The organism is Citrobacter sp. Cpo071, from assembly GCF_030332765.1.
In the GTDB taxonomy this organism is placed as follows: domain Bacteria; phylum Pseudomonadota; class Gammaproteobacteria; order Enterobacterales; family Enterobacteriaceae; genus Citrobacter; species Citrobacter portucalensis.
Genome location: NZ_JAOWHE010000076.1, coordinates 1 through 114,667 on the forward strand (window position 1 = coordinate 1; position 114,667 = coordinate 114,667).

At 52.6% G+C, this 114,667-nt stretch carries 116 protein-coding genes, 2 pseudogenes and 1 other annotated feature (1 of these 119 cut by a window edge); of the genes and pseudogenes, 46 read left to right on the forward strand and 72 right to left on the reverse strand.

Annotated features, from left to right (window positions below; all coding sequences use genetic code 11):
• Positions 1-93: 93 nt before the first annotated feature.
• Genes OGY09_RS08220 through sid form a run of 3 tightly spaced genes read right to left on the reverse strand, consistent with a single transcriptional unit; the run spans position 94 to position 1,728 of the window.
• Positions 94-669 carry a phage polarity suppression protein gene (locus tag OGY09_RS08220; protein WP_286590092.1) on the reverse strand — a complete coding sequence of 192 codons (576 nt, stop codon included), beginning with the start codon at positions 667-669 and terminating at the stop codon, positions 94-96.
• 16 nt (positions 670-685) lie between these two features.
• Positions 686-928 carry an ogr/Delta-like zinc finger family protein gene (locus OGY09_RS08225; protein WP_048591398.1) on the reverse strand — a complete coding sequence of 81 codons (243 nt, stop codon included), beginning with the start codon at positions 926-928 and terminating at the stop codon, positions 686-688.
• Positions 925-1,728: a capsid size-determining scaffold Sid gene (gene sid / locus OGY09_RS08230; protein WP_286590096.1), complete on the reverse strand. Its 804-nt coding sequence runs from the start codon at positions 1,726-1,728 to the stop codon at positions 925-927. The genes OGY09_RS08225 and sid overlap by 4 nt, the downstream gene beginning before the upstream one ends.
• A gap of 551 nt (positions 1,729-2,279) precedes the next feature.
• Between sid and OGY09_RS08235 the strand changes: the two genes are divergently transcribed.
• From OGY09_RS08235 to OGY09_RS08270, 8 genes are all read left to right on the forward strand, one after another.
• A complete protein-coding gene (locus OGY09_RS08235) occupies positions 2,280-2,546 on the forward strand; it encodes a helix-turn-helix transcriptional regulator (RefSeq protein ID WP_286590310.1) in 267 nt (88 codons plus the stop codon).
• Positions 2,543-3,097, forward strand: coding sequence for a host cell division inhibitor Icd-like protein (locus OGY09_RS08240; protein ID WP_286590313.1), 555 nt, complete (start codon positions 2,543-2,545; stop codon positions 3,095-3,097). Before OGY09_RS08235 ends, OGY09_RS08240 begins: the two co-directional genes overlap by 4 nt.
• Entirely contained in the window at positions 3,090-3,389 is a 300-nt protein-coding gene (locus tag OGY09_RS08245; RefSeq protein ID WP_286590315.1) for a derepression protein, read from the forward strand. The genes OGY09_RS08240 and OGY09_RS08245 overlap by 8 nt, the downstream gene beginning before the upstream one ends.
• A complete protein-coding gene (locus OGY09_RS08250) occupies positions 3,382-3,831 on the forward strand; it encodes a hypothetical protein (RefSeq protein WP_121572213.1) in 450 nt (149 codons plus the stop codon). The genes OGY09_RS08245 and OGY09_RS08250 overlap by 8 nt, the downstream gene beginning before the upstream one ends.
• Before the next feature lie 72 nt (positions 3,832-3,903).
• The gene (locus OGY09_RS08255) at positions 3,904-4,164 is read left to right on the forward strand and encodes a hypothetical protein (protein ID WP_395101068.1); all 261 of its coding nucleotides are present in this window, start codon (positions 3,904-3,906) and stop codon (positions 4,162-4,164) included.
• Positions 4,161-4,481 (forward strand): DUF5375 domain-containing protein, encoded by a 321-nt coding sequence (locus OGY09_RS08260; protein WP_146718175.1) that lies wholly within the window; start codon positions 4,161-4,163, stop codon positions 4,479-4,481. Before OGY09_RS08255 ends, OGY09_RS08260 begins: the two co-directional genes overlap by 4 nt.
• A gap of 14 nt (positions 4,482-4,495) precedes the next feature.
• Entirely contained in the window at positions 4,496-6,829 is a 2,334-nt protein-coding gene (locus tag OGY09_RS08265; protein ID WP_286590318.1) for a primase-helicase zinc-binding domain-containing protein, read from the forward strand.
• A gap of 412 nt (positions 6,830-7,241) precedes the next feature.
• Entirely contained in the window at positions 7,242-7,808 is a 567-nt protein-coding gene (locus OGY09_RS08270) for a DUF6680 family protein (protein WP_032945404.1), read from the forward strand.
• Positions 7,809-7,816: 8 nt separating this feature from the next.
• On the opposite strand, the gene OGY09_RS08275 is transcribed toward OGY09_RS08270, so the two are convergent.
• The gene (locus OGY09_RS08275; RefSeq protein ID WP_008786495.1) at positions 7,817-8,011 is read right to left on the reverse strand and encodes a toxin-antitoxin system HicB family antitoxin; all 195 of its coding nucleotides are present in this window, start codon (positions 8,009-8,011) and stop codon (positions 7,817-7,819) included.
• 135 nt (positions 8,012-8,146) lie between these two features.
• Here OGY09_RS08275 and OGY09_RS08280 point away from each other — a divergent pair, with 135 nt between their 5' ends.
• The 3 genes from OGY09_RS08280 (at position 8,147) to OGY09_RS08290 (ending at position 9,342) form a co-directional block, all read left to right on the forward strand.
• Entirely contained in the window at positions 8,147-8,437 is a 291-nt protein-coding gene (locus OGY09_RS08280; RefSeq protein ID WP_032945405.1) for a SymE family type I addiction module toxin, read from the forward strand.
• Positions 8,438-8,775: 338 nt separating this feature from the next.
• Positions 8,776-9,036 carry a type II toxin-antitoxin system Phd/YefM family antitoxin gene (locus tag OGY09_RS08285; RefSeq protein WP_032945406.1) on the forward strand — a complete coding sequence of 87 codons (261 nt, stop codon included), beginning with the start codon at positions 8,776-8,778 and terminating at the stop codon, positions 9,034-9,036.
• A 3-nt stretch (positions 9,037-9,039) separates the two neighbouring features.
• On the forward strand, positions 9,040-9,342 hold the full coding sequence (locus OGY09_RS08290) for a type II toxin-antitoxin system RelE/ParE family toxin (protein ID WP_032945407.1): 303 nt from the start codon (positions 9,040-9,042) through the stop codon (positions 9,340-9,342).
• Positions 9,343-9,450: 108 nt separating this feature from the next.
• On the opposite strand, the pseudogene misL reads toward OGY09_RS08290, so the two are convergent.
• A pseudogene (misL, locus tag OGY09_RS08295) lies at positions 9,451-12,287 on the reverse strand (intestinal colonization autotransporter adhesin MisL).
• 74 nt (positions 12,288-12,361) lie between these two features.
• Positions 12,362-12,979 (reverse strand): helix-turn-helix transcriptional regulator, encoded by a 618-nt coding sequence (locus OGY09_RS08300; protein WP_032945410.1) that lies wholly within the window; start codon positions 12,977-12,979, stop codon positions 12,362-12,364.
• Positions 12,980-13,556: 577 nt separating this feature from the next.
• Between OGY09_RS08300 and OGY09_RS08305 the strand changes: the two genes are divergently transcribed.
• The 3 genes from OGY09_RS08305 (at position 13,557) to OGY09_RS08315 (ending at position 16,630) form a co-directional block, all read left to right on the forward strand.
• Positions 13,557-14,330, forward strand: coding sequence for a winged helix-turn-helix domain-containing protein (locus OGY09_RS08305; protein WP_032945527.1), 774 nt, complete (start codon positions 13,557-13,559; stop codon positions 14,328-14,330).
• Positions 14,327-14,791, forward strand: coding sequence for a YqeJ family protein (locus OGY09_RS08310; RefSeq protein WP_032945411.1), 465 nt, complete (start codon positions 14,327-14,329; stop codon positions 14,789-14,791). Before OGY09_RS08305 ends, OGY09_RS08310 begins: the two co-directional genes overlap by 4 nt.
• Before the next feature lie 342 nt (positions 14,792-15,133).
• Positions 15,134-16,630 carry a C69 family dipeptidase gene (locus tag OGY09_RS08315; protein WP_032945412.1) on the forward strand — a complete coding sequence of 499 codons (1,497 nt, stop codon included), beginning with the start codon at positions 15,134-15,136 and terminating at the stop codon, positions 16,628-16,630.
• A gap of 36 nt (positions 16,631-16,666) precedes the next feature.
• Here OGY09_RS08315 and OGY09_RS08320 read toward each other — a convergent pair whose 3' ends face one another.
• The gene (locus OGY09_RS08320) at positions 16,667-17,569 is read right to left on the reverse strand and encodes a LysR family transcriptional regulator (protein ID WP_020996048.1); all 903 of its coding nucleotides are present in this window, start codon (positions 17,567-17,569) and stop codon (positions 16,667-16,669) included.
• A 238-nt stretch (positions 17,570-17,807) separates the two neighbouring features.
• On the opposite strand from OGY09_RS08320, the gene OGY09_RS08325 reads away from it, so the two are divergent.
• Both OGY09_RS08325 and OGY09_RS08330 read left to right on the forward strand, forming a co-directional pair.
• Positions 17,808-18,815 (forward strand): zinc-binding alcohol dehydrogenase family protein, encoded by a 1,008-nt coding sequence (locus OGY09_RS08325; protein WP_032945413.1) that lies wholly within the window; start codon positions 17,808-17,810, stop codon positions 18,813-18,815.
• Between the two features lie 16 nt (positions 18,816-18,831).
• Positions 18,832-19,122, forward strand: a complete 291-nt coding sequence (locus tag OGY09_RS08330) for a putative quinol monooxygenase (protein ID WP_223849078.1) — start codon at positions 18,832-18,834, stop codon at positions 19,120-19,122.
• 39 nt (positions 19,123-19,161) lie between these two features.
• On the opposite strand, the gene OGY09_RS08335 is transcribed toward OGY09_RS08330, so the two are convergent.
• Positions 19,162-19,938 (reverse strand): SDR family NAD(P)-dependent oxidoreductase, encoded by a 777-nt coding sequence (locus tag OGY09_RS08335; RefSeq protein ID WP_032945417.1) that lies wholly within the window; start codon positions 19,936-19,938, stop codon positions 19,162-19,164.
• Positions 19,939-20,084: 146 nt separating this feature from the next.
• Here OGY09_RS08335 and OGY09_RS08340 point away from each other — a divergent pair, with 146 nt between their 5' ends.
• Both OGY09_RS08340 and OGY09_RS08345 read left to right on the forward strand, forming a co-directional pair.
• Positions 20,085-21,029: a LysR substrate-binding domain-containing protein gene (locus tag OGY09_RS08340; protein WP_008786506.1), complete on the forward strand. Its 945-nt coding sequence runs from the start codon at positions 20,085-20,087 to the stop codon at positions 21,027-21,029.
• A gap of 25 nt (positions 21,030-21,054) precedes the next feature.
• Complete coding sequence (locus tag OGY09_RS08345; RefSeq protein WP_003827166.1) at positions 21,055-21,957, forward strand: carboxylate/amino acid/amine transporter; 903 nt, start codon at positions 21,055-21,057, stop codon at positions 21,955-21,957.
• Between the two features lie 28 nt (positions 21,958-21,985).
• On the opposite strand, the gene nlpA is transcribed toward OGY09_RS08345, so the two are convergent.
• From nlpA to OGY09_RS08395, 10 genes and pseudogenes are all read right to left on the reverse strand, one after another.
• Complete coding sequence (nlpA, locus tag OGY09_RS08350; protein WP_032945419.1) at positions 21,986-22,804, reverse strand: lipoprotein NlpA; 819 nt, start codon at positions 22,802-22,804, stop codon at positions 21,986-21,988.
• Positions 22,805-22,927: 123 nt separating this feature from the next.
• A pseudogene (locus OGY09_RS08355) lies at positions 22,928-23,254 on the reverse strand (Rpn/YhgA-type helix-turn-helix domain-containing protein); the annotation flags it as partial.
• Between the two features lie 100 nt (positions 23,255-23,354).
• Positions 23,355-24,098 (reverse strand): 2-dehydro-3-deoxy-phosphogluconate aldolase, encoded by a 744-nt coding sequence (gene dagF / locus OGY09_RS08360; RefSeq protein WP_032945420.1) that lies wholly within the window; start codon positions 24,096-24,098, stop codon positions 23,355-23,357.
• Complete coding sequence (dgaE, locus tag OGY09_RS08365; protein WP_032945421.1) at positions 24,085-25,194, reverse strand: D-glucosaminate-6-phosphate ammonia lyase; 1,110 nt, start codon at positions 25,192-25,194, stop codon at positions 24,085-24,087. The genes dagF and dgaE overlap by 14 nt, the downstream gene beginning before the upstream one ends.
• A gap of 3 nt (positions 25,195-25,197) precedes the next feature.
• Positions 25,198-26,058 carry a PTS system mannose/fructose/sorbose family transporter subunit IID gene (locus OGY09_RS08370; RefSeq protein ID WP_005121522.1) on the reverse strand — a complete coding sequence of 287 codons (861 nt, stop codon included), beginning with the start codon at positions 26,056-26,058 and terminating at the stop codon, positions 25,198-25,200.
• Entirely contained in the window at positions 26,055-26,804 is a 750-nt protein-coding gene (locus OGY09_RS08375) for a PTS mannose/fructose/sorbose/N-acetylgalactosamine transporter subunit IIC (RefSeq protein ID WP_003023960.1), read from the reverse strand. The genes OGY09_RS08370 and OGY09_RS08375 overlap by 4 nt, the downstream gene beginning before the upstream one ends.
• 25 nt (positions 26,805-26,829) lie before the next feature.
• On the reverse strand, positions 26,830-27,315 hold the full coding sequence (locus tag OGY09_RS08380; protein ID WP_003023959.1) for a PTS sugar transporter subunit IIB: 486 nt from the start codon (positions 27,313-27,315) through the stop codon (positions 26,830-26,832).
• A gap of 12 nt (positions 27,316-27,327) precedes the next feature.
• Positions 27,328-27,753, reverse strand: a complete 426-nt coding sequence (locus tag OGY09_RS08385; protein WP_032945423.1) for a PTS sugar transporter subunit IIA — start codon at positions 27,751-27,753, stop codon at positions 27,328-27,330.
• A 120-nt stretch (positions 27,754-27,873) separates the two neighbouring features.
• On the reverse strand, positions 27,874-30,672 hold the full coding sequence (gene dagR, locus OGY09_RS08390) for a transcriptional regulator DagR (RefSeq protein ID WP_032945425.1): 2,799 nt from the start codon (positions 30,670-30,672) through the stop codon (positions 27,874-27,876).
• Positions 30,673-30,762: 90 nt separating this feature from the next.
• Positions 30,763-31,179 (reverse strand): GNAT family N-acetyltransferase, encoded by a 417-nt coding sequence (locus tag OGY09_RS08395; protein ID WP_032945427.1) that lies wholly within the window; start codon positions 31,177-31,179, stop codon positions 30,763-30,765.
• A 130-nt stretch (positions 31,180-31,309) separates the two neighbouring features.
• Between OGY09_RS08395 and OGY09_RS08400 the strand changes: the two genes are divergently transcribed.
• Positions 31,310-31,603, forward strand: coding sequence for a YicS family protein (locus OGY09_RS08400; RefSeq protein ID WP_032945428.1), 294 nt, complete (start codon positions 31,310-31,312; stop codon positions 31,601-31,603).
• A gap of 37 nt (positions 31,604-31,640) precedes the next feature.
• Here OGY09_RS08400 and OGY09_RS08405 read toward each other — a convergent pair whose 3' ends face one another.
• Positions 31,641-32,588 carry a LacI family DNA-binding transcriptional regulator gene (locus OGY09_RS08405; protein WP_032941556.1) on the reverse strand — a complete coding sequence of 316 codons (948 nt, stop codon included), beginning with the start codon at positions 32,586-32,588 and terminating at the stop codon, positions 31,641-31,643.
• 292 nt (positions 32,589-32,880) lie between these two features.
• On the opposite strand from OGY09_RS08405, the gene OGY09_RS08410 reads away from it, so the two are divergent.
• From OGY09_RS08410 to OGY09_RS08430, 5 genes are all read left to right on the forward strand, one after another.
• On the forward strand, positions 32,881-33,195 hold the full coding sequence (locus OGY09_RS08410; protein ID WP_008786511.1) for a PTS sugar transporter subunit IIB: 315 nt from the start codon (positions 32,881-32,883) through the stop codon (positions 33,193-33,195).
• Between the two features lie 12 nt (positions 33,196-33,207).
• A complete protein-coding gene (locus OGY09_RS08415; RefSeq protein WP_008786512.1) occupies positions 33,208-34,539 on the forward strand; it encodes a PTS cellobiose transporter subunit IIC in 1,332 nt (443 codons plus the stop codon).
• A 20-nt stretch (positions 34,540-34,559) separates the two neighbouring features.
• Positions 34,560-35,942, forward strand: coding sequence for a 6-phospho-beta-glucosidase GmuD (gene gmuD / locus OGY09_RS08420; RefSeq protein ID WP_008786513.1), 1,383 nt, complete (start codon positions 34,560-34,562; stop codon positions 35,940-35,942).
• Between the two features lie 12 nt (positions 35,943-35,954).
• Entirely contained in the window at positions 35,955-36,257 is a 303-nt protein-coding gene (locus OGY09_RS08425; RefSeq protein WP_008786514.1) for a PTS lactose/cellobiose transporter subunit IIA, read from the forward strand.
• A gap of 205 nt (positions 36,258-36,462) precedes the next feature.
• Complete coding sequence (locus tag OGY09_RS08430; RefSeq protein WP_286590329.1) at positions 36,463-37,842, forward strand: carbohydrate porin; 1,380 nt, start codon at positions 36,463-36,465, stop codon at positions 37,840-37,842.
• Between the two features lie 61 nt (positions 37,843-37,903).
• Here the strand turns inward: OGY09_RS08430 and nepI are convergent, their stop codons facing one another.
• From nepI to OGY09_RS08445, 3 genes are all read right to left on the reverse strand, one after another.
• A complete protein-coding gene (nepI, locus tag OGY09_RS08435; RefSeq protein WP_032945431.1) occupies positions 37,904-39,097 on the reverse strand; it encodes a purine ribonucleoside efflux pump NepI in 1,194 nt (397 codons plus the stop codon).
• 141 nt (positions 39,098-39,238) lie between these two features.
• A complete protein-coding gene (locus OGY09_RS08440; protein ID WP_032945432.1) occupies positions 39,239-39,763 on the reverse strand; it encodes an SRPBCC family protein in 525 nt (174 codons plus the stop codon).
• A gap of 99 nt (positions 39,764-39,862) precedes the next feature.
• A complete protein-coding gene (locus tag OGY09_RS08445) occupies positions 39,863-40,315 on the reverse strand; it encodes a DUF1198 family protein (protein WP_003827141.1) in 453 nt (150 codons plus the stop codon).
• 105 nt (positions 40,316-40,420) lie between these two features.
• On the opposite strand from OGY09_RS08445, the gene OGY09_RS08450 reads away from it, so the two are divergent.
• On the forward strand, positions 40,421-41,326 hold the full coding sequence (locus OGY09_RS08450; protein ID WP_032945433.1) for a LysR family transcriptional regulator: 906 nt from the start codon (positions 40,421-40,423) through the stop codon (positions 41,324-41,326).
• 47 nt (positions 41,327-41,373) lie between these two features.
• Here the strand turns inward: OGY09_RS08450 and uhpT are convergent, their stop codons facing one another.
• The 7 genes from uhpT to rbsK form a co-directional block, all read right to left on the reverse strand.
• On the reverse strand, positions 41,374-42,765 hold the full coding sequence (gene uhpT / locus OGY09_RS08455; protein ID WP_008786520.1) for a hexose-6-phosphate:phosphate antiporter UhpT: 1,392 nt from the start codon (positions 42,763-42,765) through the stop codon (positions 41,374-41,376).
• A gap of 142 nt (positions 42,766-42,907) precedes the next feature.
• Complete coding sequence (locus tag OGY09_RS08460; RefSeq protein WP_032945434.1) at positions 42,908-44,236, reverse strand: MFS transporter; 1,329 nt, start codon at positions 44,234-44,236, stop codon at positions 42,908-42,910.
• 9 nt (positions 44,237-44,245) lie between these two features.
• Positions 44,246-45,748 carry a signal transduction histidine-protein kinase/phosphatase UhpB gene (gene uhpB / locus OGY09_RS08465; RefSeq protein ID WP_032945436.1) on the reverse strand — a complete coding sequence of 501 codons (1,503 nt, stop codon included), beginning with the start codon at positions 45,746-45,748 and terminating at the stop codon, positions 44,246-44,248.
• Positions 45,745-46,338, reverse strand: a complete 594-nt coding sequence (gene uhpA, locus OGY09_RS08470; RefSeq protein ID WP_003023923.1) for a response regulator transcription factor UhpA — start codon at positions 46,336-46,338, stop codon at positions 45,745-45,747. Before uhpA ends, uhpB begins: the two co-directional genes overlap by 4 nt.
• Before the next feature lie 153 nt (positions 46,339-46,491).
• Entirely contained in the window at positions 46,492-47,505 is a 1,014-nt protein-coding gene (locus tag OGY09_RS08475) for an aldose 1-epimerase family protein (protein WP_032945437.1), read from the reverse strand.
• 11 nt (positions 47,506-47,516) lie between these two features.
• Positions 47,517-48,833, reverse strand: a complete 1,317-nt coding sequence (gene fucP / locus OGY09_RS08480) for an L-fucose:H+ symporter permease (protein ID WP_003827126.1) — start codon at positions 48,831-48,833, stop codon at positions 47,517-47,519.
• 27 nt (positions 48,834-48,860) lie between these two features.
• Positions 48,861-49,781 (reverse strand): ribokinase, encoded by a 921-nt coding sequence (gene rbsK, locus OGY09_RS08485; protein ID WP_003827124.1) that lies wholly within the window; start codon positions 49,779-49,781, stop codon positions 48,861-48,863.
• Between the two features lie 324 nt (positions 49,782-50,105).
• Here rbsK and OGY09_RS08490 point away from each other — a divergent pair, with 324 nt between their 5' ends.
• Complete coding sequence (locus OGY09_RS08490) at positions 50,106-50,891, forward strand: DeoR family transcriptional regulator (RefSeq protein ID WP_003827122.1); 786 nt, start codon at positions 50,106-50,108, stop codon at positions 50,889-50,891.
• Between the two features lies 1 nt (position 50,892).
• On the opposite strand, the gene ilvN is transcribed toward OGY09_RS08490, so the two are convergent.
• The 3 genes from ilvN to ivbL all read right to left on the reverse strand — a co-directional run bounded on the left by ilvN (position 50,893) and on the right by ivbL (position 53,081).
• On the reverse strand, positions 50,893-51,183 hold the full coding sequence (gene ilvN, locus OGY09_RS08495; RefSeq protein ID WP_003023914.1) for an acetolactate synthase small subunit: 291 nt from the start codon (positions 51,181-51,183) through the stop codon (positions 50,893-50,895).
• 3 nt (positions 51,184-51,186) lie between these two features.
• Positions 51,187-52,875, reverse strand: a complete 1,689-nt coding sequence (gene ilvB, locus OGY09_RS08500; protein WP_032945438.1) for an acetolactate synthase large subunit — start codon at positions 52,873-52,875, stop codon at positions 51,187-51,189.
• 107 nt (positions 52,876-52,982) lie between these two features.
• A complete protein-coding gene (gene ivbL / locus OGY09_RS08505) occupies positions 52,983-53,081 on the reverse strand; it encodes an ilvB operon leader peptide IvbL (RefSeq protein WP_003827118.1) in 99 nt (32 codons plus the stop codon).
• A gap of 522 nt (positions 53,082-53,603) precedes the next feature.
• On the opposite strand from ivbL, the gene tisB reads away from it, so the two are divergent.
• From tisB to emrD, 3 genes are all read left to right on the forward strand, one after another.
• Positions 53,604-53,693, forward strand: coding sequence for a type I toxin-antitoxin system toxin TisB (tisB, locus tag OGY09_RS08510; RefSeq protein WP_003023909.1), 90 nt, complete (start codon positions 53,604-53,606; stop codon positions 53,691-53,693).
• Positions 53,694-53,816: 123 nt separating this feature from the next.
• Positions 53,817-54,650 (forward strand): EamA family transporter, encoded by an 834-nt coding sequence (locus OGY09_RS08515; protein ID WP_020996046.1) that lies wholly within the window; start codon positions 53,817-53,819, stop codon positions 54,648-54,650.
• A gap of 191 nt (positions 54,651-54,841) precedes the next feature.
• Entirely contained in the window at positions 54,842-56,026 is a 1,185-nt protein-coding gene (emrD, locus tag OGY09_RS08520; RefSeq protein WP_032934162.1) for a multidrug efflux MFS transporter EmrD, read from the forward strand.
• Here emrD and OGY09_RS08525 read toward each other — a convergent pair.
• Both OGY09_RS08525 and dsdC read right to left on the reverse strand, forming a co-directional pair.
• Positions 55,953-57,035, reverse strand: a complete 1,083-nt coding sequence (locus tag OGY09_RS08525; protein WP_032945440.1) for a cellulase family glycosylhydrolase — start codon at positions 57,033-57,035, stop codon at positions 55,953-55,955. The genes emrD and OGY09_RS08525 overlap by 74 nt on opposite strands.
• 78 nt (positions 57,036-57,113) lie before the next feature.
• Positions 57,114-58,040, reverse strand: coding sequence for a DNA-binding transcriptional regulator DsdC (gene dsdC, locus OGY09_RS08530; RefSeq protein ID WP_003827110.1), 927 nt, complete (start codon positions 58,038-58,040; stop codon positions 57,114-57,116).
• A gap of 229 nt (positions 58,041-58,269) precedes the next feature.
• Between dsdC and dsdX the strand changes: the two genes are divergently transcribed.
• On the forward strand, positions 58,270-59,607 hold the full coding sequence (gene dsdX, locus OGY09_RS08535; RefSeq protein ID WP_032945441.1) for a D-serine transporter DsdX: 1,338 nt from the start codon (positions 58,270-58,272) through the stop codon (positions 59,605-59,607).
• Positions 59,608-59,624: 17 nt separating this feature from the next.
• The gene (gene dsdA / locus OGY09_RS08540; RefSeq protein ID WP_003827105.1) at positions 59,625-60,947 is read left to right on the forward strand and encodes a D-serine ammonia-lyase; all 1,323 of its coding nucleotides are present in this window, start codon (positions 59,625-59,627) and stop codon (positions 60,945-60,947) included.
• A 12-nt stretch (positions 60,948-60,959) separates the two neighbouring features.
• Here the strand turns inward: dsdA and OGY09_RS08545 are convergent, their stop codons facing one another.
• From OGY09_RS08545 to ibpA, 6 genes are all read right to left on the reverse strand, one after another.
• Positions 60,960-61,472, reverse strand: a complete 513-nt coding sequence (locus tag OGY09_RS08545) for a radical SAM protein (RefSeq protein WP_050592555.1) — start codon at positions 61,470-61,472, stop codon at positions 60,960-60,962.
• A 14-nt stretch (positions 61,473-61,486) separates the two neighbouring features.
• A complete protein-coding gene (locus OGY09_RS08550; protein WP_032945444.1) occupies positions 61,487-61,849 on the reverse strand; it encodes a DUF202 domain-containing protein in 363 nt (120 codons plus the stop codon).
• On the reverse strand, positions 61,839-62,186 hold the full coding sequence (locus OGY09_RS08555) for a YidH family protein (RefSeq protein WP_003023888.1): 348 nt from the start codon (positions 62,184-62,186) through the stop codon (positions 61,839-61,841). Before OGY09_RS08555 ends, OGY09_RS08550 begins: the two co-directional genes overlap by 11 nt.
• A gap of 185 nt (positions 62,187-62,371) precedes the next feature.
• Positions 62,372-64,033, reverse strand: a complete 1,662-nt coding sequence (locus OGY09_RS08560; RefSeq protein WP_032945446.1) for a putative transporter — start codon at positions 64,031-64,033, stop codon at positions 62,372-62,374.
• Positions 64,034-64,156: 123 nt separating this feature from the next.
• Positions 64,157-64,585 (reverse strand): small heat shock chaperone IbpB, encoded by a 429-nt coding sequence (gene ibpB / locus OGY09_RS08565; protein ID WP_003827096.1) that lies wholly within the window; start codon positions 64,583-64,585, stop codon positions 64,157-64,159.
• A 92-nt stretch (positions 64,586-64,677) separates the two neighbouring features.
• Positions 64,678-65,091 carry a small heat shock chaperone IbpA gene (ibpA, locus tag OGY09_RS08570; protein ID WP_003023882.1) on the reverse strand — a complete coding sequence of 138 codons (414 nt, stop codon included), beginning with the start codon at positions 65,089-65,091 and terminating at the stop codon, positions 64,678-64,680.
• Positions 65,085-65,157, reverse strand: a sequence feature (ROSE (Repression Of Heat Shock gene Expression) occurs in the 5'-region of heat shock genes and acts as an RNA thermometer to modulate expression.). Its footprint overlaps the gene before it by 7 nt.
• 238 nt (positions 65,158-65,395) lie before the next feature.
• On the opposite strand from ibpA, the gene OGY09_RS08575 reads away from it, so the two are divergent.
• A complete protein-coding gene (locus tag OGY09_RS08575) occupies positions 65,396-65,728 on the forward strand; it encodes a YceK/YidQ family lipoprotein (protein WP_003023879.1) in 333 nt (110 codons plus the stop codon).
• A gap of 1 nt (position 65,729) precedes the next feature.
• Here OGY09_RS08575 and OGY09_RS08580 read toward each other — a convergent pair whose 3' ends face one another.
• On the reverse strand, positions 65,730-66,956 hold the full coding sequence (locus OGY09_RS08580; RefSeq protein ID WP_032945447.1) for a YidR family protein: 1,227 nt from the start codon (positions 66,954-66,956) through the stop codon (positions 65,730-65,732).
• A gap of 99 nt (positions 66,957-67,055) precedes the next feature.
• On the opposite strand from OGY09_RS08580, the gene cbrA reads away from it, so the two are divergent.
• Positions 67,056-68,201 (forward strand): colicin M resistance lipid reductase CbrA, encoded by a 1,146-nt coding sequence (cbrA, locus tag OGY09_RS08585; protein WP_032945448.1) that lies wholly within the window; start codon positions 67,056-67,058, stop codon positions 68,199-68,201.
• Here the strand turns inward: cbrA and OGY09_RS08590 are convergent.
• The 8 genes from OGY09_RS08590 to dnaA all read right to left on the reverse strand — a co-directional run bounded on the left by OGY09_RS08590 (position 68,190) and on the right by dnaA (position 78,809).
• On the reverse strand, positions 68,190-69,317 hold the full coding sequence (locus OGY09_RS08590; protein ID WP_032945455.1) for a DUF4056 domain-containing protein: 1,128 nt from the start codon (positions 69,315-69,317) through the stop codon (positions 68,190-68,192). The genes cbrA and OGY09_RS08590 overlap by 12 nt on opposite strands.
• A complete protein-coding gene (locus OGY09_RS08595; RefSeq protein ID WP_008786539.1) occupies positions 69,314-70,444 on the reverse strand; it encodes a BamA/TamA family outer membrane protein in 1,131 nt (376 codons plus the stop codon). The genes OGY09_RS08590 and OGY09_RS08595 overlap by 4 nt, the downstream gene beginning before the upstream one ends.
• Complete coding sequence (locus OGY09_RS08600; RefSeq protein WP_020996043.1) at positions 70,441-71,451, reverse strand: hypothetical protein; 1,011 nt, start codon at positions 71,449-71,451, stop codon at positions 70,441-70,443. Before OGY09_RS08600 ends, OGY09_RS08595 begins: the two co-directional genes overlap by 4 nt.
• Positions 71,452-71,622: 171 nt before the next feature.
• Positions 71,623-72,435 (reverse strand): sugar-phosphatase, encoded by an 813-nt coding sequence (gene yidA / locus OGY09_RS08605; RefSeq protein WP_008786541.1) that lies wholly within the window; start codon positions 72,433-72,435, stop codon positions 71,623-71,625.
• A 210-nt stretch (positions 72,436-72,645) separates the two neighbouring features.
• Positions 72,646-75,060: a DNA topoisomerase (ATP-hydrolyzing) subunit B gene (gene gyrB / locus OGY09_RS08610; RefSeq protein WP_008786542.1), complete on the reverse strand. Its 2,415-nt coding sequence runs from the start codon at positions 75,058-75,060 to the stop codon at positions 72,646-72,648.
• A gap of 28 nt (positions 75,061-75,088) precedes the next feature.
• Positions 75,089-76,162: a DNA replication/repair protein RecF gene (gene recF / locus OGY09_RS08615; RefSeq protein ID WP_008786543.1), complete on the reverse strand. Its 1,074-nt coding sequence runs from the start codon at positions 76,160-76,162 to the stop codon at positions 75,089-75,091.
• Between the two features lie 138 nt (positions 76,163-76,300).
• Positions 76,301-77,401: a DNA polymerase III subunit beta gene (gene dnaN, locus OGY09_RS08620; RefSeq protein ID WP_003023863.1), complete on the reverse strand. Its 1,101-nt coding sequence runs from the start codon at positions 77,399-77,401 to the stop codon at positions 76,301-76,303.
• Positions 77,402-77,405: 4 nt separating this feature from the next.
• Entirely contained in the window at positions 77,406-78,809 is a 1,404-nt protein-coding gene (gene dnaA, locus OGY09_RS08625; protein WP_003827078.1) for a chromosomal replication initiator protein DnaA, read from the reverse strand.
• 297 nt (positions 78,810-79,106) lie between these two features.
• On the opposite strand from dnaA, the gene OGY09_RS25430 reads away from it, so the two are divergent.
• The 10 genes from OGY09_RS25430 (at position 79,107) to OGY09_RS08670 (ending at position 87,075) form a co-directional block, all read left to right on the forward strand.
• On the forward strand, positions 79,107-79,187 hold the full coding sequence (locus tag OGY09_RS25430; RefSeq protein WP_418221920.1) for a hypothetical protein: 81 nt from the start codon (positions 79,107-79,109) through the stop codon (positions 79,185-79,187).
• 228 nt (positions 79,188-79,415) lie between these two features.
• Complete coding sequence (rpmH, locus tag OGY09_RS08630; RefSeq protein WP_003023858.1) at positions 79,416-79,556, forward strand: 50S ribosomal protein L34; 141 nt, start codon at positions 79,416-79,418, stop codon at positions 79,554-79,556.
• A gap of 17 nt (positions 79,557-79,573) precedes the next feature.
• Positions 79,574-79,933 carry a ribonuclease P protein component gene (gene rnpA, locus OGY09_RS08635; RefSeq protein ID WP_003844432.1) on the forward strand — a complete coding sequence of 120 codons (360 nt, stop codon included), beginning with the start codon at positions 79,574-79,576 and terminating at the stop codon, positions 79,931-79,933.
• Positions 79,897-80,154, forward strand: coding sequence for a membrane protein insertion efficiency factor YidD (gene yidD, locus OGY09_RS08640; RefSeq protein ID WP_003023846.1), 258 nt, complete (start codon positions 79,897-79,899; stop codon positions 80,152-80,154). Before rnpA ends, yidD begins: the two co-directional genes overlap by 37 nt.
• A 2-nt stretch (positions 80,155-80,156) precedes the next feature.
• On the forward strand, positions 80,157-81,803 hold the full coding sequence (yidC, locus tag OGY09_RS08645; RefSeq protein ID WP_003827058.1) for a membrane protein insertase YidC: 1,647 nt from the start codon (positions 80,157-80,159) through the stop codon (positions 81,801-81,803).
• Positions 81,804-81,908: 105 nt separating this feature from the next.
• Complete coding sequence (gene mnmE, locus OGY09_RS08650; RefSeq protein ID WP_032945460.1) at positions 81,909-83,273, forward strand: tRNA uridine-5-carboxymethylaminomethyl(34) synthesis GTPase MnmE; 1,365 nt, start codon at positions 81,909-81,911, stop codon at positions 83,271-83,273.
• Positions 83,274-83,455: 182 nt separating this feature from the next.
• Positions 83,456-84,637 carry an MFS transporter gene (locus OGY09_RS08655; RefSeq protein ID WP_032945462.1) on the forward strand — a complete coding sequence of 394 codons (1,182 nt, stop codon included), beginning with the start codon at positions 83,456-83,458 and terminating at the stop codon, positions 84,635-84,637.
• A complete protein-coding gene (gene yidZ / locus OGY09_RS08660) occupies positions 84,606-85,565 on the forward strand; it encodes an HTH-type transcriptional regulator YidZ (RefSeq protein WP_032945464.1) in 960 nt (319 codons plus the stop codon). Before OGY09_RS08655 ends, yidZ begins: the two co-directional genes overlap by 32 nt.
• 166 nt (positions 85,566-85,731) lie before the next feature.
• Complete coding sequence (locus tag OGY09_RS08665) at positions 85,732-86,478, forward strand: 4'-phosphopantetheinyl transferase family protein (RefSeq protein ID WP_032945467.1); 747 nt, start codon at positions 85,732-85,734, stop codon at positions 86,476-86,478.
• Between the two features lie 30 nt (positions 86,479-86,508).
• Positions 86,509-87,075, forward strand: coding sequence for an NADPH-dependent FMN reductase (locus tag OGY09_RS08670; protein ID WP_003827046.1), 567 nt, complete (start codon positions 86,509-86,511; stop codon positions 87,073-87,075).
• Between the two features lie 56 nt (positions 87,076-87,131).
• Here OGY09_RS08670 and adeP read toward each other — a convergent pair whose 3' ends face one another.
• The gene (gene adeP, locus OGY09_RS08675) at positions 87,132-88,469 is read right to left on the reverse strand and encodes an adenine permease AdeP (protein WP_032945469.1); all 1,338 of its coding nucleotides are present in this window, start codon (positions 88,467-88,469) and stop codon (positions 87,132-87,134) included.
• A 167-nt stretch (positions 88,470-88,636) separates the two neighbouring features.
• Between adeP and yieH the strand changes: the two genes are divergently transcribed.
• Positions 88,637-89,302: a 6-phosphogluconate phosphatase gene (gene yieH / locus OGY09_RS08680; protein WP_003827040.1), complete on the forward strand. Its 666-nt coding sequence runs from the start codon at positions 88,637-88,639 to the stop codon at positions 89,300-89,302.
• Between the two features lie 121 nt (positions 89,303-89,423).
• On the opposite strand, the gene phoU is transcribed toward yieH, so the two are convergent.
• The 20 genes from phoU to asnC form a co-directional block, all read right to left on the reverse strand.
• The gene (gene phoU, locus OGY09_RS08685) at positions 89,424-90,149 is read right to left on the reverse strand and encodes a phosphate signaling complex protein PhoU (protein WP_003023824.1); all 726 of its coding nucleotides are present in this window, start codon (positions 90,147-90,149) and stop codon (positions 89,424-89,426) included.
• A gap of 14 nt (positions 90,150-90,163) precedes the next feature.
• Complete coding sequence (gene pstB, locus OGY09_RS08690) at positions 90,164-90,937, reverse strand: phosphate ABC transporter ATP-binding protein PstB (protein WP_003023821.1); 774 nt, start codon at positions 90,935-90,937, stop codon at positions 90,164-90,166.
• Between the two features lie 46 nt (positions 90,938-90,983).
• Positions 90,984-91,874 (reverse strand): phosphate ABC transporter permease PstA, encoded by an 891-nt coding sequence (pstA, locus tag OGY09_RS08695; protein ID WP_003827037.1) that lies wholly within the window; start codon positions 91,872-91,874, stop codon positions 90,984-90,986.
• Positions 91,874-92,833: a phosphate ABC transporter permease PstC gene (pstC, locus tag OGY09_RS08700; protein ID WP_008786549.1), complete on the reverse strand. Its 960-nt coding sequence runs from the start codon at positions 92,831-92,833 to the stop codon at positions 91,874-91,876. The genes pstA and pstC overlap by 1 nt, the downstream gene beginning before the upstream one ends.
• A gap of 143 nt (positions 92,834-92,976) precedes the next feature.
• On the reverse strand, positions 92,977-94,017 hold the full coding sequence (gene pstS, locus OGY09_RS08705) for a phosphate ABC transporter substrate-binding protein PstS (RefSeq protein ID WP_003827033.1): 1,041 nt from the start codon (positions 94,015-94,017) through the stop codon (positions 92,977-92,979).
• A 334-nt stretch (positions 94,018-94,351) separates the two neighbouring features.
• Positions 94,352-96,181, reverse strand: coding sequence for a glutamine--fructose-6-phosphate transaminase (isomerizing) (gene glmS / locus OGY09_RS08710; RefSeq protein WP_003827031.1), 1,830 nt, complete (start codon positions 96,179-96,181; stop codon positions 94,352-94,354).
• Between the two features lie 225 nt (positions 96,182-96,406).
• On the reverse strand, positions 96,407-97,777 hold the full coding sequence (gene glmU / locus OGY09_RS08715) for a bifunctional UDP-N-acetylglucosamine diphosphorylase/glucosamine-1-phosphate N-acetyltransferase GlmU (protein WP_008786550.1): 1,371 nt from the start codon (positions 97,775-97,777) through the stop codon (positions 96,407-96,409).
• Positions 97,778-98,448: 671 nt separating this feature from the next.
• Positions 98,449-98,868 (reverse strand): F0F1 ATP synthase subunit epsilon, encoded by a 420-nt coding sequence (locus OGY09_RS08720; RefSeq protein ID WP_003023809.1) that lies wholly within the window; start codon positions 98,866-98,868, stop codon positions 98,449-98,451.
• A gap of 20 nt (positions 98,869-98,888) precedes the next feature.
• Positions 98,889-100,271 carry a F0F1 ATP synthase subunit beta gene (gene atpD / locus OGY09_RS08725; RefSeq protein ID WP_003023806.1) on the reverse strand — a complete coding sequence of 461 codons (1,383 nt, stop codon included), beginning with the start codon at positions 100,269-100,271 and terminating at the stop codon, positions 98,889-98,891.
• Positions 100,272-100,297: 26 nt separating this feature from the next.
• Positions 100,298-101,161, reverse strand: a complete 864-nt coding sequence (gene atpG, locus OGY09_RS08730; RefSeq protein WP_006687765.1) for a F0F1 ATP synthase subunit gamma — start codon at positions 101,159-101,161, stop codon at positions 100,298-100,300.
• Positions 101,162-101,211: 50 nt separating this feature from the next.
• Positions 101,212-102,753, reverse strand: a complete 1,542-nt coding sequence (gene atpA / locus OGY09_RS08735; RefSeq protein ID WP_003827026.1) for a F0F1 ATP synthase subunit alpha — start codon at positions 102,751-102,753, stop codon at positions 101,212-101,214.
• Positions 102,754-102,765: 12 nt separating this feature from the next.
• Positions 102,766-103,299, reverse strand: coding sequence for a F0F1 ATP synthase subunit delta (gene atpH / locus OGY09_RS08740; RefSeq protein ID WP_003827024.1), 534 nt, complete (start codon positions 103,297-103,299; stop codon positions 102,766-102,768).
• 14 nt (positions 103,300-103,313) lie between these two features.
• Positions 103,314-103,784: a F0F1 ATP synthase subunit B gene (gene atpF, locus OGY09_RS08745; protein ID WP_003827022.1), complete on the reverse strand. Its 471-nt coding sequence runs from the start codon at positions 103,782-103,784 to the stop codon at positions 103,314-103,316.
• 59 nt (positions 103,785-103,843) lie between these two features.
• Positions 103,844-104,083, reverse strand: coding sequence for a F0F1 ATP synthase subunit C (gene atpE, locus OGY09_RS08750; protein WP_003023794.1), 240 nt, complete (start codon positions 104,081-104,083; stop codon positions 103,844-103,846).
• Positions 104,084-104,129: 46 nt separating this feature from the next.
• Complete coding sequence (gene atpB / locus OGY09_RS08755; protein ID WP_003023792.1) at positions 104,130-104,945, reverse strand: F0F1 ATP synthase subunit A; 816 nt, start codon at positions 104,943-104,945, stop codon at positions 104,130-104,132.
• A gap of 7 nt (positions 104,946-104,952) precedes the next feature.
• Positions 104,953-105,333 (reverse strand): F0F1 ATP synthase subunit I, encoded by a 381-nt coding sequence (gene atpI, locus OGY09_RS08760; protein ID WP_003827019.1) that lies wholly within the window; start codon positions 105,331-105,333, stop codon positions 104,953-104,955.
• Between the two features lie 614 nt (positions 105,334-105,947).
• Entirely contained in the window at positions 105,948-106,571 is a 624-nt protein-coding gene (rsmG, locus tag OGY09_RS08765) for a 16S rRNA (guanine(527)-N(7))-methyltransferase RsmG (RefSeq protein ID WP_032945471.1), read from the reverse strand.
• Between the two features lie 102 nt (positions 106,572-106,673).
• A complete protein-coding gene (gene mnmG / locus OGY09_RS08770; protein WP_003827014.1) occupies positions 106,674-108,563 on the reverse strand; it encodes a tRNA uridine-5-carboxymethylaminomethyl(34) synthesis enzyme MnmG in 1,890 nt (629 codons plus the stop codon).
• 372 nt (positions 108,564-108,935) lie between these two features.
• On the reverse strand, positions 108,936-109,385 hold the full coding sequence (mioC, locus tag OGY09_RS08775; RefSeq protein WP_032945473.1) for an FMN-binding protein MioC: 450 nt from the start codon (positions 109,383-109,385) through the stop codon (positions 108,936-108,938).
• A gap of 88 nt (positions 109,386-109,473) precedes the next feature.
• Positions 109,474-109,932, reverse strand: a complete 459-nt coding sequence (asnC, locus tag OGY09_RS08780; RefSeq protein ID WP_003023780.1) for a transcriptional regulator AsnC — start codon at positions 109,930-109,932, stop codon at positions 109,474-109,476.
• A gap of 151 nt (positions 109,933-110,083) precedes the next feature.
• On the opposite strand from asnC, the gene asnA reads away from it, so the two are divergent.
• Entirely contained in the window at positions 110,084-111,076 is a 993-nt protein-coding gene (gene asnA / locus OGY09_RS08785; RefSeq protein ID WP_003827009.1) for an aspartate--ammonia ligase, read from the forward strand.
• A 3-nt stretch (positions 111,077-111,079) separates the two neighbouring features.
• On the opposite strand, the gene viaA is transcribed toward asnA, so the two are convergent.
• A complete protein-coding gene (viaA, locus tag OGY09_RS08790) occupies positions 111,080-112,531 on the reverse strand; it encodes an ATPase RavA stimulator ViaA (protein WP_003827006.1) in 1,452 nt (483 codons plus the stop codon).
• Entirely contained in the window at positions 112,525-114,021 is a 1,497-nt protein-coding gene (ravA, locus tag OGY09_RS08795) for an ATPase RavA (protein ID WP_020996042.1), read from the reverse strand. The genes viaA and ravA overlap by 7 nt, the downstream gene beginning before the upstream one ends.
• A 329-nt stretch (positions 114,022-114,350) precedes the next feature.
• Here ravA and kup point away from each other — a divergent pair, with 329 nt between their 5' ends.
• A protein-coding gene (kup, locus tag OGY09_RS08800; protein WP_003827003.1) for a low affinity potassium transporter Kup crosses the window boundary here: on the forward strand, positions 114,351-114,667 show its 5' portion. 1,552 nt of this gene lie beyond the right edge of the window; the window shows 317 of its 1,869 coding nt (coding positions 1-317); its start codon is at positions 114,351-114,353; its stop codon lies beyond the right edge, outside the window.

A 114,667-nucleotide genomic window follows, 5' to 3' on the forward strand; every position in this document is an offset into this window, starting at 1 on the left:
GGGTGTGGAAAATTCAGGTTTTTGCATGCAAAGCCATGCAGCGTAGGCATGCATGGCTATTTTTATTAAAAAGACGGGTATTTTCGGGGCGTTTTATGCGGATTTTTTGCGGGTCTGCGCGGCCTGTCGGCGCATGAAAATCTGACTCTGTTCAGGCGTATATTTTGCCCGGTTGTCGTCTCTCGATGCTCTGTCAGGCCGGAAACCGATGGTTGTCAGAATGTCGCGATCTTCCTCTGCGTAATCAATATTTCCTCCGCGGGTTACATGAACGGACAGCGCTTCGCGAACACTGGCGGCCGCCCGGTCGAGAGCCCGTTCTCTGACGATGTCAGGTTGTTCGCTGAGGTGCATTAATTCCGGTGCCAGTGCGGCGGCCAGCGCGTCGCCGCTTACCTGCATAAAGGCGTGGAGCTGACGCCGGATACTGATACGCTGCACGGCCTCATGTGACCGGATGTACTGCCCGGCCGACTGATTTACCGCCCATTTTTTCAGGTCAATATCATCCCGCAGCGCCTGTGCGGCCTCCGGTTCATAACAGGTACAGGTCAGCTCCAGCTCCTTCAGCGCCATTTCAGCCCGCGCCAGTGCTGACTTGCTGCTCATCCAGTCCGATTTATTCTTCTGACAGGTTTCAAAGGCCTGTTCCAGTAGTGCTCGTGCCATTGTCTTTTCTCCTGAATCAGTGGCGCAGCGATGAGCGGGCACAGTCCAGAATTCGGGGCGGTGTTTCTGGAACTGTTTGTGGTGGTTCGGGCTTGTCTTCTGCCGGTGGCCGTATCACCTCGTCGATAGACTCGGTGGTGCGAAAGGTTGCGGAGCAAAAGACATTCACGCACTGGAGGTAACTCTGTTTGACGTTATCCGACAGGTAACGGCTGGTACGGACATGGGCAGCCTGTTTGCAGTACGGGCAGCGCATCATGGCTTAGCCCCCTGCGTTTTTTTCTTCTGTGCCAGCTCTTTAGCCCGCGCCATTCTGAGAACAGGGCTTTTAAAGAGCTTCATATCCACGCCGGTGAGTGCCGGACGGTGAAGCCCAATTTTTGAAATTACCGGCTCCTGCGCCATGTTGAATGTGTAGTATCTGCTTTGCGCCAGTACATTCTCCCCCAGCTCCTGAATGAGAACGTTGTGAGGGTGTTCTTCTCCTTTCATTTCGAGTTCACGCAGACGTAACGCAAATGCGCGCACCAGTGAGGGAGGGATGTCTTTCATCACGGTCGCCCACTCATTCCGGGAGTAGACAGAGAACACCGTAAAATGCGTGCCGACGTACTTATCTCCTGATGTACAGGCGGACAGCATGGTACTGGCTTTATCATCGTTGAGTTCATCAATCAGGGCGGTGAATTCCTCCGCCAGCTCCCGACCGGCCACTTGCTGACTGTGCTCGGCTTTCAGTTCCGGGGTCATCATGCCGCGCAGTTCGCGAAAACGGGTACGCCAGTTCTGTTCGGCTTCGGCACTTTCATTCAGGGCGTTCTGACGCTCTTTCTCACTGCGGGCAATGGCCGCATCAATATCATTCAGTTTCAGCATATTTTCCGTGTGCGCGGATTTGGCCCTGCTGAACGCATCAAGCGCATTATTTATCGTGGCTTCTGCGTTCTGGTTTGCTTTCTCGTTAAGGCTGTCCAGTGCGCTGTCAATGGCCGTACGGATGTTCTCATCCTGCGTGCTGCCGATGGTTTTCATTACTGCGGTAAACAAATCTGGTTTCATCGTCGGGTTCTCTCTGTGTTTTCAACCTGACGCCATTCTGCCGTCCCTCAGACAACAACTCGATTCATTGCCGTTGTAGCAGACATGGCACAAACAGGACTTAAAAACCCGGCTGGCCAGAGAAAGGTCGCAGGAAACCCCCTCTCTCTGTTTGTTTTTTTACATATAACTATTCACTACTGTTCACTCAGTATAAAAATACAAGTAAAACAATAAATTAAAGAGTGAACAGTTGAAAGAGAAGTGTTCACCAACTGTTCACTACTGTTCACTGGTCTGAACATCCCGAATGTAAATTTTATGCGGTATATCCTATTAATTCATGCTGTTAGGGTGATTAAATCAATTTGCATTTCACTTTTGAAATCTCCAGTGCCTTATAACTCCTTCCAGTGCCTTTAAATGGTCTTGAGTAAAAAAACAGCACCCGTTGTCCCGTGCTTTGTACAATTTCCCCCTGTTGCATTGAGAAAAAATATTCACAAAATAGAGCGCTACCTGATACCGGATGGACACGTCCGGATCTCTGCGGATATTAACGAGGTAGCGTTATGCACACAGTTTCATCAGTACCATCCTCCCCCACCACCGTGCACCCGATGCCGGTTTCAGCCCCGACTCAGGAACGTTTTTTACGTCTCCCGGAAGTCATTCATCAGTGCGGTCTGTCCCGCTCCACGCTCTACGATTTAATCGCCCGCAATGCTTTCCCGGCACAGGTTTCCCTCGGGGGTAAAAATGTCGCCTGGCTACAGTCTGAAATCACGGCGTGGATGGCAGAGCGTGTCGCGCACCGCAACCGGAAATACGACGCATGAATCAGATCCATTCTCACAAAGTCCCTTTTTCTGGCTTGCATCCGTTGTGTGTTTCCTGGTACAGTTTTGTCGCTGTCGCAAAATCGACAGCCGGGCGTAGGAACCCGTGTTACTTATTGGCGACTCAACACGCGCCATGCGTGTTTTTTTACGTCGTTGCTCAGGTACACCCATTTTTCGGGCTGTGGTGGTTTCACACTGGCCTGTATCAGATAATGGTGGTCCGGGCGGGGCAGCCTTCGGGCTGGCCGGTTTCCAATAAGGCCGGTATTCCTACCCCCGTCCGGGCTACCACCCATGAGTGTAGGAACTCCGGTGGTGGCAATAACCGCTACTTATTGGAGGTTGCCATCATGGCTACGACCCTCACCCCGTCACACCCGCAGTTTGTCTTTGTGTTTGCCGCCGTCCGTCGCGCAGACCGTAAACCCCGTATCTGTATGCTCCGCACCGTGGCCGGTGGCGAGCTGGCCGCCCGCCGCACCCTTGTCCGGGAATATGTGCTTTCCCTTGCCGCCCGTCTGCCGGTTGTGGAGGTGTCACATGCCTAATAAAAACACCCCTCAGACCGTCTCAGCGCGTCGTGATGACTTTAACCCCATGCAGGAGCACCTCAGCATTGAGGCGTACCATAAACTCAATCGCGCCAGCGCCGTCTCGCAGTTCGTGGGCGGTGATTTGCTGCGTCGTGAACTGAACGGTTTACACCAGCTATACCTGCCGCAGATTTTTAGTTATATCCATGAGGACGTCAGCTACGTCCTGGAAGAGCTGAAAGCCAAAGGCCTGTGCCGTGACTTTCTCACCACGACGTCGGGAAACGGAGGGGAGCACCATGTTTGATTTCCCTCAGCCGGGCGAAACATATCGCTGTACAGGATTTCCTGATGTGGTGGTGTCGGGCGTGCTGGCCGACGGTATTCCGTGGGATATGCCGTACCGCTGTCCGGGGCTGGTCTGGAACCCGTACCGGCGCACCTACACCATCCTCATTCGTATTATTGCCGGTGGCCGTATGGCAGAAATTCCGCTCAGTCGTTTTTTGCGGGACTTTACCTGTGAGCATCCCGATGTATTTAAACGCAACCCTGACAACCGCCATGCCGTATTACGCGAAATAGCGGCTGACCCGGCATTACAGCAATACCGGGCGCGGAATATCGATAACTATCCTGATGATATTCCCCCGGTTAAACGCCCGGCGCCGGTGGCGCATAAATGGCGGAATAATTTCAGGCCGGAAACGGAAATAAAACCGGATAACAGCTACCGCCATTATCTGTAATTAAAAACGACACCCAAAAAATAAAATGTGCGTATCTGCGCAGGGATACGCACGTCCTCAGGAGACGAAATAATGCCTGTTAACAGTACGGAACGGCCGCAGAATATAAACCAGCCCACCATCAGCCGGGCAGACCTTGAATGTCTCGAACATCTTCGCAATGTCGGCCAGCTTGTCGGCGACCTGATGCAGGTGCAGGACTGCACCTCTTTGCGCCACAATCCGGCGCAGCAGCTACAGCTCACCTCGGTGATTTACCTCATGACTGCCCGGCTTGACGGCGTGGTCGACCGCTGCAATCAGCGCTGGCTGACCGGGGAGGGCAACGTATGAAAAAGCCATTAACGCCCGTCTTACGCGCCGCGCTCTATCGCCGGGCGGTCGCCTGTGCCTGGCTGACCCTGTGCGAACGTCAGCACCGCTACCCGCAGCTCACGCTCAGTACGCTGGAAAGCGCCATTGCGACCGAGCTGGAGGGCTTCTATCTGCGCCAGCACGGCGAGGAAAAAGGCCGCCAGATTGCCTGTGCCCTGCTCGAAGATTTAATGGAAGCCGGACCACTCAAGGCCGCCCCGTCGCTGTCCTTTCTCGGGCTGGCCGTGATGGATGAACTCTGCGCCCGCCATATCACCGCACCGGTACTGCACTGAGGGAGAAAATAACGATGAAAATGAACGTAACGGACACCGTAAAACAGGCGTGCGGCCACTGGCCGCGCATTCTCCCTGCGCTGGGTGTAACGGTCATCAAAAACCGCCATCAGGCCTGTCCGGTGTGTGGCGGCTCCGACCGCTTTCGCTTTGATGATAAAGAGGGACGCGGGACGTGGTTCTGCAATCAGTGCGGCGCGGGTGACGGGCTTAAGCTGGTAGAAAAAGTGTTCGGCGTGACCCCGTCAGAGGCCGCCGGGAAGGTGAACGCCGTGACCGGCAACCTGCCGCCGGTTTCCCCGGCGGTGACTGCGGCCGCAGACGCTGAAACAGAGGCAGACCGCAAAGCGGCGGCCGCGCTGGCCGTAAAACTGACGGAGAAAGCCCGACCGGTCACCGGCAACGCCTACCTCACCCGCAAGGGCTTCCCCGGCCGGGAATGCCTGACGCTCACCGCCCTGCACAAAACCGGCGGTGTGACGTACCGCGCCGGGGATGTGGTTGTCCCGCTTTATGATGATAGCGGCGCACTGGTTAACGTCCAGCTCATTAACGCTGACGGCCTCAAACGCACCCTGAAAGGCGGTCAGGTCAAAGGGGCGTGTCATATTCTCGACGGGAAAAAAGAGGCGGGAAAGCGGCTGTGGATAGCGGAGGGCTACGCGACCGCGCTCACCGTGCATCACCTGACCGGCGAAACCGTCATGGTGGCGCTGTCGTCGGTGAACCTCCTTTCTCTGGCGAGCCTTGCCCGTCACACATACCCGGCCTGCCGGATTGTGCTGGCCGCTGACCGTGACCTTAACGGCGACGGCCAGACCAAAGCGTCTGCGGCCGCAGAGTCCTGTGAGGGCGTGGTCGCCCTGCCGCCGGTGTTCGGTGACTGGAATGATGCGTATACACAGCATGGCGGGGAGGCCACGCGTAAAGCCATGTATGACGCCATCCGGCCACCGGCTGACAGCCCGTTCAGCACCATGAGCGAGGCGGAATTTACCGCCATGAGCACCAGTGAGAAAGCGATGCGGGTGCATGAGCATTACGGCGAAGCGCTGGCCGTGGATGCGAACGGGCAGCTCCTGTCCCGCTATGAAGCCGGTATATGGAAAATCATTCCGCCGTCAGACTTTGCGCGCGACGTGGCCGGGCTGTTCCAGCGTCTGCGCGCCCCGTTCTCATCGGGGAAAATTGCCTCGGTGGTCGACACCCTGAAACTGATTATTCCGCAGCAGGACGCCCCGGCGCGGCGGCTGATTGGCTTTCGCAACGGCGTGCTCGATACCAAAAGCGGAGTATTCAGCCCGCACAGCAAAACGCACTGGCTGCGCACGCTGTGCGACGTGGATTTCACCCCGCCGGTGGAGGGGGAAACGCTGGAGACACACGCGCCGAATTTCTGGCGCTGGCTCGACCGCGCCGCCGGTTCGCGCGCCGATAAACGTGACGTGATACTCGCCGCGCTGTTTATGGTGCTGGCGAACCGTTACGACTGGCAGCTTTTCCTCGAAGTGACCGGTCCGGGCGGCAGCGGGAAAAGTATTCTGGCCGAAATTGCGACGATGCTCGCCGGGGAAGATAACGCCACGTCGGCGACTATCGAAACGCTGGAGTCCCCCCGCGAGCGCGCGGCGCTGATTGGCTTCTCGCTGATACGTCTGCCTGACCAGGAAAAATGGAGCGGTGACGGGGCAGGACTCAAGGCCATCACCGGCGGCGATGCGGTCTCCGTCGACCCGAAATACCGCGATGCATACTCCACCCATATTCCGGCGGTGATTCTGGCCGTGAACAACAACCCGATGCGCTTCACCGACCGCAGCGGCGGGGTGTCACGTCGCCGGGTGATAATGCACTTCCCGGAACAGATTGCCCCGGAGGAGCGTGACCCGAAGCTGAAAGATAAAATCGCCCGGGAGCTGGCCGTCATCGTGCGTCAGCTTATGCAGACGTTCAGCGACCCGATGACCGCGCGCACACTGCTCCAGTCGCAGCAGAACTCCGACGAGGCACTCAGCATCAAGCGCGACGCCGACCCGACATTCGATTTTTGTGGCTATCTGGAGGCACTGCCCGAGCCTGACGGTATGTACATGGGGAATGCGAATATCATCCCGCGACAGCCGCGCCTGTACCTGTATCACGCCTATCTGGTCTACATGGAGGCGCACGGCTACAAGAACACACTCAGCCTGACCATGTTCGGCAAAGGGCTGTCATCGATGCTGAAAGAGTACGGGCTGAATTACGCCAGGCGGCGAACGAATCAGGGGATGCAGACGAACCTTGCGCTCAGGGAAGAAAGCAACGCCGACTGGCTGCCCCGGTGCGACGAAACCACCGCGACATAACCTACCCGGACCGGCATGAGCCGGTCTTTTTTTACCTGAAATCCCGGAAAGTGAACAGTAAAGTGTTCACTGTTCACGGACTGTTCACCGTATATCACATTGAAATTAAAGACAAATAATGGCGAGTGAACAGTGTGAACAGTTTTCCGTAAAAAAAGTTTTTTTCGTAGTTTGAGCTTGTGCGAAAAATGAGCACATCCGCTCATGTGTATAGCGATGTGTATATTATTGATGTGTTATATATTTTAAAAGCAATAAAAACATGATGTTAAGCGTGTTTTTTGACTCCTGTGATCTTCCGCCAAAATTCTCATATCATCCCAGCCATTTGCCATATATTCTCAGCATATGCATGCTTTTATAATTCTCGTCCACAATATCTATTTTCATTTATGATTAACGAGAATCCCATATGAGCACTGCCCTTACGATCATGGCCATTGCTGCTACTGTAATTAGCCCATTATTAGCCATTCAGACACAGAAATTTATAGAAAGATATTCTCAGAAAAAATCATTAAAAATTGATATATTCAAGCAACTTATGGCTACTCGATCTCAGAACTCTCGACTGTCTAATGAACATGTTCGCGCATTAAATATGATCGACTTAGCATTTTACGGAAAAATAAAAAGAGGAAGAACCAAGAGAAGCGATTCTGAAAGTAAAGTATTATCTTCGTGGAAACTTTACTTTGCACATTTAAATACATCTTACCCTGATAATGATAATGCATCTGGCACCATATGGAACCAAACAAGCAACAATCTTTTTCTAGACTTGCTATCAGAGATAGCGAAAGATATTGGCTATGATTTTGAGCGAGTTCAATTACAAACAGCCATATATTCACCTATTGCCCACGGGGCAATAGAAAACGATAAATTAAAAATTAGACAGGGGTTGGCTGCAATATTCTCAGGAGAAAATGCCCTAAAAATGGAAATTATTAATATTCCCGCAAGACAGGGCAATTAATCTATTCACTATTTATCCTGTGGCTCAATACCTAACCGTTCCAACTCCTTTCTCCCTAAAGTTTTGAGCCAATTCCCCAAACTCATCCCTTCGGCCTTTGCCGCAGCCTCGAACTGCGCCTTTAACTCGGGAGTGATGCGAATCTGGAAAGTTGGTGCTTTTCCGGATTTAGACTGATTTGGATCGCGTTTAGCCGTTGACATGTACGTACCTATAAGAGCAGTATACCACCAACCAGGTACGTACCTTTATATCTGGCGACCTGATTTATAACGCCCTCGCCTGGTATTCGCAGTACCCGGCGAAAGCTAACCTCACCAACTATCAAGGAGTTGATTATGGCTGTTTCGCATTCTACCCCAGACAGCGACCAATCCGGAACCGAGCGTTCGGTAATTGTGGGATACCGCCCGAATGTTTTCGACAAATCCACACCCAAAATTATTCTTTCCGGCAAGTGGCTACGCGAAGCGGGGTTTGATACCGGGCAACAGATTACCGTAAAAGTGATGAATGGCTGTATCGTCCTGATGGTCTATGGCGAGCAGGAGCAACGGTTGCAGGATGAGTTGAATGAGGCACATCAGAAGCTGAACAAAATCGAGAGCACATTGGCGACTCTCCAGTGAAGCACGGCTGAACCTGCAAGCGGTACTTACAGGTTTACTTGGTACCGGATGGCGCTTGCGCTTATCCGGCCTACTCAACTGAACTGGATTTGATAGAAAATGAACTATCCGGAAATTCCGGATAGTTCATTGGGAAGGGAAAGATTAGATTTCCGGATCAATAGCTCTCTAGAATCATGTAAGTGACACTTACATGCTCACCTGGTGCCGGATGGCACTTGCGCTTATCCGGCCTACTTTCACAATACCCTATGTCTGACCACCCACCTCATAGTGACCCCCAGAAAGATATCGACTATAATGAACGAATCGAACGATTCATGCGAAATGGTGGCAATATGCATACTCTTACGGCAAATGAAGCCAAAACCCAGTTTGGCGATATGCTACTTAAAGCGCAGCGAGAACCTGTGCAAATTAACCGTAACGGTAAACCTGTTGCAGTCGTCGTTTCCATTGAGGACTATGAACAAATGGAAGCCATGAAGCTCCAGTTACTGAAGGCCAAAATTCAGCGTGCTCAAAACGATATTCATTTGGGCAATATTGTTGATGGTGATGATTTTTTTGATGAGTTGATGGATCAACACAAAGGATAAAAAGTGAGTTACAAACTTACTGGAGAAGCACAGCGCGATATTATTGAAATCCGTGATTACACATCAAGAAATTGGGGCGCTAAACAGTCCAGTGATTATCTTAGAAAATTACGGGGCGTTCTCTCTCAGTTAGCTGAAATGCCAGGCATGGGGCAGCATCGAATTGATGATTTTGGTGAAGATATATACAGCTTTCCTTATGTTAGCCATATGATTTACTACAGTGCACAAGACACAAATATTGTTGTACTGGCAGTCTTACACCAAAGCCGAGTACCAACAAAACTTCTGGGACAACGTTTGTAGCCCGCTACCTTAATGCCGGATGGCGCTTACGCTTATCCGGCCTACGATTCCCAGAAAAAATAAAGCCGCTGATCGGTTAATCAGCGGCATTTACATTACTGCAATGCATCAGAAGTTATATTTCACCCCGAGCATACCGCGGGTATCACTGTAGCCTTTGTCGCCAACCTGTTGGGCCACGTTGCTCCACACGTTGAGTCGCGGAGTGATTTGACCTTCAACGCCGACTTTCAGCTCGCCGATGTTTTTGGTGCCGCGCATGCCGTTGCTAACATCGTCCATCTTCACGCTGGTCGTCTGCGTGTTGTGGATCCAGTTGGCTTCAACAAACGGCTGGAACTCGCGAGATTTACCGTCGTCGATGGCGTTGTGCCCGTTGATAAAGGCTTTCACACCCAGACGGGTCATCAGGTTGCCATCGGTGTTGTCCTTCACGCGGGTACCGTTCGCTTCGCGGTGACTGTCGGCTTGCACGTCCATCCATACCACCTGCGCTTTCGGTTGCAGCCAGTAGCTGTTGCGTTCGCTTTCACCCAGTTTGAAGCTATAACCGGCTTCAACCGAAGCGGTTATCCCGCTGGATTTGTATTTCTCTGCTGCCTGCTCCTGGCCCATCACTTTGTTATCAAACCAGTTGTACAGCGCCCAGGTATCCACGTAGGTGCCGGTCTTGTCGGCGTCATTGGCATACCATGTGCCATACAGCCCCACGCTGTAACCGGTGACCTGACCACGTGAATGGTAGCCGGTCAGGCTGGACTGCGTGCGGTTCTGGCTGTTGGCATAACCTGCCATCGCGCCAAGGTGCCAGCGGTCAAGACCGTCGCTACTCCACTGCGCCAGGTCGCCGCCTAGCTGCATTACATAGCTGTTGCTTTGGGTTTTCAACTGCCCGCTACCGTCTTTGAAGCGGGTATGCGCCCCAACGTTACGCATCCACAGGCTGGTAACTTTCTTCTCGCCTGTCAGCATATCGACGTACTGCGTTTCACCCAGACGATCGTGCAGTCGGGTCATAAACAGCGTGTTAGCCGCATAGTTGTTCGCCAGATAACTGCCTGCTTCCGGACGGTATTGCTGCTCAGTGACAGGAGGCGCAACAGGTTCTTCCGGCTCAGGGATAATCGGGTCTACAGGATCGACCGGGTCTGGATCAATAGGGTCAACCGGGTCCGGATCAACAGGGTCCGGGTCATGCGGATCGACGGGGTCCGGGTCTTCCGGATCCGGCGGAGCAGGAATAAAGCTGGTCAGATACCAGTTACTGCCTTTCTGCACCACGTTATAGTCGTACGCACCGGCAACAATACGGCCCGCTTTCTCAAAAGTACCGTCAGAATTACCGGCCACTTCGATGATCTCAATACCTTCAATGGTCTGCGCCCCGGTTCCGCCAATGTTATTCACCGCCACAAACGCATTACCCGCGGTGTTGCCGAGCACTTTCAGCTTGTCGGTTTCGGAGGTATCGTCATTCAGGACAGTATTGAAAACCAGTTTGCCGCCGTTCCCGGTAAAATCTTCATTGATGGTAAGCGTCTGCCACGGTTCGCCGTCAGCATGCCCAAAGTTCACCACTGACCCGCCGTTCAGCGTCAGGTCGGTGAGCGTTGAACTGTTAGTCATGTTCCAGGTCGCGTCGCTCATTTGCAGCGAGATAACGCCCGTCCCGGCAGTGGCGCTGGCGATGTATGATGCCCCGCTCCACAACGAGTTGTCGGTCATGTTGAGCTTAATGGTACTGTTTTGCTGCGGCAGGCTGCTGGTTGCAGCAGTCGCGCCAGCGGCAGGCTGCTGGTTGCAGCAGTCGCGCCAGCGGCATGAAGATCGCCGTCGATAAGAAAACGCCCGCCAGTAGAACCGTCTACGATGCCGCCCGTTTCGGTGCTGATGGCATAACTTTCGTTGCTGTGATCGCCCGCCATGGTAATGGCGGCACCGCCTGCCAGATTTATCGCCCCGCGTGAAGTCGCATACAGGCCGCGTGGCGCTTTGCTGTATGACGCCGCTTTCGCCGAACTGTTCACGTTGATCGTTGCGTTTTCACCGAGATTCACGGTCGCGTTGGTGGAATAAACCGCATGAGCGCTGACGCCGTTGACCGTAATCGTCGCGTTGTTGCCCAGTTCCGTTTTGGACGATGAGGCGGCATAAATCCCCGTTGAAGAAGCACCCGAAGTCTCAATGGTGGCGTCATTGCCAAGCAGTATCGAGGAACCGCTCTGCCCGGTGCGAAGACCCTCTGAACTGTCACCGATCGTCACAATGTGTGCCCGGTCACCGACCACAATTGTATTTTTGGCCTGCGTGGCGTCTTTCATCGCGTTTGCTGTGATACCACGTCCCTGGGAACCGGTGGTTTGAATATACAGATCGTCGCCGACGTAAATGCTGGCCGAGCCCTTCCAACCCTGGCTATAGGAGTTGTAACCGGCGTTAATACCGTCACCATCCTGACCGTCCACATAAATACTGGTGCGATCCCCGGTGATGATAAAGACCGGGTTATCCGGCGTATTGGCCCCGTGCGTGCGGATACCGTCAACATCTTTACCATTATTGGCGGCATTCTTCGACTGCGTGCGAATCGTCAGGTCATCCCCAAAAATAACGCCCGGACTACCCGTTGTACTGTTCTGAATAACGGTAACAGAGTGCTCAAAAGCTTCAGCGCCGGGTCCATTAATCGTTAATCCATTGCCATAAACGGGAATCGTGCCCGCACTCCATTGATAAACATAATTCGGCATGGCGCTGGTTTTAGCGAAACTGGCATTTGCCTGCGCTGGAATTATTGCCTGCAATTCCGGGGGCAGACTGCTAACCAGTCCGGTGGAGGGTAGACTATCAACGTCAACCCATGCCGCTTGAGCTGAAAATACCATAGAGGTTAATGCGGCTGAAACCGCTATGGCAATACGAGAATAAGATTTGGGATTTGGCATATTAGCCTCCTGCTTTCAGGCGTAGAGCGTCCACCACATCGCAAGGATGTGAAATAATAAAATTCAAAAATACGTTATAAAATATTCGACAATATTTGATGAATACTATGGCCTAACTTATCTTCAAGCCTGAGCTTGTAGACATATATTTTCTTAATATCGATATTATCTATTTTGGTAATTTGCTGAATACTTTTCCCTGACACAAAACGCTTCAGTAATATCATTTCAGTATAGTTAAGTGAGCGTCCACGTTTGCTGTTAGCGAGATGACCCGTAAAGAGTCGCCTAATTTTCTGATGTTGAACTTCGTCATCATCATCAGAATATATAATCCCTTGTATTTTATTGCTTTTGGACAGCCAGTAGTTGGCTAACGGCGCCAGGTTCCTGTCTGCTATCAACACAATATGCATACCGCTGTAGGCAAGCCGGTCAACCCATTGCGGGTCGGCAAACAGGCGCAGATTCGGGAAAGAAAAGTCCACAAAAATAAACCCACGCGACAAATGGTTTTGATTATTAAGCAGAAGCTTTTCAATAATTCCTTTTTGCAGAAAACCATTCCCCTCAGGCCAGATCGCAAAAGCGGCACGGTGGCAGTAACTGGCGCGAACCGCAGTATCCGGAAATAATTGACAGGATAATTCACAGCTTATGCAACGAACAGTCTGTGACGGTGATCTCTTCATCAAAAATGACTCCTGTTATTTTTCCATAAATATTTCATTGGTAAATAAATGTGTCAATCCAACACGTAGTACGTTCCTTGTCAGCTAATAACAGTGGCGCTAATAAAATGTAATAAACTCCTGATGCACTAATATGTATGGTCTGTGAGTAATACGATTGCGCTAAGCTTATTTACGCTTTATCTCAGAATAACAACCTATGCATTAGGAATTTTATGCATAAATTCAGATTCCAGGATAAACAGTAAAAAAGCACTATTTGCTAAAAAATAACCTGCGTAAAAGTTACTTACTAATTACGTAATTCTGATAACTCAATCACCCTTGTCATGTTGTGGACAAATATAAAGATAATTCAGATAAAACTGTAATGAATTCTCATTATTTAACCTTAGTTAATTCTCACCTAAGAAATAAGATTGCTAACATATTGTATTTAAAGATATTTTAATGAATTGGTGAAATTCTTATCTTCGTTCATGAACAAAGAGTGAGGCGCATTTTCGATTTGGATGTAAAATTTAAAGGATGCGTTAGCACACGCTGTGATTCGTTTTGGTTACTGAGGGCTGGGCAATTGTACCTTATCAATCAGTTGGTCGAATTTAATCCTGATAGCAAAAGTCTGGTCAATCGTCAGACCGGGCGAGCAATTCAGCTCCAGCTCCCTGCCTCGCTCTGTTTTCTCTATTTAATTACTCACGCAAGTGACATTGTTTCCCAGAACACGTTGATGACAATTGGTTGGGGTGAAAGAAATAATGTGACCACCACCAACACATTTTACCAGGCTATTCTGACTCTACGAAACGCGCTGGCGGACGTGGGGTTGCCTCGTGATACGGTGAAAACTATTTCCCGACGCGGGCTCAGATTAAATGAGAATACGCAAGTAGAGACAATAACGCTTCAACAGAGTGAAGTTTCCCCGCCGCCGGTTATTGAAGAAATCCCCCCCGCAAAGATAATTCCTTCGACACCACAACAAACGACGCAGATACCCTGGTTTGAGGTTTTATTTAGCGCCAGTGTCGTGATTGCCACGTTGATCATCTGGCTGGTGTGGTATCAAACGCGCCCTGTTATGCCGTTTAGTAAATTTGTCCAGGCTTCCATGCAGACCCCATCGCGGCAAAATTGCAAAATCTATTACTCACCAAATGAACACGACCAGCAAGGCTATTTCAATCTGATGCAGTTACATCCCTATCTCTGTGAAAACAACAAGCACGTGTTTCTTACCGGTTACAGTAAAGCGGAAAGGATCGTGGCATTTGTCTGTGATATAGATGCACGGGTGGATGCTAACGCATTTTGTACTACTCATTATTACTGGATGCGCGGGCAATGAAAAAAACACGCCACCTTATAGTGCTCGTGGCCGGGCTGGTTACTGTGCTCGGTTCAGGCGGATGGTTATGGCATTCACGCTATGCCGACAAACCGCTGAATTGCATCGGTAACATTGAATGGAATATTGGCAGCAACCGCTTTACGGGTACGTTATCGTTTCGGATGTACAACAGTGAAGGCCTGGCCACTATTACCGGCAAACTGTACGGGCGTAATACCTCAGACATTAGCAGGAACATCTATTTTAACTACACCCAAAAGCGCGATGCCCGAGTGCTACAGGCGATGCAGGTCGTCAAAACCTTCGCTGACACCGCTGATGAAGCGGATATTAACGACACATTACCTGGATTTTACCGCCAAAGCGGACGAAGCCTGAGCCTGGTCATGGAGGAGTATAAAGGTGCATGGATTTTTGCCAGCTCCAATGTGCCCTCGCTGTATTGCCGCAAAAGGTAGCGTCATATCCGGAAACAAAAAGTACGGCCCCTCAATGAAATTCACATTTGTCATCATTGACTTACGCGACATGGGTCACTGAATCCACACATAACCCATTGCTATTCTTCATCGCGAATCAGGAAACATCCTGAATATCATAATATCCGTTGCGTAATAATTAAGCGAAATGGGCGTTATATTTTGCCCAGAAGACTTCAACCTACGGATGGATATTTGGAGAAGACGTGGGCAGGGGCGTTTATCTCTCTCGCGAGCAATGTCTGAGCGTTCAGGCGTTATCGCATTTCAGGAAACGGTGTGTTTCCGGTGTATTTTTGGCGTACATATGAGGGATACGTAATGTTTACTTTTAAAAAGTGCCTGATTGCACTTTCTATAAATTTGGCCGTTGTTTCATCAGGTTTTGCTTGTACGACCCTGCTGGTCGGCAACGAAGCATCAGCGGACGGCTCCATGCTGGTCGCCCGTAGCGCAGACAGCGATGCCCTGAAAGCACAGCATTTTGTCATTCATCCGGCAAAGCAAAATCAGACCGGGGTATACAGCACCAAAGCACATAATGGTGCGAATGATTTTACCTGGCCACTGCCGAAAAACTCTCTGCGTTATACCACTGTCCCAAACTGGAAAACCCAACTGCACGGCGCGACCGGATTTAACGAGCTGGGTGTCGGCGTGAGCGGTACAGAATCCATTTTTGCCTCACCGAAAGCACTGGCCGCCGACCCGTACGTTGAGGATAAAGGGATCACCGAAGACGATATCCCGGATATTCTGCTGTCACAAAGTAAAACCGCACGTGAAGCTGTGGCGCTGTTGGGCCATATCGTTGAGACCGTCGGCGCAGGCGAAGGTTTTGGCGTTGCCGTCGTCGACGATAACGAGATCTGGTACCTGGAAACCGGTAGCGGCCACCAGTGGATGGCGCAGCGTCTGCCGAATAACCAGTATTTTGCCACCGGTAATCAGGGCCGCTTACAGGATTACGATCCTAAAAGTCCGGACATGATGGCGTCAAAAAACCTGATTCAATTTGCGACTGAAAAAGGGCTGTACGATCCGGCGAAAGACGGTAAATTCAACTTCTCCAAAGCCTATACCCGTGATGACGAGCGTGACCGCACGTATAACGACCCTCGCGTATGGACCATCCAGAAAGAGTTCAATCCTTCCGTAAATCAGGATATGGCCAAAGGGCGCGAATTCCCGGTCTTCATGACGCCAGAGAAGAAAATGACGCTGGACGATGTGAAAGCCGTGTTGCGTAGTCACTATGAAGGGACCAGCCATGACCCGTACACCAACGGTCTGAACGGCAAAGAGCCATGGCGTCCGGTCAGCGTTTTCCGTACCTATGAAGCGCACGTTATGCAGGTCCGTCCGTGGTTGCCAAAAGAGATTGGTGAAACGACCTACATTGGCCTGGGCATGGCTGACCTCACCGCCTTCGTTCCGTACTACAGCGGTCTGAAAGCGTATCCGGCTAACTACACGATGGGTACCGATAAAGCGGACGATCAGTCTATCTACTGGAAATATCGTAAATTACAAACGCTGACGATGACCGATTATCCGAAGCTCGCGCCAATCGTCAAAAAAGCCTACAAAGCGTGGGAAGACAAAGTGGCGAAGGAGCAAAAAGAGGTCGAAGCAGAGTATCTGAAGATGGCGAAAACCGATAAACCCGCCGCGGATAAGATGCTGAATGACTTCAACCTGCGCATCATGGCCGACGCCGAGAAGCTGACGGAAGATCTAACCAATCAGCTATTTACCATCCGTACTAAAGACATTCAGTCTGATATTTTCTTTGCGAATGCAACGAAAAAAGACTGAGTAACGACGCGATAGTATTCTGGCGTAAAGCGCTTATTAGCTTTGCGCCAGCATTTCACACCGCGCCTTCACCGCCTCGTGCAGAAGGCGTACCGCGGTTGAAAGCTGCTTCCGATGCGGGCAAATCATATTCAGCGGGACTTTCTCTCCCTGATAATCCGGCATCAGCAGTTGTAATCGACCGTCACGCACATCCTCGCTGACATCCAGCCACGACTTGTACGCCACACCTTCTCCGGCAATCGCCAGGCGCCGGATCACTTCCGCATCGTCACTCATAATAGTGCCGTTAACCTGCACACTACTGACCTCGCCGTTGCGCGTAAACGTCCAGCGATCGTGCAGGCGGCCGCGTAATACGAAGGTCATGGCGTTGAGCTGTGTTAAATCATCCAGTTTTTGCGGCGCGCCGTTTTGCTCAACCCATTCCGGTGATGCCACCAGCACGCGTCGGTTACCCGCTGCAACGGGCAGCGCAATGTAAGACGCGTCTTCGGTGTTGCCATAGCGAAACGCAACATCGACGGGGTCTTTAAAGACATCCGTTACCTGGTCGGAGAAAAAAATCCGCAGGCGCAGCGCGGGATAGCGGCGTCGAAACGACTGAAAGACCGGCAGCAGCAGGTTACGACCGAGATCGGAAGGCACGGCGATTTGCAGCGTGCCTGACACTTCATCTTCCGGGGTCTGAATTTTTTGCAGCCCGGCATGCATTACGTCCAGCATCTGGCGAGCATAGGGTAACCAGACTTCACCTTCTGGCGTCAGGCGCAGGCTGCGCGTGGAGCGGGCGAACAAGCGGATAGCCAACGTAGACTCCAGGCGCTTGATAGCTGAACTGACCTGAGCAGGCTGAACGCCGACTTCGCGCGCAGCATCACTAAAACTATTCAGCGCCGCGGCGCGGACAAACAACGTGAGATCTTCAAGCCGGAACATTTTCACTCCCCGAGTATAAGTCCTGTCGCCATAGGGCTATTTTTCCCGTTCTGTTACCGGTTTACCATCAAATTATATCAACAGATATACCCTAAATAATTCGAGTTGCATGAAGGCAGCAAGAGAGTGAATCTCCAGGAGCATAGCAAACTATGTGACTGGGGTGAGCGAACGTAGCCAACGCACATGCGGCTTGAAGTATGACGGGTATAAACTGATTCCTGTGACCGGAGATAATATGAAAGCCATCGCCATTACCCGCGCCGCGACCGACGGCAATAACATTGAATTTTTACAAGAGATTGACCTGCCCATGCCAGTTGCTACCGGGCACGATCTGCTGGTTGAAGTGAAAGCCATTTCCGTCAACCCCGTTGATACCAAGGTCCGCGAAGGTTTTAACGCTGATGTGCCGCGCGTACTAGGCTGGGACGCCGTTGGCGTGGTGAAGTCCGTGGGCGAAGCCGTCACCCTGTTCGCACCCGGCGATGAAGTCTGGTACGCCGGAGCGTTGGGCCGCGCTGGCAGTAACAGTGAATTTCAGCTGGTTGATGAACGTATTACCGCGCTGAAGCCAAAAACACTGGATAATGCTTCTGCTGCGGCGCTGCCACTGACAGCTATCACCGCCTGGGAAATGCTGTTCGACCGTCTGGGCGTTGAGGAAAATGGCAATGAAGATGATGTGTTATTGATTGTTGGCGCGGCTGGCGGCGTCGGTTCTATTCTGACACAACTGGCCAGTAAGCTGACCAAAATGACCGTCATCGGTACCGCATCGCGTCCGCAGAGCCAGAAATGGGTACGTGAAGCGGGCGCTCATCATGTGATTGACCACAGCAAGCCGTTGACGGAAGAGCTGGCACGGATAGGCATTAAAGAGGTGACGCACGTTGCCAGCCTGAACAATACCGAGCAGCACTATTCGCAAATTATTGCCGCACTGGCGCCGCAGGGCAAACTGGCGCTGATTGACGATCCTCAATCTCTCGATGCGCGCCCGCTGAAGGCCAAAAGCATTTCGCTGCACTGGGAGTTTATGTTTACCCGTTCGATGTTTACCACCCACGACATCATTGCGCAGCATCAGTTACTGACCCGCGTGGCGCTGCTGATCGACGACAGCACCCTCCGTACCACGCTGGGCGAACATTTTGGCGCGATTACCGCGGCAAATCTGCAAAAAGCCCACACGCAAATTGAAACCGGTCGCTCGGTCGGCAAGATTGTGCTGGAGGGGTTTTAACATGTCTGATTCTGACGTGATTTCAATTATTGCGGTACTGAAACCCAAACCGGGGAAAATCGACGCACTGAAACAGGCGCTACAAGCTCTGCTGCTGCCCACGCGTCGGGAGCCGGGCAATATTGAATATGCCCTGTTCCAGTTACGCGACACGCCGGATGTGTTCTACGTGCGTGAATCCTGGCGCGGTCAGGCCGGTCTGGATGAGCATATCGCTCTGCCACATTTCCAGGCGTTCATTCTACAAATGAACGATCTGCTAGCCGAACCGCTACGGCTGGATTATCTGACGCCGATTGAGCCTTAATGTCTCGACGCGCCCCCGCAGCTATGCGGGGGCTTTACATCAGCCATTGCGTCCGGCCATAACACCGCCATCCACATCCCAGATGGCGCCAGTTACCCATTGCGCTTTGTCTGACAACAGGAACGCGACGGATTCAGCCACATCACGCGGCGTACCAACCCGACCAATCGGATGGAAGCTGTCAAAGCTACTCATCACACCTTGTACGTCTTCTTTCGGGATAAATCCTTCGTAGATAGGTGTATGCACGACTGCTGGCGAAACGGCATTGACGCGGATCCCATTCGCCCCCAGCTCGATGGCCAGATTTTTAGTTAATGCATGCAGGCCCGCTTTTGCCATTGAGTACGCTGAAGAAGGTGTTGCGCCAATTGCTTGTTGCGCCCACATCGAACCAATATTCACGATGGCACCCTGGATGTTAGCCGCCACCATATTACGCACGACATCGCGGGTGATAAAAAACGTCGCGCGGTTGAGGCTCATGTACAGTTCATAATCTTCAACTTCATGATCAGTGAAAGGTTTTGGGAAGAAAACCCCAGCTGCATTTACTAACAGGTTGATGTCTTTGTGCTCAGCATTCACCGTTGCCATCACCTGCTTAACGCCCGCTTCTGACATCAGATCCGCCACAATGACAGAGACGTCACCCAGTTCCGCCAACGCCTGACGGGCCTGTTCCGCTTTCTCGGCACGATTGCCAACCAGCACCACTCGACCACCACCCTGGAGGATCAGTTTTGCGGTTTCAAATCCGATACCACTGGTACCGCCCACCACTAACAGTTTTTTGCCGACAAATAATGTGTTCATCGTTAGCCTCGTTTCAAGTATTCGTTAATGCGCTAACAATGCCACTACCCTGAGGCGCTGACGAATGAGAAGAAATAGCGATCCGAGAAAGAAAATCTATCTCGATGGCATATACTGAAGATATTCACAAAACGGGAAATGACCTGATGCGCTCGCTTAATCGGCTTAAATGGTTACACGCTTTTGAGGCCACAGCCCGCCACGGCAGTTTTACTGGTGCGGCGCAGGAACTGGGGGTCACTCCGGCTGCCGTTGGGCAACTGGTTCGTGCGCTGGAAGACTGGGTTGGCCACCCGCTGCTGCATCGAACCCGTTCAGGTAAAGAGCGTCTCACGCTGGTCAGCGAAGCACAGGACGCGTTGCGCGAGATAACCCAGGGACTGGATAGTCTGGAATCCGGGCTGAACAAGTTACGCGGCCGACGGGCGCGCTCGGTGGTGATCATCACGGCCTCTCAGGTACTGGTGATGAACTGGCTGATGAGCCGCCTCAATCGTTTCTCACAAGCGCATGAAAACATAGAATTACGCTTGAACGTGACGGAAAAGCTGATGGATGTTGCTCATGGCGAAGCGGATCTGGGCGTACGTTGCGGTAAAGGCGACTGGCCTGGGGTAAATAAAACCTGGCTGATGGATGAAGAAGCGGTTCTGGTTTGTAGCCCACGTATTGTGCCAGTAGATAAAATATCCTGTGGAGAATGGTTGGCCGCACAGAAGCTTATCCATGATGACACTCCCCACCCCGGCGCCAATTTCCCGGGCTGGAATGATGTCCTGACCGCCACCCAGGCACCTGCCGTTCGCGACAGTGGATTGCACATCAACTCTACCTCTGCAGTGATTCTGGCGGCGCTCAGCGGTCAAGGTGTCGCCATTGTGCGTAGGGCATTGGTGCAGCAGCTACTGACAGACGGACAACTGGTTCAGCTTCATCCCAACACCCGCTGGCCTCTGGCATGGTCTTACTACATTGTTACGCCACAGCACGCGGTAATGCGCCCGGAGGTAAAAGTCTTTAATGACTGGCTGATTGCGGATGTGCTGGCAGAAATCGCAACCATCTCTGCTATGATGCCTGCACACAAATAAAACAAAACAACATGCCGAGGGAAAGATGAGTTCCACCAGAAGAGGGATGATGAACGTCCTGATTGCCGCCGTATTATGGGGAAGTTCAGGCGTTTGCGCGCAATACATCATGGAGCAAAGCCAGATGTCGTCGCAGTTTCTGACCATGACGCGCCTGATTTTCGCCGGGCTCATTCTGCTGATGCTCTCTTTCGTTCACGGCGACAAAGTGTTCTCCATTATCAAAAACCGCAAAGACGCCATCAGCCTGCTGATTTTTTCCGTGGTTGGGGCGCTCACCGTACAGCTAACCTTTCTGCTGACTATTGAAAAATCCAACGCCGCCACCGCGACGGTGCTGCAATTTTTGTCACCGACCATAATCGTGGCGTGGTTTTCCGTGGTGCGCAAAGCACGACCGGGGATTTTAGTGCTGACTGCGATCTTCACCTCGCTTATCGGCACCTTCTTGCTGGTCACCCACGGTAACCCGACGTCGCTGTCTATCTCACCTGCCGCGCTGTTCTGGGGAATTGCCTCGGCGTTTGCCGCCGCGTTCTACACCACCTACCCCTCAACGCTTATCGCGCGCTATGGCACGCTGCCGGTTGTCGGCTGGAGTATGTTAATCGGCGGGATGATCCTGCTGCCGTTTTATGCCGGACAGGGCACTAATTTCGTGGTGAATGGCAGTTTGATTCTGGCGTTTTTCTATCTGGTGGTCATCGGCACATCGCTGACGTTTAGCCTGTACCTGAAAGGCGCGCAGATGATTGGTGGACCGAAAGCGAGCATTTTAAGCTGCGCGGAACCGTTGAGCAGCGCATTGCTGTCCCTGCTGCTATTAGGTATTACCTTTACCCTGCCAGACTGGCTGGGCACGCTTTTGATCCTCTCTTCGGTAATACTTATCTCAATGGACTCACGTCGCCGCGCCAGAGCGGTTTAACACCAACCGGCGCGGCAAAAGGTCATGATTACCAGCCCGGAACCGCGCCACCGTTAAAGATAGTTTCTGCCGCCTTCGCCACTTCAGGTGACTGATAAGATTGCAGGAATTCTTTCACATTCTCGGCATCTTTATTGTCTTCTCGCGCCACCAGAATGTTCACATACGGTGAGTTTTTGTCTTCAATAAATACGCTGTCATGTACCGGGGAAAGCCCGGTTTGCTGGATGTAGGTGGTACTGATAATCGCCACATCCACTTTCTGATCGTCCAGCACACGCGGCAACTGCGCACCTTCCAGTTCCATAATTTTCAGATGCCGAGGATTATCAGTGATATCCAACGCTGTTGGCAGCAGGCCGGTATCCGCTTTCAGCGTAATTAACTTCTCTTTTTGCAGCAGCAACAGCGCCCGGCCCAGATTGGTTGGATCGTTAGGTATCGCAATCGTTGCACCGTCTTTTAGTTCAGCGACAGTTTTGATTTTCTTCGAATAACCAGCCATCGGGAACACAAAGGTATTGCCCACTGCGACCAGCTTATAGCCGTGTGCTTTATTATCTTGTTCAAGGAACGGGCGATGCTGGAAGACGTTGGCATCCAGCTCACCATGATTGGTGGCATCGTTGGGCAACAGAGAACCGCTAAAACCCACCAGTTCTACCTCCAGACCATATTTTTCTTTAGCGACTTTCTTCGCGACCTCCGCTACATCCTGCTCAGCACCGTTAATTACACCCACTTTGATATGCTTTGCATCACTGCTCTGTTGATCGCATCCTGCCAGCAATAATCCCGCCAGTAATACCGCCGCCCCTGCCCCGAAATAAGGTATCTTCAGCTTCACGTTTTATCCTTTTGCAATAACCGCCTGATGAGTAATGAAATGACTATAGCGGGAAGGCCGCTGCGGTTTAAAAAACGAAAAAGCATCAGCAAGAAGAAAAAAGCATAATGGGGCTAAGATAAATTAGTCGGAAGATACTGTTAGTTCATCAATTGCAAGCCCGGTAATAATTAGCACCAGTTCACGATCGATCCCCTTCTCAAGCATGGCATGGGCTATCCGCAACGCTTCGTCTTTTTTGCCCTCGCGTTTGCCTTCGAGTTTGCCCTCTAGCAACCCTGTCCTTCGCCCCGACTCACGTAAGCATTCTGCAATCGTCATTAATCTCTCCTTATGCTGGGGAACGCGCAGAGCAACCTCTCGAATAAACGCCTCAAAACGCGGTGCGCTGCCAGACTGCACCAGGTAATTAAATAGCGTTTCTACCTGACTGTCATTAGCGTGTCCTTTATATACGTTAAAATGCCCGATAGCGCTTACGCTGACCGGGCTGGTGACATGAGGTTATCTGTAGGCCGGATAAGCGAAGTGCCATCCGGCGATAGCAACATCACACCAGGGCTTTGACTATCTCCATCAGCCTGACGATATCTGCAGGCCGGGTATTACCGGTCTGTGGGTCGATAATCGAGCTATAAACATGCGGCATGACGCGCGGTACTCCCGCCTCCAGACAGGATTGCAGGATAACGCCGAAGTTATCGAGATCGATACCGCCGGTCGGTTCAATCAGCGTCATGCCGTTTCGTGCTGCAGTCGTCGCCAGTGCGTATAGCTCAGGCAGCGACTGTTCACCGCCCATTGGGAAGAACTTCGCCGCATGGGCTCCTGAATCCAACATCATACGGACCGCTGCCTCGCAGGAAACGCGGGCTGGCGTGCCCTGGCTGCTGCTGACGCCGGTCGAGATCAACACGTCCCCCGGCGTGCCAGTGGGACTGACTAACGCGTTGATATGGGTCTGTTCACCGCCCGTTGCCGCCAAGGCGCCTGCCGCAAACCCGCAACCGGTAAAGGTCTGGTTGACGTGTGCTGGATGTACCTGTGAGGCAATCATCGCCGCTTTGTAATACTGCGCCGGGTCACCGGCCCCCAACCCCACAGAAATCGACGGCACGTCGTTCATCCAACGTTTTACTTCCAGAACCCCTTCCTCAACCGAGGAAAACTGCGCCGAAAGAATGCCAATCACCGCGTGGCCTTCGGCAGCATCATAGATTTCCCGCGCATTGGCGATATCCTTCGCCAGCACGTTAATAGCCACTTTATTACGATAAAAATTAATGTGCTGCATGTTCTGCAATCTCCTTTAATCGGGCCACGATCAGCGCCATTTCCCCTTCTGCGACCGTACGCGGGTCAAGACTAAAGACGCCCTGATGAAGGTTGTAACGGCGAGCGTAGATCGCGATATCGCCCTCACGCAGGTGCGCTTCTACAGCGTAAGCATCCATTCCCAGCACCTGCGCATTCACCCCAATACGAATCCGCCAGATAGCGCGTCCGGCCTCATCCTGCTCGATATCCGCATCCAGTCCGCGAATCGCTGAAATCGCCTGCGCCACAGGGCGGAGCTCTTCGGCAGTGACTACGGTTTGTCCCTGATGGTAGTTTTCCAGGGCATACACCAACCCAACCATATTCTCTTTGCCGATTTTCATCGCCCGGGCAATCCCGTGGTGCTGCGCTTTACACGCGGCAATCCACTGTTTCTTCCCGGTGATAAATCCGGAGGTCGGCGCGTTAAAAGCTTTTGCCCCGCTGTAGACCACCATATCCGCCCCGCTCGCCACCCATGCGTGTAAATCCTCCTCGGCGGCAGCATCGACAATCAGCGGCAGGTTGTGAACCTGCGCGATCTGCACAAAATCCGCAATGCTCAACATCCCCTTCTGCACGCAGTGGTGCGATTTCACGTACAGCAGCGCGGCGGTGCTATCGGTAATCGCGCTCTCCAGCTGCCAGCGGGCCGCCAGATTACTTGAGCCAACCTCCACCACCCTCCCGCCGCCCAAACGGATGGCGCTGGTGATAGGCGCACCGTAGTCAACGTTATGCCCGCGCAGCATGACCACTTCATTGGCCATACCTGCGCTGTCCGGCATCAGCGAGACTCGCGCCTGGTCACCACGGGTAATGGCGGCGGCAACAGCGATAGCAATGCCCGCCGATGCACAGGAGGTGACATAGCTGTCTTCAGCCCCGGTGTAGCGGGAAACCAGTTCTCCAGTTCTGTCCACCAGCCGATCAATTTCAACAAAGGCTGAAGCAGCCCGCGCGGTGGCCTGCATTACTTGCGGCGCTACGCTGGAAACCCCCAGAATCGTCATCTTGCCGCAGGCGTTAATGACCTGTTTTAGCCCCAATTGTTGGTAGATATTCTGTGTCATGGCTTACAGCACTCCCAGCAGCGAACAGACCACGCTGAGCGCGACAATCGACAGTAAAATCGTGGTGTAACGCGGCCCTTTCTTCACCAGATAGAAATAGATGGCGAACACCGCCGCCAGCGGCAACAGGCCGGGGGCAATAGAGTCGAGGATTTGCTGGACCACCACTTCAGAGCCTTTCAGGGCGCTAAGTTTTAACGGCGTGGTGATCTTGACGTAGCTTGCAGAAAGCGCCCCCATCATGATCAAACCCAGCACGTTAGCGCCGTAGATAAGTTCCTTTATTCGCCCTCCCTGCAGCAGCCCAATTATCGAGTCACGCCCCAGCGTATAGCCTTTGTGAACCATGCCATAGCTGATTGCCAGCGTAATAGCAGGATAGAGAATTAACGGTACAATTCCGCCCATCGCGCTGCCATTCGCCGCAAACGGGATGAATATAGCAATTAACAGCGGCATCACGGCGGCCCAGATGATGGAGTCCCCCATCCCGGCCAGTGGTCCCATCAACCCGGTTTTAATCCCGGTAATTGAGGCGTCGCTGATCGGCTCGCCGCGGGTTTTCTGTTCCTCCATCGCAATGGAGATCCCCTGAATCACCGCCCCGAACGTCTGCTCCGAGTTGAAGAAGTTCAAATGGCGTTTCAGCGCTTCAACCTGCTCCTCTTTTTGCGGGTAGAGTTTTTTGATGATCGGCGTCATTGAGGCGCAGAAAATAAGGCTTTGCAAACGCTCATAGGAGCTGGAAACTTCCGCGCCTAGCCAGTAGATAAACCATGCTTTGGTGATGTCTGCTTTGGTCAACGTGCCGCTTTCACGCGCGCGCTCCACCAGTTCATGCTGCATTACATCGCTGCTCATCATGCTGCTCCTTCATTTTTCGCCAGACCTTTAATGAGGAAGGCCACACAGGTACCAAAGATTGCCATCGCCATGATGTCTACCTTCAGGTACAGCACCGCAAAGAAACCGCCGATAAACCATGGCAGCAGGCTCTTTTTACCGATCACCATAATGGTGATGGCGAAGCCCAGCGCCGGCAGAATGCCGCCCATAATTTCAAAGGAGTGCGTCAGCCAGTGCGGCATCAGCTTAAGGAAGCTTTCCACAACGTCCTGACCAAAATAGTTGGCGGCGAAGACCACCGGGAAACGCAATACCAGTCCGAGCAACGCCGGGTAGAGGAACGCACAGCGCATAATGCCCGCCATGTTTGCCGTTTCCGCATGCTTGTCGGCCATATGTACCCACGCCGCGTTTAGCGTGCGGCGCAACTGGTCGAGGAACACGCCGATAACGCCAAACGGGATCGCCAGTGCGATAGCCAGGTTCGGGTCCATTCCGGCCTTCACGGCGATAGGAATTGAAATGCAGGCAGCCAGCGCCGGATCCGACGGGACGTTGCCGCCTGGCGTGGAGGTCACGCCGAGATAAACCAGCTGCATACCTGCACCGATGATCATCGCCGTTTCCATGTTACCTAACAGCAGACCAACGAATACGGCAATCACCACTGGCTGTAGCAGCATGGCGGAGAAGGTGTAGCCAAGGCGTAATCGGGCAAACCAGTAATACAACCCCATCAGGCTTGCGAAGACTAAAGTATCCATAATTAAGTACCCTGTTATCAAAGAATTAGAATTTTTTCAGGATATCGTCCAGCGACTGCGGCTTATCTTCCGGGATAGTCTGGAAGAACACCTGAATCCCACGATTTTTCAGGTCGCTCAGAATGCCGACGTCTTTTTCATCCAGCGTAATGTTCTGGAATACCGCTTTGCGGTTTGGCCCACCGCCCAGCCCACCGACCTGAATGGTGGTGACATCAAAACCCAACTGGACCGCTTCCTGAACCGCCGCCAGAGAGGGGAAAAGCACCAGCACTTTGCCGTCACCAAGCTGGTTTTCTTTCCAGGCAGCCGCAAAACTTTGGTTACCGAAACAATCCACTTTGATGTTCGGCGGCGCGGCCATCAGGTAGATGTTTTTCATAAACGGATCGGCATCCAGCTCATCGCTGACCACTGCAATCCGGTTTGCCTGAGATTGCCCAACCCATTTGGTCACCACTTGTCCATGAATCAGACGGCTATCGATACGACATAAAACGATGTTTGCCATGATGTTTATTCCTTATTGTGATTGTTGTAATTGACGTACGTGGGCAACAACGTCCAGGCAGCTACTACGCCCGGCCTCGACCAGATCGGCCACGCAGGTGGTCAGTTGGCCATGCTCGCGTTTGTCGAGCGCCTCCAGTAACAAAGAGGCGTTGAGCCCTGAAATCACTGCCACCGGGTAATCGGCGCTCAGCCGTGCCGCCACGTTAGACGTGGTGCCGCCAATAAAATCGGTCAGGATCAGTGAGCCTTCCGGCATAGTTTTCACTACGGCTTCGACGCGCTGATAAAATTCGCCGAGCGTATCAACGGGCATTAGCGGAATTTCCGTCACGCCTTTGATTTCACCCATCACCATGCGCAGGCTGTTGCAAAGCTGTTGCCCCCAGCCGCCATGGGTCAGCAGCAGGATCTGGGGCAAGGATTCAGTGGTAGTCAAAATGGCCTCCTGGCTCGATTACATAGACATAGGTAAACAGAGCAAAGGCTGTGCCAGAATTTGTGTCACGCGGGGGAGTTATGGATGCCGACGGGGCGCAAAGCCCCGCAAGTCTTGGGATTAGCTATACAGCAGTTCGTAGATATAAAAATATTCCGCGTCCGATAAGCGAATGGCATAGGCCTCTTCGATCGGCAGGAAAGCAGATTTAATGACACTAAACGCACGAACATCCAGATCCGGCTTGTTCTCCAGCGCCATCTGTAACGGTTTGCGGTTAATCACGATACGCTCGACCATACAGCAGCAATGGATCAGGAAGCGCAGTGTCACCTGACGGCTCGGTTTGAGCGACAGCGCAGCGGTCAGATGATTCAGCACGCCTTCCATCTCTTTCAGAATACGCTGCGGGTTGAGCACCGAAATATGGTTAATGATGCTCTCCATAGTCAACGCGCTGATAAAGCGCATCGCGCTACGCTCCATCTCCAGTCGGCGTTCGCTGCTGGAGAGATCTGGCGTCAGCAGGCTGAGCACCAGCTCAGGGCCTTGCTCAGAGAACAACTCCTCGAGCGAGATAAACGGAATATCCGGCAGTCCTGGCTGGAAAGTACCCACTATGCCCGCCAGACGTTCACTGGCGTTAATCGCCTGCTGAACACGCTCCAGGCTGCGAACTTCGTTGTAATCGAGGATCACCATCCGTGTATCCTGCGACATCAACTCACCGAAGCTCTCTTCCAGCACCTTTTTGATTTTTTCTGCTGTTCCCATCCCGGTGATGCACGAAATGACCAGCACTTTACCGCTGTTTTCCTGCTGTGGCGTACAGAGCTGACAGGGAATATTTTTGCTCTGCATCAACGCCGCCAGTTGCGGCAAGTCGCTGGTTTCGTAGCTTAAATCCAGCCCAATCTCCAGCAGGCTGGTGAGCGTAATATTGGGCATCAACAGAACATCTATCTGGAATAATTTGCTGATCGTACTGCCAAAATGGACCAGCGAGCCAATATCCACCATCAGGATCAATCGGCGATACTGCCGGGTTTGGATCATCTGTGTCAGAGCTTCCAGCGTGTCATGCACTGACTGCTCGAAAGGCATATCGATAGCGCTGAACACCTCGCGCTCCAGCACGCGATTCACGTACTGCGCCTGGCTTGTGGCGGTCGTCGCGCCATGGGCAATCAAAATCACCCCGCAGTCAGGACTGGCGTCTATCCGTTGGCGGTAATGGCGACACTCTTTGAGGAACAGGCACAGCCAGACCACCTCCGTCGCCGGACACTGAATATGCAGCAGTTCATTGATTTTTCGGCATAACAGCGTGGCGTTTTCGTATTCATCTTTGCAGCGATCGAGGATCAGGCTGGAAGAATAAAGTTGCGGAATAAGGCCGCGCTGCACGTAGCCAATCAGCGCCAGAAAGTGTTTGCGCAGCGGGTTAACCAGATTTTCCGGCAGCGTAAAACCAAGCACCTGCTCAACGCAGCCGATCAGCAGCGTAACTCGCTCTTCAATCTGATCGCCATAGCGCGGGGGATGCGCCACACTATCGCGGCTGTAGAGACCATATTCAAAAATCGAGCTGAGTTTGTTTTTGAGGATTGCCAGCGTTTCAGCAGGTGGTACGTTGCTGTTACGCAGGTTGATATATTCCCGGGTCAGGAAGCTGTAAAAGAGATCGCTCTCTTCAATTTCAGCTCCGGTGGCCAGCGAATTTTTCAGTGCCGGCAACGTGCGGGCATCGATGCTCAGGTGCTCTTTGCCTTCGAACAGCGCTCCAACCAACAGACGTTGTTCCGGTGTGGCATTAAAGGGGATCTCGGTCAGACGTTTATCCAGCTGTAGCGTATCGCTGTGCTCCGTCATTCCCGAGGCCCAGGCCTGGGCGCAGAGAAACTGAATATCGCTCTTGAGCTGACCAATATTGCCTTCCAGCGGCTTGTTCAGCAGCCAGAGCAGCAGGGTACGGTCGATGCTTATCGTACGCTCGATTTTGCGGCTCTCACGCTGTAAGAAACCAACGATCAGCTCAACCTGCTCTTCCACCGAACGCTGGCGAATGCCGGGGAGATCGATACATACCTGAATACGTCGCTGGAAAGTGCGCAGCAACGCCGAACTTACCGGTTCGGTGGTCGCACATATCAGGCGAACCGAGATTGAACGCGCCACGGCGCTGGAACCCAGCGGCCGGTATTCACCTTTGTCGAGAATAGAGAACAGCTTTTCCTGACCTTCATACGGCAGACGATGCACTTCATCGAGCAGGAGATAGCCGCCATCAGCCTGTTCGACCAGACCGGGTTTATTCTCGTTTGCACCGGTAAACGCTCCCTGTCGATGACCAAACAGGTGCGATGAGAGCAGCTCCGGGTTATGCGCGTATTCCGCGCAGTTGAAATAGACCAGCGGTGGAGGTGTTCCCGGTGCACGTTCGCAGGCGAAACGGTGCATCAGTTCGGCAAAAAAGGTTTTACCCACGCCGGAGGGACCGGTCAGCAGAACATGTAGCCCGTGGGGATACAGCACCGCCGCGCGGCCTTTTTCCACCGCATCGCGCAGGCTGCGATCGTAACCAATCAGGCTGGAAAAGGGATCGTCTGTCGCCTGGTTTTCCTGAACAGGCAACAGGTCGGCAACGGTTTGCACTTCTCGCTCGGACTCATCCAGTTTGCGCCCCAGCAGCGTTTCAATCGCCTGACGATGCAGAAAGAATACCGGGCGCCCACGGCTTTTAATCGCCAGGCCGTCGTTCCAGAGCTGATTGAGATCTTTACTGACCGAGTTGCGCGCCAGCCCGAGGTTGAAGCCGATGGCCTCCGCCGTGAACGCCGTTTCCTGCGCCAGATGGGCAAGATTCAGTCCTCGCGTCAGCCGTTCCAGCTCTCCCAGTATTATCTCAATCCGTCTCATCTCTTTACCGCTTAAGAAATAAATGATTGTTCAGAACATACACTATTCTGCTGCGCAAGAAAGTGAGGCGGCATCCAGACCTTCCGGTCATCAAAACGTTTTCGACAAATAATGGCGCGCGGAACCGGTTTCCGGGAAGTTATCGAGGGTCATTTGCAGCTGATAGCCGTTTTTCTGATAAAACGGCAGCGCCTGGAAACTCATGGTATCCACCAGCGCATGCAGGCATCCTCTCTCACGCGCCGTCTGTTCTGCGGCCTGCATCAATTTTGTGCCGTAACCACCTTTACGCAGCGAGTCATGCATCCACAGAAAATCAATGCACAGCCATTCGCCTTTGATTTTGCCGATCAGCCCACCCAGAATGTCATTGCGCTCATCGCGCCAGTACACCGCCAGGTCGCCAAAATTGGTGGTTCTCAGAAACTGCCGATTGTAAGCGCGCAATCCGGCAAGCAGGGCATCTTGATCGTCTTCGGTAATCGTATCTGTAATCTGTATTTTCATCCTATCCTCCTGAAATAACTACAACTTCTGGCTGATTTATTTTTAGACATTAACACAGGGTGATGAGTGAGTCGTATGCCGTCTACACTTACTCTTGAGATGATGCGCATAGACAACAAGGATTATTATCATGAAACGAGTCATTTTTCCGATTATTGCCGTCCTTTTCACGCTACCCGGTCTGGCACATGCCGACTCGGCTTATGGCAGTCTGCAGGCTGTACACGAAAAGAATACTGTTATGAAGGATTTACGTAAGATTTGCACCCCGCAAGGGTCGCCATCTGATGAGGTGTGGGAAAAAACGATTATGGCTGATACGCGTAATCAGCAGTACATCCGCGAAGCCATTCTGGCAATTCAAAGAAACAATCAAAACAACTACTGGGAAGCGCTTGGCAAAGTTGAATGCCCGGATTTATAGGCGTGAAGCGAAATAGCCCCACGCCAGAGGGAAAGCGTTAACGCTGAGGAATAATTAAGTCGCCGCGCAGCACGTACGACCCCAGCACGCTCTGGGTTTTCTCGTTAAGCCAACTGACGATCCGCGCCGCCATGGCGTCCATGGAATATTCAATCGCCGGGATCGTAGGGATTCCCGGCAGATGCAGCGAACCGGCCAGGCTAAAGACCATAATGTCTTGCGGTACTGATTTATTAAACGCCTGCAACTGCGGGATCACCCGCTGTGCCTGCTGTTCATCCGCCACCAGCAGCGCGTTAAAATTCAGCGTTGACGCGTTGTTCAGCAGCTCCTGCAAGGCCACTGACGATGACGTTGCAGCCATAAATACCAGGTTACGGTTAAACGGCAGGAAGTTTTTTTCCAGCGCGTGTTTATAGCCCAACAGCACCTGATCGGAGAAACCCATCCCGTCCGGATGAATTAAAGCAATCTGGCGTCGGTTCTGACTTATCAGGTAGTTACAGGCGGTTTCGGTAGCGAACTCATGATCGAACTGGATGCTGTTGACGTCATCGCCGGAATCCAGACAATCCACCAGAATGACATTCTCCTGATTGATGTTCAGCGGAAAACGCGCGCCAATAATCAGGACGTCATCGCACAAGCCGCAGCTTAATTCATCAAGAGCGCTCATGACTTCCGCTTTGGTATTGGCAAAACGCAGCAGCAGGTGCTTTTGATGCTGGCTAAGATGCTTTTCCAGCGCGTAGAGATAACCCGTGGTCTGATTAATGTTGTCCTGCGCGCATATCACGCCGATACAGCCCGTAGACTGGCTGAGTAGCGACTGCGCAATCACGTTCGGACGATAATTGAGTTCATCCACCGCTTTCAACACGGCGAGGCGGCTGGCCTCTTTTACGCCACGCGATCCGCTCAACACGCGTGACACAGTGGCTTTTGACACGCCAGCCAAACGCGATACATCGTTGATAGTAGACATCATTCTCCCCTGACAGGACCCGCCTGGCCCTTTCCATCCTGAATTTAACATTGGCTCAAATAATCGCCATCCGCAGTATAGCTGTTTCCGTTTTTCATGGAAACCGATTTTCCATTTGGACTCAAAAAGAGATCTTCACAGCTAATTTCGTGAGCTAAATCCAAATAATTAGCCTTATAAGAATAAGATCTTGATGGCCGTCACAGTTCTGTTTCCCATGAATGGAAACCGGTTTCCGTATGATATCAAATCAGACTCGCAATAAGTTTTTACATTTAAAGGATGGTTCACTATGTTCAGGATTATGTTGTGTTGTTCGGCAGGGATGTCCACCAGCTTGCTGGTTCGCAAAATGGTTGAAGAGGCAGAGTCTCGCGGATTGCCTGTGAAGATTGAGGCCTACGGCGTTTCCGAATTTGACATTCAGTTTCCAAATTACCAGGTGGTGCTACTCGGCCCCCAGGTAAAGTACATGCTTAATACGCTCTCCGAAAAGGCTGCCACCCAGGGTATACCCGTAAAAGCCATAGATATGATGGATTACGGTATGCAACGCGGTGACAAAGTGCTGGATTATGCTCTGTCGCTGATTGAAGCGACACACTAGAAAGGTGTCATTATGAGTTCGTTATATCAGTCAATGGTTGCCGTCATTGAACAATCCATCACCCCGCTCGCTGGCAAGTTAGGGCAGCAGAAGTATGTGATTGCAATTCGTGACGGTTTTACGGCGGCGCTGCCGTTTATGATCATCGGCTCCTTCATGCTGGTGTTTATTTTTCCGCCGTTCTCTGCCGATACCACCAACAGCTTTGCCCGGGGCTGGCTCGATTTCTCGGCAACTTATCGTGAACAGCTGATGCTGCCGTTTAACCTCAGCATGGGTGTTATGACGTTCTTTATCTCCGTGGGCATTGGTGCCAGCCTGGGCCGTCAGTTTAACCTCGATCCGGTGATGTCTGGCCTGCTGGCCTTTATGGCGTTTTTACTGGTTGCTGCACCCTATGCCGACGGTAAAATCTCGACGCAGTATCTTTCCGGTCAGGGTATCTTTACCGCCCTCATCACCGCCATTTACTCCACCCGTATATATGCATGGCTGAAGCAGAATAACGTGACAATCCGCCTGCCGAAGGAAGTCCCGACCGGCGTCGCGCGTTCATTCGAGATCCTCATTCCGGTACTGGTGGTGATTGCGACCCTGCATCCGCTGAACCTGTTTATCGAAGCACAAACTGGGATGATCATCCCGCAGGCGATTATGCACCTGCTGGAGCCGCTGGTTTCCGCTTCTGACTCACTGCCCGCTATTCTGCTTTCTGTGCTGTTGTGCCAGATTTTCTGGTTTGCCGGCATTCACGGCTCATTGATCGTAACCGGCATCATGAACCCATTCTGGATGGCGAACCTGTCCGCTAACCAGGCCGCTCTGGCAGCGGGCGCTGCGCTGCCCCATGTCTATCTGCAAGGTTTCTGGGATCACTACCTGCTGATTGGCGGCGTCGGTTCAACTTTACCGCTGGCATTCCTGCTGCTGCGCAGTCGCGTCGCGCATCTGCGTACTATCGGCAAAATGGGAATTGTGCCTAGTTTCTTTAATATCAATGAGCCTATTCTGTTTGGTGCGCCAATCATCATGAACCCGATGTTGTTCATCCCGTTTGTCTGCGTCCCGCTGGTTAACGCCGTGCTGGCCTATAGCGCCACCAAACTCGGCTGGCTGGCACAGGTTGTTTCACTGACGCCGTGGACTACGCCTGCGCCAATCGGTGCTTCCTGGGCCGCAAACTGGGCATTAAGTCCGGTGGTGATGTGCTTTATCTGTATGGCGATGTCAGCGCTGATGTACCTTCCATTCCTGCGTGCTTACGAACGTTCTTTGCTGAAAACCGAAGAGCAAAAAGCACAGGATGCCGTCTCCGTGGCGAACGCTGCCCGTAGCAACTCATAATGAATCAAGGAGTCAGAACAATGAGATACCGTTTTCCTGAAAACTTCTGGTGGGGCAGTGCCTGCTCAGCGCTGCAAACCGAAGGGGATAGCCTGAACGGCGGCAAAAGCCAGACCACGTGGGACGTGTGGTTCGACCGTCAGCCAGGTCGTTTCCATCAGGGAGTTGGCCCGGCAACTACCTCGACCTTTTATCAGCACTGGAAACAGGATATCGCACTGCTCAAACAGCTGAAGCATAACAGCTTCCGTACGTCTCTGAGCTGGTCGCGCCTGATTCCGGACGGTACCGGCGAGGTTAATCCTGAAGCCGTCGAGTTCTATAACAACGTCATCGACGAGCTGCTGGCACAAGGCATTACGCCATTTATCACCCTGTTTCATTTCGACATGCCGATGGTGATGCAGGAGAAAGGTGGCTGGGAAAACCGTGAAGTGGTCGAGGCGTTTGGCCGCTATGCACAAACGTGTTTTACATTGTTCGGCAACCGGGTTAAGCACTGGTTTACCTTTAACGAGCCAATTGTCCCGGTTGAAGGCGGCTATCTGTATGACTTCCATTACCCTAATGTGGTGGATTTCAAACGTGCAGCCACCGTGGCGTATCACACCGTACTGGCGCATTCGACGGCGGTTCGGGCATATCGTGCCGCAAACCATGACGGTGAAATCGGCGTGGTGCTGAATTTAACGCCTTCCTACCCGCGCTCACAAAATCCGGCGGATGTAAAAGCCGCACACTATGCGGATCTGCTGTTTAACCGCAGCTTCCTCGACCCGGTGCTGAAGGGTGAATATCCGGCGGATCTGGTTGAGCTGCTGAAGGAGTATGATCAATTACCAACATGTCAGCCAGGCGACAGCCAGTTAATCGCCGAGGGCAAAATCGACCTGCTCGGCATCAACTACTATCAGCCGCGTCGCGTGAAATGTCGTGATAGCGCCGTCAACCCGGATGCACCGTTTATGCCGGAGTGGCTGTTTGATTATTACGAAATGCCGGGGCGGAAAATGAACCCCTACCGTGGCTGGGAAATTTATGAGCCGGGTATTTACGATATTATTACCAATCTGCGTGATAATTATGGCAACCCGCGCTGTTTTATTTCTGAAAACGGTATGGGTGTCGAGAATGAGCAGCGTTTTATTCAGCAAGAGCAAATCAACGACAGCTACCGTATTGAATTTGTTTCTGAGCATCTTAAATGGCTACATAAAGGAATTAGCGAAGGCTGTAATTGTCTTGGCTACCATATGTGGACCTTTATTGATAACTGGTCATGGCTTAACGGTTATAAAAACCGCTACGGTTTTGTTCAATTAGATTTAGCAACGCAAAAACGTACGGTGAAAAAAAGCGGCGAATGGTTTGCCCAGACCGCCGAAAATAACGGATTCGATTAGGAAGAGAACAACATGATTGCATTAGAAGAAGCAGTAATGGAAATCATCGTCAATGCCGGGCAGTCCCGCAGTCTGTGCTTTGAAGCGCTGCATGCCGCGCGCGCTGGCAATATTGACGAGGCAAAAAGCCTGCTTCGTGAGGCTGACGGTTACGCCCGTCAGGCTCATCACATGCAAACCAAATTGATCGAACAGGACGCCGGGGAAGCCCGGCAACCAATGACATTAATTATGGTGCATGCGCAGGACCACTTAATGACGTCGTTATTAGCCCGCGAACTGTCAGAAGAAATTATTCATCTGTATCAGCGTTAATCGTTAATTACACATTCAACAACGGAGAAAGCATTACGATTAAATAAAGCAGCCCTGTACCCGTTATTAAATAGACAAATCAACTTGTTTTGGTGATAGCAAATTAAACCGAGACGGGATGGTTATTATCTTAAAATAAATTAATGCACACGCTTATTCAGAATGCTCTACGCAAACTGAAGGGTAAAGTGTCGATGAGATAACCATGAACATGATAAAAAAACTTCCAGTCACGCTGGCGGTCGTCGCCGCGCTGTGCCCAATTTCTGTCCTCGCACAGGAATTCACACAAGAACAAATCGATGCCATCGTTGCCAAAGCCGTCGATAAAGCGCTGGCTGAGCGTCAGGCTAAAATGGACGCCGCCGTGGCGAAAAAAACCGATGTCATTAACGAGCCGCAAAGCGCGGCGCAATCGCCGGATATGGCTATTCCGTTCGGTGTGAAATTCAGCGGCTATGCGCGTTACGGCGCGCATTTCCAGAGCGGCGATCAGAAATACGTTGGCGTTGATGGCTCCTACAACGGTGCTTCCGCTATCGGTCGCCTGGGTAACGAAGGCAACGGCGGCGAGTTCCAGCTCTCAAAAGCGTTCAAAAGCGATAACGGCGCCATCTGGGACATCAACGTGATGATCGACCACTGGGGCGACGAAGTTAACCTGAAAAAAGCCTACGCGGGCGTCACCAACGTACTGGAATCCAATCCCAACGCCTATATCTGGGCAGGCCGCGACTTCCACCAGCGTCCGCAACAGGGTATCAACGACTACTTCTGGATGAACCACGACGGCCAGGGCGCCGGGGTGAAGAACTTCGACATCGGCGGCGTACAGTTTGATGTCGCCACCGTTGCCGCAGTTGAATCGTGCAGCCCGGAAGTGATGGAAGACGAAGCCAACCCATCGCGTATTACCTGTACCGGCGGTTCCGGTACCGGCGATAAAGGCAACTACGCTGTGACGTCAAAAATTCACAATATGAAAGTGGGCCCGCTGGATCTGGAGATCTACGCCAACTACGGTTTTGACTCCAAAGCCGTCGAGAGCGATGACCGCCTGAAAGCCTGGCAGGGCGCATTCGTGCTGAGCCACACCAACGACAGCGGCGTGAATAAAGTGATTGCCCGTTATTCTGATAACTCCGACAACAGCGTCTATAACAAAACCGACGACCTGACTACGGTTTACGCCAGCTTCGAGGGAAGTCATAAGTTTACCCGCCAGGCGCAGGTGGAATACCTGTTAGCGTTCCATGATTACGACAACAGCACCGATAAGAGCGATAACCGTAAGAACTACGGCACGATTGTGCGTCCAATGTACTTCTGGAACGACGTTCACTCCACCTGGCTGGAAGCGGGCTATCAGCGCGTAGATTACGACAACGGCGGGGATAACCACGGCTGGAAACTGACGCTGTCGCAGAACATGTCGATCGCCATGGGACCGGAGTTCCGCCCGATGCTGCGCTTCTACGTCACCGGCGGCAAGGTGGATAACGATCGCACCGCGCGGGTCAACGGCACGCAGGATGAAACGCTGGACGACTTTAACCTTGGTGCCATGTGGGAAGCATGGTTCTGATTAGTGAGTCGTGAAGTGCCGGATACGGCGAGAACGCCTTATCCGGCGAACAACACCGAGATTATTGCATACCTTTTATGCGAACTTTCGCTGCCACCAAAAGCGCCGTCAGCAGCATCAGGCTGCCGGAAAGCATCAGGGGCGACAGCAGTCCGAAGGTATCGAGCGCATAGCCTCCCACCGCTGCCCCGCAGGTATTGGCAAGCTGGATCACGGCGACCTGGACGGATCCGGCTTTTTCTGCCTGATCGGCAAGCGAACGGGTGATCCACGTCGACCAGCCGACCGGTACCAGCGCAAACAACAGCCCCCAAATAATCGCAATACCCGCCGCGACCACTTTGTCGCTGCCCCACAGGATCAGGACCAGCGCACTGAGCGCCAGCACCAGTGGCGCACCGGCTAACGCCAGTTTGACCGAACGCTTCAAAATCATCGACGAGAACGACGTACCAACGAAACTGGCAATACCGAAGCTCAGCAGCACCAGCGTCAGGCCATCAACGTCAAAGCCCGCCAGATTCATATAGATCGGGCGAATATAGGTAAAGAAGGCGAACTGACCAGCAAAGGACATGAAGATGGCAATCATCCCGGCCATCACCCCTGGACGCTGCAACAAGCTGAACATGTTTTGTTTCTGATGCGAAGGTTCACCAGGCAGCGAAGGCAACGCTCTCACCACCCAAATCGTGCACAGCACGCCCATTACCGCCGCCGCATTAAACACGTTACGCCAGCCGATAATGCCGCCCAAAAAGCTCCCCAGCGGCGCGGCAATTACCAGCGCGATGGAGACCGCGCCAAAAATAACCGACAGCGCTTTCGGCACCGTACGTGCAGGAACCAGACGCATGGTCAGCGACGCCGACATCGCCCAGAAGCCGCCAAGCGCCAGACCGAGGCAGGCGCGGCCAACGAGCAGCAGCGAAAAAGAATTGGCAAAGGAAACCAGCAGACAGGAAAGCGTCAGTAGCACCGAAAACAGGATCACCACATAGCGACGATCGGTCGCCTGAATAATTTGCGTCACAAACAGGCTGGCGAACATGGCGACAAATGCCGTCACGGTCACCGATTGCCCGGCCACGCCTTCAGAAATCCCCAAATCCTGCGCCATCGGCGTTAACAGGCTAACGGGGAGAAATTCAACGGTTATCAGGCAGGCAACGCAGAACGCCACGGCAAATACCGCCGACCAGTTAGGTCGGGAATTTGCCTCAGCGCGGGATTTTTGTTCAACAGCTTCACTCATTTTGTTACCTGCGTGGGGTTATTGTAGAAAAGTTACGCAGTGTAACATTAAATTTGTGACGTAATTAACGTTTTGACAACTATTCACCAGAGATCGGCTGCGCCTTATCCGGCCCAGGACAGAGAGCCCTTTCTGGCTCAATTAAGCGTCACGCGCAGCCCGGGCCAGGCCGGTTATCCACTCCTGGTGACCGCTGATCATCGGATTGGGCAGCGTACGTGCCAGTTCTTGTGCCGGAACGCCAATTTGTGATTCCTGGGTCAGAATACGTACGCGCCCGCCGGGTAAATCCTCAAAGAGCCAGGCGTGGATCACATCCAGACGTGTAGTGGCATCGCCTTCCGCCCAGCCATGCCAGGCAACACGCGCGGCCTGGCCGTCAACCGGCGGCACATACTCGGTGATTTGCGCTTCGATGGGGAAACCAAAAGTCGTAAAACGAAAACGGGCATCCATGCTTAACAATGGACCGGAACCGTCGTGAAAACGGATATCCGCCACGTTGCTGTAATACGTCGGCCAGCGCGTTGTGTCATTAAGCTGTGCCCAGACGGCACGGGCGCTCAGTCCGGCAACGATAATTTCATTTGAGGCAAAGTTATCAGTCGTCCCCGGCAGATACGCTGCAGGCCAGATAATTGCACGTTGTTGAGTCGCTTGATTCATGATGTACCTCGTCGTGTGAGTTAACGAGGTACATCATGCTTTCGCGTAAGATATAAAGATAATGACGATTCAAAATAGTCGTCATCATAAATTTTGATATCAGTGCAGCCAGTGCACGCCATCCTCGGGCTGGAAAAAGGCGTTATAGCGCATCTGGAACGCATTAAGCTCCTGCATATCCGGCTCCATCTCGCGCAGAAAACCGAGCGCCAGACGCACCTGCGCGTCGGTAATCGGTGCAGCCAGCCGGGCTTTTTGCAGCCAGCGGTGCCATTGCAACAAGTTCTGCTCACTGCCGTCGACAATAACGATTTGCCAGATCAACAGCACCTGGGCGGCATTTTGTAGATGCGATTCATCAGGACGGTGGAGGTACTGTAAAAAAGCCTCACCCTGTACTTTTCCCATCTGATCGATCATCGATTCTACCGGCACGACATCAATGTTCAGCCGCTCGCTCAGACGGCGAATTGCCCGCCGCGACCCGGACGTTAGCACCCGAAATCCCACCACAAAAACAACCACCAGCGTGGCCAGCATTATCCAAATCATGCGCACATCCATTACCAGACAGGACGCCCATCATAGCGGCAAATTCACCTCTGTCGACGACTGAACGTGTCATAATGTGACTTATCGAACTCGCAGGCAGACATCATGAAATCTGATATCAGAACGCTCGATCTCAATCTGTTAAAAACGCTGGATGCCCTGCTGGATGAACGCAGCGTAACCCGGGCGGCGCAGCGGCTGTCGCTCACCCAGCCTGCGGTAAGCGGTATGCTCAACCGCCTGCGCGACTATTTTGACGATCCGCTGTTTAGTCGCACACCGCATGGCATTGTTCCGACGCTGCGTGCCCAACAGTTGGCCGCCCCGGTCAAACAGATCCTCAGCGATATCGATATACTGCTTAAACCGACACAATTTGACCCGTTCACCGCAGCGCTCACCTTTACCGTCGCCGCTACGGATTACGCGCTCAAAGCGGTTATCGTGCCATTTATTGCCGCGCTTCGCGTGCGCGCACCGGGCATTCGTGTACGAGTGATCCCGGTTGAGCCAGTGCTGCTCACCACACAGTTTGAGCAGGGGAAAATCGACCTGGCATTGCTGACGCCGGATTCCACGCCCGACAACCTGCATAGCCGGGCGTTATATGATGAAGAGTACGTTTGTCTCATGCGTCATGCGCATCCTGATGCGGGGCAACCGCTGACGCTCGATCGCTTCTGCGCGCTGGAGCATGTGCTGGTTTCTTATGAGGGTGAAAGTTTCTGGGGCGTCACCGATGAGGCACTGGCAAGCGTCGGACGCCAACGGCAGATTGGTTTGTCGGTTAGCAGCTTCCTGGTATTGCCGGACATCCTCGCTATCAGCGATATGATTGCCGTTGTTCCTGCCCGTCTGGCGTATGACGACACCCGTATGCACGTTTTACCGCCCCCGCTGCCCATAACCGGTTTTACAAAAAGCATGGCCTGGCATGAACGCACGCATCGCGATGCCGCTCATCAGTGGCTGCGCAATCTGGTACATGAAACCAGCCAGTTTAGAGTATAAAAAAGCCCGCCATTAAGGCGGGCAAAAGTTACCAATGCACACTTAACTTAAGCTACTTTCAATTGTTGAATCTTTTTCTCGCGGCGAATTTTACGTTCTTCAAACACAGCCACGATGGCCATCAAACAGATACAACCGATAGCGGCAGCATCCAGCGCGGCGAAAGTGCCTGCCCAGCCGGTCAGCCCGAAAATCGGCGTGCCGTCGGCAATCATCCCCAAACCGAGCTTGGCGAAGCTGTCACCAATCAGATAAGCGAAAGTGCCTTTAATCCCATCGGCTGCGCCGATCGCTTTTTTCGGCACAAACCCGACTGCCGCAACGCCGATTAACAGCTGTGGGCCAAACACCAGGAAGCCCAGCGCAAACAGCGAAGTCAGATAAACGTACTGGTTGCTGGCGTGCTGATAAACGCCCAGAGTGGCGATAATCAACGCCAGCGCTACACAGGCCACCAGCGCACGACGACCGTTAGCCAGGTCGGAGAGCCAACCCCACATCAGCGTGCCAACCAGCGCGCCCACTTCAAACAGGGTAAAGCCCTGAATCGCCACTTCTTTGGAGAGCTTCAGCTCCTGGAAAGCGTAGACGGTGGACCACTGGTCGATACCGATTCGCACTACGTACAGGAAGATGTTCGAGAAACATAACAGCCAGATCACTTTGTTTTTCAGCACGTACTCAACAAAGATCTGCCATTTGGTCATCTCGTTTTCTTCGGTTTCTTTGTCTTCTTCGCTGATCTCCTCACCGAACAGCTCTTCGGCTTTACCGAGGCCATAAGATTCCGGGGAGTCGCTGCCGTAGCGCAGGCCGATAAAGCCAACAATCAGAGCAATAATCGACGGGAAGATAAACATACCGATGACGTGACCGTCGAACAGATAGTTAGCGCCAAACAGCGCCACGCCCGCCGCACCCGCACCGCCGAGGTTGTGGGAGATATTCCACATGCCGAGGTAGGAACCCCGCTTGCGACGCGGCGTCCATTTAGTAATGGTGGAATAGCTACATGAGCCGCCAGTACTCTGGAAGAAACCGCTCAGCGCGTAGAAAGCGATCATCAAAAACAGGCTGGTTGAACCCGCGCCCATGCTGGCGCTAAAGCCAAGCATACAGATGGCGGAGAGGATCAGCATAAACGGCAGAAACTGCTTGGTGTTTTTGCCATCCGCGTAGTAGGAAACCAGCGTTTTACCCACGCCGTAGGTGATGGAGAAGCCCAGGCCAATCATCCCCAGCTGCGTCATGCTCAGCCCGTAGGTGGAGATCATGTCGTTCTGCGCGATGTTGAAGTTTTTGCGGATCAGGTACATGGTCAGGTAGCCGATAAAGACCACCAGATAGGACTGCATGAATGGTTTGAACCACATTTTGCGCCGCACATCGAGCGGCAGATCCAGGGTCGGCTTGCGCACCTGGTTTAGAAAGGCCAGCATTTGACACTCCCGAGCTAATTTTTATACCTGCGAATAGCAGGCATTGTAAAAATCAGCCGGAAGACGCGCCTGAGACAGCGTCCAGGTGAAACCGGGAAAATTTCTTAGTTTTGCTCCACTCGGGGCAAAAAGGTGAGGTACATCACGCTTCGTTGAGTTCGCGCGGAGCCTGGGCGTTTAAAAATGGCAGCAGCAGCAGCACGGAAATTCCCGCCGCAATAGCGATCACCACAAAGAATCCGGTCCAGTGCCAGACCTCCATCACCTTCGCCAGCGGCCAGCCGGAGAGCGATGCCCCCAGATAAGCAAACAGCCCGACAAATCCGGTTGCCGCGCCCGCCGCCTCTTTGTGCGAACACTCCGCCGCCGCCATGCCGATCAGCATCTGCGGGCCGAAGACGAAGAATCCGGTGGTGAAGAAGCACGCGGCCTGCATCACATAGCTGGCGAACGGCATTAGCCACAGCGAGCCAACGGAGAGCAAAATTCCGGCGGCGAAAATCAGGTTCATTGGACCGCGGTTGCCGTTAAACAGCTTGTCCGAGCCCCAGCCCGCGACCAACGCGCCGATGAAGCCGCCCAGTTCGAACATGGTCACGGCGGTATTGGCAGTGACCAAATCAACGCCAAGTGTCTCCGACATATACAGATTGCCCCAGTCGTTAATCGCGGCACGGACCACGTACACCAGCACATAACACAGTGACAGCAGCCAGATATAAGGATTCAGTAGCACATAACGGGTGAGGATCTCTTTGCGGCTTAGCCCAGCACCTTCCTGCTGTTGGGCAATTTCCAGTTCATCATGCCGCCAGTCGCCAATTGGCGGCAGACCAATCGCCTGCGGCCTGTCGCGCAGCCGCCAGCAGAGAAAAATCCCCACCACAATCGCCAGCAGACCGGCGATCATCATCCCGGCGCGCCAGCCGTAGTGCAGCGCTGTCGCCGCCATCACGATAGGGATCAGCGCCCCGCCGACGTTGTGCGCGGTGTTCCACAGCGCCCACCAGCCGCCGCGTTCAGTACGCGAATACCACGCGGTCAATAAACGCGCGCAGACCGGCGATCCCCAGCCCTGGAAAAAGGCGTTCAGCGCCCACAGCACCGCAAAGGCCCATAGCGAGGTGGAGAATCCAAACAGAATGTTTACCACGCCGGTGGCAATCAGTCCGATGCCCATAAAATAGCGAGCGTTAGATCGGTCGCTGACGATACCGGAAACAAACTTCGACAGGCCGTAGGTGATGTAAAACAGCGTCGCCAGCAGCCCAATGTCGCTGCGAGTCAGCACGCCGCTGGTGAGGATATCCGGTACGGCGGCATTGAAGCTCTTGCGTGTGAAATAGAACAGCGCGTAGCCGAGCCAGATGGTGGTCAGGATATGCCGCCGCCAGTAGCGGTAGAGGGCATCCACTTCACGCTTATCAGTAATGAGCGGCGCACTGGCCGGAGCTTTTAAAAACGAAAACATGACCGCGCCTTACACATATCGCTGGGGTAACGACACGCTGACCCGCGTGCCGTGCGTACAGGAAATCGAGAGCGATCCGCCGAGGGCGCTAATCCGTTCACGCATCCCCGTAAGGCCAAATCCCTGTTGATTCGACCCTGGCGGCAGGCCGCTGCCGTCATCCTCAATCACCAGCATTAGCCGTTCATCCTGTTGCCAGCCCTGAAGCGTCACCGCGCTGGCGTTGGCGTGCTTAACGATGTTGTTCAGCCCTTCCTGACAGACGCGAAACAGCGTCACCCGCTGGCTTTCGCTAAGTGCAGATTCATCAATTCGCCAGTCGAGATGGCTGACGATACCGCGACTTTCCAGCTCCATTTCGCGCATCAGTGAGCGGATGGCCTGCTCCAGCGTGAGATCGTCCAGCTGGCGCGGTCGCAGACGGCCTAACAGGCGACGCACCGAATCGTACACGCCGAGAGAAAGTTGTTCGATGTGCGCCCCGCTGCGCTTCACCCCTGCGTTTTCCGGCGCCAGCCGCTGAACAATACCCGCCTGGGTGCGAATGGCGGTGATGGTCTGGCCGATATCATCGTGCAGTTCGCGCGCCACATCCCGGCGCACGCTCTCTTCGGTTTCCAGCAGGCGTTCCGCCAGACGATGGTTGCGCGCTAATTCGTTTTGCAGCGACTGGTTAAGTTCGCGCAGACGCTGAATACCCGCACCGAGCAGCAGCCCGGTCAGGCTTTGCACCAGCAGCGAGAGCAACAGGTCAACGGGATGATCGTGCCAGGTCTGGCTGGCAATCAGCGCGATGGCGTTCATCAGCGTCGCAATCAGCGCCCCCTGCCAGCCGTAGTGCCAGGCCAGCGCAATGATCGGCAACGCGAGGCAAAACGGCGTGAAGCGCGAAAGCTCGGCGGGTAAACCGAGCTGTAGCCACAGGCTGACGCTAAACAGCAGCAGGTACCAGACCAGATGCCGCCCGCGCCAGTTCACCGGCTGCGACACCACCGCCGGGCCCAGCGGCAGCCAGGTCGTGCTGGTCAGATAGTGCCAGAACACCAGGCAGATCGGCGCCAGCGTTAATCCGCCGGTGAGCGTCAGCAACAGCGCGTTCCACGCCTCTTCACCTTGCCCAAGCCAGGGCAGCGATTGCAGCAGCGCCGCCGCCGTGAGCGCCGCGCCCTGCAACAGCAGCGTGCGCCAATCGCGCTGATGGCGGTATCGCGAAATCAACATCACCGGGAGTAACGTGAGGAAGCTGCCGATCATCAAAAGTGGTAAATGGACCAGCGCCACTTCCTGCGCCAGCCAGAAAAGAAGCAGCCATTCCGCGCCCAGCAGCACCGGCCAGTAGCCGCGCGGACATTGCAGCATCAACCCCAGACGCAGGCCAAACGGAAACAGCAGTACCGCCAGCTCCGGGCGCTCAACCAGATGCAGGCTGATGCTCCACAGGCAAAACCACGCGGCAGAGAAGATAAAGAAGCAGGCAACAACGGTGATTAACCGGGAACAGAGCGTGTTCATTGCCAGCCGTCAAACATCCGGCGGGCCAGTTCGACGTCGTTGCTGACGCCCAGCTTTTCCATCAGGTTGGCGCGATGCACGTGCACCGTTTTCGGCGACAGACCCAGTTCAGCGGCAATCTCTTTGACCGCCATACCTTGCGCCAGTTTTTCCGCCACCTGACGTTCGCGTTTGGTGAGCGGATCCTGACGACCGGCCGCCAGTTTGACGGCGATGTCCGGCGTCAGGTAACAGCCGCCAGTCGCCACGGTATGCACCGCCGCGATCAGCTCATCCGGGCTACAACGTTTAGAAAGGAAACCACGCGCGCCCGCGTTGAGCGCCTGCTCCACCAGCGCCGGGCTGTCGTGGACAGAGAGCATGATAATCGCCATTCCTTTTGGCAACTGGCTTAACAGTTCAAGACCGGAGATATCAGGCATAGAGATGTCGCAGATACACACCTGCACGCCGCGTCCCGGTAATCCCGCCAGCGCCTCACTGCCTGAGCCAAACTCAGCGACCACCTGCAAATCAGGTTCCAGCCCCAGCAGTTGGGCAAAGCCGGAGCGGACGATGAGGTGGTCGTCAATAAGGGCAACGGTAATCATGGGTTCATCCTGGCGCTAAGGCATGCCTGATGGCGCTACGCTTATCAGGCCTACGGGCGGGTGCCGTTGTAGGCCGGATAAGGCATTAATGCCGCCACCCAGCAAAAGCGCTTACCTTAACGATAAGTGCTTTGGTGTTCAAGCCTTGAGCGATCAGGCTATGCCAGTTGTGACTGTAAATGTCCGGGTGTGCTGCGGTTCTATTTCAATCAAGGTGCCATTGCGTTGTGCTGCCAGGAATCCTTCAGGTCGACAGGTTGCAGGCAAGGCGAATGCCGCAACCTGCTGATCGCCGTTATAGAGGATCCAACGCGTCACATAATTCAGCTCCGTGCTGGAGAAACGCGTAACGAACGTGGTGCCATCAGGCGCGATCATGCTAAATTCTGGCTTATCAGTGTACCTGTCCAATTGGTCAGCAAAGAAGACAATTTCCGGATCGTAAAAATGGGGTTCATTGAGCCGCGCCAGAGAAGCCTCGCCCTGTACAATCCGCTGATTAAACGCCAGCCACTGCTCAGTCGGCTTAACATGCGCGGGTATCGACTCACGCAGCTTCATGGCCTCATCCGGAATATTCTGGCTGAAGGTGGCTTCCGGTACGTAGGCATAGTTCATATGGCACATGTACTGCAACGGCATTGCCACTGAGGCGAGGTTGGTAACCGCCATCTGAATATCAAACAGCGCGCTCGCTTTGTGCATTACCACCGCAGGATGCGCCTGATAATGATGACCGAACCCCATCACATACTCATAGCGTCCACCCACGCGCAAATTCTCACCCTCCAGCTCCAGCCAAGCTTCATCCATCGCGGCACAAGCCATTTCACCGTGCAAAGGATGTGAATCCTCTGGTGATGGGCAGCCATTTGCCAACAGACCTGAGTGGAAGGCAAAACAGCCGTAGGTCGCCACCACTTCCGCCGCCGGTTTCGGCTGACTGAACATGTTACGCATGGTCAGGTCATGGCCATCAAACTGAGCATCCCAGATCATCTGCCCCATCCAGGGCAGAATAACCAGATGTCCACGACTGTTTTCTACCTTCAGCCCTTCCACTCCGCTGGCGTAACGAAATGCGGTAACCGTGAAGTCGTTATTCTTCAGTAAGATTCGCGGATGCTCTGCAAAGAGTTCTCGCCACAGCGTTATACGTGTTGTCATGATCGCTCTCCTCAGGAAACTGTCGCTTCAGCCAGGTTGTTGCGCACTTTGCTTTCACGCCAGAAGTAGATACCGACGTACACGAAGCACAGCATGGAAACCAGGAACGAAAGTTGCAATGAATGGAACATATCGGCCACATAGCCCTGAATCGCCGGAACCACCGCCGCGCCGACAATCGCCATGACAATGACGGCACCCGCCATTTCGGTATGCTCGTTATCCACGGTATCAAGCGTACCCGCATAGATTGTCGCCCAGCAGGGTCCAAACAGGACACTCACCAGCACTGCGACATACACAGCGCTGAAGCTTGGCGCCAGTGCAACATAGACGAGGAACAGCGCACCAATAATGGAATAGAGAATCAGCACTTTTTCCGGATTGAAGCGCGTCATCAAAATGTTGGCGATAAACTTGCCGATAAAGAAGCAGGCGAAGCTATAGACCATGAAGGTTGAGGCGTCTCGCTCGTTGATATCACCTAATTCCAGTGCCAGACGGATGGTGAATGACCACACCGCGACCTGCATCCCCACATAAAGAAATTGCGCCACAATTCCACGACGGAAACGGGCATTGCTGGCCAGATAACGCAGTGTATCCATCGCTGACGGGCGTTTATGACTCGTGGTTTGCGCGACTTTACAGGTCGGGAAGCGAGTCAGCAGGAATAACACCATCACCACAACCAGTACCATAATCATGTACTTGTATGGCTCAAGGGTATTTTCCAGCATCAACACTTTAAAGTTATGGATCTGCTCAGCGTTCATCCCGGCCATCTGTTTTTCCAGGCTTTCACCTTCAGAGAAGACCAGATATTTACCTAGCAGAATGCCAGCAGCCGCACCAATAGGATAAAAAGTCTGACTGATGTTCAGGCGTAAAGTGGCATACGCTTTTGGGCCGATCATTGAGCTGTAGGTGTTGGCTGCTGTTTCCAGGAAGCTCAGACCAATCGCAATCGCGAAAATCGCCGCAAGGAACATGGTGTAGGTGGCCATGTGCGATGCCGGGAAAAAGAGCGTACACCCAACGATATAAAGGGTCAGCCCCATTAATATGGCGACTTTATAACTGGTCTTTTTAATCACCAGAGATGCTGGAATCGCAATTAAAAAATAACCGCCATAAAAGGCACTCTGAACTAATGCCGAGGCAAAGTTGCTGAGTGAAAATACGCTTTTGAATTGCGTAATCAGAATATCATTTAATGCGGCTGCGCATCCCCATAACGGGAATAAACAGGATAACAAAATAAACTGGAACAGAGGGGTCTTATTCAAATAGCCGTCAGGCATCTGAATGATGTTTTTATCGTTCATAGTGCTACCTTTTACAGTGCAGGAGTATTATTCGTTTAAGGTAAGAAACTCATTAAATTGTTCGATGCTTGGATAAGATGATTGAGTGCCTTTCCCGGTAACGCTGAAAGCAGCGAAGAGAGCGGCTTTTTTCATGGCGGCTTCCACATCACCGCTTTGAACGTAATAGTGAGCAAAACAACCGATGAAAGCATCGCCTGCGCCACTGGTATCGACAGCGTTCACTTTAAACGCTGGAACATGGACTTCCTGGTCACGCGTCATCCACAGCGCACCTTTCTCACCCATGGTGACGATAATATTGTTCAGACCTTTATCAACCAGAGAACGTGCCGCTGCGCGAATATGGTCATAAGTATCTACTGGCATACCGGTTAATATTTCCAGCTCGGTTTCATTCGGCACAAAAAAATCACATTTACAGGCATAAGACATATCTAATTCCCGTAATGCAGGGGCGGGATTTAGTAACACTTCAATACCGTGTTTTTTGCCAAATTCAATCGCGTGATAAACGGTTTCCAGCTGCACCTCCAGTTGCAGGACAATAAGCTGACATTTTTTCAGATCTTCCGCCGCACGATCGATATCTTCCGGGGAGAGAAATTTGTTCGCTCCTTTAATAATCAGAATACTGTTGCTGGAGTTCGCATTAACAAAGATCGGTGCGACACCGCTGCTGGTGCAGGGTACCTTTTCGACATAGGTAGTATTAATTCCCCAGGATTCGAGATTGCGAATAGTGTTATCCGCAAAAATATCATCACCGACTTTTGTCAGCATCAGCACTTTGGAATTGAGCTTAGCGGCCGCAACGGCCTGATTTGCGCCTTTGCCCCCGCAGCCAATTTTGAACGCCGGCGCTTCCAGCGTTTCCCCTTCTTTGGGCATCTGGTTGATGTAGGTGATGAGATCCACCATGTTGGAGCCAATAACCGCGATATCCATTTTACTACCTCTCAGAAACAATCACACAACAATGATATTAAAATAACATTATCATGTTACTTTCGTATCATTTGTGACTAGGATCGCGATTGGAAGATCATTTTATTGTTTATTTATTGCACTAAACGTTACACCCACATCACAATACAAATGATGAAGTTGCTTACAATTGACTGAAAATTAACTGGATATAATCAATAAAACGTGAAAAAACACGCTTTTATTTCCGGATAGTCAGACGTATAGTAATGTGGCAATGTCATGTTCTCAGAAACACAAAAATGTTACTGAAGGAACATGGGAACATGATTCGTGGAGAAGCACATGGAAACTAAGCAAAAAGAACGTATTCGACGTCTGATGGAATTGTTGAAGAAGACCGACCGAATCCATCTGAAAGAGGCGGCACGAATGCTGGAAGTTTCCGTGATGACTATTCGTCGGGATCTCAGTCAGGATGACGAACCGTTACCACTCACGCTGCTCGGTGGTTACATTGTGATGGTGAACAAACCTGCTGCCATCGTTAACGCGCCACTCCCCGCGCAAAAACAGTATCACCGCGACGATTTACCGGTTGCCATTCTGGCTGCGGGACTGGTGAGTGAAAATGATCTGGTCTTTTTTGATAATGGTGCGGAAATGCCGTTGGTGGTCAGCATGATCCCGGACGATATTTCCTTTACCGGGATTTGCTACTCGCACCGGGTGTTCGTAGCGCTAAATGAAAAGCCCAACGCCACAGCGATTCTTTGCGGGGGGACCTACCGGGCGAAAAGTGACGCCTTTTACGACACCAGCAATCCCTCCCCGCTGGATGCACTCAACCCACGGAAAGTCTTTATCTCCGCCAGCGGAGTCCATGAGCATTTCGGCGTTAGCTGGTTCAATCCGGACGATCTGGCCACAAAACGCAAAGCGATGGAACGCGGATTACGCAAAATTCTGCTGACGCGGCACGCCCTGTTCGATGAGGTCGCCCCCGCCAGCATTGGTCCACTCTCCACCTTTGACGTACTGATAAGCGACCGTCCGTTACCGGCAGATTACGCAACCCACTGCCGGAACGGCTCTGTCAAAGTGATCACCCCAGATTCAGACGGCGACTAACTCACTCAAAGAACACGGTAATTTTGTTAAACATCGACGGATCGGACTGGTTGCGGGCCACTTTCACCACATCTTCCAGCTTGTCGATCTGGCTTATCATCTGCTCAAGACGTTGATCGTCGTTGACCAGTAGCCAGATGCGGCTCTTATCGCTGTCCTGAATCGGTAGACAGAGAATGCCTTCTACGTTGAACGCGCGGCGGGCGAACAGCCCGCAAACGTGAGTCATTACGCCCGGATGGTTGCGTACGGTGAGTTCCAGGATTACGTTGTCATGTGTCTGCTGTTGCATGGCTTATTCCCCCACCATTTCTGTGTTTGCCGCACCCGGCGGCACCATCGGGTACACTTTCTGTTCGGCATCGATGCGCACGTGGATCAGCGCAGGCCCAGGGCGATTAATAATCTCCTGCAACGCTGCCTGTGGGTCCGCTTCGTTATTCAGATCGCAGGTTTCGAGACCAAACCCGGCGGCTATCTGCATAAAGTTAATCATCCCCGGATAGGTCGCGGCAAAAACACCCTGCTTATAGAACAGACTCTGCTGCTGATATACAAGACCCAACGCTTCGTTATTCATCAGGATGATTTTAATATCCAGCTGATTTTCGCTGGCTGTCGCCATTTCCTGAATATTCATCATCAGGCTGCCGTCGCCGGAGAAGCACAGCACTTTTTTGTCTGGATTGGCCAGCGCTGCACCAATTGCCGCTGGCAGGCCAAAGCCCATAGTTCCCAGACCGCCGGAGGTCAGCCACTGACGCGGACGGTTCAGCGGATAAGCCTGTGCCGCCCACATCTGATGCTGGCCTACGTCGGTGGTGATAATGGCGCTATCGTCTACGCAGGCAGCCACGGCGTTGATCAATCCATAGTGGCTGAGCGGGTCGCTTTCCTGCGGAATAGTGCAAGGGAATTCACGTTGTAAATCGGCCACCGTCTGATGCCACGACTCTCGCGGCTGCGCGTCAATTAATGGGATCAATTGTGCCAGAACCTCATCGACATCCGCCTGAATCGCCACGTGCGGTTGTTTGATTTTACCCAGCTCCGCGCGGTCGATATCCACGTGAATGATTTTGGCGTTCGGGCAGAACTGCTCCGTTTTACCAATCGCCCGGTCATCAAAACGTGCGCCCAGAACAATCAATAAATCCGCTTCTTGCAGAATAAAGTTAGTGCTACGCGCGCCGTGCATGCCCAGCATGCCTAACGACAGCGGATGCGCTTTCGGCAACATACCGAGCGCCATTAAGGTCATAGTGGTGGGCAGCATCGCTTTTTCCGCCAGTTCACGTACGCGCTCAGGTGCGTTAATCACGCCGCCGCCGAGGTACAGCACCGGACGCTGTGCGGCGTTAATCATGGCTGCGGCATCGCGAATGCTGTCCTGGCTGAACGCTGGTGCCTCCATTTTCTGTGCAGGCTCCGGCATCTCTTCAATGTCAAAAACGGCGGTTTGAATATCCTTAGGAATGTCTATCCACACCGGGCCTGGACGTCCGGACTGTGCAATGCGGAACGCATCGCTCATGACCTGCGGTAATTCACTGATATGGCGGACCAGATAGTTGTGCTTAGTGATGGGGATAGAGATGCCGTAGGTGTCGACTTCCTGGAAGGCGTCGGTGCCAATCATTGAGGCCGGAACCTGCCCGGTGATACACACCAGCGGGATGGAATCCAGACGCGCATCGGCAATGGCGGTCACCAGATTGGTTGCGCCCGGTCCGCTGCAGGCCATACAGACGGCGGGTTTGCCATCGGTTCTCGCCATTCCCTGAGCGATAAACCCTGCTCCTTGCTCGTGGCGCGCCAGGATATGACGGATTTGCGTGCTTTGACTTAAGGCGTCATAGACGGGAAGAATCGATCCGCCGGGAATACCGGTAACAACCTGAATTCCCTGGCGTTCCAGGAAATGAACGATGAATTCTGCGCCCGTAAAACGCGTACGCTTGGATGTTATGCCCGAACTTGCCATGCTCCAGTCCTTTTATTCTGGGCCTTTGCTCCGGGCAGGTCTCTGAAACGAAAAACCCCGCCCGGTTTGCGCCGGCGGGGTTTTGGAATCGTGTGTTGATTCGGACCCTACGGCGCATTGCCGACGACCACCACCACACGCACGACGACCGCTGCGCGAGATGGCGCAGTTTTTAGTAGGGTCGCAGTCAGCATGGAAGGGTTCATTAGGGACCTGTCTGTTTGTTGATTAACTGGATTTATACAAACACAGGTTTTTCAGCGTGACAATGGAAAAATTTTCATCTGCATAAAAATGCGTCAACGATCACATTTCGTTGTGCATTGCTGAAAAACAAAAAACCCCGCCGGAGCGAGGTTTTTTTCAATGCTGTGCGGTTGGTAGCCGCCGAACACACTGTGTTATGTCAACGAAAAAAGTATACGCGTTCTGCGAAGAACACGCAATTTCGGCACGAATTTTGATGGTTTTGAGTATGGAACATGAATAGCGTAACGTCCATAAAATACTGTTAATTTATACAGTATTTATCTATAATGTCTCGGTACGCAATGTGTTATGCGGGGGCCGCATCGTAAACCGGCGCATCAAAGTCCTGGCTGAAACGGGTGGTGCCGTCAGCGCCTTAACCCCCGTGTGAGCACACTGTGTTATGTCAACAAAGGTGCTGGCAACAGGCAGCGGCGAGGTACGTCAGCACCGTGCTCCTTGTACCAAAAGGAGAGCGTATGAGCCTCGTGGATATCGCTATTCTTATCCTCAAACTCATTGTTGCAGCACTGCAACTACTTGATGCTGTTCTGAAATACGTTAAGTAATTCGGATTCAAGTCGCACCTAAGGGGGGCGGGTAACACTCCGCTCCCCTTTCACCTTCTCCCTGGTGCTTGTGTCGCGCCAATATGTTACGTTTTTATGACATTCTCAGGGAAGAATTCCACCATGACGCTTTCTGTTTTCTGCATTTTGCTGTTCGCCGCGCTGCTGCATGCCAGCTGGAATGCCATTGTTAAAGCTGGAAACGATAAACTGTACTCAGCGATCGGTGTCAGCGGTTCTGCTGCAATTATGGCATTGATTTGCTTACCCTTTGCGCCGCAACCTTCCGCCGCCAGCCTGCCGTTTTTAGCCGTCTCAACTGCGTTGCAAATTGTATATACCGTCCTGGTCGCCAAAACCTATCAGGTTTCGGATATGAGCCAGACCTATCCGTTAATGCGCGGCACAGCGCCACTACTGGTCGCAATTATCAGCGTCCTGTTTCTTGGCGATAGCCTCTCTGTTCTAGCCTGGGTGGGGATTGCCACGATCTGTCTGGCGATCCTCGGCATGGCGTTTAACGGACGCAGCAGCTCGCAACGCGGGATCGTGCTGGCGCTCATTAACGCCTGCTTTATCGCCGGATATACGCTGGTTGATGGCACCGGCGTACGTTTATCTGAAACCGCGCTGGGTTATACGCTGTGGACCTTCTTTCTGAACGGCTCCTGCCTGCTGGGCTGGGCGATGATTGCCCGACGCCGGGAAGCGTCACGTTATCTGGTACAACAGTGGAAAAAAGGTATTCTTGGCGGGATTGGCACAATGGGTTCTTACGGTCTGGCGCTGTGGGCCATGACTCAGGCTCCGTTGGCGGTAGTCGCTGCGCTGCGTGAAACTTCCATCCTGTTTGGCGCGCTGCTCGCGTGGCTGCTACTGAAAGAGAAGGTTGCCGGAATACGTCTCGTTGCGGCTGGAGGCATTGCCATAGGCGCAGTTTTGCTACGCTTATCATGACCTCTGTAAACCCGATGCAATTCGGCAACATTTGTTGCCGCTTTTTGTTTACATTTCCTGCCGTTCATCGTTTAAACATTCCAGCCCACTATCTGGCCTTCTTTTTCTGTTGTGGTAGATTCCACGCGCATTTACGGGAAAGTGCAGCACCTTATTCTTATTTTTTCACTTTTTGAAAAGTAATCAGCGAAATGAAAAGGCATAGAAGCGTCAATTTGTTGTTGATGTTGGTATTACTGGTGGCGGTAGGTCAGATGGCGCAAACCATTTATATCCCCGCGATTGCTGATATGGCGCGTGAACTGAACGTTCGCGAAGGGGCGGTGCAAAGCGTGATGGCCGCCTATCTGTTGACCTACGGCCTGTCACAACTGATTTACGGCCCACTTTCCGATCGCGTTGGCCGCCGCCCGGTGATCCTCGCCGGGATGTCCATTTTTATGCTGGCTACGCTGGTCGCCATAACCACCCACAGCCTGACGGTATTGATTATCGCCAGCGCAATACAGGGGATGGGAACGGGCGTCGGCGGTGTGATGGCGCGAACGTTACCGCGCGATTTGTATGAAGGCACGCAGTTACGCCACGCTAATAGCCTGTTAAACATGGGGATTCTGGTCAGCCCACTGCTGGCACCATTGATTGGCGGTATGCTGGATACCCTGTGGAACTGGCGTGCCTGTTACATCTTCCTGCTGGTGCTGTGCGCAGGCGTTACGTTTAGCATGGCGCGCTGGATGCCGGAAACGCGCCCCGCAGGTGCGCCGCGTCCACGGCTTATCGCCAGCTACAAAACGCTGTTTGGCAACAGCTCTTTCACCTGTTACGTGCTGATGCTGATCGGCGGCCTGGCGGGCGTTGCGGTCTTCGAAGCCTGTTCCGGGGTGTTGTTAGGCGCGCGTCTCGGCTTAAGCAGCATGGTGGTCAGTATCCTGTTTATTCTGCCCATTCCGGCGGCGTTTTTTGGTGCCTGGTTCGCCGGTCGCCCGAATAAGCGTTTCTCGACGCTAATGTGGCAGTCAGTTATCTGCTGTCTGGTCGCCGGTTTGATGATGTGGATCCCTGGTCTGTTCGACGTGATGAACGTCTGGACGCTGCTGGTTCCCGCCGCACTGTTTTTCTTCGGCGCCGGGATGCTGTTTCCGCTGGCAACCAGCGGCGCAATGGAGCCTTTCCCGTTCCTGGCCGGTACTGCTGGTGCGCTGGTTGGTGGATTACAGAACATTGGTTCCGGCGTGCTGGCGTGGTTCTCTGCCATGCTGCCGCAGACCGGGCAAGCCAGTCTGGGCCTGCTGATGACCCTTATGGGGCTGTTGATTTTTGTTTGCTGGCTTCCGCTGGCGTCACGCGTGTCGCATCAGGGACAGGCGGTTTAAGCGTATGATGGCCCGGCTTCTCGCCGGGCTTTTCACACTCAGGGGCAATCATGGTATTCAACAACGGCTCCAGCGCCGGTCTCCATGCCCCTTCCTCACCATCATAGAACTGCGTATCCGCATTAATAGCATAGGGAATTTTCGCTTTCTTCAGCTCGCAAGCCATAAAGCGGGCAAACGCCATTTGCGAGGCAGAAGGCGCATTCCTGATGGTTTCTCCCGGCGACCAGCCTCCTACCCAACTAACATGACCGGTTTTCTGCTGCCAGTGAATGGCGGTATTGATACGGGCGCGAATGGCGGCCTTTTCTGCCGCTGTCCCTGAGGTCCACGGGTATTTACCGTTATTTTTCAGCGGCCCCCACGGGAAAATATGCCATTGGGCCAGCACGGTATTCTGACTTTGCGGCGGCAACTTTAGGTTGGGCAAATCTTCCGGAGCGGCATGCAGTTTCGGCGCGATAAATATCATTCGCTGTGGATCGATGGCATGGATGGTACGGATGGTTTTGTCATACACCCTATTGAGCGACGCCTGATTATGGTTGAGCTTATCGGCAGGTTCATAAATCAGGTCGAAACCCAGCAACGGCGAACTTTGACCAAAGTAATGCGCCACTGCCACCCACCAGTTAACCACCTCTTTTTCGTTACTGGCACTGGGGTCTTTTTTATACTCGTCAGCCTGATAGGCGATTATCGGGATCACGCCATACTGCTCGCAGGCTTCCACCAGCTTGCGCAGATGAATGAGCCGCGCCTCCGTAGGCTCACCCGCCACGCGAATGCGCACGTGGGTCAACCCTTTCGCCTTATAATCCCTCACCACCAGCGGATCGAATTCACGGATGCCCCGATCGGTACGCGCCCAATCTACGTCCATCCCAACCCCAAGCTGCTGCACATACTGCGCCGCCGTCAACGCAGGTTGCGCGGCACACACGGTGGCGCTGGCCAACAGTAAAAGGGAAACAATCGGCTTTAACACGGTCGTCCTTACGCAAATCATCAGGAGTGATATCACGTATTTAGCACGCTTTTTCACTTTCAGTGTAGAGCGAAAGCGTAAAAAATATTCGCGACCCGCTTATTTAACCTGCTCCTGTAGCCAGCCAATAAACGCCTCGATTTTCGGCCACTGCCTGCCGGGCAGCGTGGTGATGTAGTAATGCTGATGACATTTCAGCGCCATATCGCCAAAAGGCGCAATCAACTCTCCGCTGTCGAGGCGTTTTTGCACCAGCCGTTTTCGGCCCATCGCCACGCCGATATGGTTCATTGCCGCAATTACTGCTAAATCCGAACGATCAAAACCAATCCCCGACGATGTCGGCAAATTCGCCGCAAAATGCTGCGCCCAACTGTGCCACTCATCGGTCCCGGAATCGTTACTCCACGCCTGTCTGTCGTGCAGCAACGTACAGTGCGGCAAATTCACCAGCGAACCGGTAAGGTCATGGCGGCGGGCGTAGTCCGGGCTGCACACCGGCAGGATCTCTTCATCCATCAGGAAGTGATGCGTGAGTTGCGCGGAGGGTGCATCGTCAAAATAGATGGCGAGATCGATACCCGCACGCTGTAGATTGACGTTGTCGTTCCCGGTCAACATGGTTAGCGAAATTGACGGGTAGCGACGGGTAAAGTCGCCGAGCGCCGGAACCAGCCAGCACTGGGCGATAGAAGGCCGTGAGTAGACGGTGAGCGTCCCCGAGAGCTCCTGATTCTTAATATCAAGAATCTCCTGGTTAAGCGTGTCCAGTGACGACTTCAGCGCCCAAAATACCCGTTTGCCCTCATGAGTGAGTTCCACTTTGCGATGAGAACGAACAAATAATTGGATACCAAGCTCATCTTCAAGCTGATTTATGCGATGGCTGACGGCGCTGGGGCTCAATGACAGCTCGTCTGCCGCCAGCGCAAACGACTGATGCCGGGCCGCCACTTCAAAAGTATACAGCTTTGACAACTGCCAGCCGTTGAGCAGCCGGTTTCTGACTTCGCGTAGGGGATCCATTCTCACCTCCTTTCCTTCTGATTCATGCGCTGGAGTGTAAAAAAGTTCGCTGCAAAAATCAGCTCAAAGGTGAATCAGAGTGAACCATATCGCATAAACAAAGCGCAATTAGACATAAATCACTCATTTGATGCAATCTGGCTCATGTGAAGGGGGATTTATATCGTTTGTCAGACCATGCCTTATTTTTGTCCAATAACCCTATATTAATCACAGGGCAAGGTGAGTTATGCACTCTCAAATCTGGGTTGTGAGCACGCTGCTGATAAGCATCGTGTTAATCGTTTTGACCATCGTGAAGTTCAAATTCCACCCGTTTCTGGCGCTACTGTTAGCCAGCTTCTTCGTGGGTACGATGATGGGCATGGGGCCGTTGGATATGGTCAATGCCATTGAGAGTGGCATCGGCGGTACGCTGGGCTTCCTCGCCGCGGTTATCGGCCTTGGGACCATTCTGGGCAAAATGATGGAAGTGTCCGGCGCAGCCGAACGCATTGGCCTGACGCTGCAGCGCTGCCGCTGGCTATCCACCGACGTCATTATGGTTCTGGTTGGGCTGATTTGCGGGATCACGCTGTTTGTTGAAGTCGGCGTGGTGCTGTTGATTCCACTGGCCTTTTCAATTGCCAAGAAAACCAATACTTCATTACTGAAGCTGGCGATTCCGCTGTGTACGGCGCTGATGGCGGTGCACTGCGTGGTTCCACCGCATCCGGCAGCCCTGTTCGTGGCGAACAAGCTGGGCGCAGACATTGGCACCGTGATTGTCTACGGCTTACTGGTCGGCTTGATGGCCTCGCTGATCGGCGGTCCTCTGTACCTGAAATTCCTGGGTAACCGTCTGCCGTTTAAACCGGTTCCGGCTGAGTTTTCTGACCTTAAAGTGCGTGACGAAAGTACGCTACCGTCGCTGGGTGCTACGCTGTTTACCGTTCTGCTGCCGATTGGCCTGATGCTGGTAAAAACCGTCGCTGAGCTGAACATGGCGAAAGGCAGCACGGTATATACGCTGCTGGAGTTTATTGGTAACCCGATCACCGCGATGTTTATTGCCGTTTTCGTTGCCTATTACATTCTCGGCCTGCGTCAGCACATCGGTATGGGTACGTTGCTGACCCACACTGAAAACGGTTTTGGCTCCATCGCTAACATTCTGTTGATTATCGGCGCAGGCGGCGCGTTCAACGCTATCCTCAAGAGCAGTGGGCTGGCGGATACTCTTGCGCTGATCCTCTCGAACATGCATATGCACCCGATTCTGCTGGCGTGGCTGGTGGCGTTAATCCTGCATGCCGCGGTGGGTTCCGCCACGGTGGCAATGATGGGCGCCACGGCAATCGTTGCACCGATGCTGCCGCTCTATCCCAACGTCAGCCCGGAGATCATCGCCATTGCTATCGGTTCCGGCGCTATTGGCTGCACGATCGTTACCGATTCCCTCTTCTGGCTGGTGAAGCAATACTGCGGTGCCACCCTGAATGAAACGTTTAAATACTATACGACCGCGACATTTATCGCGTCCGTGATTGCACTGGCTTGCACATTCCTGCTTTCCTTTATTATCTAAGCGCAAAGAGACTGACTATGGAAAACATTCAAACACTTATCGCCCAGTATCCTTTAGTGGAAGATCTGGTTGCTCTCAAGGAGACAACCTGGTTTAACCCTGGCACCACCTCTCTTGCGGAAGGTTTACCGTATGTTGGCCTGACTGAACACGATGTTCAGGATGCTCACGCCCGTCTGACGCGCTTTGCGCCGTACCTGGCAAAGGCATTCCCGGAAACCGCGGCCACCGGCGGCATTATTGAATCTGAGCTGGCCGCGATTCCGGCCATGCAAAAGCGGCTGGAGAAAGAGTACGGGCAGCGCATCAATGGCGAAATTCTGCTGAAGAAAGACAGTCACCTGCCAATTTCTGGCTCGATTAAAGCCCGTGGTGGCATTTATGAAGTACTGACCCACGCGGAAAAACTGGCGCTGGAAGCCGGTCTGCTGACCACACAAGACGATTACAGCGTTCTGCTTTCGCCCGAATTCAAACAGTTCTTTAGCCAGTACAGCATCGCGGTAGGCTCCACCGGTAACCTCGGCATGTCGATTGGCATTATGAGCGCCCGTATCGGCTTTAAGGTGACGGTGCATATGTCGGCCGATGCCCGCGCATGGAAAAAAGCCAAACTGCGCAGCCACGGTGTGACGGTCGTGGAGTATGAAGAAGATTACGGCGTGGCGGTTGAACAAGGCCGTAAGGCGGCGGAGTCCGATCCAAACTGCTTCTTTATCGATGATGAAAATTCCCGCACGCTGTTTTTAGGCTATGCGGTGGCCGGACAGCGCTTAAAGGCGCAGTTTGCCCAGCAGGGGCGCGTGGTGGATGCAGACCATCCACTGTTTGTTTACCTGCCATGCGGCGTCGGCGGTGGCCCTGGCGGCGTGGCGTTTGGCCTGAAGCTGGCGTTTGGCGATAACGTGCACTGCTTCTTCGCAGAACCAACCCATTCACCGTGCATGCTGCTGGGGATTTATACCGGGTTGCACGATACGATTTCCGTGCAGGATATTGGCATCGACAACCTGACGGCGGCTGATGGGCTGGCTGTCGGCCGTGCGTCTGGCTTTGTTGGCCGGGCAATGGAACGTCTGCTCGACGGTCTGTACACCCTGGACGATCAGACGATGTACGATATGCTGGGCTGGCTGGCGCAGGAAGAAGGTATTCGCCTCGAACCGTCAGCGCTGGCAGGGATGGCCGGTCCGCAACACGTTTGCGCCTCTGCTGACTATCAGCACATGCACGGCTTCAGCGCGGATCAGCTCAATAACGCCACCCACCTGGTGTGGGCGACCGGCGGTGGAATGGTCCCGGAAGATGAAATGGCGCAGTATCTGGCCAAAGGACGTTAAATACCGCTGAGCTTAACGCAGCATCGCCATCAGCTCCATAGGTGAGCGATGCTGCTTAAGCAGGTCACGCATCACGCGCATATGCGGTGCGGTATGGCTGAAGAAAGCCTGATAGCCTGCACACAGCACGCCCTTTCCATTTTCCTCGCAGTACGCAGGACAATCACCGTGGTAATATTGAAACAATGAGCATGTCTGGCAACGCGTATTCATTGATGACATGGTCTGTCGTTCAATCTGTGCCGTCAGACCACACCACTGGCGAAGCGTTTTATCGAAAAGCTGGATAGATATCTGATTAATATCTTCACGTACCCAGATATCAAATATCGTAATTAAAAATCGGCCCCATGCCTCAGACGTAACCGATTCGTCTGTCAGATGACCTGAACCATCGTGCCTAACCAGCGGAATAAACTGTACCAGGCGAACATTTCCTTGTTGCAAACCACGGTACACTTCAACCGGTTGTAAACACTTCTGATGGTCAATCACCACGTTTAAAACATCATCACTAACATCCATGTTCTCACATCCTGTCATGCAAAATTCCCGATAAATACGATAAGTTGGCGAACATGCGTTACAGCAAACAGCATTGCGAGGGATAACACCGCGAGGGAGATCATAAATTTGTCACGCACCGCGCGAGATTCAGAAAAATCGCTATGACTCACATCCATCAGATTACGGCTGCGGGTGTAGCGCCAGAGGATAATCGCCACTATCGCCAGCACAACTACCGATATCCAGAACAACGCTCCCGCCTGGTGCCAGTTGTGCTTAATCGCCAGCGCCATTAACGCGCCATAGCCCAACAACGTGCGAAACCAGGCCAGTGAAGTCCGCTCCGGTTGTAACCCCGGGTCAGCGATGCGTCGGGATTTGCGGCTATCCGGCATACAGCACCAGCGTCATGACAATCACCGCCACAATAGTCAGCATGACGCTGATAATCAGCAGGCTGTGGGTGTAGGGCAAGTCCTCTTTCAGTCGCATCGCCTTTTCGTTACGTAGCCAGCGCAGGTAGCCGTAGATCGCCAGACCGCCGGCAAACAGACACAGCAACAAGGCAAGTGCCTCACGGATGACCGGCGTGGCAAAATCCGGGGCCAGTTGATCAAGGCCAACCCCCGCCGCCAGAAATCCGAGCGCGGTGCGGATCCACGCCAGAAAAGTACGCTCATTTGCCAGTGAGAAGCGATAATCCGGTGCTTCTCCAAGGCGAGAAATCTTCATGACAGCTCCTTAAATATTGTTGTCTGGTCGTTATACCGGAACAGTTAAGGAGTATGAACCTGATTCTCAAACGAGAGGGCGAGTCGGGTGATGAGACAATGGGAAAGAGAGAGGGTGTTTGTAATGCCGGATGGTGAGTTGCGTTTTATCCGGCCTACAGGAGATGCAGGCCGGATACGTCAGTTTTAACCTAATCCCCAGAAGAGCACCGCCAGCAGTTGCGGGGTGATAATCCTCAAGAACATGACCAGCGGATAAACGGTCGCGTAGGAGAGCGCTGCCGCCCCGCTGGTGGCATGCAGGTTATTAGCAAACGCCAGAGCCGGGGGATCGGTCATTGAGCCAGCCAACATGCCGCACAGCGTCAGATAGTTCATTTTGGCAAAGATTCGCGCCAGCAAGCCCACGGTAATGAGCGGAATCGCGGTAATGAAAATACCGTAACCCACCCAGCTCAGGCCATCTCCCTGTGTTAGGGTATCGACAAAATCACCGCCTGACTTCAGACCCACCACCGCAAGAAACAGCACGATACCCAACTCTCGCAACGCCAGGTTAGCGCTGGGAGGCATAAACCAGTACAGCTTACCGATGCTACCAATACGCCCCAGGATCAGGGCCATAATCAGCGGCCCGCCGGCCAACCCCAGTTTCAACGCCACCGGGAACCCCGGGATGAACAGCGGGATTGAACCCAGTAGAACACCCAGCCCGATACCGATAAATACCGGCAGCATCTGCACCTGCTGCAGTTTTTGCTGCGCGTTACCCACAACATTGGCAACGGCATCAATGGACGCGGGACGCCCCACCAGATTGAGGATATCCCCGAATTGCAGGCTGGCGTCACTGCTGGCTACCAGCTCAACACCCGCACGGTTCAGGCGGGAAATCACCACGTCGTAACGTTCTTTAAAGTGCAGGTCGCGGATACGTTTACCCAGCACCTGTTCGTTGGTCACCACCACGCGTTCGACGCGTAAATCGGTACCTCGCGTAGACAGCGATGTGTCTACCTCCTGCCCAATCACCACCTGCGCGTTATGCAGGTCAGCAGGCTGTCCGACCAGGTGTAGCAGGTCGCCCATCTGGATAACAGTCCCTGGCGACGGCACCATCAATGTCTCGTCACGTTTCAGACGCGAGCAGATGATTTTGTCGCTGTTCAGAATCGGGACATCCTGAATCGCCATATTGTTGATGTTTGGGTTTTCCACGCAGATGTTCATCGTCTGAATCAGTGCGTGCCCGTTGGTCAGCGTGGATTCATGCTGATGGGCTTCAGCATCGACGTTAACGCGGAAAATAAGGCGCATCAGCCACATGGTCAGTAAAATTCCGCAGATGCCGAAAGGATAAGCCATGGCATAGCTCATCCCCATCTGGTCAACCACATCGCCAGGCGTACCTAAATCGCGCAGAATTTGCTGCCCCGCACCTAACGCCGGGGTATTGGTGACCGCTCCAGAGAATATTCCCAGCACCACAGGGAGAGGAATGGCAAAAATCTTATGCAGGATCGCGGTGACCAGGCCCCCCATGATGACAATCAGCACAGCAAACAGATTCAGCCGCAGGCCCGAAACGCGCAGAGAAGCAAAAAAGCCCGGCCCCACCTGAATACCAATGGTGTAGACGAAAAGAATCAGGCCAAATTCCTGAATAAAATGCAGCATGTCGCCGCTCAGGGTCATCCCTGCCTGATCGACAAAATGCCCGACGATAATACCGCCGAACAGCACGCCTCCAATGCCAAAACCCACACCACGTATTTTTATGTTGCCGATCCATAACCCGACAACTGCCACCAATGCCAGAACGCTGACCGTCAATGCTATATCACTCATATCCTGTTCCCTGTGAATAACATCATTAAGTAAATGGATTCTCGCAGAGTACAGTCGCAATGTATGGGTGGTAAAGCACAAAAAAGCCCCGTCATTTCTGGCGGGGCAAAGGCATGGAGCTATTTAACTATCTAATGCAGGACGTTCGCTGATGGCGATACGTTGTGGAGCAATGGTTTCAGGTTCATTCCGGGTCAAATCAATATGCAGCAAGCCGTTAGTGAAGCTTGCGCCGGAGACCTCCATATTTTCAGCCAGCGTAAAGCTCAGGCTGAACGGCTGAGTGACCAGCCCCTGATGCAACCATTTGGTCTCTTTTTCCGGCTGCTGCGGCGTACCTTTCACGGTCAGGCGCGTGCCTTCCAGTTGAATATCCAGATCTTCCTGGCGGAAACCGGCTAACGCAAGGGTAATGCGGTAGTGGTTATCATCGCTCTTTTCGATGTTATAAGGCGGGAAGCTCTGGCTTTCACCGGTGTTTTGCAAGGCATTGGCCAGTTTGTCAAAACCGATCCATTGACGCAGCAGTGGGGATAAATCGTAGTTACGCATAATAATCTCCTTCTAAGAAGCGAGTAGGTACCTTTCGGCTCCCTGACGGCAAGCCGATGACTTAGCAAGGCCGCCTGAAGCGGCCTACAGAATTAGTTAATTTCGATGCGGCGCGGTTTGTTCGCTTCAGGAATCACGCGCTCAAGATCGATATACAGCAGACCATTTACCAGGTTTGCGCCGCGAACATGAATGTTCTCCGCTAACTGGAACTTGCGTTCAAAGTTGCGCTCGGCAATACCCTGATACAGGTAAGTACGTTCTTTTTGATCGTCCGCATGGGCGCCTTTTACCACCAGCAGATTGTCCTGGGCAGTAATTTCCAGTTCGCTTTCAGCAAAACCGGCAACGGCAATTGCAATGCGGTAATGGTTTTCGTCTACCAGCTCAACGTTGTACGGAGGGTAGCCTCCATTGCTCTGGCCCTGATTGTTTTCCAGCAGGTTAAACAGACGGTCAAAACCAATAGCAGAACGGTACAGCGGGGATAAATCAAAGTTACGCATAATCAATAGCTCCTGAAATCAGCGAGAATAATTGACCTTCCATCATGGACAGGTCAGGTAGCCAGGACACCCATCAGGCATGCCCTTCATTTGTCTACACTCTAAAAATGGGTCTTAATACAAACTTTTCAAGCGTATTCATCTGACTTTTTTTGCAGTTTGTTGTCTATTGCATACACTGGGGGGAGCAGTTGTTCTCGTTAAATCGCGATGGCCGCCACAGTGCGACGAAATGGTGATGTTATTTTCGCAACGGATCGCTTTAACTCACCATGCAAACACGATAAATACAGATGAATAAATGATGATTAAAAAAATGTTGGTAACACTGACGATGTGTAGTGGGATGGCGTTTGTAAGCGGCTGTTCCAGCATCATGTCGCATACAGGTGGCAAAGAAGGGACGTATCCTGGCACGCGAGCCAGTGCCACAATGATTAGCGAAAGTGATACGAACTGGGGAACCAAGTCGCTGGCGATTCTGGATATGCCTTTTACCGCGGTGCTCGATACGGTATTGCTACCTTGGGATCTCTTTCGCAAAGATAACTCGGTGAGATCCCGCGTAGAAAAGAGCGAGGAGAGAACCCAGGCCACGAACGCCGTTATTCCCCCGGCAGAAATGTCTGCTCCATAAATTAACGCCCGGTTTCAGTCACCCACAGCTGGCGGAAACCCTCGACGTCTTCCATCCACGCAACCTGTCGACCATCAGGGGAGAAGACGATCGCATCGGCCGACGGCGGGTTATCATGACGTTCCGTTAAAAAATCAATCTCGCCCGTTTGAACATCACAACAGGCAATTCTGTTCTCCAGTACAAATCCCAGCCATTTCCCCGATGGGTGCCAGTTAAAGGCTGACTGAATATTCGTAGCGCACTGGGTAAGCTGACGCAGCGATCCACCCTGTGGGGAAATCAGCCATAGCTGTACAATACCGTTGTCATCACGCATTAAAAACGCAATCTCAGATGCCTTTGGATTACTGCGTACCCAGTGGCGAGGCTGATTCACCAGCCCCGGGAAGGCGCGCTCATGGGTAAACGTCAGACGGCGTTGGCGAATACCGGATGGTGGCGCAGGCATGGTCATGTCAGTCCCCTCCAGAGGCGCGTCCCCCGGCTGTTTCCAGCCGCTTTCATCCTGTGGCAAATCAACAATAAACAGCTCTGGTACTTTCTCTCCAGTGGCTGATAGCGTATCACCGATAAACGCCAGCCTGTTTTCTCCAACCCAGCCCTCTTCATAGGCGCGGTTAATCTCATCGCTACCCGGTTTTGGCGTTGGTGTCGTCTGGCTCACCAGCACGCACCAATGGCTGCCACTGTATTCACGCGGATGCTGCGCGGAGACCTTCACCGGACCATACGGTGCAGCCACACCGACGTTGCGTAAATCGAGCGCCGGAGAGCGCTCATGCAGAACATGGTCGTTATAGGTGAAACTGACAAACTCACCGTTTGGGCTAAAGACATGCACATGACTCCCGCCACGCAACGCGCCTGGCGTGTACGGCTCGGTAATATCCATCGCATCCAGATTCTCCACCCCAGCCTGGGTAACAATCACCCCTCGACGATGATGGAAGTCGTAATGCCATGTTTCATCAGGATTTTCAGGTCCGTGAATGAAGACATATTTTTCCAACTTTGGATGAACGGTCACCACGCCAACGTGCGATCCCTGAGTAGCCCGGTAAATCACCTCCAGCTCGCCTGTATGGATATTGACGCGCTCAATTGTTTCACCGGCAAAAGAGGCGCCGGAAGGGCGCACATCAAAGACCAGCCACTGGCTGTCCGGTGTCCAGGTGTTGATATTGGTAAGCTGATGATTACGCGACGTAAAGGTGATTTGCTTCATGAGATGCCCTGATACAAGACGATTAAAACAATCATACTTCACAAGCACTTCACTTTCAGGCTTTAGCGTATCGCCATCTTCATTTTTGCGGACAGAAAGATGGAACATTTTGACGTAGCGATTATCGGTTTAGGTCCGGCAGGCGCAGCGCTGGCGCGACAGTTAAGCGGAAAAATGCGCGTGATTGCGTTGGATAAAAAACGCCAGTGCGGCAACGAAGGTTTCACTAAACCCTGCGGCGGTCTGCTGGCCCCGGACGCCCAGCGTTCGTTTATCCGCGACGGGATTACCTTACCCGTTGATGTTATCGCCAACCCGCAGATTTTTAGCGTTAAAACGGTTGATGTTGCCGCTTCTTTGACGCGTAACTACCAGCGCAGCTACATTAATATCAACCGCCATGCTTTTGATTTATGGCTTAAATCTCTCATCCCTGATGATGTGCAGGTTTATCACGACAGCCTGTGCCGGAAAATCTGGCGCGAGGGCGATAAATGGCATGTTATCTTCCGCGCCGACGGTTGGGAGCAGCAGATAACTGCACGTTATCTGGTGGGGGCAGACGGTGCGAACTCACTGGTGCGCCGTCATCTCTATCCACAGCACCAAATCCGTAAATATGTCGCTATTCAACAATGGTTTGCGGAAAAGCATCCCGTACCGTTCTATTCCTGTATTTTTGATAACGATGCAACTGACTGTTATTCCTGGAGTATCAGCAAAGATGGCTATTTTATCTTTGGTGGTGCCTACCCCATGAAGGACGGACAGGCACGCTTTGACGCGCTGAAAGAGAAGCTGGAAGCGTTCCATTTCCAGTTCGGCAAACCGGTGAAAAGTGAAAAATGTACGGTGCTATTTCCCTCACGCTGGAAAGACTTCGTCTGCGGCGAGGACAACGCATTTTTGATTGGTGAAGCGGCCGGTTTTATCAGCGCCAGCTCGCTGGAAGGGATTAGCTATGCGCTGGACAGCGCGGAGATCCTCAAATCGGTACTGCTGCGGGATACACCAGATATGAATCACGCTTACCGTAAAGCCACCCACAAGTTACGTCTCAAACTGTATGGCAAAATCCTGAAAAGCCGGGCCCTGACGTCAGCGTTTTCCCGTAAATGGATAATGCGCAGCGGCGTGGCGCATATTCCCTTGGCAAAATCTGAAAGTCACCCGCCAGCAAAAGCAAAGCGTGAGAAATCGCGTAGTATGGCTATGACATTATGGCGCGTTTTTTTAAGGGACTGAGTTCACCTCGCTGTCACGGCCTTGTGCCACCGTAGCCAGCGCGGGAAAGTTGGCGACGGTGTACCAGGAACCTGGCGTAGGCAGCCGCTCCATTGTACGGCCAGGCCAAAGTTCGAGTTGTGCCAACGCATCAAGGGAATATTCTCGCCAGTGATGTGGCAACATCAGTCTCAATGGCGAGGCTTGTTCACCCGGTACCGGCGTCGGTAAACGCGAGTCACTCACATCATAGTTTCTGTGCAGAACCAAATATTTCTCTGGTACCCGACGCTTGCTGTTCCACCATTTGCCATCCAGCATATCAAACTGAAAGCGGGTGATTTTTTCCGGTTTTGCCCCCAATTGCATCAACGCCTGGCGCAGCGCGTTGTTCATCGCCGCATCGTACATTTCCGTTGTTGCCAGTTGCCCATTGAGGATCAGCGATACCGCAATTCTGGTACCCAACAAATTTGAGTAGAGATCTTCCGGGGAAAATGCAGAAACCTCCTCCGAAAATCCTGGAACAGACTCAAAACCATACCATTGCGCAATTTCATGCCAGGCAGCGAGCTGAAACGCCAGATGCGCGGCCATCCATGCCGCTAGCGCGTAACGATCAGCAGGCTCTGCGGGGGGTGTGAAAGCATTAAATACGATATGCCGTTGCGCAAGCTCATCATCCAGACGCAGCGTAAATGATTGACCAAGCCGTGGAAGAAGATGGCTAAAGAGCCAGGCCGTCATGTCTGCGGTATCACGGACATGTGCGGTATCAATGAAGCCACCGCGAGCGGTATACACTATGCCGTTAGTCTCATGCCCGATCCCTGCCAGATTCGCTATCCCTAACAGTAGGCTATCGTTATAGCGGTGCTCGCCGATGCTATCGATCGTGACAACATTATCAAGTTCATAAAATGGCACCGGCATATGCAGTACCTGTGCGTGCAGGTCGTAGCCAAACGCGCAGCACGGACGTAATCCCTGAGGTGCAGGGAGGGGTGAAACTACCGGCCAGGCAGTAACCAGGGGCTTATCCTCTGCAGAAACGAGCTGCAAAGTTACAGGTATTGCCGCACGGGCTATCGCCGTTGCCAGCCATAAGAGCGCTATTAACACCACCTTATTGATCAAAATGCTTCTCCAACCTGAAAATAAAAACCGCTGCTCCCTTTGCCAATCCCATAATCAAGACGCACATTCACCCGGGGCTTAAATTCAAAGCGGTAGCCCACACCGGCGGACGGTAACCAGCGTCCATCGTCCAGCGCATGAAAAGAGGGTCCCATCGTGCCCGCACCGAGCCAACCAACCACACCATGCCGCCAGTCAAGTTTCCGCCGATACTCCAGTTGCCCGCTGACGGCGTTTTTATCCCGGTAGCGCCCTTCGTAATAACCGCGCATACGCTGATTGCTGCCAAGCAGCGGCATCATGCTCCACGGCACATCGCCCTGGGTAAACGCGCCGTCCATCTCCCAGGCAAGCACATTGTTCTCGTCCAGCGAGTGATAGCGGCTGTAGTGCAGTTGATATTCATCAAATCGCGTATCGCTTCCCACCTCTGGTGTGAATCGGGTATAGCGCACATCGGCATACTGTCCTTTACGCGGGTTGGGAACGAAATCACGATCGTCCCAGCTGAGTTCGACACTACTTCCGGAGCTGAGAACCGACGCCCCCTGCCCGGTATGCTCAATGTTGGGCGGATCGTTATCGTCCATTTGGGTAGCGTGCTGGGCGTTCAGCGACCAGCCAAGCCCCAGATAAACATTGGGTGCCAACTGGCGATACAACGTTGGACGCAACTCCAGAACCTGAGCGGTGTATTGCTGTTTTTGGTTATCTTTATCCCCAGCGCTAAAACCTTGCCCCCAGTAGTAGGTTGGAGTATCCGTTAATGCGCCATTGAGAAAAAATCGCCACCGATCGTCGGCAAAAAATGCGTAATTTTGCATCGTGATACCGAATGCGCCAGTTGAGCTAAAATAGCCGCTGAGCGTCAGCGTCGAGTTTTGGCTTACCGTATCATTCGGGTCAGGGCGATACATCCCCACCACCGCTGTACCGATCCCTAACCCCAGCTCCGGGGTATAAAACGGTCCCGGCATTACGCCCCAGTCAATGCCTTTGCTGGCGTCAAAGCTATCACTGGCACCCAACTTATTTAGCCAACCGTCAACTTCGCCTCGGCTTGGCAACGCTGCCCGCACTGTACAGGAGAGCATGTTGAACAGCAGGAAGAGGGTAAGACGGCTCAAAAGCGATACTCTCCCGCCATGAAGAAACTGTTACGTTCAGCAAAGCCGATTTCGGTCGTGACGTTGAAGTTCCGGGTAATTTCATACTGTGCGCCCACCAGCACGTTCCAGGGGGATTGCAGATGCTGTTTAACGTCAAAGCGACCATTACCGTCTTTGTTGGCAATATCAACGAGTCTTTGCAGCGTTTCAGACGGCATGGTGAGGTCGTTAAGGCTACCGCTAAATTCTTGCTGCACGTCCTGGTACATACTGCCAACCCATAGATTCAACTTTCCGGATGGCAGGTGCAGCGCATCCACACTGGGGGTGGTAAAGCGATATCCGATGCGCGGAGAAAGAGTTAAGGCGTCAATACTCCCATCCAGAATATCGAACCGCGTCTGGGTGTAGTTGGCATCAAAAGCAGTAAACCAGTTGCCTACACCGCCGACCAACGTCGTCCCTACGCCGTAGGTGGTGCCTTTAAAGTCGAGCTGAAACGCCAGATTCTGCAAACTGCTTGGTGTGCGGTCTTTAAGGGGGCCTTTTATCCCGACGCCTATTTGCGAAACGGAGTGGCCATCGGTATAGCCAATAAGGCCATAGACATTCATAAACGGCAGCAGCCAGGCATCCAGCTTCAGCGTTTCGGTTTTACTGCGTTCACGCGTATTGCCGACGCTAATTTTAAACGCGTTATCCAGTGAGCGGCCACCGAGGGAAAGACCGTTGAAGTTAATACTATCCACATTAATATTTTGTCGGATATTCATGTAGTTAATATTCACGCCAAACGGTGCCGGTAGTTCATATCCGCGCTTACGCGCTTCATCGCCTAAAAAGGGCAAAATGGTGTGGTTTTCGGCAGGTTTAACCGTCGTTTTTTCCGGTACAGGCGCAGACAGACCGTCATCCTGATAGCCAAAGAGAGGTGTAATAGTTGAGCTGGAATCCGTCGCGGCACTGGCATGAAAAACCAGACAGGAAGACGTTATCAACACCACGCGGATGCTTGTGTTTGTCATAAGAAAGTTTAGTAGCAGGCAGGAATTGCCCAGATATAAAAGAAGAAGGGAGAGTATAGAAGTTACGTACTATGTGGAGGTATTAATGTGCGGTTTCACATCTGATAATATAAATATATGTTTTATAACATTTTAATGTTAATGCCCAGCCGAGGCCAGGCATAACACGCATCAGGAAAGGACGTATTTCTCAATCGCCCAGGCGACGCCATCTTCAAGGTTAGATTTCGTCACGAAGTTGGCGATTTCTTTGACTGACGGAATAGCGTTATCCATGGCAACGCCCACCCCTGCGTATTCAATCATCGCGATGTCGTTTTCCTGATCGCCAATCGCCATCACCTCTTCGGCTTTAATGCCTAACGCATCGGCCAGCGATTTTACGCCCGTCCCTTTATTGACGCGTTTATCGAGGATTTCGAGGAAATACGGCGCACTTTTCAGCACGGTGTACTTCTCTTTTACTTCCGCAGGTAGACGAGAGATAGCTTTATCGAGGATCTCCGGCTCGTCAATCATCATCACTTTCAGGAACTGGGTTGCAGGATCCATTTTCTCGGCTTCGCAGAACACCAACGGAATCGTCGCAACAAACGATTCGTGTACCGTGTAGTAGCTGATATCACGGTTCGCGGTATACAGCGTATTGCGATCGAGGGCGTGGAAATGCGAGCCGACTTCCCGGGAGAGCTGCTCCAGGTAACGATAATCATCATAGCTCAGCGCGGTTTGCGCCACGGTACTGCCATCCCCTGCTTTCTGCACCAGCGCACCGTTGTAGGTAATGCAGTAGTCACCGGGTTGTTCCATATGTAGTTCTTTCAGATAGCTGTGAACGCCGGCATACGGGCGTCCCGTGGTCAGCACCACATTCACGCCACGCGCGCGTGCCGCGGCAATCGCCGTTTTAACCGCTGGTGAAATGGTGTGATCGGGCAGCAGAAGTGTGCCATCCATGTCGATAGCAATAAGTTTGATAGCCATGAGTTCCCCGGATTAAATGAGTCCGTCCTCATGCTAACGCGATTCCGCTCAAAAAACAGCTACGAAAAGGGGGATAGAAAGGGGAATCGAGATTCCCCTTTTTGTAGATTGGTTGTCGTTTGTAGGTCTGATAAGCAACGCGCCATCAGGCACAATACAACGTCTTGCCGGATGGCGGCGTAAACCGCCTTATCCGGCCTACAGATTGGCTTAAATATCGATGTTCGCCGCTTTCAGGGCGTTTTCTTCGATAAATGCGCGACGCGGTTCAACGGCATCGCCCATCAGCGTGGTGAACAGCTGGTCGGCAGCAATCGCATCCTTCACGGTAACGCGCAGCATACGACGGCTTTCCGGATCCATGGTGGTTTCCCACAGCTGTTCCGGGTTCATCTCGCCCAGACCTTTATATCGCTGGATAGCGAGGCCACGACGAGACTCTTTCTGCAGCCATTCCAGCGCCTGCTCAAAGCTGGCAACCGGCTGGCGACGCTCGCCACGTTCGATAAACGCATCGTCTTCGATCAGCCCACGCAGCTTCTCGCCAAGCGTACAAATACGATGGTACTCGCCACCGGTCACAAATTCATGCTCCAATGGATAGTCAGTATCGACACCGTGGGTACGCACCCGGATCACCGGTTCGAACAGGTTCAGTTCAGCGTCTTTACGCACGAAGCTATTCCAGGTGCTGCCGTGCATTTCGTTTTCATTAAGCACGTTAACCAACTGGGAAACCCAGGCCGTAACTTTCGCTTCATCAGCCAAATCAGCTTCTGGCAGCGTCGGTTGATAAACCAGCTCTTTCAGCAGCGCTTTCGGGAAACGACGTTCCATACGGCCAATCATTTTCTGCGTCGCGTTGTATTCAGAAACCAGTTTCTCTAACGACTCACCGGAAAGGGCTGGTGCGCTAGCGTTGGTGTGCAGCGTTGCGCCATCCAGAGCGATAGAGATCTGATACTGATCCATCGCTTCGTCATCTTTAATGTACTGTTCCTGCTTGCCTTTTTTCACTTTGTACAGCGGTGGCTGTGCAATGTAAACGTGGCCGCGTTCAACGATTTCCGGCATCTGACGATAGAAGAAGGTCAACAGTAGCGTACGAATGTGCGAGCCGTCGACGTCGGCATCGGTCATGATGATGATGCTGTGATAACGCAGTTTGTCCGGGTTGTACTCGTCACGACCGATGCCACAGCCGAGCGCGGTGATCAGCGTCGCGACTTCCTGAGAGGAGAGCATCTTGTCAAAGCGCGCTTTCTCGACGTTGAGGATTTTACCCTTCAGCGGCAGAATCGCCTGGTTTTTACGGTTACGGCCCTGCTTAGCAGAACCGCCCGCGGAGTCCCCTTCCACAAGGTACAGTTCGGACAACGCCGGGTCGCGTTCCTGACAGTCCGCCAGCTTGCCCGGCAGACCCGCTAAGTCCAGCGCGCCTTTACGACGGGTCATTTCACGCGCACGACGTGCAGCTTCACGAGCACGCGCAGCATCAATAATTTTGCCGACAACGATTTTCGCGTCAGACGGGTTTTCCAGCAGATATTCGCTCAGCAGTTCGTTCATCTGCTGTTCTACCGCCGATTTCACCTCAGAGGAGACCAGCTTGTCTTTGGTCTGTGAGGAGAACTTCGGATCCGGTACTTTCACGGAAACAACGGCAATCAGGCCTTCACGGGCATCGTCACCGGTAGCACTGACTTTCGCTTTTTTGCTGTAGCCTTCTTTGTCCATGTAGGCGTTCAGGGTACGGGTCATCGCCGCACGGAAGCCTGCAAGGTGAGTACCGCCGTCACGCTGTGGAATGTTGTTGGTGAAGCAGTAGATGTTTTCCTGGAAACCATCGTTCCACTGCAGCGCAACTTCAACGCCGATACCGTCTTTTTCGGTGGAGAAGTAGAAGATATTCGGGTGGATCGGCGTTTTGTTTTTGTTGAGGTATTCAACAAACGCCTTGATGCCACCTTCGTAGTGGAAATGGTCTTCTTTGCCGTCACGCTTGTCGCGCAGACGAATAGAGACGCCGGAGTTCAGGAATGACAGCTCACGCAGACGTTTCGCCAGAATGTCGTATTCAAATTCAACAACATTGGTAAAGGTTTCGTGGCTTGGCCAGAAACGGACCTGAGTCCCGGTCAATTCTGTTTCGCCGGTTACTGCCAGCGGCGCCTGCGGCACACCGTGCACGTAAGTTTGCTGATGCACTTTGCCTTCACGACGAATCACCAGTTCCAGCTTCTGTGACAGGGCGTTAACGACGGAAACACCCACGCCGTGCAGACCGCCGGAAACTTTATAGGAGTTATCATCGAATTTACCGCCTGCGTGCAAAACGGTCATGATAACTTCCGCTGCCGAAACGCCCTCTTCCGGGTGAATACCGGTTGGGATACCACGGCCATCATCGGTAACGGACACGGAGTTGTCAGCGTGAATCGTTACCACGATATCTTTACAGTGACCCGCGAGCGCTTCGTCGATAGCGTTATCTACCACCTCGAATACCATGTGGTGCAGACCGGTGCCGTCATCCGTGTCGCCGATATACATACCCGGGCGCTTACGCACCGCATCCAGTCCTTTCAGGACTTTGATACTGGAGGAGTCATAAGAATTCGACATCAACGTTTCTCGCTCATTTTATCTTGGGTTAATCCGTTATTTTACCCTTTTCCACGGTAAACATCTTCGAATTTTCATCGGACATGTCTATAACGTGTTCAGCGCTTATTGCGCTGACAAAGACCTGAGATTGCGTGGCTTTTAAGCGGCTGGCCAGCAGTCCGCGACGCGCGTCATCCAGTTCAGAGGCAAAATCATCTATCAGGTACAGGCAGCGCCGCCCGCTTTCACGGGTCAGGAACTCCCCTTGCGCCAGACGTAAGGCGCACATCAGCAGCTTTAGCTGCCCACGCGACAACGTATCTTCCACCGGCGCACCGTCGGCGCGAATGCGGAAATCCGCCTTATGCGGGCCGTGCGCAGTGTAGGTCAACATGCGATCGCGTTCAAAACTGCGTTCCAGCACTTCGGCATAATCAGTCTCTTTCTCCCAGCCGCGCTGGAATGAGAAGGAGAGCGAAAACTCGGGAAGAAACTGCTGGCAGGTATCCGCCATATCCTGCGCGATACCGGCGCTGTACTCCGCGCGCCAGGTGCTGATTTGTTCCGCCAGTGGGATCAGTTCTTTATCCCACGGGCGCAGTTGCTCATAACGGCTCACCTGGCGCAGTGCTGCATTGCGCTGCTTGAGCAGTCGCTTCAGGTTACTCCAGGCGGTGAAAAATCCGACTTCATTGTGAAAGCATCCCCAGTCAAGGAATGCTCTTCTGTATTTGGGGCCGCCGTTGAGTAAAGTAAACCCCTCAGGCGTGATCAGCTGCATCGGCATCAGGTGCGCCAGTTCTGCGACCTTGTGCCCGTCAGTGCCGTCAATGCGCACTTTGCTGTCGCCCAGTTTGTCTTTCGTCAGGCCAATCGACGTCTCACGTTCTTCACCCTGCAAACGCCCGTGTAAAACAAACGACTCCTGCTCGTGGCGAATCACGCGGCCAATCTGCAAACTGCGAAACGCCCGGCCATGGCCGAGCGTATAGATGGCTTCCAGCACACTGGTTTTGCCGCTGCCGTTCGCGCCAACCAGGAAGTTAAAGCCAGGGGATAAAGCGAGATCCGCATTTTCAATATTGCGGAAATCTTTAATCAGGAGTCGGGATAGCGACATATCAACTCATAACCAGGGCGTTATCGTCGCAGTTAGTCTGGTTACGGCCAGCGCACAGCAACCGGAGCGTACTGAAGTACGTGAGGATTGCGAGCACTGCCCGGAGCCAGAATAACAAGTAAGATAGCCCGATATTCTTTACAAGCGCATAGGCATGACGACATAGGCTGCAGATTGTGACGCTGCATCTTCAATCTGTACGCTCGATACGGAATCGGTCAGCAGAATACGCACGTTCTCGCACTTCAGCGCGTTCAGAACGTCCAGTACGTAGCTCACGTTAAAGCCGATTTCCAGTTCTGTACCAGGATAGGAGACATCCAGAATTTCTTCTGCTTCTTCCTGCTCCGGGTTGTTGGCGGTGATTTTGAGCTGGTTTTCGCTGACATACAGACGCACGCCGCGGAATTTCTCGTTCGAGAGGATCGCCGCACGCGCAAACGCCTGTTTGAGGATATCGCAACCGGCTTCCAGATGCTTGTCCGGATTCTTCGGCAATACGCGGCGATAATCCGGGAAACGGCCATCAACCAGCTTAGAGGTGAAGATGAAGTCACCAACGTGCGCACGAATGTTGTTGCTGCCAATCTGCACGCGCAGCGGGTTATCGCCGCCGTCGAGCATACGCATCAGTTCAATCACACCTTTACGCGGTACGATCACCGAATGGCTTGGCAACGGCTGACCAACAGGCATTGAACAAACCGCCAGGCGGTGACCGTCGGTCGCCACGGTACGCAGCTCTTCCCCTTCGGTTTCAAACAGCATGCCGTTTAAGTAGTAACGTACGTCCTGATGCGCCATCGAAAACTGCGTGGCTTCAATCAGGCGCTTCATCGTCGCCTGCGGCAGGGTGAATTCGACTTCGCTCTGCCAGTCGTCCAGATTCGGGAAGTCGGCGGCAGGCAGCGTAGACAGCGAGAAACGGCTGCGGCCAGAACGCACCAGCATACGGTCGCCTTCCAGTTGAACGGCAATTTCCGCGCCTTCCGGCAATCCACGGCAAATATCGAAGAATTTACGCGCCGGAACGGTGGTCGCGCCAGGTTCATGGGGCTGGATCAGCGCCACGCGCGCCACCATCTCCATTTCGAGATCGGTACCGGTCAGCGAAAGCGTGCCGTCAGCAACCTGCAGCAGCAGGTTTCCGAGAATAGGCAGTGTAGGACGTCCACCCAGCGGGCCGCTGACCTGCTGAAGCGGTTTTAATAAATGTTCACGTTCAACGGTAAATTTCATAGCGTCACGAAGATAATGTTCTGATTAAATTGGAGAAATCTTCTTTAATATCATGGCTTTCTTCACGCAACTGCTCAATCTTGCGGCAGGCATGAAGCACGGTAGTATGGTCACGCCCACCAAACGCGTCGCCAATTTCCGGCAGACTGTGGTTAGTGAGCTCTTTTGCCAGCGCCATCGCCATCTGGCGCGGGCGAGCTACCGAGCGAGATCGACGCTTAGAAAGCAGATCCGCAATTTTGATTTTGTAATACTCCGCCACCGTCTTCTGGATATTGTCGATGGTGACCAGCTTTTCCTGCAAAGCCAGCAGATCGCGCAGCGCTTCGCGCACGAAATCAATAGTAATCGCCCGGCCGGTAAAATTGGCGTTGGCGATCACGCGGTTCAGTGCGCCTTCCAGCTCACGTACGTTAGAGCGTAGACGCTTGGCAATAAAGAACGCGACTTCACCCGGCAGACGAATGTCGTTTTCGTCGGCTTTTTTCATCAGGATCGCAACACGCGTTTCCAGTTCAGGCGGTTCGATCGCGACGGTCAGTCCCCAGCCAAAGCGGGATTTCAGACGATCTTCAACGCCGTTGATCTCCTTCGGATAGCGATCCGAGGTCAGGATGATCTGCTGATTGCCTTCCAGCAGGGCGTTAAAGGTGTGGAAAAACTCTTCCTGCGATCGCTCTTTATTCGCGAAGAATTGGATATCGTCAATCAGCAGCGCGTCAACGGAACGGTAGTAGCGTTTAAACTCTTCGATCGCGTTGTTTTGCAGGGCTTTGACCATGTCCTGCACAAAACGCTCGGAGTGCATATACACCACTTTGGCGTTTGGCTTACGCGCCATAATGCCGTTACCGACAGCGTGCAACAGGTGGGTTTTACCCAGACCCGTACCGCCATAAAGGAATAACGGATTGTAGGCGCCGCCAGGATTGTCCGCCACCTGACGTGCCGCCGCGCGCGCCAGTTGGTTAGATTTACCTTCAACGAAGTTATCAAACGTGTGTTTGACGTTGACGTTAGAACGATAGGTAGGTTCTGCCGGAGCCGGGACGTTATCCCAGCCTGGACGCGCCGCCGGAGCAGCACGTTGTGGTTGCACTTGCTGAGCCACGTGGGCGGGCGCAACAACATTGTTGACCGGCGTTTTCAGCGTTTGCGTGACGGGTTTAGTACCGACTTCAAAGCGCAGCTGTGGGGCATCCGCTCCACAGAAATTATTGAGTAATCCATTAATATTATTAAGGTATTTATCCCTTACCCAATCGAGCACGAAACGGTTTGGCGCATACAAAGCCAGCGTGTTATCGCTCAGTTCCGCCTGCAACGGGCGTATCCACATACTGAACTCTGTGGCTGGTAACTCATCCTGCAATCGGGCAAGACACTGCTGCCAAAGCGAAAGTGACACGGCGGACTCCACTCGAACAAAAGTCGATAAATGACAAAGGCTGAAACATTCATGATTGTTGACGCACATCGACAAGACCCTATGCAAAGGGTGACGTGCGAATTGCTATCTGCAATTTTTACCCGATCAGGATCCATTGAAACGATCAGGACCGCGGATCATAGCGTAAACTGAGAAAGAGATCTTCTGTTTCTCACAGATTCTTCCCGATTTATCCACAGGATGATCCAGAATCGGCTAAGTGTAAACGATCCTGGAGAAGTGCTGCAGGTTTTAGCGCGCATATTGAAAAAATTAATGAGTAAAGATGCTTTACTGCTTAAACGATCTAATAAAGATCCCGTGCGATCCTTGCGCTTTATCCACCAGCCCGTATAATTCTTACCCCCAGCGAGTAACGGTCGCCTTACGGCGTCAACGCTGCCTGTTTTTTACGCGAAACCATGCGGAAAAAAGCGGGAAATAAGGAAAGAGAATTGACTCCGGAGTGTACAATTATTACAATCCGGCCTCTTTAATCACCCACACTGTGGCGTAAGTCGTTCGAAATTCGTTCGGGTATACGCAAAAGTCAGTGAATTTATTCAAGTTTAGGTAGAAATCGCCATGAAACGCACTTTTCAACCGTCTGTACTGAAGCGCAACCGTTCTCACGGCTTCCGTGCTCGTATGGCTAATAAAAATGGTCGTCAGGTTCTGGCACGTCGTCGTGCTAAAGGCCGTTCTCGTCTGACCGTTTCTAAGTAATAAAAGCTAGCCCCTGAGTGGTTAAGCTCGCATTTCCCAGGGAGTTACGTTTGTTAACTCCCACTCATTTCACATTCGTCTTCCAGCAGCCACAACGGGCTGGCACGCCGCAAATCACCATCCTCGGCCGCCTGAATTCGCTGGGGCATCCCCGTATCGGTCTTACAGTCGCCAAGAAAAATGTTAAACGTGCGCATGAACGCAATCGGATTAAACGTCTGACGCGTGAAAGCTTCCGTTTACGTCAGCACGAGCTTCCAGCAATGGATTTCGTGGTGGTGGCGAAAAAAGGGGTTGCTGACCTCGATAACCGTGCTCTCTCGGAAGCGTTGGAAAAATTATGGCGTCGCCATTGTCGCCTGGCTCGCGGGTCCTGATAGCCCTCATTCGGGTCTATCAACGCCTGATCAGTCCGCTGCTTGGGCCGCATTGCCGTTTCACTCCAACCTGTTCGAGCTACGGAATTGAGGCATTGCGCAGGTTTGGAGTGATAAAAGGCAGTTGGTTGACGGTGAAACGCGTATTAAAATGCCACCCTTTACACCCTGGTGGTGACGATCCCGTCCCGCCCGGACCATTTGATACCAGAGAACACTAACGATGGATTCGCAACGCAATCTTTTAGTCATCGCTTTGCTGTTCGTGTCTTTCATGATCTGGCAAGCCTGGGAGCAGGATAAAAACCCGCAACCTCAGGCCCAACAGACCACGCAGACAACGACCACCGCAGCGGGTAGCGCCGCAGACCAGGGCGTACCGGCCAGTGGCCAGGGGAAACTGATTACGGTTAAAACTGACGTGCTTGATCTGACCATCAACACCCGTGGTGGTGATGTGGAACAGGCTTCACTGCCAGCTTACCCGAAAGAACTCGGTTCTACCGAACCGTTCCAGTTACTGGAAACCACGCCACAGTTCATCTACCAGGCACAGAGTGGCCTGACAGGTCGTGACGGCCCGGATAACCCGGCTAACGGCCCACGTCCGCTGTACAACGTCGATAAAGACGCGTTTGTACTGGCTGACGGTCAGAACGAACTGCAGATCCCGATGACCTATACTGACGCAGCGGGTAACACATTCACTAAAACGTTTGTTCTTAAGCGTGGTGAATATGCTGTCAACGTTAACTACAGCGTGCAGAACGCCGGCGAAAAACCGCTGGAAATCTCCACCTTTGGTCAGTTGAAGCAATCCATCAATCTGCCATCTCATCGCGACACCGGTAGCAGCAACTTTGCGCTGCACACCTTCCGTGGCGCGGCGTACTCCACGCCGGATGAGAAGTATGAGAAATACAAATTCGACACCATTGCTGAAAACGAAAACCTGAACGTCAATGCTAAAGACGGCTGGGTCGCAATGCTGCAACAGTATTTCGCAACGGCATGGGTTCCGCGTAACGACGGCACCAACAACTTCTATACCGCTAACCTGGGTAACGGCATTGCCGCTATCGGCTATAAATCACAGCCGGTACTGGTACAGCCTGGCCAGACTGGCGCGATGACCAGCACCCTGTGGGTCGGCCCGGAAATTCAGGATAAAATGGCGGCCGTTGCACCGCACCTGGATCTGACCGTGGATTACGGCTGGTTGTGGTTCATTTCTCAGCCGCTGTTTAAACTGCTGAAGTGGATCCATAGCTTCCTGGGTAACTGGGGCTTCTCCATCATCGTTATCACCTTTATCGTTCGTGGCATCATGTACCCGCTGACCAAAGCGCAGTACACCTCCATGGCGAAGATGCGTATGCTGCAGCCAAAGATTCAGGCTATGCGTGAACGTCTGGGCGATGACAAACAGCGTCAGAGCCAGGAAATGATGGCCCTGTACAAAGCTGAGAAGGTAAACCCGCTGGGCGGCTGCTTCCCGCTGATCATCCAGATGCCAATCTTCCTGGCGTTGTACTACATGCTGATGGGCTCCATTGAACTGCGTCATGCGCCGTTCGCCCTGTGGATCCATGACCTGTCTGCACAGGACCCGTACTACATCCTGCCGATTCTGATGGGCGTGACGATGTTCTTCATTCAGAAGATGTCTCCGACCACTGTAACCGACCCGATGCAGCAGAAGATCATGACCTTCATGCCGGTCATCTTCACCGTGTTCTTCCTGTGGTTCCCGTCAGGTCTGGTGCTGTACTATATCGTCAGCAACCTGGTAACCATTATTCAGCAGCAGCTGATTTACCGTGGTCTGGAGAAACGTGGCCTGCATAGCCGCGAGAAGAAAAACTCCTGATTCGGTGTAGGCCGGATTAGGCGAAGCCGCCATCCGGCAAACGGAACATAAAGTAAAGGGCGGTCATTAGACCGCCTTTTTTATTGCATTAAGAAGAGACAAACCATGAGCCATAACGACACCATCGTCGCTCAGGCCACCCCACCGGGACGTGGTGGCGTGGGTATCCTGCGTATCTCCGGCCTGAAAGCGCGTGAGGTCGCAGAAACCGTACTTGGGAAACTGCCCAAACCGCGTTATGCCGATTATCTGCCGTTCAAAGACGCGGATGGCAGCGCGCTGGATCAGGGGATTGCCTTGTGGTTCCCCGGCCCAAACTCCTTTACCGGCGAAGACGTTTTAGAGCTTCAGGGCCACGGCGGTCCAGTGATTCTTGACCTGCTGCTCAAACGTATTCTGACCATTCCCGGGCTGCGCATTGCCAGACCGGGTGAATTCTCCGAGCGAGCGTTTCTCAATGATAAGCTCGATTTAGCCCAGGCCGAGGCGATTGCCGACCTGATCGATGCCAGCTCAGAGCAAGCCGCTCGCTCGGCGCTGAACTCGTTGCAGGGCGCATTTTCCGCACGGGTAAATCATCTTGTGGAAGCGCTCACTCACCTGCGCATCTATGTTGAAGCAGCGATCGACTTCCCGGATGAAGAAATCGACTTCCTGTCTGACGGCAAGATTGAAGCGCAACTCAACAGCGTTATCAGCGATCTTGATGCCGTGCGTGCGGAAGCGCGTCAGGGCAGCCTGCTGCGCGAAGGGATGAAGGTGGTGATTGCCGGGCGTCCAAACGCCGGGAAATCAAGCCTGCTGAACGCGCTGGCTGGCCGTGAGGCGGCCATTGTCACCGACATTGCCGGGACGACCCGCGACGTGCTGCGTGAGCATATTCACATCGATGGCATGCCGCTACACATCATCGACACCGCCGGTTTGCGCGATGCCAGCGACGAAGTGGAACGCATCGGTATCGAACGTGCCTGGCAGGAAATTGAACAGGCCGACCGTGTACTGTTTATGGTTGATGGCACTACCACTGACGCCGTGGACCCGGCAGATATCTGGCCAGACTTTATTGCCCGTCTGCCAGCCAAACTGCCGATCACCGTGGTGCGTAACAAAGCGGATATTACCGGTGAGACGCTGGGCCTTAGCGAAGTAAATGGCCACTCACTGGTTCGCCTCTCCGCGCGTACCGGTGAAGGCGTTGACGTACTGCGTAATCATCTCAAACAGAGCATGGGCTTTGAAACCAATATGGAAGGCGGCTTCCTGGCCCGTCGTCGTCACCTGCAGGCGCTGGCAGAAGCTGCAGAGCATCTCGAGCAGGGTAAAGCCCAACTGCTCGGAGCATGGGCCGGAGAATTGCTGGCTGAGGAGCTACGCCTTGCGCAGCAGAACCTCAGTGAGATCACCGGAGAATTTACCTCCGACGATCTGCTGGGACGGATTTTCTCCAGCTTCTGTATCGGTAAGTAACGTTGTGTTGCCCGGTGGCGTGATGCTAACCGGGCCTACAGGCCTCGTAGGCCCGATAAGGCGTTTACGCCGCCATCCGGCAACAACTATTTCCCATGGGGAAATCACTGTTGTCCAAATGGCAACTCGTGCAGTTGACTCTCTGACCGTATGCTTAGCGCCACATTTCTTATGAGGTCGCTATGACACGCTTTCTAATCTGCAGTTTCGCCCTGGTTCTTCTTTATCCTGCCGGTATTGATATGTATCTGGTGGGGCTGCCCCGTATTGCTGCCGATTTACAGGCCAGCGAGGCGCAACTGCATATCGCGTTTTCGGTATATCTGGCAGGAATGGCGACGGCGATGCTGTTCGCCGGTAAAATTGCCGACCAGTCAGGTCGCAAACCGGTCGCCATAGTCGGCGCACTCATCTTTATTTTCGCCTCTGCGCTATGTTCTTTCGCTGAAAGCGGTACACCATTCCTCATAGGTCGTTTTATTCAGGGCGTAGGTGCGGGCTGTTGCTACGTGGTGGCTTTCGCCATCCTGCGCGACACACTCGACGATCGCCGTCGGGCGAAGGTACTGTCGTTGTTGAACGGTATTACCTGTATCGTGCCGGTGCTGGCTCCAGTGATGGGGCATCTGATCATGCTCAAATACCCGTGGCAGAGCCTGTTCTACACGATGATGGGAATGGGGGTGGCTGTTTGCCTGCTGTCGGTGTTTGTCCTGCGAGAATCGCGCCCAGCAACGCTTATGGCGACGACGGAAAAGAACCACACGACCGAATCACTGGTAAACCGCTTTTTCTTAAGCCGTCTGGCCATTACCACCCTCAGCGTGTCGGTGATCCTGACCTTCGTGAATACGTCTCCGGTGCTGCTGATGGAAGTGATGGGCTTCGACCGTGGCGAGTACGCCACTACGATGGCCATGACCGCAGGCATCAGTATGGCGGTCTCTTTCTCTACGCCATTTGCTCTGAGCGTATTTAAGCCTCGCGTTCTGATGCTGACCTCACAGGTGTTGTTTCTGTGTGCCGGCGTGGTGTTAACCCTTGCCACTTCACACGCAGTAACGCTTTTCGGGCTGACGTTAATCTGCGCTGGATTCTCGGTCGGCTTCGGTGTTGCGATGAGCCAGGCGCTTGGGCCGTTCTCGCTGCGCGCGGGCGTCGCCAGCTCGGCATTAGGTATTGCCCAGGTTTGCGGTTCCTCGCTGTGGATTTGGCTGGCGGCGGTTCTTGGCCTTGATGCGCTGAATATGCTGATCGGGATTCTGATTGGCTGTAGCATAGTGAGTATCATGCTGATTATCACTGTTGCACCTAACCGGTCCGCGCCAACTCATGAAGAAATCCCTCAGCAGTCTCGATCTTAATTTATTGCTCTGCCTGCAGCTGTTGATGCAGGAACGCAGCGTCACTAAAACCGCCAAACGGATGAACGTCACGCCGTCGGCGGTCAGTAAGTCGCTGTCGAAGCTGCGGACCTGGTTTGATGATCCCTTGTTTGTGAACACCCCGCTGGGGCTATCGCCGACGCCGCTGATGGTCAGCATGGAGCAGAGCCTTGCTGAATGGATGCAGATGGGCAATCAGTTGCTCGATAAGCCGCACCATGAGTCTCCACGCGGGCTGAAGTTTGATCTGGCGGCCGAAACGCCGTTAGTGATGATCATGTTCAATGCGCTCTCCCAGCAGATTTATCAGCGCTATCCCCAGGCAACAATCAAAATACGCAACTGGGACTATGACTCGCTGGATGCCATTATTCGCGGTGAAGTGGATATTGGCTTTACCGGGCGCGAAAGTCATCCGCGTTCGCGCGAACTGCTGAGTTTGTTGCCATTGTCGATCGACCATGAAGTGCTGTTTTCCGATCTGCCCTGCGTCTGGCTACGTGAAGATCATCCCGCACTGCAGGAAGAGTGGAATCTGGACACCTTTCTGCGCTATCCGCACATCAGCATTAGCTGGGAGCAAAGCGATACATGGGCGCTGGATGAAGTCCTGCAAGAAATGGGACGCGCACGCAATATCGCGTTATGTCTGCCCGGTTTTGAGCAATCGCTGTTTATGGCCGCGCAGCCGGATCACGCGCTGATAGCCACGGCACCGGTCTATTGCCAGCGTTATAACCAACTCCACCAGCTCCCACTCGTGGCGCGACCTATGCCATTTGATACGGCGCAACTGGAAAAAATGCGCGTACCGTTCACTCTTCTTTGGCATAAACGCAACAGCCACAATCCTAAGATCGTCTGGCTAAAAGACACGATCAAGGCGCTTTATCACGATATCTCCTGACGATCCTTCATTTTGGTGTTGCTAAATCGACCATTCTGGCAACAGAAATGTAAATATCGCGTAATGTCTCCCATTTTCGCTTAGTTTTTGGGCAGCAAAGCCTGCCCGGAAGCCGTGTAAATGTTACTCTGGTAATAATCACGGACCATTAATCACGGAGCGACAAATGGCGACACATTTTGCCAGAGGGATTCTTACGGAGGGACACCTGGTTTCAGCTCGCCTCCCTTCTCCATGTCATATCGAAGCAAGAGATCTACCCGCTCATCGCCGGACACGTTTCCTGGCTTCCCGAAGTCTTCTCGCTGAACTGATGTTTATGCTTTACGGCACCAGCACGCTGCCCGAAATTGTTACTCAGGCCAAAGGTAAGCCCGTTTTTCGCGATAAGAACCTGCCGGGTTTTTCGATTTCCTATGCCGGGAATATCGTCGGTGTTGTGCTAACAACTGAAGGAACGTGCGGCCTGGATATGGAACTTCAGCGGGCCACCCGCGGGTTTCACAATCCAAATTCAGTGGAAACGTGGCGCTTCTCCAGTAACGAAAACCTGTGGATCAATAACCAAAACGACCCCAACGAAGCACGCGCGCAGCTCATTACATTGCGCCAGAGCGTACTCAAACTCACTGGCGATGTGTGCAATGACGATCCGCGCGAGCTCCAGCTTTTACCCGGCGCAGGGCGCCTGAAATGTGCCCATGTGGCGCAGGTTGAAGCCATTTGCGATGCGGAAGATGTACTGGTGTGGTCAGTTGCGGTTACGCCAACCATTGAAAAACTCAAAGTTTGGGAGTTTGATGGTAAACAGGACTGGAAAATTTTGCCTGATATCCAGACTCGTGCCAATGAGCCAACGGGTCGTCTGATCCGGTTCTCTCAATTATGTGCAGCGAAGAGCCATACGCTTTGATTTAACCTTCATGATGAAACAGGAGTCACCATGTCTGAAACATTGAATGTTGTTACGTTACTGGGAAGTCTGCGCAAAGGTTCGTTTAATGGAATGGTTGCCCGTACGCTGCCCAAGATTGCTCCAGCGGGAATGGAAGTGAACGCGCTGCCGTCGATTGGTGATATCCCTCTGTACGATGCCGACCTCCAACAGGAAGAAGGTTTTCCGGCCAGCGTAGAAGCACTGGCTGAGCAAATCAGAAAGGCTGACGGTGTCGTCATCGTCACACCTGAATATAACTATTCTGTTCCGGGCGGACTGAAGAACGCCATCGACTGGCTGTCCCGCCTGCCCGATCAGCCATTATCGGGTAAGCCGGTGCTGATCCAGACCAGTTCTATGGGCGCTATTGGCGGCGCGCGCTGCCAGTATCATCTGCGTCAGATCCTGGTATTCCTCGACGCCATGGTAATGAACAAGCCGGAATTTATGGGCGGCGTCATTCAGAACAAAGTAGACCCGCAGACAGGTGAAGTGATCGACCAAAGCACGCTGGACCATCTGACCGGTCAACTGACCGCATTTGGCGACTACATTCAGCGCGTGAAAGCGTAAAAGAAAAAGCCCGGCGATATGCCGGGCTTGTTGATATATGGGCAAATAAACAGCGATTAGTGCGCGTCGATAAACACAATCTTCAGCACAAACAGCAGCGCGACAATGATGACGCACGGGCTGAGATCGCGGAAACGTCCGGTACCAATCTTCATCACGCAGTAAGAAATAAAGCCCAGCGCAATACCTTCGGTAATTGAGAAGCTAAAGGGCATCATCACGGCGGTAATAAACGCCGGAACCGCTTCTGTCAGGTCATCCCACTTCACGCGCGACAGGCTTGATGTCATCAGGACGCCAACGTAAATCAGCGCACCAGCGGCTGCATAGCCCGGTACCATCCCCGCCAGCGGCGACAGGAAGATAACCAGCAGGAACAGCAGGCCAACGACCACGGCAGTCAGACCGGTACGTCCACCGACCGAAACCCCGGAAGAAGATTCGATATACGCAGTAACGGAAGAAGTCCCGATAAACGCCCCGGTAACCGACGACACGCTATCCACATACAGCGCTTGCTTCATGCGCGGGAACTTGCCCTTCGCATCCGCCAGACCGGCTTTATCCGTAACGCCAATCAGCGTACCGGAGGAGTCGAACAGGTTAACCAGCATGAACGAGAAAATCACACCCGCCAGGCCAATGTTAAACGAACCGGCCAGGTCGACATGTCCGATAACGGACATCACGCTCGGTGGCGCAGAAACGATACCGTTGTAATGAACATCGCCAAGCATCCAGCCCAGCAGCGTGGTTACGACGATAGAAATCAGCACCGCCGCGTGAATGTTACGGGACGCCAGAATCGCGATGATAAAGAAGCCCAGGATACCGAGCAGTACGCTGTGGGACGTCAGGTTACCGATAGACACCAGCGTGTCTTTGTTGGCGACGATAACACCGGCGTTTTTCAGCCCCATCATGCCGATGAACAGACCAATACCGCTGGTGATCCCCACACGCAGGCTAACCGGGATATTGGCAATCATCCAGTAACGAACGCGGAAAATCGTCAGCAGCAGCAGACCAACAGCGCCCCAGAAGATAGCGCCCATACCAATCTGCCATGACAGCCCCATCGCGCCAACGACCACGAAAGCGAAGAATGCGTTCAGGCCCATAGCAGGCGCAAGTGCGACCGGCAGGTTGGCAAACAGGCCCATCAGGATGCTACCAAATGCAGCAATAAGGCAGGTGGTAACAAAGACAGCGCTGGTATCCATGCCAGCCACGCCAAGAATTTGCGGGTTAACAAAAACGATATACACCATCGTCAGGAAGGTCGTTAAACCGGCGATCACTTCGGTCCGTGCCGTCGTGCCATGTTCGCGCAGTTTGAACACGCGTTCCAGCATCCCCTGGCCAGAAGCCTGGGTTGTGTGTTGTTGACTCATTATCAATTTCCGAACAAGGAGGGAAAATTCGTCGCTATCCTATACCAAAATGCGACAATAGGGTTGGGTTATGAGCAACTTTTTTCATTGATTTTGCTTATACGGCAACGATTGCGTCGCCCAATAATGCATTACGAAAACGTTAAACTTGTTAAAACGGAAATGACATGTCCCAGATAGAAGCCGTATTTTTTGACTGTGACGGTACCCTTGTCGACAGTGAAGTGATTTGTTCTCGCGCGTATGTCAGCATGTTCCAGGCGTTTGGCATTACGCTCGATCTTGAAGAAATTTTCAAACGCTTCAAGGGGGTAAAGCTGTACGAGATCATCGACATTATCAACGAAGAGCACGGTGTCGAACTGGCAAAAGCCGATTTAGAACCGGTTTACCGCGCTGAGGTCGCACGTCTGTTCGATACGGAACTGGAGGTGATTGCCGGTGCCAATGCGCTACTGGACAGCATGGCCGTACCAATGTGTGTGGTCTCTAACGGTCCAGTCAGCAAAATGCAGCATTCGCTGGGTAAGCTGGGCATGTTGCACCATTTCCCTGATTTACTGTTCAGCGGCTACGATATTCAGCGTTGGAAGCCCGATCCGGCCCTGATGTTCCATGCGGCGAAAGCGATGGACGTTAACGTTGAGAACTGCATTCTGGTTGATGATTCCAGCGCAGGTGCGCAGGCGGGGATTGCCGCCGGGATGGAAGTGTTCTACTTCTGCGCCGATCCGCATAACAAACCGATCGATCATCCAAAAGTGACGACGTTTACCGATCTGGCACAGTTGCCGGAATTGTGGAAAGCGCGGGGTTGGAATATCGTCGAATAAACAGTAGGCCCGATAAGCAAAGCGCCATCAGGCGAATAGCGCAGAATGCCGGATGCGGCGTAACACCTTATCCGGCCTACAATAGCGACGCCGGGGGATCCCGGCGAACGCAACAAACTGCTTATTCCTTCGGATCTTTGCCCGCCAGCAGCTTATCCAGCTCATCCCCGCCCACGTGACGGAAGTCTTGTCCCTTCACGAAGTAGAAGATGTATTCGCAGATATTCTGGCAGCGGTCACCGATACGTTCGATGGAACGTGCGCAGAACAGCGCGGTCAGCACGCTTGGAATGGTACGTGGGTCTTCCATCATATAAGTCATCAGCTGACGCACGATGCCTTCATATTCCTGGTCAACTTTCTTATCTTCGCGATAAATACGCACTGCTTCGTCCAGATCCATACGCGCAAACGCATCCAGCACGTCATGCAGCATTTGTACGGTGTGGCGGCCCAGTGATTCCAGGCTTACCAGCAGCGGCTGGTGCTGTTGCGAGAACTTCTCCAGCGCGGTACGGCAAATTTTGTCCGCCACGTCGCCAATACGTTCCAGCTCAGCGATGGTTTTGATAATCGCCATCACCAGACGCAGGTCGCTCGCTGTCGGTTGACGCTTGGCGATGATACGCACGCAGGCTTCGTCGATCGCCACTTCCATCATGTTGACGTTCTTATCGCCTTCAATGACGCGTTTTGCCAGCTCGCTGTCCTGGTTGTGCATCGCCGTGATTGCATCAGAAAGCTGCTGCTCGACCATGCCGCCCATGGTCATCACCTGGGTACGGATGCTTTCCAGCTCTGCATTGAACTGGCCGGAAATATGTTTATTAAGGTTAAGGTTATCCACAACAAGCTCCTGAATCAGCCGTAACGACCGGTGATGTAATCTTCAGTTTGTTTCTTCGCGGGCTTGGTGAACAGATCGTCCGTGTTGCTGAACTCAATCAACTCGCCCAGGTACATAAATGCCGTGTGATCGGAACAACGCGCAGCCTGCTGCATGTTGTGGGTAACGATAACGACGGTGTAATCCTCTTTCAGCTCAGTGATCAGCTCTTCGATACGCCCGGTAGAAATAGGGTCGAGCGCTGAACATGGCTCATCAAGCAGAAGCACTTCCGGGCGAATGGCGATACCACGCGCAATACACAGACGCTGCTGCTGACCACCCGAGAGAGAGTACCCGCTCTGGTGTAATTTATCTTTGGTTTCGTTCCACAATGCGGCCTTGGTCAATGCCCACTGCACACGCTCGTCCATATCTGCACGCGAGAGTTTCTCAAACAGACGTACGCCAAAAGCAATGTTGTCGTAGATGGACATCGGGAACGGCGTCGGCTTCTGAAATACCATGCCCACTTTGGCACGCAGCAGAGCGATATCCTGGGTATTGGTGAGAATATTGTCGCCATCCAGCAGGATTTCACCTTCCGCACGCTGCTCCGGGTACAGTTCAAACATTTTGTTGAACGTACGCAGCAGCGTCGATTTACCACAGCCTGACGGCCCGATAAACGCCGTTACCTGGTTTTTAGCTATATCCAGGTTGATGTTCTTCAGGGCATGGAATTTGCCATAGTAGAAGTTCAAATCACGAACCTGAATCTTACCCGGGGCAGTATCAACCATACTCATTTCAATCTCTTCCTCATCCGGCGCCGCATCAGCCACGCCGTAAAAATTAACCGTGTTTCTTCTTCGCGAAAATGACGCGCGCCAGAATGTTCAGCAGCAGTACGCACAAGGTAATAATCAGTACCCCGGCCCAGGCCAGTTGCTGCCACTCAGCAAACGGGCTCATCGCAAACTTAAAGATAGTGACCGGCAGGTTGGCGATAGGCTGCATCATGTCGGTGCTCCAGAACTGGTTGGAGAGCGACGTAAACAGCAGCGGAGCCGTTTCACCTGCGATACGAGCAATCGCTAACAGAACGCCTGTAATGATCCCCGAGACAGACGCCTTCAGGGTGATAGCAGAAATCATCTTCCATTTCGGCGTACCCAGTGCATAGGCCGCTTCACGCAGGCTATCCGGCACCAGCTTGAGCATGTTCTCCGTGGTACGGATAACAATGGGCACCTGCAGCAGCGCCAGCGCGATAACGCCCGCCCAGCCAGAGAAGTGCTCCATTTTTGCTACCACGATGGTGTAAACGAACAGACCGACTACGATTGATGGCGCAGACAGCAGAATGTCATTGATAAAGCGGATAACCTCAGCCAGCCAGGACTTACGTCCGTACTCTGCCAGGTAGATACCCGCCATAATGCCAAGCGGTGTACCAAAGACGGTCGCCCACAGAATTAACAGTCCGCTACCGGCCAGGGCGTTCGCCAGACCACCACCCGCCGTATTCGGCGGAGGCGTCATTTCGGTGAACAGCGCCAGCGACATACCGTCAATACCACGGGTGATCGTGGACATCAGGATCCAAATGAGCCAGAACAGACCGAACGCCATGGTCGCCATAGAGAGCGTCAGCGCGATGCGGTTCTTCAGACGGCGACGTGCCTGCATTTTACGGCGGGACTCCGCCAGCGCAGTGGTGTTTTGCATTTCAAGCGTAGCCATTAGCGTGCCCCCTCGTTCTTCGCAAGGCGCATGATCATGAACTTAGACGCCGCCAGTACGATGAAGGTGATCACAAACAGAATCAGACCCAGTTCCATCAACGCAGCAACGTGCAGCCCCGATTCCGCTTCGGCAAATTCATTCGCCAGCGCAGAGGTAATACTGTTGCCCGGCATGTACAGCGAGGCGCTATCGAGCTGGTAGGTGTTACCAATGATAAAGGTGACCGCCATGGTTTCACCCAGCGCGCGGCCCAGACCCAGCATCACACCGCCGATCACACCATTTTTGGTGAACGGCAGGACGATACGCCAGATAACTTCCCAGGTGGTACAGCCGATGCCGTAGGCTGACTCTTTCATAAGCACCGGCGTTTGTTCGAACACATCACGCATAACCGCAGCAATGTACGGAATGATCATGATAGCGAGGATCACACCAGCCGCCAGAATACCGATACCAAACGCCGGGCCAGCGAACAGTGCACCAACAAACGGAATGTTGGAAAGGATGTTTCCGACCGGCTCCTGGAAGTACGTCGCAAACAGCGGGGCAAAGATAAACAGGCCCCACATGCCGTATACGATGCTCGGAATTGCTGCCAGCAGTTCAATAGCGATACCCAGCGGACGACGCAGCCAACCGGGTGCAAGTTCAGTCAGGAACAGCGCAATGCCGAAACTCACCGGAACGGCAATCAGCAATGCAATAAACGAGGTGACCAGCGTACCGTAAATCGGTACCAGCGCGCCGTAGATATCGTTCGGCGCATCCCAGTCTTTGGTCCACAAAAAGGAGAAACCAAATTTCTGTATGCTTGGCCAGGAGGAGATAACCAGAGAGACAATAATGCCACCCAACATCAATAGCACAATCAGCGCAGCCAGTTTTACCAGCGCGCTGAATATCATGTCACCCTTTTTACCCGGTGGGTTAAAAGCAGGCTTGGTTGCAGCCATAAATCACTCTTTAAGTTAAACGCGTTTACGAAATTGCCCTGCCGGATGGCGCTACGCTTATCCAGCCTACAAATTGGGCCTACAGTCGGAACTGTAGGGCGGATAAGCGTAGCGCCATCCGCCAACTCGTTAAAGATATTCTATTAGTACAGCGCTTTACCGCTGCTGTCTTTCACGTTGGTCTTCCATGCAGCACGAATCTGCTCAACCACGCTGTCCGGCAGGCTGGCGTAATCCAGGTCATTAGCCTGTTTGCCACCATTTTTGTATGCCCAGTCGAAGAATTTCAGCACTTCAACGCCCTGCTCAGGCTTCTTCTGCTCTTTATGGACCAGGATGAAGGTGGTGGAAGTGATTGGCCACGCATCGTCACCTTTCTGGTTAGTCAGATCCTGAGCGAAAGTTTTGCTCCAGTCAGCGCCTTTAGCGGCGTTGGCAAAGTTTTCTTCGGTCGGGCTTACCGGTTTACCATCAGCAGAGACCAGCTTGGTGTACGCCAGGTTGTTCTGCTTAGCGTAAGCGTACTCAACGTAACCGATAGAGCCCGGCAGACGCTGGACGAACGCGGCGATACCGTCGTTACCTTTACCGCCCAGACCGGTCGGCCAGTTAACGGTAGAGCCGGAACCAATTTTAGATTTCCACTCTTCGTTCACTTTTGCCAGATAGCTGGTGAAGACAAAGGACGTACCGGAACCGTCAGCACGACGCACAACGGCGATATTCTGCGAAGGCAACTTCAGACCCGGGTTCAGTTTGGTGATGGCTTCATCATCCCACTTCTTAATTTTACCGAGGTAGATGTCGCCGAGCGTTTTACCGTCCAGCACCAGCTCGCCGGATTTTAGGCCAGGGATGTTGACTGCCAGTACCACACCACCGATAACGGTCGGGAACTGGAACAGGCCTTCTTGTGCCAGTTTCTCGTCAGACAGCGGTGCATCAGAAGCGCCGAAATCAACGGTATTGGCCGTAATTTGTTTTACACCACCGGAGGAGCCGATACCCTGGTAGTTTACTTTGCTACCGGTCTCTTTCTGATAGGTATCTGCCCATTTGGCATACACTGGCGCAGGGAAGGTTGCACCTGCACCTGTCAGGCTCGCTGCTGCAAACGCAGAGAACGCGCTCATGGATAAGGTCGCGGCGACAACAGTTGCGACAGTGGTACGCATAACTTTCATAATGTCTCCTGCACGGTTTTCGTAAATCGTTGTTTGAGTTGCTACTGTGAGCAAAATAGGACAAACAGGTGACAGTTAAATGTACGAAATATGACAGTTTTATGACAATGAAAAATACGGGAAGTTATTTATCTAAAAATACATTTAAAACAAAACGTTAACCATTACCATGACAATAACATTTCGCTAAAATTTTCTTTTTATGACACTGCAAACAGTAGCTGAAGATGACGGTTTGTCACATAAAACAGGCGGGATAATTGATTAAAAACAGAACAAGTTTAAAAAAATGCCCCGCTCATAGCAGGGCATTTTCAGTTCAGTTAGATACGGATTACTCTACGGTAACCGACTTCGCCAGGTTACGCGGTTGATCCACGTCGGTGCCTTTAATCAGCGCCACATGATACGCCAGCAGCTGCAGCGGAACGGTATAGAAGATCGGTGCAATCACCTCTTCCACATGCGGCATCTCAATGATGTGCATGTTTTCGCTGCTGGTAAAGCCAGCATCCTGGTCAGCAAAGACGTACAGCTGACCACCACGAGCGCGAACTTCTTCAATGTTGGACTTCAGTTTTTCCAGCAGTTCGTTGTTCGGCGCAACCACGATAACCGGCATATCGGCATCAATCAGCGCCAGCGGACCGTGTTTCAGTTCGCCTGCGGCATAAGCTTCAGCGTGAATATAAGAGATCTCTTTCAGCTTCAGCGCGCCTTCCAGCGCAATCGGGTACTGATCGCCACGGCCCAGGAACAGCGCATGGTGTTTATCAGAGAATCCTTCAGCCAGAGCGGCAATGCGTTTGTCCTGAGACAGCATCTGCTCAATACGGCTCGGCAGCGCCTGCAGACCGTGAACGATTTCCTGCTCAATAGCCACATCCAGGCCTTTCAGACGAGACAGTTTCGCCACCAGCATCAGCAGAACGGTCAGCTGAGTGGTAAATGCTTTCGTGGAGGCCACGCCGATTTCGGTACCGGCATTGGTCATCATCGCCAGATCGGATTCGCGCACCAGAGAAGATCCCGGTACGTTACAAATAGCCAGCGAGCCCAGATAGCCCAATTCTTTGGATAAGCGCAGACCCGCCAGGGTATCTGCCGTTTCACCAGACTGGGAAAGGGTGATCATCAGGCTGTTACGACGCACGGCGGATTTGCGATAGCGGAATTCGGAAGCAATTTCGACATCACAAGGAATGCCAGCCAGCGATTCAAACCAGTAGCGGGACACCATACCGGAGTTGTACGACGTACCGCAGGCGATAATCTGGATATGCTCAACCTGAGACAGCAGCTCGTTGGCATGCGAACCCAGCTCGCTTAAATCCACTTCACCGTGGCTGATACGGCCGGTCAGCGTGTTTTTAATTGCGTTCGGCTGTTCGTAGATCTCTTTCTGCATGTAGTGGCGATAAATACCTTTTTCGCCCGCATCGTATTGCAGATTAGATTCGATATCCTGACGTTTAACTTCCGCGCCAGACTTGTCGAAAATAGAGACCGAACGACGGGTCACTTCCGCGATGTCGCCCTCTTCCAGGAAGATGAAGCGACGGGTTACCGGCAGCAGTGCAAGCTGATCGGAAGCGATAAAGTTCTCACCCATACCCAGCCCAATCACCAGCGGACTGCCAGAACGGGCCGCCAGCAGGGTTTCCGGGTTACGGGTATCCATGATCACCGTGCCGTAGGCACCGCGCAGCTGCGGAATAGTACGCAGCACGGCTTCACGCAGCGTACCACCCTGTTCCAGCTCCCAGTGCACCAGGTGAGCAATCACTTCGGTGTCGGTTTCAGAAACAAAGGTGTAGCCACGCGTTTTCAACAGCTCACGCAGTGGTTCATGGTTTTCAATGATGCCGTTATGCACCACAACAATGTGTTCAGAAACATGGGGATGCGCGTTCGCTTCTGAAGGTTCACCGTGTGTCGCCCAGCGGGTGTGAGCAATACCAGTACCACCATGCAGCGGATGTTCTTCCGCAGCAGCAGTCAGCATCTGCACTTTACCCAGACGACGCAGACGGGTCATGTTGCCTTCAGCATCTACAACGGCCAGACCAGCAGAGTCATAACCACGATATTCCAGACGACGTAAACCTTCGAGAAGGATTTCAGCTACATCACGCTGCGCGATAGCGCCAACAATTCCACACATATTTTTTGATTCCGAATTTAGGCATTGTGCCTGTCGTTGTCGGTCAACCTGATACCCGTATTTCGGGCGCCCCGAGCCTTGTAGAGAGTGGGGTTATTTTTATAGGTACTGCTTGTTGAGCGGAGGATTATATTATCCCCTCATCTCTTGTCTGCCTGATGGCGCTCACGCTTATCAGGCCTACAGAACGTCACCGCACGTAGGCCGCCATCCGGCAAAAATAAATTACTTCTTCTTCACCGGACGCTGCCAGCCCTGTTTATGGACCTGAGGTACACGGCTTAATACCAATTCGTTATCGGCGACATTACGCGTTACGGTGGTTCCTGCGGCAATCGTCGCACCTTTACCCACGGTGACAGGTGCCACCAGCTGAGTATCAGAACCCACAAACACATCATCACCAATAATGGTTTTAAACTTATTGGCACCATCGTAGTTGCAGGTGATCGTACCCGCGCCGATATTCACGTTATCGCCAATTTCCGCATCGCCCAGATAGGTCAAATGACCAGCTTTAGAGCCTTTACCCAGACGCGCTTTTTTCATTTCGACGAAGTTACCCACGTGTGCACCTTCCTGCAGCTCAGCACCCGGGCGCAGACGCGCGAATGGACCGATGGTGCATGCGGCTTCCAGATGGGCATCTTCCACCACACTGTACGGGCTAAGCTCACAACCCTCACCAATCACGCTGTTTTTGATGATGCAGCCAGCACCAATCTTGACGCGATCCCCAACGGTTACGTTACCTTCAATGATAACGTTAGTATCAATTTCAACATCGCGCCCGTGAATCAGCGTACCGCGAAGATCAAAACGTGCAGGATCGCGCAGCATCACGCCCGCCAGCAGCAGTTTTTCTGCCTGCTCGGACTGATACACACGTTCCAGACGGGATAACTGAAGGCGGTTATTTACCCCTTCCGTTTCACTGATTCGTGCCGGATGTACCGCAGCAATTTCACGTCCTTCCTGATACGCCATCGCGATGATATCGGTGATGTAGTATTCACCCTGCACGTTGTTGTTGGTCAGTTTAGACAGCCAACGCTTCATGTCAGCGCCGTTGGCAATCAGAATACCAGTGTTGATTTCCTGGATTTGACGCTGCTCGTCGGTTGCATCTTTATGCTCAACAATGCCAGTAACTTTGCCGTTATCACGGGTAATACGCCCATAGCCGGATGGGTCGTCCAGTTTTACCGTTAACAAACCGATACCACCCTGCGGTTTGGCTTCACGCAGGCGACGTAAGGTATCGGTAGAGATCAGCGGCACATCTCCATAGAGCATTAAAATGTCTTCGTCATCACTAAAGAATGGCGCCGCCTGCTGCATTGCATGGCCGGTACCCAACTGCTCAGCCTGCAGAACCCAATTCAGATTGCCATCTTTCAGCGTTTGCTTAAGCAGATCGCCACCGTGTCCGTAGACAAGGTGTACATGAGTCGCACCTAATTCATTAGCTGCATCAATGACATGCTGAACCATCGGCTTTCCTGCGAGGGTGTGCAGCACTTTAGGAAGATCGGAATACATACGCGTGCCTTTGCCTGCGGCAAGGATCACAACGCTCATAGCATTATTCAACATACACGTCCTGACTGTAATTTGAGAACGAATTTATACCGTTTCACATTGAAAATACTACATTTTTTTCAGCGTGAAATGGACCGAAGATAAAACGTTCAACAGGGGGTATTCCCCATCTGATAACTCACTATTTTCGTCTATATCTGCGTCTTTTGTCTCCCAAAAACCAGGAGTCTGCTCTTATTAAAGCCTTAGGTTAATGTTTTTGCTATTTTTTTACCGCATGAATAAAGCATTACATCAGCATAGTACGATTTTATTTATGTGATTCAGTGAGAAGCAGAAAAACGGGTAGGGAAAATTGAGGGGGAAAGACAGAGAACAAATGATACAGCGAAGGAGGGGGATTTAATGACGATGACGCTAGCTGATAAACCGCATTAAGCTTGCGCCACAGAGCAGGCGGGGAAAGACTAAAAACTCATATTGCTGAACAGGGCGATGATTTTGTTGATCAATTTCATGTTGGTATCTCTTTTTTTATCTGAGTTCATTATGTGACATACATCACATAAAAAAGAGTCTACGCCTTATTTTTTAACCAATCAATATTTTTATGATCTAAATCACGAAATAATAAAACTGCTTTTTATTTACATATTTCCTGTAACCAAGCCATAAAAAAAGCCAGCCTGGAAACCAGACTGGCCTTTGTGCTTTTCAAGCCGGTGTTACATCGCTTTTTTGGTCAACTCGATAACGCGCAGTTTCGCGATCGCTTTGGCCAGTTCCGCAGATGCCTGAGCGTAATCCACGTCACCATGAGAGCTCTTAATGTGCTCTTCAGCCTTACGCTTCGCTTCCAGGGCTCTCGCTTCATCGAGATCCTGTCCGCGAATCGCGGTATCAGCCAGTACGGTCACGCTGCCAGGCTGCACTTCGAGAATGCCGCCGGACAGATAGATAAACTCTTCATGACCGAACTGTTTAACGATGCGGATCATACCAGGCTTAATGGCGGTGAGCAGCGGTGCGTGACCCGGGAAAATACCCAGTTCACCTTCACTACCCGTTACCTGGATTTTCTCGACCAGACCAGAGAACATTTGTTGCTCCGCGCTGACGACGTCCAGGTGGTAAGTCATTGCCATATCACCCTCCGATTAAGGCGTTAAAGTTTTTTGGCTTTTTCCACGGCTTCGTCGATAGAACCAACCATGTAGAACGCCTGCTCTGGCAGGTGGTCGTATTCGCCTTCCATGATGCCTTTAAAGCCACGGATGGTGTCTTTCAGGGAAACGTATTTACCCGGAGAACCGGTGAATACTTCCGCAACGAAGAACGGCTGGGACAGGAAGCGCTGGATCTTACGCGCACGTGCTACCACCAGTTTATCTTCTTCAGACAGTTCATCCATACCCAGGATGGCGATGATGTCTTTCAGTTCCTGATAACGCTGCAGCAGGGACTGTACGCCACGCGCGGTGTCGTAGTGTTCCTGGCCAACAACCAGCGGATCCAACTGACGGCTGGTGGAGTCCAGCGGGTCAACTGCCGGGTAGATACCCAGAGAAGCGATCTGACGGCTCAGTACCACGGTTGCATCCAGGTGAGCAAAGGTGGTTGCTGGGGACGGGTCAGTCAAGTCATCCGCAGGTACGTATACCGCCTGAACGGAGGTGATAGAACCGGTTTTGGTAGAGGTGATACGTTCCTGAAGAACACCCATCTCTTCCGCCAGGGTCGGCTGGTAGCCTACCGCTGATGGCATACGACCCAGCAGTGCAGATACTTCTGTACCGGCCAGGGTGTAACGGTAGATGTTATCAACGAACAGCAGAACGTCACGACCTTCGTCACGGAACTTCTCAGCCATGGTCAGACCGGTCAGTGCAACGCGCAGACGGTTTCCCGGCGGCTCGTTCATCTGGCCATATACCAGGGACACTTTGTCCAGTACGTTGGAGTCGGTCATTTCGTGGTAGAAGTCGTTACCCTCACGAGTACGTTCACCTACGCCCGCAAACACGGAGTAACCGGAGTGTTCGATCGCGATGTTACGGATCAGCTCCATCATGTTTACGGTTTTACCTACACCCGCACCACCGAACAGACCGACTTTACCGCCCTTAGCGAACGGACACATCAGGTCGATAACTTTGATGCCGGTTTCCAGCAGTTCCTGAGAGCTGGACAGCTCTTCGTAGGAAGGTGCTGCGCGGTGGATAGCCCAACGCTCTTCTTCACCGATATCGCCTTTCATGTCGATCGGGTGACCCAGGACGTTCATGATACGACCCAGGGTTGCTTTACCTACCGGGACTTCGATCGGGTGTTCGAGGTCTTTAACTTCCAGACCACGACGCAGACCGTCGGAAGAACCCATGGCGATGGTACGTACGATACCGCCGCCGAGCTGCTGCTGAACTTCCAGCACCAGGCTCTCTTTACCATTCATAACCTCAAGAGCATCGTACACGCGCGGTACGGCATCCTGAGGGAATTCGACGTCAACCACGGCGCCGATTACCTGGACAATTTTTCCAGTAGCCATCTTGAATCCTCTACGAATTAACCTGGTTATACCGCGGATGCACCACCGACGATTTCGGTGAGTTCCTGAGTAATGCTGGCCTGACGAGCTTTGTTGTATACCAACTGCAGCTCTTTAATCAGGCTGCCGCCATTGTCGGTCGCGGCTTTCATCGCCACCATACGTGCGGCCTGCTCGCTGGCCAGGTTTTCTACCACGCCCTGATAAACCTGAGACTCGACATAACGACGCAGCAAGGTATCCAGCAGCGCTTTCGGGTCTGGCTCATACAGGTAATCCCAGGATTTACGCTTCAATTCATCATCATCTGATGCCGGCAGAGGCAGCAATTGAGTGATGGTTGGCGTCTGAGACATGGTGTTAATAAATTTGTTGCTGACAACGTACAGTTTGTCCAGACGACCTTCGTCGTAGGCCTGCAGCATCACTTTAACCGGACCGATCAGTTCGGACAGGGAAGGGTTATCCCCCATGCCGGTTACCTGAGCGATCACGTTTCCGCCAACGGAGTTAAAGAAAGACACGCCCTTAGAGCCGATCATTGCGATATCGCACTGAACGCCTTTATCGGACCATGTTTTCATATCCGCCAGCAGCTTTTTGAACAGGTTAATGTTCAAGCCACCGCACAGACCACGGTCGGTCGACACCACCAGGTAGCCCACGCGTTTAACGTCGCGTTCTTCCAGGTAAGGGTGCTTATATTCCAGATTACCATTCGCAAGGTGACCAATCACTTTGCGCATGGTCTCTGCATAAGGACGGCTGGCCGCCATGCGATCCTGCGATTTACGCATTTTGGAAGCGGCGACCATCTCCATCGCTTTAGTGATCTTCTGCGTGTTCTGGACGCTTGCGATCTTACTACGTATCTCTTTTGCGCCGGCCATGAGCTTCTCCTCAATGCCTTGCGGTCCGCCCTAAAGCAGACCGCCAGACGTTACCAGGACTGGGTTGCCTTGAAGGAATCGAGGATAGCTTTCAGCTTGCCTTCGATTTCATCGTTATAGCCACCGGACTGGTTGATCTCTTGCATCAGCGGAGCATGGTCACGGTCAACGTAAGCCAGCAGAGCGGCTTCGAAGCTACCGATTTTCGCCAGTTCCACATCTTCGAGGTAACCGCGTTCAGCCGCAAACAGCACCACACCCTGCTGTGCAACAGACATTGGCGCATACTGTTTCTGCTTCAGCAGTTCAGTTACTTTCTGACCATGGCTCAGCTGCTTACGAGTAGCTTCATCCAGGTCGGAAGCGAACTGAGAAAACGCTGCCAGTTCACGATACTGTGCCAGAGCGGTACGAATACCACCGGACAGTTTCTTGATGATCTTGGTCTGCGCTGCACCACCAACACGAGATACGGAGATACCCGGGTTAACTGCCGGACGAATACCGGAGTTAAACAGGTTGGTTTCCAGGAAGATCTGACCATCGGTAATGGAAATTACGTTAGTCGGAACGAACGCAGAAACGTCACCCGCCTGGGTTTCGATAATCGGCAGAGCGGTCAGGGAGCCGGTTTTACCTTTAACTTCACCATTGGTGAACTTCTCAACGTATTCCGCGTTTACGCGGGATGCGCGTTCCAGCAGACGGGAGTGGAGGTAAAATACGTCGCCTGGGAATGCTTCACGTCCTGGCGGACGACGCAGCAGCAGGGAAACCTGACGGTAAGCAACAGCCTGTTTAGACAGGTCATCGTAAACGATCAGTGCATCTTCACCGCGGTCACGGAAGTATTCGCCCATTGCGCAACCGGCATATGGTGCCAGGTATTGCAGTGCAGCAGATTCAGACGCGGTCGCCACAACAACGATGGTGTTGGACAGTGCGCCGTGTTCTTCCAGTTTACGAACCACGTTGGAAATGGTGGACGCTTTCTGGCCGATAGCCACGTACACACATTTGATGCCTGAATCACGCTGGTTGATGATGGCATCGATTGCCATCGCAGTTTTACCTGTCTGACGGTCACCGATGATCAGCTCACGCTGGCCACGACCGATTGGGATCATGGCATCAACAGATTTATAACCGGTCTGTACTGGCTGGTCGACGGACTGACGTTCGATTACGCCTGGTGCGATAACTTCGATTGGCGAGAAGCCATCGTTATCAACCGGACCTTTACCGTCAATCGGGGAACCCAGAGTGTTCACCACACGACCCAGCAGGCCACGGCCAACCGGAACTTCCAGAATACGACCCGTACACTTAACCTTCATGCCTTCGGCGAGGTCAGCGTATGGACCCATCACAACTGCACCTACGGAGTCGCGCTCCAGGTTCAGTGCGATAGCGTAACGGTTACCCGGCAGGGAAATCATCTCACCCTGCATACAATCGGCCAGGCCGTGAATGCGGATAACACCGTCACTTACAGAAACAATAGTACCTTCGTTATGAGCTTCGCTCACAACACTGAACTGAGCAATGCGCTGCTTGATCAGTTCGCTGATTTCGGTGGAATTCAGTTGCATGCTCCAGTCCCCTTAAGACTGCAAGACGTCTGCAAGGCGCTCAAGACGGCCGCGTACGCTGCCATCAATGACCATATCACCCGCTCGGATGATTACGCCTGCCATTACAGACTTATCGATTTTGCAATTCAGCTTAACTTTGCGTGACAGACGTTTTTCCATCGCAGCACTAATCTTCGTAAGCTGTTCATCACTCAGTGCATTGGCAGAAGTGACTTCTACCTCAGAGATAGCCTCACTGGCTGCACGCAGGTGAATAAACTGCTCAAGAACATCCGGGAGCGCATTCAGACGGTTATTTTCAGCCATAACCCTAATCAGGTTTTGGCCGCTTTCGTCCAGCTGCTCACCGCACACGGCGATAAACGACTCAGCGAGCGTTTCCGGCGCCAGCGCGCCAGAGAGAAGCTCTGCCATTTGTTCGTTTTTTGTCACCTCAGCGGCGAACGTCAACATATCCTGCCAACGGTCAATGCTTTGGTGCTCAACGGCAAAGTCAAAAGCTGCTTTGGCGTAGGGGCGAGCTACCGTAATAAATTCAGACATCAGCCCCTCCCTCCTTACAGTTCAGCGACAAGTTTGTCCACGATGTCGCTATTAGCAGCTTCATCCACGGAACGTTCGATGATCTTCTCGGCGCCAGCAACAGCCAGGATAGCAACTTGCTTACGCAGCTCTTCGCGAGCACGTTTACGCTCGGCGTCAATTTCCGCCTGCGCCTGTGCCACGATTTTAGTACGTTCCTGCTCTGCTTCAGTTTTAGCTTCGTCCAGGATCTGAGCACGGCGTTTGTTCGCCTGCTCGATGATTACCTGAGCTTCCGCCTTCGCTTTTTTCAGCTGGTCGGTCGCGCTGGCCTTTGCAAGGTCAAGATCCTTATGTGCTCGTTCTGCAGAAGCAAGGCCGTCAGCAATTTCTTTTTGACGTTTTTCGATGGCAGCCATTAATGGCGGCCATACGTACTTCATGCAGAACAGAACGAACAGGACAAACGCGATGGCCTGGCCGAGGATTGTTGCGTTAAGATTCACAGCACAATGCCTCTATCTAGTTAACGTTCTGATATTGCTCTTAATTCAAGCAACGCTTACTACGCGACAGCAAACATCACGTACAGACCCAGACCTACAGCGATCATTGGGATTGCATCCACCAGACCCATAACGATAAAGAACTGAGTACGCAGCAGAGGAATCAGATCCGGTTGACGCGCTGCGCCTTCCAGGAATTTACCCCCGAGGATGCCGATACCGATCGCAGCACCGATTGCCGCCAGACCCATCATCACAGCGGCAGCAATGTACAGCAGATCCATATTCAGGTTTTCCATGACAGTCTCCAGTTTGTTTCAGTTAAAACGTAGTAGTGTTGGTAAATTAATGCTCTTCAGATGCCATCGACAGATAGACAATCGTCAGAACCATAAATATGAAGGCTTGCAGCGTGATAATCAGTATGTGGAAAATGGCCCAAGGCACATTCAGGATCCACTGTGACCACCACGGCAACAGACCAGCAATCAGAATGAAAATCAGCTCACCGGCATACATGTTGCCGAACAGTCGCAGACCAAGAGAGATTGGTTTGGACAGCAGGCTTACCCCTTCAAGGATTAAGTTGACAGGGATGAACGCCCAGTGATTGAACGGCTGCAGCGTCAACTCTTTCGCGAAGCCACCGATGCCTTTCATTTTGATGCTGTAGAACAGAATGAGGATAAATACGCCCAGCGCCATCGACAGGGTGATGTTCACGTCAGCAGACGGAACCACACGCAGAGCCGGTAGGCCAAAGATATGCTCACCGATGTACGGCAGCAGGTCGATAGGCAGCAAATCCATCAAGTTCATCAGGAATACCCAGACGAAAATCGTCAGGGCCAGCGGAGCAATCAGCTTGCTTTTGCCATGGTACATGTCTTTCACGCTACCATGCACAAAGCCGATTACCAGCTCAATCGCGGTCTGAAATTTACCTGGTACGCCGCTGGTCGCCTTTTTGGCTACGCTACGGAACATAAGCAGGAACAACAGACCCAGAACCACCGAGAAGAAAATGGAGTCAATATTGAGCGTCCAGAAGGTGGCTGGGGGGTTGTGCGGATCCACCAGCGAGAATGTACGTAGGTCCAACTGAAGGTTATTCAGATGGTGTCCTATGTAATCCTGCGGCGTCATATTTTCTGAAGCCATGATGCCTTTACCCTTTGTTGTTAATTACAGCCGGCGCCAGTATCTGAACCACCAGCACCAAAACCCACGTAACGATCAGCGGCATGAATACCGCTTTCAAAACAGCCAACGCCACCACCAACAACACCAGCATCGCTAATACCTTGAAGGCTTCGCCGAAAGCGAACGACCAGGCTACTCGGCCTTTCGCTGGTGTATGTACCTGGTGACGCCAGGCAAATATCATAAACAACACATTAGGCAGTAACACTGCCAATCCTCCACACAACGCGGAGATGCCCCAGAAAGGGTCTTTGAGGCTAAACAGCAATCCACTTGCTATTACAACCAGAAGCTGTGTGAGCAAAAGCTTACGAGCAACGTTTCGACTCAAGAGCGACATAGACATCACGTTTTTACTCCTGCTCCCTTCGAGGTATGCCGCGTGTCGTATAAAACGTTCTTTATGGCTTAGAGTCAAGCATCAAAAAGCGGACAAATTATACGGTGCGCCTTCGTGATTTCAAACAATAAGTAGCTAAAAAGTGAATAAATGTTTAAATATTTTTCGCTGCCCCACATTTATTACTTTTAGGCAAACTGTGAACGATCATGCAAAACTGCAAATGCCGCGAAAACACTGGCGTCAAAGCGTGCACCAGATCACATATTGAACATATTCACCTTCGCATAATTTATTTACGTGGCAATTGATGCCTTTTCATCTTTTTGATATTTAAGCGTAAAAATAGCCACTATTTCAAAAACAACGCCTAACAACAAAAAAACCGCTCATTGACATTTATAATAAAAAATTAACACGAGCGGTGATTCTTACGTTCTATTTTTAGCAGACTGATATTTTCACAGCTGACTTGTTTCGCTTTTAACAAAAAACGGTACGTTATAGTTATGATGCAAAACCGTAAGACACTAGTGAAATGTAACGACATTTAACCACACTATTACCTATGACTTTTAACACCTGAAAAGCCGTTTTTTCTCTATTTTTTTTGATAAAAATTAAATTTTGTTTGGCTTAATAACCACCAAATGACGTTCACCATCCAACTGCGGAACGCGTAATTTTTCGACGGACTCAACGCTGAATTCTGCTGGCAGCGAATCAATTTCATCTGCAGGCAACTGCCCTTTTAGCGCATAAAAACGCCCATTCTGGCCCGGCAAATGGTGACACCAGCTCACCATATCATTGAGTGAAGCGAAAGCACGGCTAATCACCCCATCAAACGGCGGTTCTGAAGGAAATTCTTCAACACGGCTTTGCACTGGAGTGATGTTAGTAAGCGCAAGCTCATGCTGCACCTGACGCAAGAAACGAACACGTTTTCCCAGGCTATCGAGCAGTGTGAAATGCACTTCTGGACGCACGATAGAGAGCGGAATTCCCGGCAGGCCCGGTCCCGTACCTACATCGATAAAACGCTCACCCTTCAGATACGGTGCAACGACAATGCTGTCCAGAATATGGCGCACCAGCATTTCGTTTGGATCCCGCACCGACGTCAGGTTGTAGGCTTTGTTCCATTTGTGCAGCATATCGACATACGCAATCAGCTGATTTTTCTGGTGATCGGTAAGAGAAATACCGGCATCAGCCAGCAGACGAGAGAGTTTGTTGAGCACGGTCGTTACCTGTTAATAATCAAATGCCCGATGCGCTTTCGCTTATCGGGCCAACAAATTTGTACGGCGGGCAAGCGAAGCGCTCCCGCCAAAATAGTGTTATCAAGCGCTGCGGCGCAGCATACCTTGTTTTTTCAGCCATACCAGCAGAATGGAGATGGCGGCAGGCGTTATGCCGGAAATACGCGATGCCTGACCGATCGAAACGGGTTTGTGATCGTTCAGCTTAGCGATAACTTCATTCGACAAGCCAGAGACCTGACGATAATCCAGCGTTGCAGGCAACAGGGTGTTTTCATTGCGCTGTTGTCTTTCAATTTCTTCCAGCTGACGGGCAATATACCCTTCGTATTTCACCTGAATCTCAACCTGTTCTGCGGCCTGAGCATCATCAAGCGCGGGTGCGAACGCAGATAAAGAGGTCAACTGAGCATAGGTCATATCCGGGCGACGCAGCAGATCTTCACCGCTCGCTTCACGTGACAGAGGTGTCGCCAGGTGAGCATTCACTTCTGCTGCGGATTCCGCTAACGGATTCACCCAGGTTGATTTGAGACGTTGGCGTTCCTGTTCGATGCGCTCCAGCTTCTCGTTGAAGCGAGCCCAGCGCTCATCGTCCACCAGACCCAGTTCACGACCAATTTCGGTCAGACGCAGGTCGGCGTTATCTTCACGCAGCATCAAACGGTATTCAGCGCGAGATGTGAACATACGGTACGGTTCTTTGGTGCCCAGCGTACACAGGTCGTCCACCAGCACGCCAAGATAAGCCTGATCGCGACGCGGTGCCCACCCCTCTTTTTCAGCAGACAAACGTGCGGCGTTCAGACCAGCCAGCATGCCTTGTGCGGCGGCTTCTTCATAACCGGTTGTACCGTTAATCTGGCCCGCAAAGAACAGACCCTGGATGAATTTGCTTTCCAGAGTTGGTTTCAGGTCACGCGGATCGAAGAAATCATACTCAATCGCGTAGCCTGGGCGGACGATTCTGGCATTTTCCATCCCCTGCATGGAGCGGACAATTTGCATCTGCACATCGAACGGCAGGCTGGTGGAAATGCCATTCGGGTAAATTTCGTTAGAGGTCAGTCCTTCCGGTTCGAGGAAGATCTGATGCTGGTTACGATCGGCAAAGCGCATCACTTTGTCTTCGATCGACGGGCAGTAGCGTGGGCCGATACCTTCGATCACGCCAGCATACATTGGGCTACGATCGAGGTTATTGCGGATCACGTCATGGGTTTTCTCATTGGTATGCGTGATGTAACACGGCATCTGGCGCGGATGTTGAGAAGCATCGCCCAGGAATGAGAAGACCGGCATCGGGTTATCGCTGTTTTGCTGGCCGAGCACGCTGAAATCAATCGTGCGCGCATCGATACGCGGCGGTGTACCGGTTTTCAGGCGGCTGACGCGCAGCGGCAGTTCACGCAGACGGCGTGACAGCGGGATGGACGGCGGATCGCCAGCGCGGCCACCGCTGTAGTTATCCAGACCAATATGAATTTTGCCGTCGAGGAATGTCCCCACGGTTAATACGACCGCTTTAGCACGGAACTTCAGTCCCATTTGGGTCACTGCGCCCACGACACGATCGTTTTCAACAATCAGATCTTCAACCGCCTGTTGGAAGATCATCAGATTGGGTTGATTCTCCAGCGCAGTGCGTACCGCCTGGCGATAGAGCACACGATCGGCCTGAGCTCGGGTAGCGCGAACGGCTGGCCCTTTGCTTGCGTTTAGTATCCTAAACTGGATACCCGCATGGTCGATCGCTTTTGCCATTAACCCACCAAGCGCATCCACTTCTTTTACCAGGTGTCCCTTCCCAATACCGCCGATCGCCGGGTTGCAGCTCATCTGCCCCAGAGTGTCGATATTGTGTGTCAAAAGCAGAGTCTGTTGACCCATTCGCGCCGCGGCCATTGCGGCCTCGGTGCCTGCATGACCCCCGCCAATGATGATGACGTCAAAAGGATCCTGATAAAACATGGTAATTGCCTCGCATAACGCGGTGTGAAAATGGATTGAAGCCCGGGCCGTGGATTCTACTCAACTTTAGTCAATCGAGAAAGACCTGGGATCCTGGGTATTAAAAAGAAGATCTTTTTATTTAGAGATCTGTTTTATTGTGATCTCTTATTAGGATCGCACCTTTCTGTGGATAAGGACGATCCTTTAAGTAAGATCAACAGGTTGCTGAGGATCATTAGCTGTGAATGATCGGTGATCCTGGTCCGTATAAGCTGGGATCAGAATGAAGGGTTATACACAACTCAAAAACTGAACAACGGTTGTTCTTGGGATAACTACCGGTTGATCCAAGCTTTTAACCAGAGTTATCCACATAAAAAAGTACGATCTTTACAAATCTCTGAGCAACGGATGCCACGATCCCAGCCAAATTTCAGCCGGATCTTCCGGAATTTCATGTTCCAGCACGTTGATCCTGAGGGTTTCGCCGATCTGTTTTGCCCCACAGGCCTTCAATTCGGCTTCCAGCTTGTCGATTGCGCCGCAAAAGGTGTCATATTCACGACTGCCGATCCCGATTGCACCAAAGCGCACTAGTGACAGGTCCGGCTTTTGCTCGCGTAACGCATCATATAAAGGCTGCAGGTTGTCAGGAATATCTCCCGCACCGTGCGTGGAGCTGATAATCAGCCAGATCCCGTCAGTTGGAACCTCTTCAAGCATTGGCCCATGCAGTATTTCGCTGGAAAAACCGGCGTCGTCCAGCTTTTCAGCCAGATGCTCTGCTACATATTCCGCACTGCCAAGCGTACTACCGCTGATAAGAGTGATGTCTGCCATGATCGCCCACCTTTATAAAGAGGGCGTATTGTACGCTGTGAGCGAGCTGGGATCTACCTGTGGAAAACCAGGGTATTAAAAAAAGCGATCACGGCTTGATGGTACGCATGATCGGGTTTTGCAGGACGATCAGCGTTTCAGTGGACTGAATTTCGTCAATTGTTTGGATCTTGTTGATAAGTACCTGCTGCAATGCGTCGATCGACTTGCACATCACCTTAATAAAGATGCTGTAGTGCCCGGTGGTGTAATACGCTTCGGTCACTTCATCGAGGCTTTCCAGTCTGGCCAGCGCTGACGGATAGTCTTTCGCACTTTTCAGGATGATGCCGATAAAGCAGCCGACGTCATAACCCAATTGTTTGGGACTGACATCAATCCGCGCGCCGGTAATGATCCCCGCCTGCTTCATCTTTTCTACGCGAACGTGAATTGTTCCAGGGCTGACGCCGAACTGTTTGGCTAATTCTGCGTAGGCAGTACGGGCATTTTCCATTAAGGCGTCAAGAATGCCGCGGTCCAGATTGTCGATCTGATAATTTTCCATAGGTTTTTCTTATGTAGATTAATGATTCACTCTATTTTAGACGTAATTTTTAACGAATCAAAATCGAAGTCGGCTTTTTGTTTGTTGATTATTGAATATTACCTCCATTCTGTTGCTTAATCATAGGTAACAGGACACAGGAGTACACATAATGAAAACCGCTTACATTGCCAAACAACGTCAAATTAGCTTCGTAAAATCTCATTTTTCTCGCCAGTTGGAAGAGCGTTTAGGCCTTATCGAAGTTCAGGCGCCGATCCTCAGCCGCGTTGGAGATGGCACGCAGGATAACTTGTCGGGCTGTGAGAAAGCGGTGCAGGTGAAGGTTAAAGCATTGCCAGACGCTCAATTCGAAGTGGTTCATTCACTGGCGAAGTGGAAGCGTCAAACGTTAGGACAACACGACTTTAGCGCAGGCGAGGGGCTGTACACGCACATGAAAGCCCTGCGTCCCGATGAAGATCGCCTCTCCCCGCTGCACTCAGTGTACGTTGACCAGTGGGACTGGGAGCGCGTGATGGGCGACGGTGAGCGTCAATTCTCCACTCTGAAAAGCACGGTAGAGGCTATCTGGGCGGGAATTAAGGCCACCGAAGCTGCGGTTAGCAAAGAGTTTGGTCTGGCACCGTTCCTGCCAGAGCAGATCCACTTTGTTCATAGCCAGGAGTTGTTATCTCGTTATCCGGATCTTGATGCAAAAGGTCGTGAACGTGCGATCGCTAAAGAGCTGGGTGCGGTATTCCTGGTGGGGATCGGCGGTAAGCTCAGTGACGGTCACCGTCATGACGTACGTGCGCCCGATTATGATGACTGGAGTTCAGCGTCCGAGCTGGGTCATGCCGGTCTGAACGGTGATATTCTGGTCTGGAACCCGGTTCTGGAAGATGCGTTTGAGCTGTCTTCTATGGGGATTCGTGTGGATGCTGACGCCCTGAAACACCAGCTGTCTCTGACCGGTGATGAAGATCGCCTGAGTCTGGAGTGGCACCAGGCGCTGCTGCGCGGTGAAATGCCGCAGACAATTGGTGGCGGCATTGGGCAGTCGCGTCTGACCATGCTGTTGCTGCAATTACCTCACATTGGTCAGGTTCAGTGTGGCGTATGGCCAGCCCAGGTACGTGAAAGCGTCGCATCTCTGCTGTAACAATTAACGCCGCCAGCGTCTGAGCAGGCGGCTTCGCATCCCGGTATCAAAGCGCCAGATATGATCGAAAATGCGCATGATGCCGGGTTTGCCATGTGCTGACATCGCCACTGCGTGAAAACGGTGCTGGTGTACCCGCTGTAATTCCCCTACTTTGCTGACGACCTCATCGGGCAATCGCTGAGCGATAAAATCTGAGATCACCACCGCATCGGCATCAAACCATTCCCGACCCTGCATGCGCTCAATTATGGCGCGAAAACAGCTGGCAATATCAGTGCCACCACGAAAGCGCTGACTTAAAAAGCGGATCGCCTGTTCGATGCCCTCCGGACCGGAAAGCTCATAGCGCACCACTTCTGTTGAAAACAGCATAATGAAACAGCGCCGGTTATCGGCAAGGGCAACGCGCATTAGCGCAAGACAAAAGGCTTTCGCACACTGCTCATTAAATCCACCCATCGATCCCGAGGTATCAACGCAGACGATAAAAGGCCCGCGCGGCTGCTCGTCAAAATCCTGATGCACCACCGGACGTTCCGTTACTTTTTCACGCCATGCTTCGCCGTGCAGGCGGTAGGTGAGCAGTTGTTTTTCCACCAGCCGTCGGTAGAACTCGTATTCCAGTTCGGTAATGCCCAGCGTGGCCAGCTCTGGCGGTAGCAGGCGCAGGATATCGTCACTTTGCTGGATGCCATCCACCTGCTCCGGGACGGTTGCAGGTTCGCGCACCAGGGTACGGAAGGTTTCCATTGGCGCATCTTTACGCGGCACGGATTTCGCCTCTCTGGAACGACCTAACTGCTCGGCCAGGCGCTGGAGTTCGGGTTGTTGCGTCAGAAATTCGCCGTATTTCACCATCAACTGATAATCACCGCGCTTGATTTGGCCCGCGCTCATATCCCACAACCGGCCTGCTGCGTTGTCATTTTCTGCCAGTACAGGTTCCAGTTGCCCGCTGAGGGTCATCCGTTCTTGTACTTCACTGAGCAAATGCTCGCGCTCTTCTTCCAGCAGTTGCTGATTCAGCGTTGTGGTTTGCACCACCAGGCTCAGGCGCCAGCGCTGGAGAAAAAGCGTATGTAGGGCGGGCGTAAAGGTGCTGTTGTCATTGACCAGTTGCTGCGCTTGTCCGGCCCAAGGCGAATGGAGGCGGTGCAATAGGGATAATATTTGCGGTAGCTGAACGATAAACTGCGCATGAGAGAGGAGCTGGCTTTGTTGATAGCACATAACCTCCTCCATCAGCTCCGGCGGTACATGGGTATCTTTGAGGCGGCTACGCAATGATTCACGCCAGCGGGGAATGTCGTCAGTGATCGCTTTTTTAAGGCGAGGAAATTTTTTAAAAAATACCACCATCTTTGGGGAAGCCAGCAGGGCGACGATCATCTCTTCGATCATCGCCTCTTCGCTGACTGCCAGCATGATGTTGAGCGTATCAAGGGTCAGCATTGTTGCGCCTGGCGGATTTGCGCCCCGACATCCTGCAGGCTGGCCTCAATGCGGCCTAACCAGTCGCTATGAATAAACAGGCATTTTTGCTGTTCGCTGAATGCGCTGTGCTGCTGATGCCACTCATTATCGAGCGCTTCAAGCTCCTGTTTTATCTCTGCGGGCATACTCTCTTGCGAAGCACCCGGCAGCGCCAGGCGAGAACCTTGTAAACTGACATCGCGTACAACCAGATGCTGTGCGCTATCGACTTCCATATTCAGCGTTTGGGCAAAGCCGATCCCGTTTAGTTTTCCGCGGATCTCACCGCCTTTTGTTAGCCACAGTTCCAGCGCGCCACGTTCGAAAGCTATATGGATAACCTCCATATCATGCAGTTTTAAAGGCTTTTGCAGCAGTAATGTCACGACCGAAGACGAGGCTTCTGGCGGTAAATCATAATGAGGACGACGGCTGAACATTCCGCCCTGGCGGATCACCGTGAACGCCGTTTTATCGCTTTGCTGCTGCTGGAGCTGAATGCGGCGCTGCACAATGCTGCCCAGGCGCGTCAGCATGGCTTGCTGTTGCCAGGCGTGTCCGGTCATCAATATTTCAAGCTGTTGTTGCATCAGATTCAGGCTTTGTGCGTCGTACCACAGGCAATCTTTCAGCAGGATCAGGTCGATAGGTACTACCGCATCGCGTCCGCTAAAGAAAGCGCTGGCCTGGAGTAAGCGGATCGCTTTTTTCCAGCGACGATCGGATACATAAGGTGCATTCGGTAACACGTCCAACTGCTGGCGCAGCGTGAAAATGAGCTCAAACACGCGATCGGGAAGCTTGATCGCACCAATGTCTTTTTGCCACTGGTGATACTCTTCATCCGTCACCTGCAATGATGCCGGGACCGGATTGTCGCTTTCATCCTGCTGACTTAACAGCATGGAGCGGAAATTGGCCTTGTCCTGAACTTTATCCAGCCACAGACGAATCAGCATACGGTCGTACAGCGCTTCCAGGCTGCTGTCGGCTTCAGGCAGTTCGTTGGAAGCCGCCACCAGCAGACGCATCGGAATTTTTTCTTCATACGCGCCGTTACGGAAGTGACGTTCGTTAATGGCGGTCAACAGGGTGTTAAGAATTGCCGGGCCTGCTTTCCAGATTTCATCGAGAAAAACGATTTCAGCTTCAGGAAGATAGCCCGCCGTTAAGCGTTCATAGCGACCTTCGTCTTTTAACGCCTGAATGGACAGCGGACCAAACACCTCTTCGGGCGTAGAGAAGCGCGTCATCAGGTATTCAAAAGCGCGTGCGTTTTGGAAGGCAAACTTCAGTCGGCGGGCAATTAAGCTTTTTGCGATCCCCGGGGGACCTAATAAGAAAACGCTCTCGCCGCTGAGTGCTGCCAGCAGACACAGACGAATGGCGTGGCTACGTTCATAAAGTCCCTTTTCCAGCGCATTGCTCAGACGGGAAATTCTTTCCGCTAATAAATGTGGGTGAGCCATAATGAAGTGGCGTCCTTTCGCCAAATGTACTGCATAAACTGCGAGTATAGATGCTTCACACCATTGCAGTAATAGACTGAAGGTGCGCTTATTTTTCTTTGAGCCAGATTAATCTGGTCTCATTTAGGGGTACGATTTTGTGATTAATCGTGCATACTGTGCGCCTTTTTGTGGGCCAAGGGACGACGCACACATTTCTTATATATACACCAAATCAATCAAGCTGCACCAAGGCGGCAATGGAGTTTTCTTCTGGGATGGGGGGAATAACGAATGCAGCCCACACGGAGTGACTTGAAAGATGATGTGTATAAACGAAAGACGAGTCTATGAGCACTGATAATAAACAATCATTGTCTGCGATTACCCTTGCGGCCATTGGGGTTGTCTACGGTGATATTGGTACCAGCCCACTTTATACGCTTCGTGAATGTTTGTCCGGCCAGTTTGGTTTTGGCGTTGAACGTGATGCCGTATTTGGTTTTCTCTCGCTGATTTTCTGGCTGCTGATCTTTGTTGTCTCCATTAAATACCTGACGTTTGTCATGCGCGCAGATAACGCCGGAGAAGGCGGGATCCTGACGCTGATGTCATTGGCCGGGCGTAATACCTCGGCGCGAACAACCTCCATGCTGGTCATTATGGG

Excerpts from the sequence above, each read along its gene's own strand:
- OGY09_RS08220 (WP_286590092.1), bottom strand. The coding sequence starts at position 669 with ATGGCACGAGCACTACTGGAACAGGCCTTTGAAACCTGTCAGAAGAAT.
- OGY09_RS08225 (WP_048591398.1), bottom strand. The coding sequence starts at position 928 with ATGATGCGCTGCCCGTACTGCAAACAGGCTGCCCATGTCCGTACCAGC.
- sid (WP_286590096.1), bottom strand. The coding sequence starts at position 1,728 with ATGAAACCAGATTTGTTTACCGCAGTAATGAAAACCATCGGCAGCACG.
- OGY09_RS08235 (WP_286590310.1), top strand. The coding sequence starts at position 2,280 with ATGCACACAGTTTCATCAGTACCATCCTCCCCCACCACCGTGCACCCG.
- OGY09_RS08240 (WP_286590313.1), top strand. The coding sequence starts at position 2,543 with ATGAATCAGATCCATTCTCACAAAGTCCCTTTTTCTGGCTTGCATCCG.
- OGY09_RS08245 (WP_286590315.1), top strand. The coding sequence starts at position 3,090 with ATGCCTAATAAAAACACCCCTCAGACCGTCTCAGCGCGTCGTGATGAC.
- OGY09_RS08250 (WP_121572213.1), top strand. The coding sequence starts at position 3,382 with ATGTTTGATTTCCCTCAGCCGGGCGAAACATATCGCTGTACAGGATTT.
- OGY09_RS08255 (WP_395101068.1), top strand. The coding sequence starts at position 3,904 with ATGCCTGTTAACAGTACGGAACGGCCGCAGAATATAAACCAGCCCACC.
- OGY09_RS08260 (WP_146718175.1), top strand. The coding sequence starts at position 4,161 with ATGAAAAAGCCATTAACGCCCGTCTTACGCGCCGCGCTCTATCGCCGG.
- OGY09_RS08265 (WP_286590318.1), top strand. The coding sequence starts at position 4,496 with ATGAAAATGAACGTAACGGACACCGTAAAACAGGCGTGCGGCCACTGG.
- OGY09_RS08270 (WP_032945404.1), top strand. The coding sequence starts at position 7,242 with ATGAGCACTGCCCTTACGATCATGGCCATTGCTGCTACTGTAATTAGC.
- OGY09_RS08275 (WP_008786495.1), bottom strand. The coding sequence starts at position 8,011 with ATGTCAACGGCTAAACGCGATCCAAATCAGTCTAAATCCGGAAAAGCA.
- OGY09_RS08280 (WP_032945405.1), top strand. The coding sequence starts at position 8,147 with ATGGCTGTTTCGCATTCTACCCCAGACAGCGACCAATCCGGAACCGAG.
- OGY09_RS08285 (WP_032945406.1), top strand. The coding sequence starts at position 8,776 with ATGCATACTCTTACGGCAAATGAAGCCAAAACCCAGTTTGGCGATATG.
- OGY09_RS08300 (WP_032945410.1), bottom strand. The coding sequence starts at position 12,979 with ATGAAGAGATCACCGTCACAGACTGTTCGTTGCATAAGCTGTGAATTA.
- OGY09_RS08310 (WP_032945411.1), top strand. The coding sequence starts at position 14,327 with ATGAAAAAAACACGCCACCTTATAGTGCTCGTGGCCGGGCTGGTTACT.
- OGY09_RS08315 (WP_032945412.1), top strand. The coding sequence starts at position 15,134 with ATGTTTACTTTTAAAAAGTGCCTGATTGCACTTTCTATAAATTTGGCC.
- OGY09_RS08320 (WP_020996048.1), bottom strand. The coding sequence starts at position 17,569 with ATGTTCCGGCTTGAAGATCTCACGTTGTTTGTCCGCGCCGCGGCGCTG.
- OGY09_RS08325 (WP_032945413.1), top strand. The coding sequence starts at position 17,808 with ATGAAAGCCATCGCCATTACCCGCGCCGCGACCGACGGCAATAACATT.
- OGY09_RS08335 (WP_032945417.1), bottom strand. The coding sequence starts at position 19,938 with ATGAACACATTATTTGTCGGCAAAAAACTGTTAGTGGTGGGCGGTACC.
- OGY09_RS08340 (WP_008786506.1), top strand. The coding sequence starts at position 20,085 with ATGCGCTCGCTTAATCGGCTTAAATGGTTACACGCTTTTGAGGCCACA.
- OGY09_RS08345 (WP_003827166.1), top strand. The coding sequence starts at position 21,055 with ATGAGTTCCACCAGAAGAGGGATGATGAACGTCCTGATTGCCGCCGTA.
- dagF (WP_032945420.1), bottom strand. The coding sequence starts at position 24,098 with ATGCAGCACATTAATTTTTATCGTAATAAAGTGGCTATTAACGTGCTG.
- dgaE (WP_032945421.1), bottom strand. The coding sequence starts at position 25,194 with ATGACACAGAATATCTACCAACAATTGGGGCTAAAACAGGTCATTAAC.
- OGY09_RS08370 (WP_005121522.1), bottom strand. The coding sequence starts at position 26,058 with ATGATGAGCAGCGATGTAATGCAGCATGAACTGGTGGAGCGCGCGCGT.
- OGY09_RS08375 (WP_003023960.1), bottom strand. The coding sequence starts at position 26,804 with ATGGATACTTTAGTCTTCGCAAGCCTGATGGGGTTGTATTACTGGTTT.
- OGY09_RS08380 (WP_003023959.1), bottom strand. The coding sequence starts at position 27,315 with ATGGCAAACATCGTTTTATGTCGTATCGATAGCCGTCTGATTCATGGA.
- dagR (WP_032945425.1), bottom strand. The coding sequence starts at position 30,672 with ATGAGACGGATTGAGATAATACTGGGAGAGCTGGAACGGCTGACGCGA.
- OGY09_RS08395 (WP_032945427.1), bottom strand. The coding sequence starts at position 31,179 with ATGAAAATACAGATTACAGATACGATTACCGAAGACGATCAAGATGCC.
- OGY09_RS08400 (WP_032945428.1), top strand. The coding sequence starts at position 31,310 with ATGAAACGAGTCATTTTTCCGATTATTGCCGTCCTTTTCACGCTACCC.
- OGY09_RS08405 (WP_032941556.1), bottom strand. The coding sequence starts at position 32,588 with ATGTCTACTATCAACGATGTATCGCGTTTGGCTGGCGTGTCAAAAGCC.
- OGY09_RS08410 (WP_008786511.1), top strand. The coding sequence starts at position 32,881 with ATGTTCAGGATTATGTTGTGTTGTTCGGCAGGGATGTCCACCAGCTTG.
- OGY09_RS08415 (WP_008786512.1), top strand. The coding sequence starts at position 33,208 with ATGAGTTCGTTATATCAGTCAATGGTTGCCGTCATTGAACAATCCATC.
- gmuD (WP_008786513.1), top strand. The coding sequence starts at position 34,560 with ATGAGATACCGTTTTCCTGAAAACTTCTGGTGGGGCAGTGCCTGCTCA.
- OGY09_RS08425 (WP_008786514.1), top strand. The coding sequence starts at position 35,955 with ATGATTGCATTAGAAGAAGCAGTAATGGAAATCATCGTCAATGCCGGG.
- OGY09_RS08430 (WP_286590329.1), top strand. The coding sequence starts at position 36,463 with ATGAACATGATAAAAAAACTTCCAGTCACGCTGGCGGTCGTCGCCGCG.
- nepI (WP_032945431.1), bottom strand. The coding sequence starts at position 39,097 with ATGAGTGAAGCTGTTGAACAAAAATCCCGCGCTGAGGCAAATTCCCGA.
- OGY09_RS08440 (WP_032945432.1), bottom strand. The coding sequence starts at position 39,763 with ATGAATCAAGCGACTCAACAACGTGCAATTATCTGGCCTGCAGCGTAT.
- OGY09_RS08445 (WP_003827141.1), bottom strand. The coding sequence starts at position 40,315 with ATGATTTGGATAATGCTGGCCACGCTGGTGGTTGTTTTTGTGGTGGGA.
- OGY09_RS08450 (WP_032945433.1), top strand. The coding sequence starts at position 40,421 with ATGAAATCTGATATCAGAACGCTCGATCTCAATCTGTTAAAAACGCTG.
- uhpT (WP_008786520.1), bottom strand. The coding sequence starts at position 42,765 with ATGCTGGCCTTTCTAAACCAGGTGCGCAAGCCGACCCTGGATCTGCCG.
- OGY09_RS08460 (WP_032945434.1), bottom strand. The coding sequence starts at position 44,236 with ATGTTTTCGTTTTTAAAAGCTCCGGCCAGTGCGCCGCTCATTACTGAT.
- uhpB (WP_032945436.1), bottom strand. The coding sequence starts at position 45,748 with ATGAACACGCTCTGTTCCCGGTTAATCACCGTTGTTGCCTGCTTCTTT.
- uhpA (WP_003023923.1), bottom strand. The coding sequence starts at position 46,338 with ATGATTACCGTTGCCCTTATTGACGACCACCTCATCGTCCGCTCCGGC.
- OGY09_RS08475 (WP_032945437.1), bottom strand. The coding sequence starts at position 47,505 with ATGACAACACGTATAACGCTGTGGCGAGAACTCTTTGCAGAGCATCCG.
- fucP (WP_003827126.1), bottom strand. The coding sequence starts at position 48,833 with ATGAACGATAAAAACATCATTCAGATGCCTGACGGCTATTTGAATAAG.
- rbsK (WP_003827124.1), bottom strand. The coding sequence starts at position 49,781 with ATGGATATCGCGGTTATTGGCTCCAACATGGTGGATCTCATCACCTAC.
- OGY09_RS08490 (WP_003827122.1), top strand. The coding sequence starts at position 50,106 with ATGGAAACTAAGCAAAAAGAACGTATTCGACGTCTGATGGAATTGTTG.
- ilvN (WP_003023914.1), bottom strand. The coding sequence starts at position 51,183 with ATGCAACAGCAGACACATGACAACGTAATCCTGGAACTCACCGTACGC.
- ilvB (WP_032945438.1), bottom strand. The coding sequence starts at position 52,875 with ATGGCAAGTTCGGGCATAACATCCAAGCGTACGCGTTTTACGGGCGCA.
- ivbL (WP_003827118.1), bottom strand. The coding sequence starts at position 53,081 with ATGAACCCTTCCATGCTGACTGCGACCCTACTAAAAACTGCGCCATCT.
- tisB (WP_003023909.1), top strand. The coding sequence starts at position 53,604 with ATGAGCCTCGTGGATATCGCTATTCTTATCCTCAAACTCATTGTTGCA.
- OGY09_RS08515 (WP_020996046.1), top strand. The coding sequence starts at position 53,817 with ATGACGCTTTCTGTTTTCTGCATTTTGCTGTTCGCCGCGCTGCTGCAT.
- emrD (WP_032934162.1), top strand. The coding sequence starts at position 54,842 with ATGAAAAGGCATAGAAGCGTCAATTTGTTGTTGATGTTGGTATTACTG.
- OGY09_RS08525 (WP_032945440.1), bottom strand. The coding sequence starts at position 57,035 with ATGATTTGCGTAAGGACGACCGTGTTAAAGCCGATTGTTTCCCTTTTA.
- dsdC (WP_003827110.1), bottom strand. The coding sequence starts at position 58,040 with ATGGATCCCCTACGCGAAGTCAGAAACCGGCTGCTCAACGGCTGGCAG.
- dsdX (WP_032945441.1), top strand. The coding sequence starts at position 58,270 with ATGCACTCTCAAATCTGGGTTGTGAGCACGCTGCTGATAAGCATCGTG.
- dsdA (WP_003827105.1), top strand. The coding sequence starts at position 59,625 with ATGGAAAACATTCAAACACTTATCGCCCAGTATCCTTTAGTGGAAGAT.
- OGY09_RS08545 (WP_050592555.1), bottom strand. The coding sequence starts at position 61,472 with ATGGATGTTAGTGATGATGTTTTAAACGTGGTGATTGACCATCAGAAG.
- OGY09_RS08550 (WP_032945444.1), bottom strand. The coding sequence starts at position 61,849 with ATGCCGGATAGCCGCAAATCCCGACGCATCGCTGACCCGGGGTTACAA.
- OGY09_RS08555 (WP_003023888.1), bottom strand. The coding sequence starts at position 62,186 with ATGAAGATTTCTCGCCTTGGAGAAGCACCGGATTATCGCTTCTCACTG.
- OGY09_RS08560 (WP_032945446.1), bottom strand. The coding sequence starts at position 64,033 with ATGAGTGATATAGCATTGACGGTCAGCGTTCTGGCATTGGTGGCAGTT.
- ibpB (WP_003827096.1), bottom strand. The coding sequence starts at position 64,585 with ATGCGTAACTACGATTTATCCCCACTGCTGCGTCAATGGATCGGTTTT.
- ibpA (WP_003023882.1), bottom strand. The coding sequence starts at position 65,091 with ATGCGTAACTTTGATTTATCCCCGCTGTACCGTTCTGCTATTGGTTTT.
- OGY09_RS08575 (WP_003023879.1), top strand. The coding sequence starts at position 65,396 with ATGATTAAAAAAATGTTGGTAACACTGACGATGTGTAGTGGGATGGCG.
- OGY09_RS08580 (WP_032945447.1), bottom strand. The coding sequence starts at position 66,956 with ATGAAGCAAATCACCTTTACGTCGCGTAATCATCAGCTTACCAATATC.
- cbrA (WP_032945448.1), top strand. The coding sequence starts at position 67,056 with ATGGAACATTTTGACGTAGCGATTATCGGTTTAGGTCCGGCAGGCGCA.
- OGY09_RS08600 (WP_020996043.1), bottom strand. The coding sequence starts at position 71,451 with ATGACAAACACAAGCATCCGCGTGGTGTTGATAACGTCTTCCTGTCTG.
- yidA (WP_008786541.1), bottom strand. The coding sequence starts at position 72,435 with ATGGCTATCAAACTTATTGCTATCGACATGGATGGCACACTTCTGCTG.
- gyrB (WP_008786542.1), bottom strand. The coding sequence starts at position 75,060 with ATGTCGAATTCTTATGACTCCTCCAGTATCAAAGTCCTGAAAGGACTG.
- recF (WP_008786543.1), bottom strand. The coding sequence starts at position 76,162 with ATGTCGCTATCCCGACTCCTGATTAAAGATTTCCGCAATATTGAAAAT.
- dnaN (WP_003023863.1), bottom strand. The coding sequence starts at position 77,401 with ATGAAATTTACCGTTGAACGTGAACATTTATTAAAACCGCTTCAGCAG.
- OGY09_RS25430 (WP_418221920.1), top strand. The coding sequence starts at position 79,107 with ATGAGTAAAGATGCTTTACTGCTTAAACGATCTAATAAAGATCCCGTG.
- rpmH (WP_003023858.1), top strand. The coding sequence starts at position 79,416 with ATGAAACGCACTTTTCAACCGTCTGTACTGAAGCGCAACCGTTCTCAC.
- yidD (WP_003023846.1), top strand. The coding sequence starts at position 79,897 with ATGGCGTCGCCATTGTCGCCTGGCTCGCGGGTCCTGATAGCCCTCATT.
- yidC (WP_003827058.1), top strand. The coding sequence starts at position 80,157 with ATGGATTCGCAACGCAATCTTTTAGTCATCGCTTTGCTGTTCGTGTCT.
- mnmE (WP_032945460.1), top strand. The coding sequence starts at position 81,909 with ATGAGCCATAACGACACCATCGTCGCTCAGGCCACCCCACCGGGACGT.
- OGY09_RS08655 (WP_032945462.1), top strand. The coding sequence starts at position 83,456 with ATGACACGCTTTCTAATCTGCAGTTTCGCCCTGGTTCTTCTTTATCCT.
- yidZ (WP_032945464.1), top strand. The coding sequence starts at position 84,606 with ATGAAGAAATCCCTCAGCAGTCTCGATCTTAATTTATTGCTCTGCCTG.
- OGY09_RS08665 (WP_032945467.1), top strand. The coding sequence starts at position 85,732 with ATGGCGACACATTTTGCCAGAGGGATTCTTACGGAGGGACACCTGGTT.
- OGY09_RS08670 (WP_003827046.1), top strand. The coding sequence starts at position 86,509 with ATGTCTGAAACATTGAATGTTGTTACGTTACTGGGAAGTCTGCGCAAA.
- adeP (WP_032945469.1), bottom strand. The coding sequence starts at position 88,469 with ATGAGTCAACAACACACAACCCAGGCTTCTGGCCAGGGGATGCTGGAA.
- yieH (WP_003827040.1), top strand. The coding sequence starts at position 88,637 with ATGTCCCAGATAGAAGCCGTATTTTTTGACTGTGACGGTACCCTTGTC.
- pstB (WP_003023821.1), bottom strand. The coding sequence starts at position 90,937 with ATGAGTATGGTTGATACTGCCCCGGGTAAGATTCAGGTTCGTGATTTG.
- pstA (WP_003827037.1), bottom strand. The coding sequence starts at position 91,874 with ATGGCTACGCTTGAAATGCAAAACACCACTGCGCTGGCGGAGTCCCGC.
- pstC (WP_008786549.1), bottom strand. The coding sequence starts at position 92,833 with ATGGCTGCAACCAAGCCTGCTTTTAACCCACCGGGTAAAAAGGGTGAC.
- pstS (WP_003827033.1), bottom strand. The coding sequence starts at position 94,017 with ATGAAAGTTATGCGTACCACTGTCGCAACTGTTGTCGCCGCGACCTTA.
- glmS (WP_003827031.1), bottom strand. The coding sequence starts at position 96,181 with ATGTGTGGAATTGTTGGCGCTATCGCGCAGCGTGATGTAGCTGAAATC.
- glmU (WP_008786550.1), bottom strand. The coding sequence starts at position 97,777 with ATGTTGAATAATGCTATGAGCGTTGTGATCCTTGCCGCAGGCAAAGGC.
- OGY09_RS08720 (WP_003023809.1), bottom strand. The coding sequence starts at position 98,868 with ATGGCAATGACTTACCACCTGGACGTCGTCAGCGCGGAGCAACAAATG.
- atpD (WP_003023806.1), bottom strand. The coding sequence starts at position 100,271 with ATGGCTACTGGAAAAATTGTCCAGGTAATCGGCGCCGTGGTTGACGTC.
- atpG (WP_006687765.1), bottom strand. The coding sequence starts at position 101,161 with ATGGCCGGCGCAAAAGAGATACGTAGTAAGATCGCAAGCGTCCAGAAC.
- atpA (WP_003827026.1), bottom strand. The coding sequence starts at position 102,753 with ATGCAACTGAATTCCACCGAAATCAGCGAACTGATCAAGCAGCGCATT.
- atpH (WP_003827024.1), bottom strand. The coding sequence starts at position 103,299 with ATGTCTGAATTTATTACGGTAGCTCGCCCCTACGCCAAAGCAGCTTTT.
- atpE (WP_003023794.1), bottom strand. The coding sequence starts at position 104,083 with ATGGAAAACCTGAATATGGATCTGCTGTACATTGCTGCCGCTGTGATG.
- atpB (WP_003023792.1), bottom strand. The coding sequence starts at position 104,945 with ATGGCTTCAGAAAATATGACGCCGCAGGATTACATAGGACACCATCTG.
- atpI (WP_003827019.1), bottom strand. The coding sequence starts at position 105,333 with ATGTCTATGTCGCTCTTGAGTCGAAACGTTGCTCGTAAGCTTTTGCTC.
- mnmG (WP_003827014.1), bottom strand. The coding sequence starts at position 108,563 with ATGTTTTATCAGGATCCTTTTGACGTCATCATCATTGGCGGGGGTCAT.
- mioC (WP_032945473.1), bottom strand. The coding sequence starts at position 109,385 with ATGGCAGACATCACTCTTATCAGCGGTAGTACGCTTGGCAGTGCGGAA.
- asnC (WP_003023780.1), bottom strand. The coding sequence starts at position 109,932 with ATGGAAAATTATCAGATCGACAATCTGGACCGCGGCATTCTTGACGCC.
- asnA (WP_003827009.1), top strand. The coding sequence starts at position 110,084 with ATGAAAACCGCTTACATTGCCAAACAACGTCAAATTAGCTTCGTAAAA.
- viaA (WP_003827006.1), bottom strand. The coding sequence starts at position 112,531 with ATGCTGACCCTTGATACGCTCAACATCATGCTGGCAGTCAGCGAAGAG.
- ravA (WP_020996042.1), bottom strand. The coding sequence starts at position 114,021 with ATGGCTCACCCACATTTATTAGCGGAAAGAATTTCCCGTCTGAGCAAT.